The organism is Bacillus sp. ABR (assembly GCF_056172715.1).
This window is the reverse complement of sequence record NZ_JAOYSL010000001.1, coordinates 403699-519041: the sequence shown is the minus strand read 5'-3', so window position 1 is coordinate 519041 and position 115343 is coordinate 403699. Positions and strand designations below refer to the sequence as shown.

Genomic DNA, 115343 nt, shown 5'->3' with positions numbered 1-115343 from the left:
CTGATTCATCTGCATAACCGTCTACATGAGGAACCGTCGTGACATCAATTGCTTGTGCAAAATGAAGTTCACGTTCGTTGCCATCCTGGTCTTTTCGTTCATAATCATATACGCGATAGGTTGTATCTGAGCTTTGCTGCGTTTCAAGGACAAGCGTTCCTTCGCAAAGCGCATGAATAGTACCGCTTGGCACATAATAAAAATCACCAGGCTTAATTTTCACCCGCCGCAAAAGACCTTCCCAATCTCCGCTATTCATCATGGTGACAAGCTCAGTTCTTGTTCTTGCATTGTGCCCATAGATCATTTCCGCTCCTTCTTTGCAGTCAATGATATACCAGCACTCTGTTTTTCCAAGCTCGCCATTTTCATGTCTTTCCGCATAATCATCATCTGGATGTACTTGAACGGACAAGTCTTGGTTTGCATCTAAAATTTTGGTTAACAGCGGGAAGCGATCGCCTTCTATCCCCCCGAACAATTCTCTATGATTGTCCCAAAGTTCGATCAGCGTTTTCCCTTTATATGGACCGTCTTGCACGACACTTGGTCCGTTTGGATGAGCAGAAATTGCCCAGCATTCTCCCGTTTGATCAGAAGGAATATCGTAGCCAAATTGATCCCTTAAGGCTGTACCTCCCCATATTCTTTCCTTCAATTCAGGCAGTAAAAAAATTGGTGACTGCTTCATTCAGGATGACTCCTCCCTTTGCTACCCTTTGATAATCCTTACCTAGCTTGATGAAAACTAGTAAGTCTCAACTTTTATTATGACGCTATCTAAAGAGAAGTCAATCCTTTCAGTACACCGAATGAAAACGATAACACAAAAATTGTTTTACCCTTTGACAGAGCCTGCAAGAAGCCCTTTGACAAAGTATTTTCCAAGAAGAATATAGACGAGTAGTGTCGGCAGCGCAGCCAATATCGCTCCTGCCATTTGGACGTTCCACTGCACAATTTGACTGCCTGATAGATTTTGCAAGGCAACCATCACCGGCTGATGCTCCGCAGTGGTCATCGTGACTGCAAATAAAAATTCATTCCACACATTTGTGAACTGCCAAATGGCGACCACAACAAACCCCGTGATCGAAAGCGGAAGAATCATATGTCTGAAAATCCCGATAAACCCTGCGCCATCCATTTTCGCCGATTCAATCATTTCATCTGGGATGCTCACATAGAAATTTCGGAACATGAGCGTTGTGATCGGAAGTCCGTATACGACATGGACAAGCACAAGCCCTGGAATTGAATTATACAATCCGACTTCACGCAAAAATTGAATAAGTGGAATTAGAATACTTTGATATGGGATAAACATCCCAAACAGCATCAGCGTAAAGACGACTTCTGATCCTTTAAAACGCCATTTTGATAATACATAGCCATTCATTGCACCTAATACAGCTGACAGTAAAGTAGCAGGAATGACTAGATAAAGAGAATTCATTAAATTAGGCGCCAGCTTTTCAAACGCGATTTGATAGCTTGAAAAATCGATTGTGGATGGCAGCGACCACATTCGTTCAAGGGTGACTTCACCTAATGGCTTCAAGCTTGTGACGAGCATGACATAAACTGGCATCAAAAAAAATAGACTGCACAAAATCAATAAAGCATAAAGAACTGGACGGACAAACCATCTGGCTGTCATGATGAAGCCCCCTTCCGGCTCGACAGGAGGTATGGCACGATAAAGACCGCAACAGAGACCAGCATGACAATCGCAATGGCGGCACCGCCTGCATAATGGTTTCCTCTAAAGGTCATTTCAAACATATACACGCCCGGGACATCGGTGACAAAGTTCGCACCCGGTCCTGTCATCGAGTAAATCAAATCGAAAATCTTTAATGAAATATGAGCCATGATGATAACAACACTTGCAGTAATCGGTTTTAAAAGAGGAAAAATGATTTTCCAGTAAATCTGCCACTCCGATGCACCATCCATTCTAGCAGCCTCTCTTACTTCCTCTGGAATTCCTCGCAGACCCGCCAAATACATTGCCAGAGAGAAGCCTGTCATTTGCCAAACAGCTGCAATCACGACGGCAATCATGGCCGCAGGTACACCAAACTCAATTTTCCCCCAGACAAATCCGGCCAAAATGTTCGTATCCGTGTACCATTTAGGCTGGATACCGAGCGTTTTCAAAAATAAATTCACCCCTGTTGACGGGTTTAAAATCCATTGCCATACAACCCCTGTGACAACGAAGGAAAGGGCCATCGGAAAGAAGAATAAATTCCGAAAAAGAGATTCCCCCTTGATCTTCTGATCTAGTAAAATCGCAAGTGCAAGACCAGAGACAATGACAGCCCCAATAAAAAATAGAGTAAAAAAGACCGTGTTTCGAAGATCTGACTGAAAGCGGAAATCTTGAAACAGCATGGCATAATTGCGAAGACCTGCGAAAGAGAAATCAGGAACAAGCGTGGTCCAGTTTGATAATGACACATATCCTGTCCAGCCAATAAAGCCGTAAACAAAGATGAATAATAAAACCGCTGACGGGGCTAAAAAGAGCAGCGCCAGCAGCTGATCTCCATTCCATTTTTTCCGCATACGTTTGACCTTGGGCATAGATGTTTTTGTCATCGGCGATGTGTCCATGCGCATGAAGCTACACTCCTTTTAAAAAAGAGGCGGTGCCTAGCCGCCGCCTCTTTCGTCTTTATTTCATTGCATCTTTTAAAGATGATACAAACTGGCTGCTGTCTTTTTGTGTCACGAAGATATTGACGACTTGATTCGCTTTCGTCACAAACCCTTCTTCAGCAGCTGAGCCATGAGCAAGAGACGGCGCCAGCTTAGACTCTTTAAATGCTTTCATCGCCGATTTTCCGTATTCATCATATTTTGATACGTCTGCATCCACACGTGCTGGAATCGATCCTTTTAGCGGATTAAACGCATCCTGTCCTTCCACAGATCCTAAAACAGATAAGAATTTCTTCACGTTTTCTGGCTGTTTCACACCCTTTGGCAGTCCAAATGTATCGGTGATCACCATAAAGCTTCCTTCCGTTCCAGGAGTCGCCGTGTATCCAAAGTCTTGATTCACCTTCAAATCAAGATCATTCACAAAGTACCCCTTCGCCCAGTCACCCATGACATTCATTGCTGCTTCCCCTTTTGCCACGAGCTGTGAGGCATCCTGCCAGTTACGTGAGCTGTGATCATCATTGACGTATTCGAGCATACGTCCAAAGATGTCTGCCGCTTCCTTCACTTTCGGGTCATCCATTTTCATGTCGCCAGCCCAAAGTTTTTGATAACCATCTGCCCCTAATACACCAAGCAAAACACTTTCAAACAAATGAGTCGCCGCCCAAGGCTCCTTATCTCCAAGCGCAAGTGGCGTGATCCCTTTTTTCTTTAATGCATCTGCTGTTTTGAAAAATTCATCAAATGTCGCTGGCGGCTCTAAGCCTGCATCATCAAATACCTTCTTGTTATACCAAAGCACATTGCCCCTGTGAATGTTCACTGGCACGGAATAGATTTTTCCATCTTTGCTGACAAGATCAATCAGTGATTTTGGAAATTTGTCTTTCCAGCCTTCTTTTTCATATAAATCATCCAGCGGCTCCATTTTGCCTGCCGCGACCCAGCTCTCATTCAGCTCCGCCCCGCCATGCACTTGAAACGTAGCAGGCGGATCATTCCCCTGCATACGGCTAGTCAGAACAGCCTTTGCATTCGTACCAGCACCACCTGCGACGGCTGCATTTTCAATTGGAATGTCTTTATTCTTCTCTTCAAACAATTGGATGAGTGCCTTTAGCCCGTCTTCCTCACCCGCTCCTGTCCACCAAGAGAAAATTTCGAGCTTTTCCGTTCCGCCTTCTTTTTTTGCCTCTGAGTTCGTCGATGAACTGCAGGCAGTGACGATAAGCATACAGAGTGCAAGCAGTGTAAAGCCTAATTTGACCTTCATAATTGATCCCCCATCCCTATTTTGTAAGCGTTATCAAAATAAGTATAATGGAAGATCCTTGCTTTTTTTCAGGCAAACTTCTGCACTTTTTTATGAAATTCTTCATTTTTTTACGACCTGTTTTCGATATTCCTTCGGTGAACAGCCAACCATCTTCTTAAACACACGGCTGACGTAATTAGGATCTGTATATCCTGCTTGATAGGTAATTTCTTTTAAGCTAAGCGAGCTGTCTTTGAGGAGCTTTTTGATTTTATCCAGCCGGCAGTTTGTCACATACTCTTTAAATGTCAGACCCGTCTCGTCTTTAAATCGTTTTGTGAAATAGGTTGGACTTAAATCAACATAAGCGGCCGTTTGCTCAAGTGTGATCTGTTCACAATAATGCGTTTTGATGTAACGTTTTGCCCGCTCAATGTCATTGATGGTCTGGGTTCTCGCTTCGTACACGTCAAATAGGTGTTCACAGCACTGACGGCATTCAGCTGCGGTGCTGATTGTCAATATTGATAGTTCTGTACGGAGACGTGATTTGAAGAGAATCAGCAGTTCCTTTACTTGTGAAATCGTCGCCCCCTCTAATTGGAAAGCATCAAATAAAGCCAGCGCATCCTCTCTTCTCCCTTCCTCGAGCGCCTGCATCATGCTATCCGCAAGGTCTGGCAGATGAATCAATGAACCGAGCTTTATGTCTGTTTGGTAAAAGCCATAACGAACAACGCCGCCACTCTTTTTTCGCTGATAATAGGAAAGCTTAGCCTCTGCTGCACTTTTCTGAAGATGAAGCGGGTTTGAGACTGGGTGCCCTATGCCAACGACAGTTGAAGGCTGACCGTTTGTCATGGCAGCTCGAATGGCTTGCAGCACCTCTGCCTTAAGCTGACCTGGTCCTTGCTGACTATAAATGAAGCATGTAAACAGTTCACCCCCCATCTGAACCTTCACCGTATGAAATTGTGCAGATTTCTGTAAATCGTTCAACAGCTGATCCCCGCCCGTCCGCTGCACCGCGATGATAAGACCTGCTTCATATTCGGAAAATAGTTGTTGAAACTCCATGGAGGTATAGGATTGACCGTTCATGATATGGGCTTCAAGCCACTTTGACTGCTGATCGGCCGCTGCCGCCTGCCGCTGAGACGCCTCCTGCTTTATTTCCGCTGCTACAAATCGAATGGCTGCGATGGTTTCGTCTTTATCAGCTGGTTTGACCAGGTATTGTTTCACCCCTTCTTGCATCGCTTGCTTGGCGTAATCGAATGTATCATAGGCTGTCAGCATAATGAATTTTGTATGAGGACTGCTTGCTTTGATCTGTTTGATCGCCGTCAGTCCATCCATGCCAGGCATCTGGATATCCATGAGCACAAGATGAATGGGCTCAGATCGCACGAATTCAACCGCCTTCTTTCCATTTTCCGCTTCTCCTGCTATATGGCACTCTGGAACCCATTCGGTTAAGAACTTCCGCATCGCTAGTCGTTCTATTTTTTCATCATCGACAATCAGCACGTTCAGCATGCCGGTCCCTCCTTCATCGGAATAGCCAATTGTATGGTGGTGCCTTCGTTTGGCTTTGAATCAATTTGAAGGGCATTTTGCACCCCGTAAAACAAACGCAGTCTTGACATCACATTTCGAAGACCAATTCCTGTTGAGTGACCTTTACTCAGGATGTTCGGATCTTCCTCTTCTTTTTCTGACAGCAATCTTCTTTTCTCCAATTCATTGATGCCCATCCCATTGTCCCGAATCCGAATCATCACATAGCCGCCTTCTTGATAGATTGAGAGCTCAACAAGTCCCTCTTCCTCCTTTGGTTCGACACCATGAATGAAGGCATTTTCGACAAGCGGCTGTAAGGTGAGACTTGGGATATGTACAGATAAACACGATTCATCGATGGACGTTTTGCACGTAATACGATCGGCAAATCTCGTTTCTTGTATATGAAAATACTCTTTCACCACTTTCACTTCTTGTTCCAATGTAACGGATGTACTCAGAGCAGACAGCGAATACCGCATCAGCGTGGAAACGGATTGAATCAACCTCGATGTCGCTTCGGCTGATTCTAAGTAAGCCATACGTGAAACGATGTTTAATGTGTTAAATAAAAAATGCGGGTTCATTTGGTTTTGCAGCGTTTTTAGCTTCATGTCTTTGATTTTTTGATCCAATGCTGCCTTTTGTTTGATCTCTTCAATCATCATTTTCATCTCTTGCCGCATTCGCTGAAAGGCTTCATTTAAAACAGAAATTTCATCCTTTGAGGTGACAAGCAAATTCGCTCCATCAAAATTTCCTTCTGATACTTCTTTTACGCTTCGGGACAGATGAACAATGGGTCTTGATATCCCGCCAGCAATCATATAAGCCATCCATAATGCGACCCCGATTGATAACGTAAACAGGCACAAGGTAAAGAGCGCATAGGTATGATGCCTTTTTTGAAGAGATTGATAGAGTACTTGATATTCAGATAATTCATCATCAAGCAGGGTCATCGTCTGCTCTTGTATATAGGAGGAGACGGTTCTCACTTCCTTCACACTTGCAGCATATTCTTCGATTTTCCCTTCTTTTACATGTGTCATGGTCGCATCACTTTCATTGATGAGCGTCCGTATCATATATTGATATTTTTCAATAGAAGGAATCGCAGCATGAAGCCCGGCATCCTTTCGCAGCGCTTGATCGTAGGATTTCATTTTCTGTTTTGACGTAAGATATTCTTTGGCAAACTTCCGATCCTTTTCAATGGCATAGGCATTGACTTTTTCATACATCGTTTTCGCTTCTGTCGATATATCATTGAGCAGCAGAAAAGAACGGAAGCTCCTGCTATATTCTGATGTGATTTTTGAACTGCTCCAGTAGACAAAAAAAGCGGCTACGTTGCCAAGAAGCACGAGGATTAAAAATGCCAATAACAGCTTACTTCGAATCTTTCTCATGGCTGCATCCCCTGCTTTCTGTCTGTTTGCTGAAGAGGCAGATCCCCGCGCCGGATCACACTCGTTCCCGTGTACTGAAGCGGTTCTTCTTTTTCACCTTTTTGCAAACGAACAAGCGATTCAACCGCTTGATAGCCCATTTCATAAGGATGCTGCACGACCACGGCATCAATCGTTCCATCATCAAGCGCCTGAATCGTATCAGGCAATGTGTCAAATGCAAGCACATAAAAATCAGTGGATGATTGATACTGTGCGATTGCTTGAATGATGCCTGCACCATCTAATGCACTTGTGCCATAAAATGCGGTGAGCTTCGCATGATCGTTTAATAGTTTATAAGCGGCACCTGAGGCACCTGACTTCGTAATGGCTGATTCTTCTATTCCAGCAATATGAATGCGTTTTTCAGCGGAGACGGCATCTCGAAAGCCTTTGACGCGCAGCTTTTGATGAATGGCATCCAGCCTGCCTGTGACAATTCCTACATACTGTTCACCTTTTGTATCTGCGATGAGTGCCTGCCCTGCGATAAAGCCTGAATAGTAATTGTCCGTTCCTACATACACTTGACGTTTGCTCCCTTCTGCATCCGTATCGATGGTGACGACATCAATTCCTTTTTCCCTCGCCTTCTGAAAAAGCGGTTTGTATTTTTTCGCATCAAGTCCCTGCGTCATAATGCCATCAACATGCCCAGCGATCGCCATATCGATGGTTTTCAGATGATCGTCGACATCCGCTTGCTTAGGGCCCAAATATTCTAGATACACGTGATGAACGTCTGCCGCATCAGCAGCTCCTTTTTGTACAAGCTGCCAATATTCGTTATCAAGTTCCTCCGGTACAAGGACAAAATGGTATTGATACGTTGACGCTGTTTTATCGGAAGCGCTTTCAATTTTAAATAAATCTTGACCTAATAACGTTAAAAAGATGACAGATACCACACAAAATGTGAGAAATGCGCTCATTCCGATCCACTTAGATAATTTCACCGTATCCTCCTCCTTTTCACTATTTCCGCATAAAAAAAGAGCTGCTTATAAGCATACTCTCTCGACCTCTATAATTCCTTTGTCATAAATAAACTGTTTGGATCTTCTTGATATGTACCAAAAGGCGGACAATACTGAAAGCCAGCGCTTTCATATAGTTTTCTTGCTGGTTCAAAGAAAGCCATTGCCCCTGTCTCTAAGCTGACACGTGTATACCCGCGCCGTTTTGCCTCTTGGAGAAGATGATTCAGCATATACCTCGCTACACCTTTCCGCATATGGAGGGCTGCAGTTCTCATCGATTTGATTTCCCCATGTTCACTTGACAGCTCCTTTAACGCTCCGCAGCCAAGAAGCTCCTCTCCATCTCGCACACTCCACACGGTGACATCTTGTTTTTTTAAATCAGTTAATGGAAGGGCGTGAATGCTTTCTGGCGGCGAATGCACCTTCATTTCTTCTATATGTGCAGTAATCAGCTGATCAATTCGTCCATCCGTAAGTTCATCTTGTAGAATATACATTTCCATCACTCCTTCCCGATCATTGTACGTGAAGAGTTGAATGGTTATCTGCTGTTATGTCAGATAACCGAACAAACAACTGGCATCTACACCCAATTGTTTGTTCGGTTACAAGTATTTATGAGGAAAGAACGGCTTGTAATTCCTCTGCTGTACTGTTTTCAAGCTGACTTCCGACACCGACAGCCACCGCGCCTGCTTGAAGCCACTTCGGAACATCAGCTGGATGAATGCCACCCGTAGGAATAAATTCAATCTCTGGAAATGGACCTTGCAGGTTTTTCATATAGGATAAACCGAAGGAGCCGCTTGGGAAAAGCTTGAGCAAGCCGTAGCCATCTGCTTTCGCCTGCATGATTTCACTCGGGGTGAGAACCCCTGGTACATAGAGTGTGTCGTAAAATGAGAGATGTTCTCCAATCATAGGAAGATATCCTGGACTGACGATAAACTGTGAGCCTGCCTCAACAGCTGATTGTGCCTGCTCCAGTGTCGTAATCGTTCCCGCTCCTACAATGAGGTCTTGCTCCTGCTGAAAGGATGCGATGATGCGTTCAGCATTTGGCGTGGTATACGTCACTTCAATAGCACGGACCCCTTTTTTCTTTAAACGCTCAATCTTTTCAATGCCTTCTCTTTCACTACCCGCTCTCACCACCGCGATCAACTTACAAGACGCGAGCTGCTTTTTAACGCTCAAACTTGCTGACTTTCCCATATCTCTCATCCCCTTTCATATAATCCCGCCTTTGATATCGTTTGGCTTCTTTCATAAAAGCTTGAAGCTCCTCCCGGGTAGGCAGTCCATCCTTATCGCCAGGAGACATCACTGCAAGTGCCCCAACCGCATTACCTCTTGTCACGGATTTTTCATTTGATAAGCCGTCAAGTAAGCCGCTGATGACCCCCACTGCAAATCCATCACCAGCTCCGACTGTATCTACGACATCCTGCACATAAAATCCATTCACCATTCCTTGTCCGGCTGCACTTTTATAAAAGGCACCTTCTGCCCCTAGCTTAATGACCACTAGCTTGACGCCTTTTTGCAAATAAACATCTGCAATTTCTTCTGGCTCGTGACAACCCGTGAGCCTTTGCCCTTCTGCAAGCCCTGGAAAAAACCAATCCACTTGCGAGGCGATTTGATTCACCGTCTGAATCATGTCCTCCTCCTCTTCCCATAGCTGAAGCCGAAGATTTGGATCAAATGAAATGGTTTTGCCTGCTGCTTTCATTTCTTGAAGGGCACGAAGAGAAAACGCTCTCATTTCACTGGATAGGGCAGGCGGAATACCAGTCATATGAAGGTGGCCTGCCTGTTTGAAATAGGTGGCGGGAAAGTCGCTTGGACTCATTGTGCTCGCAGCAGAGCCTTTCCGATAATACGTGACGTCAGGGTCTCCATCGATCACTTTTGATTTAAGTAAGATGCCCGTTTGAGACCCATCATTTGAACGGAGCACTGCACTTGTATCGACCCCTTCTTTTTGAAGCTCTTCTAAAATAAATGTGCCAAGTGAATCTGCTCCGACTTTGCTCATCCAGCCCACATGAAAGCCCAGCCTCGCCAAACCGACAGCCACGTTACTTTCTGCACCAGCAAGCGCCTTTTGGAATGTATGCACTTGATGAAGCTCCCCAACTTCCTTTGCATAAAACATCGCCATTGATTCCCCAAATGTGACCGCATCCAATGCTTTCACTCATTTCTCCCCTTTCTCGGTACCGGTTTCAAATCAGTTGAAAAAGAGAGAGCATGCACGTCTGTATACTCTTCTCTGCCTATCATTTATAAAGATTTCCTTACAATGATTTCACCATCAAGCTGAATCGTTTGGGGCGCACTTTCATCCCCTTCAAGCCGTGTCTTGATTTTTTGCATGGCTGCTTTCCCCATTTCATGAGATGGCTGGGCAACCGTTGTGATTCCAGGTCCAATCAGCTTATACCATTCTGTATCATCAAACCCTGCAATGCCGATCTCATCAGGAATCTTCATCCCAAGCTCTACAAGTTCACTAATCAGCTTCAGCATGAGTAATCCATTGCCAGCTAAAATCGCTTTTTTCTGTTCGTTTGATTGTAGAAAACGGACAATCTCTTCGCGCATTTGTTCCTTTTGCTTTAAATCAATTTCTGCAATGATTGGCTTCTTATGTTTACTCAAAGCTGTCTGTTCATATGCTTCCTTTCGTTCTTCACGAGGACTGATTCCATCGACAGGCTCAGTAAAGAATGCGATGTGATCATAGCCTTTCTCATACATTTGTTGAAGCAGCCGGATTGTGATATCACGGTTGTTCGTGGTCACTGTGTCGACTTTTAGTTCAGGCAGCTTCCGGTCCACAAGAACAATCGGCACACCGTTTTTCTTAAACTCCTCCAGAATGTCATTGTTCTGTCCTGTCGTATTGATGATGAGCCCTTCAATATAATGTGCATTCAGCTTAAGGAGCATTTCCCGTTCTTTTTCTGGACGATTATCTGTGTTGCACACCATGATACTGTATCCATATTCATCACAAATCTCTTCAACTCCGCGAAGTGTTGCCACAGAGAATGGATTCGTAATGTCGGCTACAATAAACCCAATGACCTTGCTTTTTCTGACTTTTAGTCCTTGAGCAAGCTGACTCGGGCGATAATGGAGTTCCTCAATGGCTTTCTTGATTTTTTTTACCTTTTCTGAAGAAATTTCATTTGTTCTGCCATTGATATATCTGGATACAGTTGATTTTGAGACCCCTGCATAAGCTGCTACTTCGTTAATGGTCACTTTCGTTTGCTTTTTCTCTTTCATTCAAAAAACTCCCACAATTGATCTTCTCATTTGGTTCGAAACCGATTTCAAATAAACTTAAAAAGAGCATATCATAATTGATGGCATTTCAGAAGATTTTTTTGCATGATGATGGCAAAAATTCGTCTAATCAGATAAAAAGAAAGCGATTTCAAATAAACGGTTGACGGCGCTCTCTTTTTCCTCTAGAATTTTCCTTGAAACCGATACCAAATAAATATCAATATTTGTTTCAGATGGAAAGGGAGGCTTATCCAAATGGAAAATCGTTATGCTGTACATCCTGAACAGGTCAAACGTTTTACAACAGAGGAACTTCGTCGTCATTTTCATATTCCTACGCTATTTGTCAGTGGTGAATTAAAGCTCTATTACTCTCATGAGGATCGCGTGGTGATTGGCGGAGCCATGCCGGCAGCAGAGCCGCTCACACTAGATGCTGGGGACTTTTTACGAACGGAGTATTTTCTTGAAAGACGTGAAATCGGGATTGTGAATGTCGGCGGACAAGGAACAGTCACTGTTGATGATGAGGCCTTTGTGCTGGAGCATAAAGATTTCTTATATATTGGTCTTGGTCACGAAGATGTACAGTTTGCTAGTTCATCAGGAGAGCAGGCCAAGTTCTATCTAGTTTCAGCCACGGCTCATAGAGCGTACCCTACGCAAAAAGCAGCCATCGCTGAATTAACACCAAACCACTTAGGGGAAGCAGCTGCTTCCAATGTGCGAAACCTGTATCAAGTCATCCATGCAGACGGCATCCAAAGCTGTCAGCTCATGATGGGAATCACTCAGCTGGAAACCAATAACACGTGGAACACGATGCCTGCTCATATTCACGATCGCCGGATGGAAGTGTATTTATATCTTGATATCGAAGAGGATGCACGAGTCTTTCATTTTATGGGGGAGCCATCTGAAACAAGACATCTTGTTGTGGCAAATGAGGAAGCAGTCATTTCACCTGCCTGGTCCATTCATTCAGGTTCAGGTACAGCGAATTATTCATTTATTTGGGCAATGGCGGGCGAAAACTATACGTTCAAAGATATGGACTTTGTCCCAATGGATCAGCTGAGGTAACGAGGGTGATGACATCATCATATGCAGCGTCCCTCTTTTCCCTTGAAGGAAAAACAGCACTTGTAACAGGTCCTGGAACCGGTATTGGGCAAGGTATTGCCGTGGCGCTTGCCCAATCAGGTGCAGATATCATCGGCACATATCATCACACACCGCTTGAAGAAACAAAGGCACTTGTCGAACAGGCAGGCCGATCATTTCATGCGGTTCAAGTTGACTTTTCTAGCCCTCAGTCTGCAAAGCAGGATGTCGACGCCATATTAAAGAAGCACACGATTGATATTCTAATCAATAATGCTGGAACCATTAAAAGAGAGCAGGCGGCTCACTATTCAGAGGAAGATTGGCATACGGTCATGGATGTGAATATCAACAGTCTTTTTTTCCTCACGCAAAAGGTTGGACAGCAGATGCTGAAAAACGGGCAAGGGAAAATCGTCAATATCGCCTCCCTTCTATCGTTTCAAGGCGGCGTCTTTGTCCCCGCTTATACAGCAAGCAAGCATGCTGTCGCAGGGCTGACGAAAGCTTTTGCCAACGAATGGGCGAGCCAGCATATTCAAGTGAATGCGATTGCGCCTGGGTATATTGCGACCAATAACACACAAGCCATTCGTGACGATGAAAATCGAAATGAAGAGATTCTCAAACGAATCCCTGCCGGGCGCTGGGGAAAACCTGAGGATCTAGCCGGTGCTGCTGTTTTCCTTAGCTCACCAGCTTCTGATTATATGAACGGCCACATTTTAGCTGTTGATGGCGGCTGGCTTGCGAGATAATAAGACGAGAGAATTCCTATTCGGGGATTCTCTTTTTTCTATTTGCATAATTCTCCACCTTCCGAGTCACTCTATAAAAAACATGTGATGAGGGTGAGGTATTATGAAAAGTCGCATTGAACAAGATATAGCGTCCGTCATTAAGCGTGTCAAAAGCTTTGCCGGAAGAAGTGATGATATCGTGTTCCACTCTTTTTCATTTGGTCCTTCCACTATGTCTGCATGTCTCGTGTACGTTGAAGGACTCACAGAATTTGAGATGCTTTCTAAGCAAATCATTTCACCAATGCAAAAGGAACTGGACATCACTGAGGTTGGTTCTACTACACTTTCCTCCCTTTCAAAAACGTTCTTTGGCATTCAAAGTGATGTGCTGGATGATATGAACCTTGCCATCGAGCAGTTATATAGCGGCAAGGCTATTTTATTTGTAGATGGAGCGGATCAAGCACTTGCACTCCATACAAATCTTTTTCAATTTAGGGAAGTAGAAGAGCCGCAATCTGAAGTTCTTGTAAGAGGACCGCGGATCGGATTTATTGAGAATCTTGAAAAAAACACGGCTTTACTCCGTGAACGGGCAAACGACCCAAATCTTGTGATTCAAAAGGTGAGTATCGGTACTCGCAATAAAAAATCCGCTGCCCTTGTGTATGTTCGTGATATCGCTGATCCTAAACTAGTAGAAGATGTTCTATCACGCATGGCCGAAATCAAAATGGATGACATCCCTGAAACTGGCTATATTGAACAGTTGATTGAGGACAGTCACATCTCCATTTTCCCACAGATTCAAAACACAGAACGTCCTGACCGGGTGATTGCATCTGTGCTAGAAGGCAAAGTCTCAATTTTGCTCGATGGGACTCCTTTTGCCCTTATTTTACCTATGACACTTACAGCTTTGATGCAATCACCAGAGGATTATTATCAGAGGTGGACAAGCGCGACTCTTTTGCGTTTACTGCGTTATATTGCCGTACTGCTCACGATTTTTTTACCCGGGCTTTACATTGCACTTGTCTCTTATCATCCCGGTTTATTACCGACAAGAATGGCACTCACCATCGCAGGCAGCCGGCAGAATGTCCCCTTCCCTCCTGTTGTCGAAGCCATTCTCATGTCTTTTACGATAGAGCTGCTGCGGGAAGCTGGACTACGGCTTCCAAGAGCCATCGGACAGACAATTGGGCTCATTGGCGGGGTTATTATTGGTCAGGCAGCTGTCCAAGCCAATATCGTCAGTGCCTTAATGGTGATTATTGTGTCGCTGACCGCACTAGCTGACTTCACGGCACCGTCATATGACTTCAGTTTCCCACTGCGTATTTTGCGGTTTATGGCCATTTTTAGTTCAGCCTTGTTTGGATTATACGGTTTAATCATGTGTTATTTATTTGTGCTTTGTCACTTGATGCAGTTAAAGACCTTTGGTTTCGACTATTTCACACCAGTATTGTCTTCACCGTTTTCAGATTTAAAGGATACGTACGTTCGTTTACCAATCGGGCTATTTAAATCCAGACCAAAAACAGCAAAAATAAAAAATCTCAAAAGACAAGGAGATTAAACGATGTACAGACCTGAAAGGCTATCATTGTTACAAGTAACCATCCTCTGCAGCTCTACAATGATAGGCGCTGGAATTTTAACCATTCCACGCAGTTCTGCCAATTCAGGATACCCTGATGGCTGGATCATTGTATTAATACAGGGCGTCATCTTTGCTTTCGTTGCTTTTTTGTTGGGCTGGATTGCCGAAAAGAATGCACCAGACACCATTTTCGAGTCAAATACAAAAGGAGCGGGCGCATTCTTTGGCACAATCTTTAATTTAATGCTGATCGCCTATTTACTAGGCATTGTCGGCTTTGAGGCACGTGTCCTTGGGGAAGTGGTTCAGTTTTTCCTGCTGCAATCGACTCCCATGACCGTGATTGTGATGATTTTTTTACTCGTGGCGATCTATCATTTGAAAAGCGGTATCTTTCCAGTCGTCAAAATGGTGACCTATATTTATCCGATCACCATGGTCATTTACATAGCGCTCATGCTGTTTAGTTTAAAAATATTTGATTTTGATTATTTGCGCCCTGTGATGGCGCATGGTTTTAAAGATTTTAGTAACCTGTTCTCTCAAACATTTATTCAATTTACAGGCTTTGAAGTCATTTTGTTTGTTGTCCCGCTCATTTATAAAGACAAATGGTCTAAGGCAAAATGGGCGGCTGCGATCGGGGTTGGGATTACTTCTCTTGTATATTCCCTCACACTCTTTATAGTGATTGGCTCCATGACCGTTGGTGAAACGAAATCTCTCACTTGGCCGACGGTTTCTCTTATACAAGCGCTTGAACTTGAAGGGGTGTTTATCGAACGATTTGATATTTTCTTACTGACGATCTGGACGTGCCAGCAGTTCATTTGTATGCTGGGCTTTTTCCAGTTTGCGATTAAAGGCTGCTTCACCGTTTTTAAAACAACCAATATAACGAGACTGTTATGGCTGCTATTTTTGATTACATCAGCACTCTCACTTTTCCCTAGAAATATCAATGAAGTCTTTTACTACTCTACTTTACTCGGCTACGCATTGTTTGCGGTTTTAGCCATTCCTTTTATTACTGCTATCCTGCTGATGATACGCAAAAAATGGGGAGGTCGTTCTACATGAGAGGCAGGCGTATACTGTTATTCTTTTTTTCCTGCTGTCTTTTCCTTCTATCAGCAGGCTGCTGGGACTTAAAGGATATTGAAAAACTATCGTTTGTACGCGGTGTTGGCATTGATGAACAAGATGAGAATGGAGTTAAGCTGACCTACCAAAACCTTGTACCGAAAACGGGCGGAACACAAGAAGCCGATTCTCCCGGCTATGTAAATGTCGTCTCGAAGGGAAAAAATGTGCTTGAGGCTGTCAGTAATGTCGCCTTGAAGGACCCGCCGATCTATAGTGATCACCTGAAAATCTTCTTGTTTGGCAGAAATCAAGCAGAGCATCACGATATTCAAGGAACACTTAATCATTTTATTCGAGATGATGAGGTTCGGCGCAGCAGCTATCTCCTCGTGTCACGAGGAGATGCGTCAAAAGTCATCAATCAAAAGTTAAAGTCTCAACAGAAGGTACCGGTTGAGCATATCTTTGAAACATCCAAAAACCGAAGTTTTAACGGAAAGATCGCACCGGCAACACGTATTGGCCGGGCGTCTGATTACTTTCAGATGGGCGTTAGCTTCCTTGTGCAAAGTGTAGATGTGATCGACAGTGAAATTATTTATGATGGGGCAGGAATCATAAATGGGAAAACGCGAAAACTGATTGATTTTATTCCAGCAAAAGATGTCCAATCTTTAAACTGGGTGATGGGCCGTATCACTGGCGGCGTTGTACCTGCCACCTACAAAGGTTATCCGATCACGTATGAAATAAAAAAAGCAAAAACGAAGGTCGAGCCCTATCTGAAAGACGGAAAGGTTTCCTTTAAAATTAACGTTCAAACAAACGGAAAATTATCAGAGGATCAATATCCTCCAGAAAACTCATACGATGAGCAGTACATCAAACGATTTGAGCGGCTCTTTGCTCATAAAATTAAAGAACGCATTCAAAAAGCAGTAAATCATGTGCAAAAAGAAGTGGGCGTTGACCCCATATTTTTAAACCAGCAGTTCCGTATGAAATATCCCGACTATTGGGATCAGCACGGTACCGAGTGGGATAGGCTATTCCAAGAAGCAGACATCGATTACGATGTCAAAGTCAGCATCTTGAATTTTGGTGCAGAAGGCGCAACAAAAAGCTTTAAATGGTAATGCCAAAAGGCGGTTATCCCAATGGGGAGCCGCCTTTTTTACGTACGACAATGAGAAGCTGATACAAAGTCACTTGATCAGACAACGATTTTGTTTGAAAGCCAAGTGATGCTCCTATTCTTGCCACCTCATCAAAAAACAATTGAACGTTTTGATCAATCTGTACATTGACCCGCTGCTCGATCACGCGTTCAAACAATTGGTCTGGGAAAAGCGCACGCATGGTGTTTGGTGTGAAGAACCGCATATGGGTTCGATCTAAAATTCCTACATCTTGATACGTAAAGTCCCCTGTCATCAAAGGAAGAAGCACCTCTGCATGCATCATGTTAGGCAGGCAGCAAATGATGACACCGCCTGGCTTTAAAGATGCGTGTGCTTGCTCAATGATGTGCCAAGGGTCTGACACATGCTCTAAAACATCTGAAAAAATGACCGCATCAAAAAAGGCCTCTTTCTCTGACCATGGGTATTCATCCGCATTTGCCTCAATCACTTCTTCGTAATACGCCTTTGCGACCGCTGCTTTTAATGCATCCTCCTCTACCCCGTACATGGTTACAGACTGCCGGTTCATCAATTCAAGCCCGGTTGCCCCTGCGCCGCACCCAACATCCAGCACACATGCAGCGTCCTCAGGGAGTAATTCCGCAAAATACGGATGAGGGGTGATCAAATTTAGATCCATGCCCCACTTATCTAAAAATCGAAGTCTGTTTTCAGTAAACAGTGTAGAGATGTTCGTTTCTTGATTGGCATTGAAGGTAGCATGACCATGATGATGCACAAAGGAATCATGCACAATTTGCAGCTGATATCCTTTCAGTAATGAACGTAAGCAAAGATCGTCATCCTCAAATGATCCATATACGAACCGCTCATCAAATAACCCCACATCCTCGATCAGCTTTCTTTTCACGAGCAAGCAAAACCCTACAAGCCGGTGCACATAAGTTCTCTGACCTTTTCTCTTAGACGTATATTCCTTAGCAAAGGCTGGGAGCTCCTTTACATCTGTATACGACGGCTGGACCATCTGAGGGCCGCTCACATAATTAGAAACGGGTCCCACCATCCCAATTCGTTCTGAAGCGAATAGCGCCTCTTTTAATGGAGGAAGCCAATTTTCCGTCACGATCGTGTCATTATTTAAAAAGAGAATGCTGTCTCCTGAAGCTTCTTTTGCCCCTTGATTACATCCCTTTGCAAAGCCTTCATTCTTTTCATTATCAATGAAAATCACATCATCCAGCTCTCTTACATATTCCTTCGTGCCGTCAGTTGACGCATTATCAACGATGATGAGTTCATATTGGTCGCTGATCGTATGCTGTTTAATGCTTTCGATACATGTTTTCGTTAAATGCAGTTCGTTGTACGTCAGCATGACAATGCTTGTTTTCCCTTTCATCTCATTTCCACCTTTCGCCCGCCTGTTCCATATGTATGTGATAGGAAGCACGTTCAGAAGATGAGGGAATGTCCTTTCTTGATTAAACGTTTGTTTAACATAGAAAAACCAGCTGCATACGGCAGCTGGTCATTGTTCACACTGTTTTCCCTTCGTCACCTGCGACGGCACGATTTCTCTTTTTTAAATCTTCTTCAATTTCTTCAAGACTTTTCCCCTTCGTTTCGGTTACTAAGTACCTCACAAATAAGAAGGCGCCTACACCGATGACCGCATAGATGAGGAAGAGATTACTGATACCAATCGCGCTTAATAAAGCTGGGAATGTAAGCGAGATGATTAAATTTCCTGTATGAAGAAGGAAAGTTGAAACGCCTGTACCGATTCCTCGGACATGTACCGGGAACAGCTCAGGAAGCATTACCCAAACGACTGGCCCCCAGCTGACAGCAAAGATGACGATAAAGAGACCTAAACAAATAACGGTTGTCCATCCTGCAGCTGTTGACCCTTCGAAAAATCGGTTGACCACTGACAGGACAATTAAACTAAGGACCATTCCTGCATTCCCAAATAGGAGCAGCGCTTTCCTCCCTACACGGTCAATGATTTTGATGGCAACAAACGTCATGATGACATTCACTGCACCAATTCCGACAGTTCCTAAAATCGCCGCAGAATTCCCAAAGCCAACACTTGTGAATGTTTTTGGTGCATAGTAGATGATCGTATTTGTACCGATAAACTGCTGCAGAAAGGCTAAGCCGACACCGGCAATCAATGCTGGGCGTACCCATGGCTCAAATAATTCCTTAAAACCGCCTTTTTCTTCACTTTCCGCCTTTTGAATATCCGAAATTTCTTCTTCCACTTCTTGCTTACTTTTTCTGAGATTAGATAATATCTCCTTCGCACGATCAGCCTGTCCGTGGACAAACAGCCAGCGGGGACTTTCCGGCATAAACAAAATCCCACATAACAAAAGAACAGAAGGAACAACCGCAATTCCAAGCATCAAGCGCCATGCCTCTGCATCCGCTAAAGCGTAGTTCACAATATAGGCTAGAAGAATACCAAATGTGATCATGAGTTGGTTTAATGAGGATAGTGCCCCCCGTGATTCCTTTGGCGCAAGTTCAGATAAATATAATGGAACAATCGTTGTCGAGCACCCGACAGCGAGCCCTAGTACAATTCGGAATAAAACCATCACTTCCGTATTCGGGGCAAGAGCTGTACCAAATCCGCCGATAATAAACAAAATCGCTGCGGCGATGATGGCTTTTTTCCGCCCAAATTGGTCTGTCAGCTTTCCAGAAAGAGAGGAACCGAGCATCGCCCCGATTAAAATCGAGCTGACGACAAGCCCCTCTGTAAACGCATTTAAACCTAAATCCTCTTTCATAAATAAGATGGCGCCGGAGATGACACCTGTATCATAGCCATATAAAGCACCGCCAAGGGCGCCGAAGAAATAAAGCCATCCATTCCGATTTTTCATGTTCATAACCCCACTTTTGTCTCTGTACTCTATGAAAAATCATTTTCCTCACTTCCTGTCATTTCAAACATTTCGATGTTTTATGACAAATATATTTCATTTGTATATCTTTGAAACTTTTTACGAGAAGGATACGTCAATTAAGCGTTAGTGAAAAAAATGTCGCACTATATCCCGTTTTAAGGTATATTTGTTTTAGTTTGTAAGCATAAAGAAGGACATCTTTACTATAAAATCATAGCGAGGGTTTAAAATATATGGATCAATCACGAAGTAAACGCAAAGGGAAAAAGCGTTTAAAACCATGGGTGAAAGTCACTCTTTTTATATTTGGTATTCTTTTACTGACGACCGCTTCTGTTACTGGCTACGCCTACTACAAAGTAACAAATGCTGCCAAAAAGGCTCAAGTATCTCTTGATCGCGGCGCACAATCTGTGAAACGGATTGAAGCATTCGATCCAGGAAAAGACAGCTTTTCTGTCTTGCTGCTTGGAATTGACAGCAGACCGGGCGAAACAGTGAAACAAGCACGAAGCGATGCAATGGTGTTGGCTACCATTAACCGCACAAATAAAACCGTTAAATTATTAAGCATTCCTAGGGACTCATACGTTAATATTCCAGGCCACGGTTTTGATAAAATTACTCACGCACACGCATTTGGCGGTGCAGATTTAACAGTGAGTACAGTTGAAGATTTACTAGATATTCCGGTCGATTTTGTCATCCAAAGTAATTTTGTAGCATTTAAAGAAATCGTCAATGAATTAAACGGTGTGTCTATTAACATCAAGGATGATTACCTTGTGAAACAGATTAAAAAAGATACAAAAGGCAAGGTTGTGCTTCAAACTGGAACTCATACACTAGATGGGGATCAAGCACTCGCATATGTGAGAACAAGAAAAGCAGATAGTGACTTAATGCGTGGACAGCGGCAAATGGAAGTGTTAAAAGCCATTTTTGATAAATCAAAATCTTTAACATCTATTCCGTCATACGATAATATCATTGATACACTCGGTGATAATGTGTCAACCACCCTTTCTATGAAGGAGTTAGTCGGTCTTTTCCCGCTTCTGACTTCATTGAAATCGGTTGATACCATCCAGCTTAAAGGATCTGATTACCAGCCAAACGGGGTTTATTATTACCAATTGGATCAAAACCAGCTGAACGAAGTGAAGACTGAATTGAAAAAGCAGCTTGAATTATCATAAATAGAAGCGTCCCTTTGGGGCGCTTTTTCTTATTTCCTTGATCATTCGCTCTTTTTTGTTTAGCCTTGATAGTGAGGAAACAACCATCCTTTTTTTATGAGAATAAAGGAAATCGTACATACTTTGAAGAGGCTATTGCATGAATGAAGGAGGATTTGACAGCGATGAAAAAAATGATTGCGATTGATCTGGACGGTACACTTTTAAATACAAAAAGTGAAATATCCGCTCAAAACCGAGAGGCATTGATTCGTGCGAAGGAAGCTGGATATATTGTGACCATCTGTACAGGGCGGGCAACTTTTGATGTAAAGGAGCTGCTTGGCGATTTGGACATCCCCATTATTGCGGCAAACGGCGGGACTGTCCATACAGAGGGATACGAGCTCTTCAGCCGAATCACATTGGACCAAGAAGCGGGCAAGCGCGCTGCTAAGGCATTAGTGGAACGAAACATTTACTTTGAAGTCTATACAGACGATGCTCTCCTCTCCCCTTACGATGGAAAAGAGAAGCTGAAAGCAGAATTTGATCTGATCGAAAGCGCAAACCCAAATGAGGATCTCGCTGATCTATGGGAGGGAGCCATGACGCAATTTAAACAATTTGGCATCAAACCAGTGGATGATATCCGTCAGATTTTTGAGTCGAATGAACCGACCTATAAATTACTCTGCTTCTCGTTTGATATGAACAAACTGACTAAAGCACGAAATCTTCTGGCAGACATGCCCGAGCTTTCATTGACCTCGTCTGGAAAACATATTATTGAGGTGCTGCCAAAAGAGTCTGGAAAAGGACATGCCCTGAAAAAACTCGCAGCCCATTATGGTGTAGACCGCTCACATATTTATGCAATTGGCGACAGCCCAAACGACCTTTCTATGTTCGAAGAAGCAGGCCACCGCATTGCAATGGGGAATGCGGTTGATGTCATTAAAGAAAAGAGCACTTACATCACAAAAGGGAATCATGAAGATGGTGTCGCTTATTTTATTGATCTTCTTTTACAAAATCAATTCCATGAAAAAAAGACGCTTGTCTGATCAGCGCCTAGAGAGAAGTAGAGAAGTCCGATCCAAGTATTGATCGGGCTTTTTCTTTATTTTTTGATTCTAACAGCCGTTTCATATTTGTCCTTCCAGTACGTACTTGTTTTCATATTGGTTAAGACAACGCCGTTTGAGACAGTCACATGAATGACTTGATTTGATCCTGCATAAATTGCCGGCATCAATGATGTCCCGCTGAAGAAGACAATATCTCCCGGCTGAAGCTCAGAACGTTTCACAGGCGTACCTGCTTTGACTTGACCTGATGCATAGCGAGGCAGCTCAATGCCAAGCACTTCTTGATACACGTACTGTGTGAACCCTGCTGTATCAAATCCTTGTTTTGGGTTCGTACCGCCTTTGACATAAGGGACTTCGCCAATATACGTAGCGGCTTTTGATACGATAGGGTCCTCTTTCGAAAGCTCCAGATCTGTTAATCGTTTCGCACCTGTCCATTTTTCGCGCCAATACGATTCAGACAAATAAGAAATTGTCACACTTTCAGAACGGCTCGCATGAATAAAGCGGTCGCCTCCAATATACATACCTACATGAGAAATTCCGGGTTTATATGTGTTGCTAAAAAAGACAAAATCTCCAGGGCGAATATCGTCTAATGCCACTTTTTCTCCAACAGCCCACTGCTGTTCAGCACTTCGAGGTAAATAAATTCCAAGTGATTTTTCAAATAAATACTGTAAAAAACCTGAGCAATCGAATCCAGTCTTTGGATCGGTTCCTCCAAATACATAAGGAATACCCAAATAGGTCATCGCATCTTTCACAAGAGGGTCGTCAGAAATGTCTTGTGTGCCGGGCAAGCGTTTGACCGCATAAAATCGATCAGTCCAATATTTGCTTTTACTGACATCCGTTTTCACCACACCTTGACTAAGCGTGATGTGAATGACCTGATCGTTCCCCGCGTACAACGCCACATGTGTTGGGATATCCTTCGTTTCTTCAAGGCTTCGGAAATACACAAGGTCACCGGGCTGCGCTTTATCCCATGATACCTTTTTTCCAATTTGATATTGGTCAATTACCTTCCGCGGCAAATCAAATGTTTCGGATGTCTTGTACACATATTGAATAAACCCAGATGCATCAAAGCCCGTTTTTGGATCGGTTCCTCCTTTATGATAAGGTGTTCCAATCAGCTTTTCCGCTTGCTCCAAAAGAGATGGTGTTTGAGCAGATACCGCTGGTTGAGACATGAACATCAGCCATACAAGCGCACACCCTCCGATCAACATTCCTTTCCATTTCATGATCCTTTCCCTCCTATCTTCTATAGTTTCGGCATGACACCATTCATTTTACACCCTTTTTCGACAAAAAAAGAACACGCGATGTGCGTGCCCTTTCTCCTATTTAGGTTATTTACCTGCTTCCGCTTTTGACTGCTTTTGCTGTTCAATTTTCTGCATTTCAACCGAAATCTTTTGTTTTTCGTGATCTGTCAGACTGTCACTAAATTTAAAAGCAGACATAAAGACAAAGACTAAAATTAACGCAACAAACGGCCAGCTTGCTTTTAGGAATTTCATTTCTTCTCTTTCCCTCCGTTTTCTTTTAAGTTTTTAACTTTATCAGCGTGATCTACTTCAAAGAAAATGTGTCCGTCTTTTTCTTTCCAATCCGCATTCGTTCCATTGGTCAGCATACGGATAATCGCTTTTGATTCAAGAGATCCTGCTTTTACTGGAGCAGGTGTTGCTTCTTTGATGTACATTGGGACAACTTCAAATGTCGCTTTTCCATCTTCATTCAGATGATACTGAACAAGTGCAGAATCACGTGTTCTTGACCAGCCTTGGTCAAAAATAAAGTTGCCTAGGCTATAGAAAATCGCCGTTCCGTTATAGACTTCCATTGGTTCAAGGACGTGCGGGTGAGCACCGATAATGATATCAGCTCCGGCCTTAGACATCGCTCTTGCCAATTCTCTTTGCCTGTCGTTTACTTCATTGTTGTACTCCTGTCCCCAGTGAGCATGAACAACGACAATATCTGCCTTTTCAGCAGCCTGCGAAATCATCGGAATAAAGATAGATGGATCGGCTGGCAGAATACCCGCCTGGCGATTCGTTGCTTTGAAATCTTTCCCATACACATCTGTAAAACCAAGCGTAGCAATTTTGACACCATTTACTTCTTTGTATGAAATGTTCTGCTTCGCATCTTGGAGGTTACGACCTGCGCCTGTATAATCCATGTCAGTTTGTTCAAAGGCATCGATTGTATTGTTCAGCCCTTTTTCACCATAGTCTGCCGCATGGTTATTCGCAAAGTTTAAGACAGAGAAATTCAAATTCTTCAATGCTTGGACAGAATCTTCATCTGTTTTTAAATGAATATTCTTTTGGGCTGCCTGTTCTTTATCTGTTGCGACTGGATGCTCAAAGTTTCCTGTCACATAATCTGACACATCAAAATATGGCTTGGCATAGCGAAAGAGATGCTCTTTACCATAGCGGTCTGTTACTTTCTCTACGTTTCTTCCAAACATAATGTCACCGACAAACGAAGCGGTCAGGATGTTTTCTGGATTCTTTTGTACAGTGGGCACTTGTGCTTTCCCGATAAACGTAAATAGAAATGTACAAGCAATGACGATCGGTAAAGCAATGAGTACGTGTTTATTCGTCTTTTTCTTTTGGTTCTTTGTGATTTTCAGCAGCTTTTCCTGAAAGCTCAATTTTTTATTCATCATTGGACACACCTTATCTTAAAATAGATAGTAAACATACATGATGGCAAATGTTGCACCACTTAGAAGTAACGTGCTTCCAAGGGTAATTGTAAGACCTTGCTTTTGAATCGTATTCGCAATCAATCCAGGAACGATGATTCCAATTCCGCGGAATTCTGCTATTTCAAATGGGACGACTGGATAGAAGAAATCAAATATCAGTTTTAAGGCAATCCCTGTAATCAGCATCGCAGCAAACTTTCTGCGTCCGTATAAAATCATGAATTTTGATAAGCCAAAACGAACGATCACATACGTAAGCAAGCTGACAGATAAGACGACTAAAATGAAGACTGGCTGATTAAATACGAGCGCCAGATAACCTGGGACAACAAGTCCAGCTGGTACGATTCCTGTTTTTTCTGCAAAGATTAAACTGAGTAGAACTCCTAAAATTAACGAGATATAAAGATCTGATCCGAACATTTTCTATATTTCCTCCTAGCTGACAAGCTGCTTAATTTTGTATTCTTGAATTTTTTCGATTAACGGTTCAGCGGCACCATGGATATTGCCGACTCCATAAACCACTCGATTATGAAGCTTTTTCTCAAGCATATTCATAATTTGTTCTGTAGATTGATATTCAAGGTTGTGTAAGTGGTCAGCCGGAATTTTCCCTTCCTCATATGCCTTCACAATTGGATCTGTTGTTTCACCAATTAAAACAAGGTCACTTGCTTCAATATAAGGAAGTACATCCTCCGCAAACTGGATCGTTCTATCTACTCGATCCGCACGGCAGTTCATAATAATAATCGGTTCATCTGTTGGATATCCAATTTCTTTCACACGCTTCCAAATGTTCAATGTAGAGGATGCGTCATTTGCCGCAAATCCATTTACAAAGTGTCCAGGTGTTTTCGCGTCCATTAATGGAAGAATTCTCATCGCTCCTGGATCAGGTGGCGCATTTAACATTCCTCTGAATGCCGTATCTTCATCAATCCCTAATGCTTGGGCAACACCAAGTGCCAGTGAAGCATTATCTGGGAAAACCATGTACTCAAATTTCCGCAAAAACTCATCAGAAATCTTGGAATTATCTGCAACAATGACTTCTGTGTTGCGTTTTTTCGCAATCTCTTTAAAGAAATCCGTATATTCACTATCCGTAATAACCAAGTGTCCATTGTAAGGAATTGTCGCTGTAAAGGCTTCTGCTATTTCATCAAGTGTTGGCCCCATGACGTCCATATGATCTTCAAGAACGTTTACGATTACGCCAATGTTTGCTTGAAGCAGCTCTTCCTGAAAGATAATTTGGTAATCTGGATTTACCGCCATACATTCACTGACGATGGCATTTGCTCCTCTTTCAACTGTTTCTCTCATAACTTCCTTCTGCTCTCCGATATTCGGTCCTTGCGGTTTCCTTTTAATCGGTTTCTCCTCTGGCGTATCCCAATAAATCATTCTTGCATCCGTTCCCGTTGTTTTACCGACAGTTTTATAACCTGCCTCCATTAAGATACCGGTTGTCAATCTTGTGACGGTAGACTTTCCGCGAATACCATTAATATTGACGCGCACCGGCAGGGCATCGATATTTTTCTGATGACGCTTCTTTTCAATAAAGCCAATCCCTAACATGATGACACAGGCTATAACGATTAACCACATCGCTATCTACATCTCCTTTTTTTATGAGTGTGATATGTAAATTCAATCAACAGTATATCTGTTCAGCATAAAATCACAATCGGTATTATGTAACATAATCTTTCACTTCCTCGTATGCCAAATTCCTCTAATCAAAAGGCTTTTTTGCCTACCTATCCTTTAAATGAAAAGGCCAAAAGACGGACAAAAATCAGTCTGAATTTCTGCTGAATTCAAGAGAAAGCGTTAACATCAATGATCCGAAAATCTTTTGTCCTTTTCTCCCTAAATTTTTCGACAATTATTAAGATGTATTTTGAATCAATGTTTTAAAGACCGTTATTCTCTATAACATCAGTCATATCAGCGCTTTAAATGAATAGTGCGTGTTTTGGAATGTTTTATATTTTTGAACGAACAGGTTAGAAAGTCATTCTCCTTGGTCAGATTGCTGTGTGTTGACCTATGACAAAGGTCACCTCTAAAAAAATCAAGTCATCTGCTTATTTTTAGGTCACGAAAAATTGGGATAAGATGTAAAACTTTGATCATTTCGGTGTACCTTCTCTTTACGAGATTCGCACCTTATGACCTAAACAATGAAACATTATTCATTTGTTTTTATCAAGATTCATCATTTCTTAACATTTTTAATATGAATTTAGTTGAAAGTTGTCAGCTCATGTCATGCTTTCCCCAATGATGACGAATAAAATTCGCTTCTTCGCTTACACTATGGTTAAAAAATCTGTGAGAGGAGGCTAAAGATGCCAAACACCAATGAGCAAACACGCCTGCATTTTTTATCAGGAAGCTTTGAGGAAAAAATCCGGATCCTGAAAAAAACATTTCAGCAAAGCGGCGATTTTGAATACCGAGAATTAATGGTGAATGAAACGAAATCTGCGCTGTTTTTTATTAAAACAAGAATAGATGAAGGAAAACTAAATGATTTCATCATCGGTAACTTGTTAGGCCCTCCTGGAAAGCAGGATTACACAAAATCTCTTAGCACACTTGAAACAGGCGACTTGACGCTGATCACAGACAGTATTATTGCAGGAAGTATTGCCTTTCTGGATGAAAACTCCTCACAAATTAAGCTATTTGCTGTTGGACAGCCTCCGCTGCGCTCTATTTCTGAACCTTCTTCGGAAAGTATTATCGCAGGCGCACATGATGGATTTGTTGAAAGTCTTGATACCAATATCTACTTACTGCGTTCCCATTTAAATGATCGAAAGCTCGCCATTCAATATCATAAGATCGGTACAAAATCGGAAACAAAGCTTGCGACGGTTTATATATCTGATATTGCCAATCAAGAAAAGGTCGAAGAGGTCAACAGACGGATTTCTTCTATTAAAGTAGACACACTGTTAAGTCCTGGCTCTATCGTTGAGGCAATTGAGGATGATTCATTTTCTATTTTTCCGCAGCTGATTGATACAGAACGTCCAGATAAGGTGAGATCTGCCATTCTTGAAGGTCGAATTGTAGTGCTGATGGATGGGAGTCCTATGGCCATCATTCTTCCCGTGACCTTTTTTAGTTTCTTTCAGTCACCAGATGATTATAACAGCCGCTGGATTCCTGCTACGTTTATTCGTATTCTTCGGTATCTTGCCTTCTTCATCGCTGTTGTCTTGCCATCTTTTTATATTGCTGTTATTGCGTTTCATTATGAGGTTGTCCCAGATGAACTAGCTATTACGATGAAGAACTCTATTATTGGCATTCCCTTTCCTCCATTGATAGAGGCCATGCTGATGGAGATCACGATTGAACTTATACGTGAGGCTGGGGTGCGTCTGCCTAAACCAATCGGGCAAACGATTGGAATCGTAGGGGGTTTGGTCATTGGGGATGCGGTTGTACAAGCAGGGCTCATCTCGAATGTCCTAGTGATTGTGGTCGCTGTGACCGCTGTTGCTTCGTTTGTACTTCCGTCATTTGAAATGACAGCCACCATCAGGATGCTTCGTTTCCCGCTCATGCTTATGGCATCAATGTTTGGGTTTATCGGCATCTCATTCGGACTCACTCTCATTCTCATGAATTTATGCCGCCTTGAATCACTAGGGGTGCCATATTTATCACCTGTTGCTCCATTTAACTGGCAGGATTTAAAAGATACGGTGATTCGACTCCCAATGTGGATGTACAAGAACCGCCCTGTTTATTTAAATCCGCAAAAGAAAAAACAAGTTGAACAACTGAGAGGGTGGACAAAGAAAAATGAAAAATAAACTCTCTCCACCTCAAGCTGTCTGTTTTATCGTCCAATCTCAAATTGGTGTCGGTATTTTAGCACTCCCCCATTTGCTGATGAAAGACATGGGGCACGATGGCTGGATGGCGATTATTTTAGCGTGTTTTTTCATCCAAATCATCAATACGATTTTTCTTTATATCATCTACAAGTATCCTGAGACATCGTTCTTCCATGCGCTGATTGAAGTCTTTGGAAAATGGATTGGACGTACCTTGGTCGTGCTCTATGCGCTCTATTTTGCCTCCGTTTGTATTGTTGTACTATCTATATTCACTAGGATTCTTGGCATCTGGGTGCTCCCGCTCACACCAAACTGGGTCATAAATCTATTACTGGTCATATGCATCATCTATATCGCAAAAGAGAAAATTACAGCCGTTGTCAGGTTTAATTTTATTTTGACACCCTTAATACTCTTCCTCTCTCTTTTGATGTTCTATGCATTAAAAGGCACCAATATTGACTACCTCTTGCCTTTTTTCAAAACAGATCTTTCTCAAATTCCGCTTGGATTAAAGGATGTGGTACTGTCACTGAATGGATTTGAGATGATTCTGATGATCTCTCCGATGATGAAGGGAACCATTAAGGAACGATATAAAGTGATGACCATTTCAAATATATGCACGACGCTTTACTACCTATTTATTACATTAATTTGTTTTATGTTTTTCAGTCCGGCTGAGCTAGATTTGATTCCAAATCCTGTTGTGTATTTATTAAAAACCATTACTTTCGGAGTCATCGAAAGGACTGATTTAATTTTTCTTAGTATCTGGGGTTTCGTCATTTTAGCCACACTCAGCAATTATCTGTACTTTTGTGCAAATGGTGTGGCCAGTATTTTGAAGAAAAAAAATCACAAGAAATATGTCTACTATTTTGCCATTTTGATTTATGCTGTCAGCTGTTTTCTTTCTACTGATAACTTTAGAATTCAACGCTTTAATGACTTTACCACCGTTGCACAATATTCATTTATTTACACCCTTCCGATCATGATGGCCGTTATTATCTTGATCAAACATCGCAAAAAGAAGGTGAAATCACATGCATCATAAGTACATGTTGACACTGCTTATGTGCGTTTCCCTCATTTTCATGCCTGGCTGCTGGGATCAAAACCTATTAAAAGACATCTCTCTCGTTTTAACTTCAGCTGTTGATCAAGGAGAGGATGACAATGCAAGATATTCGATTACCTATCGAAAGGTACAGCAGTCTCAAAGTATGCAGCAAGGGAATTCTGGCAGTTATTTAACCACTGTTCTCACAACCGAGGCGCCTACTTTAAGAAAAGCAAGAAGCAACTTTAGCCGTAGTGTAGACCAAAAAATTGATATGTCGAAAATGCGTGTGCTGCTGATCGGTGATGAATTTGCCCAAAACCGGCTGCTCCCTTACTTAGATATGTTTTATCGTGATCCGAAAAGCCCTTTACTCGCAAATTTGGCGGTGGTGCAAGGCGGGAGCTGTGTGGACTTGATCAATTCTCTACTCAAGGAAAAACTGATTGTGAGCGACTATTTAAATAACCTGATCACTTCTGCATCACGCTCCTCACAAGTTTCACCTAAGAACATTCAAAACATCAGGTCCAAAATGCTGCAAACCGGTGAGGATTTTACACTGCCGTTACTCTACTACGATAAGTCAAAAAAGTTAACGAGTGTGAAGGGGGTTGCCTTATTTGATAATGAAAAAAAGAAAGGTGAACTCTATGCCCAGGATGCCATTCTGCTCACCATTATGGATGGAAAAATGGGCAGTTATGCGAACTTCACGAAAAAAGTAAGTAGTGATATGAAATTAAAAGAGAACAATTACATCACCGTTCAAGTAACCGATTCAAAAAGAGACATTAAAATCGTCAATCCTGATCACCGAAACTTAACCTTTTCTCTTGAGTTTGAATTCACCACCTCTGTTCTTGAATACCCGAAAGACAATTTAGATACAGATAAAAAAATTGAAATGTTAAATAAAAGGCTATCAGCTATTTTCACAAAAGAAGCCGAAAAAGTGATTGCAGCCCTGCAAGAAGCAAATTCTGACGTTCTCAGCCTTGGCAGAAAATACCGGGTAAGACACTATGATGAATATATGAAAATGAACTGGGTCACCGATTATCCGAAGGTGAAAATCATTCCAAAAGTGAAAGTGAACATTACACAAACAGGTATTATTAGTTAAGAAAAGGAAGAAATCATCTTTCTTTTCTTTTTTTATTTTTTTTAGATTGTCATTTTGATGCTTTCGTGATAATCTATGTGTGTAAACGGTTACACACTCATGAAGGGAGGCTCTCCATTGGCTACCATTAAAGATGTTGCAAAAGCTGCACAAGTGTCTGTTGCCACTGTTTCACGCGTGCTCAATGATACTGGATACGTCCATTCAGATACGAAAACCCGCGTGACACAAGCGATGCAGGAGTTGAACTACTTTCCCAATGAAGTGGCTAGATCCCTTTTCAAAAGAGAATCACGCTTAATCGGCTTAATCTTGCCTGATATCACAAACCCCTTCTTTCCTCAGCTGGCTAGAGGTGTTGAGGATGAGATTCATGCGCACGGTTTTCGGTTATTATTCGGGAACAGTGATGAGGATCGAGAGAAGGAAATGGCCTACTTACAAACCTTTAAACAAAATCAAGTGGTCGGTGTCATCGCAGTCACAAATGAACCTGAATCAGATATATACAACGATGATGATTTACCTGTTGTGTTTTTAGATCGAACCGTTCCACATGCACCTTCTGTTTTTGCAGATGCTGCAGCTGGCGGGAAAATGGCCGCAATGGAATTAATTAGACGCGGCAGCCGGCAGATCACACTGCTAAAAGGACCTGCCCATCTACAAACAGCTCGGCAGCGCTTCAAGGGCGCACTCGATGTTCTCACGGATACAGGTGTCGACTTTCATGTGATGTCTAATGCTTCCTTTTCCTTTCAAGAAGCCCGAAAAAGCGCCAAAGCCCTCTTCCAGCTGTACCCTGAAACAGATGGGATCATTGCCAGCAATGACATCGTCGCAACAGCGGTCATCCATGAAGCGCTTCGTATCGGAAAAGCCATTCCAGGAGACGTTCAAATCATTGGATTTGATGATATTCCGCAAAGCGAGCTGCTTTTCCCTTCCTTATCGACCATTAGGCAGCCCGCCTATGAGATGGGGAAAGAAGCGGCACAGCTGTTAATCAAAGCGATTCAGAAACAACCGATAGATCAGCCAGTTATTCAAATGCCCGTCTCTTTTATTGAACGAGAGACCACAAGAAAGGTGGATTCACAATGAGTCATATTGTTGTAGTAGGAAGCTGTTCAATGGATTTAGTCGTCACATCAGATAAACGGCCAAATGCCGGTGAAACGGTTTTAGGCGAATCGTTTAAAACGGTCCCAGGCGGAAAAGGTGCCAATCAAGCTGTCGCAAGTGCCAGACTCGGTGCAGATGTATATATGGTCGGCCGAGTTGGTGATGACGCTTACGGTCAGGAAATTCTCAGTAATTTACAAGCACAAGGTGTCCGTACCTCATATATGAAACCGGTTACCGAAATGGAGAGCGGCACAGCTCATATCATTTTAGCAGAAGGTGATAACAGCATTGTCGTGGTCAAAGGGGCAAATAATGAGGTCACTCCTGACTATGTAAATGATGCTCTTTCTACAATTGATGATATCGGGATGGTTCTTATCCAGCAGGAAATACCTGAAGAAACGGTCGAAGCGGTCTGTGCCATTTGCAGTGAAAAAGAAATCCCTGTGATTTTAAACCCTGCACCAGCCCGCAAAGTATCGCAGCAGGTTTTAAATCAGGCTGCTTACATTACACCGAATGAACACGAAGCTGTTCTTATGTTCGATGGTCTGCCAATTGAAGATGCCTTGCGTCAATACCCTAACAAATTACTAGTCACAGAAGGGAAAAATGGGGTTCGATATTTTGATGGATCGAAAGAAGTATTAGTTCCAGGTGTACCTGTAGAAGCAGTCGATACAACAGGAGCTGGCGATACCTTTAACGGAGCCTTGGCTGTCGCCTTAACAGAAGGCAAATCCCTCTATGATGCACTTGCCTTTGCCAATCTTGCAGCATCAATATCTGTCACAAAGTTTGGCGCACAAGGCGGCATGCCAACAAGAGAAGAATTGGAGAAAAAGAAATGAAAAAAAACGGCATCCTAAACAGCCATATTGCCAAGGTGCTTGCTGACCTTGGCCATACAGATACAATCGTTATCGCAGACTGCGGCCTCCCTATTCCAGAAGGTCCAGTCAAAATTGACCTGGCATTATCGATCGGCACACCGTCCTTTCAGGAGGTCACCTCCCTCCTTCTTCAAGAAATGGCTGTTGAAAACATGACTGTGGCTAGTGAAATCAAAGAGGCCAATGAACGAGATCATTTATTTCTTAAGAAAGCGTTCTCAAAACCATTACATGAAGTAGACCACGAGACGTTCAAAGACATGACCAAACAGGCAAAAGCAGTCATTCGAACGGGTGAAGCTACCCCATACGCAAACTGCATTCTTCATGCCGGTGTCATCTTTTAAAAGGAGGAGCCAGATATGAACATAGAGATGCATAACATCCATAAGGCTTTTGGGAAAAACACCGTTCTCTCCGGGGTCTCCTTTGACCTCGTCACAGGCGAAGTCCACGCACTCATGGGTGAAAATGGTGCGGGAAAATCAACTTTAATGAACCTGCTTACAGGTCTTTATTCTTTAGATCAAGGAACGATACAAATCGACGGAAAAGAAACCGCTTTCAAAAATCCGAAGGAAGCGGAACAGCACGGCATCGCCTTCATTCATCAGGAGCTCAACATATGGCCGGATATGACCGTCTTGGAGAACCTATTCATCGGAAAAGAAATCTATACGAAGCTCGGACTGCTAGACACAAAGAAAATGAAGGTCCTCGCCCAAACGCAACTGGACCGGTTGTCTGTGAATCTCTCGCTTGATCAAGAGGCAGGCAGCTGTTCTGTTGGACAAAAACAAATGATTGAGATTGCAAAGGCATTAATGACCGATGCGAAAGTCATCATCATGGATGAGCCGACAGCAGCTCTAACGGAACGTGAAATTGAAAAGCTCTTCCAGGTCATTGAATCTCTCAAAAAAGAAGGCGTTTCTATCGTCTATATTTCTCACCGTATGGAGGAAATCTTCGCAATCTGTGACCGGATTACGATCATGCGTGATGGGAAAACGGTCGATACGAAAGCCATACCTGAAACGAATTTCCATGAAGTCGTCAAAAAAATGGTCGGTCGTGAATTGACAGATCGATATCCCGAGCGTACGCCTTCTACAGGAGATATTGTCCTTGAGGTGAAAAAAGCAACGAAAAAAGGACAATTTCAAGATATCAGTTTCTCAGTTAAAGCTGGAGAAATCGTCGGTGTTGCAGGCTTAATGGGGGCTGGCCGGACCGAAATGATGCGATCACTCTTTGGCCTTGATCCTCTTGACCAAGGAGAAATCTGGGTTCACGGAAAAAAGGCTGTTATTAAAAAACCAAGTGATGCTGTCAAGCTCGGTATCGGCTTTATCACAGAGGATCGCAAGGATGAAGGGCTCATGCTTGATGCATCCATCCGAGAAAACATCGGTCTGCCAAACTTAAAAAGCTTCTCTCCAAAGGGACTGATTGATAAGAAAAATGAACAGGATTTTGTCGACCTGCTCATCAAACGACTGACGATTAAAACGGCTTCCTCTGATATTTCTGCCCGTAGCCTGTCTGGTGGAAATCAGCAAAAAGTCGTCATCGCCAAATGGATCGGCATACAGCCAAAGGTCTTGATTTTAGATGAACCGACACGAGGTGTTGACGTCGGAGCGAAACGAGAAATCTATCAGTTAATGAATGAACTGACCGATCGAGGCGTTGCCATTTTAATGGTCTCCTCTGAACTCCCAGAGATACTCGGGATGAGCGATCGAGTACTCGTCATTCATGAAGGAACCATCAGCGGAGAATTAGACAAAACAGAAGCAACACAAGAACGAATTATGACACTAGCTACAGGAGGGAAGTAACATGAAACCACTTACTTCAAATGGACGATTTGACCACATCATGCAAAAGCTTGGGCCATTCTTAGGACTCATCATCCTTGTCGCCATTGTTTCTATTTTAAACCCGGCCTTTTTAGAGCCTTTAAACATCTTAAACTTACTGAGACAAATCTCCATTAATGCCCTCATTGCCTTTGGGATGACGTTTGTTATTTTAACTGGAGGCATTGATTTATCAGTCGGAGCCATACTTGCACTGTCCAGTGCCCTGACTGCCGGCTTTATCGTTTCTGGCCTGGACCCGATTTTAGCCATTATCGTCGGCTGTATCATCGGTGCAGTTCTTGGGATGATTAACGGTCTTTTAATCACAAAAGGAAAAATGGCTCCTTTTATCGCAACACTTGCGACGATGACGATTTTCAGAGGTTTGACACTCGTTTATACAGATGGAAACCCGATTACTGGGCTTGGCTCTAACTATGCATTCCAATTATTTGGCAGAGGATATTTCTTAGGTATTCCTGTTCCAGCAATCACGATGCTTCTCACCTTTATCGTCCTTTGGGTACTGCTTCATAAAACGCCTTTCGGCAGAAGAACATATGCGATCGGTGGGAATGAAAAAGCGGCTCTCATCTCAGGCATCAAAGTACCGCGCGTGAAAATTATGATCTATTCATTAGCAGGCTTCATGTCTGCCTTAGCAGGTGCGATCTTAACATCTCGTCTGAATTCTGCACAGCCAACAGCTGGTACGTCCTATGAGCTTGACGCCATTGCTGCCGTCGTACTTGGCGGGACAAGCCTGTCCGGCGGAAGAGGACGAATTGTCGGCACACTCATCGGGGTACTCATTATCGGTGTCCTGAACAATGGTATGAACTTACTTGGTGTTTCATCATTCTATCAATCTGTTGTGAAAGGGATTGTCATCTTGATTGCAGTCCTGCTAGACAGAAAGAAATCTGCTTAAGGAGGCAGCTGCTATGAAAAAATATCTTATTCTCATCCTGACTCTCTCATTGTTCATGCTTTCTGCCTGCTCACTTGAACCACCTGAGTGGGCCAAGTCATCAAAGGATGGCAAGAAAAAAGACATCAAAATCGGGCTGTCAATCTCGACATTAAATAACCCATTCTTCGTTTCTTTGAAAAACGGTGTGACAAAAGAAGCGAAAAAGCTAGGCATTGACGTCGTGATTGCAGATGCACAAAATGATTCAGCTAAACAAACAAGTGATGTAGAAGATTTAATTCAGCAAGGTGTCGACGCATTGCTCATCAACCCAGCGGATTCATCTGCTATATCAACCGCTGTCGAATCAGCGAACGCTTCTGATATACCTGTCATCACATTAGACCGCTCAGCCGAAAGTGGAAAGGTAGAAGCACTTGTCGCCTCAGATAACGTCAAAGGCGGCGAAATGGCAGCTAACTTTATCATCGACAAGCTCGGCAAAGGAGCAAAAGTCGCTGAATTAGAAGGCGTACCAGGCGCTTCCGCTACACGTGAGCGAGGAAAAGGATTCCATCAAATAGCAGATAAAGACTTAAAAGTGACAGCGAAACAAGCTGCTGACTTCGACCGGACAAAAGGACTGAATGTCATGGAAAACCTCCTTCAAGGAAACCCTGACATCAAAGCCGTTTTTGCCCACAATGATGAAATGGCACTTGGCGCGCTAGAGGCAATTCAAAGCTCCGGAAAAGACATTCTCGTCGTTGGTTTTGACGGGAACGAAGATGCACTCAGCTCAATCAAAGCAGGAAAACTCTCTGCAACAGTTGCGCAGCAGCCAGAGCTGATCGGTCAACTGGCAGTCGGTGCTGCAAACGACGTATTAAAAGGGAAAAAAGTACAAAAGAACATCGCAGCTCCACTGAAATTAGAACAGAAGAAATAAACAGAACCCCCGAGCATCACTCGGGGGTTTTTTGATTACTGTGGTCTTTTCAGCACAAATGACGTGCCTAAATGGGCATAATCATTACCTGCTAGGCGCGCGACTGGTTTCAGTTCATTAGTAGAAACATAGCCTTTTTCTACATCATAAACACCCTCATCTAAATGTGCACATACAACCCGGCCAATGATATGATCGACCGTGATCTCCCCTTCATCATTTTGAAAGGTGAGATGCTTTTCCAGCTGACATTCAAAACGAATGCGCGCTTCCTTGATTCCCGGCACTGAAATGACATGACTCTCTACTTGATGAAGACCGGTTCGTTCCAGCTCACTCTCTTCAACCGGCAATGTAGCAGCTGTTTCATTAATATCTTCTATCATGTCTTCATCACTCACATGAACGACAAACTCTTCCCTATCGATGATATGCTGCGCAGTATCTTTCATCTGACCTTCACGTCGTCCGATAGAAACGGCAATGAGCGGCGGGTGTCCGCTGATGACATTAAAGAAACTAAATGGTGCGGCATTGACGACATTTTCTTTAGATAGACTTGTAATAAACGCTATCGGTCTTGGAACGATAGAACCAGATAATAATTTATATGCCTCTTTTCGTGACAGCTGATCCATTTGCAATGTAATCAATTCAGGTACGCCTCCTTTTAATGTAACGACATCATACCATAACCCGTTCCCTATACCTCTTATTCTAGCTCGGTGCGATGCAGGATATGGTGGACAAGATGAAATAAAGCGGGATTATGATTTTCCCGTCTATAGGAAATCGTCCATTCCGCCAGAAGCTGTTCACCCTCAATGGCTCGATAAACAACATCCAGATTAAATAGACGCCGGGCTGATTTCGGAATCACCGCAATACCGATCCCTGCTGTGACAAGGCCAATGATCATTTGATATTCCGCCGCTTCCTGCACGATATTTGGAGAAAATCCGTACTTTTCACATAGCAGGACAAAGTGCTGATAAAGGGACGGCCACGATTCCTGTGATAAAGAAATAATCGGTTCATGACGGATATCTTCAATCGTGACAGTCTCTTGTTGAGCCAATCGATGATTTTTTGGAATCGCAAAAATACATTCACTTTGCTTCATCAAACGACTGACTAGTTCTTCATGCGGCGCTGTAGGATGTAAGAAACCGATATCAATCTCACCATTTAACAATGCCTCTAGCTGCTGCGGAACAGAAAGCTGCTGCAGCTCGATACTGACAGAGGGATACAGCTCCCTGAATTCACGTACAACGGGCGGCAGAATATCATACGTCGCCGTTCCAACAAAACCTATGATGATTTTCCCCAGCTCTCCTCTTGCTGTGTGACGGGCATGATCAACCGCTTTATCAAGCTGTTGCAACACTCCCCGAATCTCATGTAAAAAGACCTTTCCAGCAGCTGTTAGCTCCACCACCCGTTTCGACCGGTGAAATAAAGGAAAACCCAATTCTTCCTCAAACTGCTTAATTTGCTGACTAAGTGGAGGCTGTGTCATATTCAACCGTGCGGCTGCTCTGCCGAAATGCAGCTCCTCCGCTACTGTGACAAAATACTGCAAATGTCTCAGTTCCATCCTTTCACTCCTCACACACTTATTCGTGAAACATATCAAAACTACGTTAAACATATATTGGAAATTTTATTTTATGAAATGTATAGTAAATCATATCATGAAAATATATTTTCATAAAAAATTTTACTTGCCGAAAGGAGTGCGGGGTAAATGAAATCTCAAGCACAACCCCTAACAAGACGAGGAGCAGAGTTGATTGTCGATACGCTGATCGCTCAAGGTGTGACCCATGTTTTTGCCATTCCAGGTGCAAAAATTGACGCTGTATTTGATGTATTAAAAGACAGAGGTCCAGAACTTGTCCTATGCAGACACGAACAAAATGCAGCCTTTATGGCAGCTGCTGTCGGACGTTTAACTGGCAAACCAGGTGTTTGTCTCGTCACATCAGGTCCTGGTGCATCTAATTTAGCAACAGGTCTATTAACAGCCAATACAGAAGGTGATCCCGTTGTCGCAATCGCTGGAAACGTCGTTCGTGCAGATCGTCTGAAACGAACACATCAATCACTCGACAATGCGGCATTATTCAAACCAGTCACCAAATATAGTGTTGAAGTACAAGACGTTCATAATATACCAGAAGCATTAACAAATGCTTTTCGCGCGGCACAAAAAGGGCAGGCTGGAGCAGCATTTATCAGCTTTCCACAAGATGTCGTGACAGAACACACCACACAAACAGCAGTGTCTGCTCACCCTTCTCCAGAATTAGGTCCTGCACCGGATGCTCTCATCAGTTCGGCTATCGCCAAAATTCAAAATGCACACTTACCTATTGCGATTGTGGGAATGAAAGCCAGTCGTCCAGCTGCTGCAAATGCCACAAGAGCATTATTAAAAACACTTGGTATCCCATTTGTTGAAACGTATCAAGGAGCCGGCGTTCTCTCAAGAGAGCTCGAGCCTCAATATGTAGGCAGAATCGGCTTATTCCGTAATCAGCCGGGTGACCTTCTCATTGAACAAGCAGATGTCCTTTTGACCATTGGCTTTGATCCAATCGAGTATGATCCGAAGCATTGGAATCTTCAGCCGCAGCAGCGCCAGATCATCCATGTTGATGACATGCAGGCAGATATTGACCATTTTTATGAGCCAGCGCTTGAACTTGTAGGCAATATTTCTGAAACCGTCAAACATCTAGCGCATGACAGTGTTCCTCTTTCTCTATGCAAAGAGAACATAGAATTAGTCACCGAATTACAGGAGCTATTAAGCGACATTGAAAAGGCACCAGAAAGAGAAAGTCATCGATCTCACCCGCTGGATGTCATTCATACATTGAGACGCCTGATTCCTGATGACACAAAGGTCACATGTGATATCGGATCTCACGCGATTTGGATGTCCCGTCACTTCCGCGTCTATGAACCGAACTCATTCTTGGTGAGTAACGGCATGCAAACATTAGGCGTCGCATTACCATGGGCAATTGCGGCTTCTATATTGAATCCAGATGAAAAGATTATTTCGGTTTCGGGTGATGGCGGTTTTCTCTTCTCCGCAATGGAGTTAGAAACAGCTGTCCGCAAAAAGACAAACCTCGTTCACCTTGTTTGGAACGACAGCACATATGACATGGTTGCGTTCCAGCAGGAAATGAAATATGACCGTACATCCTGCGTTGAATTCGGACAGATCGATTTAGTGAAATATGCGGAAAGCTTTGGAGCGACTGGATTACGGGTCAACTCACCTGAGGAGCTTTCAACCGTCCTTCAAAAGGGTATAAACATAGAAGGACCCGTGATCATTGATATTCCGATTGACTATCAAGATAACCCTGACCTCGCCAGTCAAAAATGGCCAGAAGTCTATCGAAAAAAACACACAGCGAACGTCAGATAAGACTTCGATACATTACATTAAAGGAGTGAGCGGATATGGGTATGATGCACCCAATGAATCAACAGAATGACACAAGACAGCATGACAAACAGCAGGAGGTCTATCAAGTATCAACGATGACCTCCTTGCTTGAAGCCGTATATGATGGAGATTTCTCCCTCGCACATATTCCTGAACACGGTGATTTCGGCATCGGTACATTTAATCAATTAGATGGGGAGCTGATCGGCTTTGACGGTGCATTCTACCGGCTGCGCTCGGATGGAACAGCGACACCAGTCACCGATCAAGATTATTCACCATTCTGCTCTCTAGCTTTCTTTGAAACAGATATCGTTCATCGAATTGATGCACCAATGACGTCCAAAGAACTGGAAGAAGAAATTGACCGCATCTTACCAAGTAAAAATATCTTTTATGCGGTCCGCATTGATGGATCATTCAAAAAGGTTCAAACACGTACGGTTGAAAAACAGGAAAAACCTTACGTTCCGATGGTAGAAGCAGTCAAGTCTCAGCCTATTTTCGACTTCGAGGATATTCAAGGTACGATCGCAGGCTTCCGTACACCGCAGTACGCACACGGCATTGCGGTAAGTGGATATCACCTTCATTTTATTGATGAAGATCGAAGTGTTGGCGGACACGTATTTGATTACACCGTTGATCAAGTCACCATCCGCATATCTCAAAAACGTCATATGAATTTACACCTGCCGAATACGCAGGAATTCTTTCAAGCCGACATTGATCGAGCTGACCTTGCACAGCAAATTGCCAGTGCAGAAAGCAACCCGGATCAATAAATGAAGACACCCCGATGAGCTCGGGGTGTTTTTTAATGCATAAAGATGTTTTTTCACTCGTAACGTTTTCGTTTCGATAATAAATGAGAAATCAATCATTCTATACGTAATGAAATATGATAGAATATCAACAGAAGAAAGGTGGTTATATGGTGTCAAAAGACTATAGCATTCCGAACCTAACATTAGACGAAAGAGATAAACAAATTTTATCCCTATTACACGAGGACGGGCGCATGTCTTATACAGATCTCGGCAAACAGGTCGGTCTGTCACGTGTTGCCGTGCAAGCCCGCATTCAGCAGCTCATTGAAGCAGGAGTCATTGAACGTTTCACCGCTGTGATTAACCCCGCGAAGGTCGGCATTCATGTCTCTGTCTTCTTTAATGTAGAGGTAGAGCCAAAATTTTTAGAAGCGGTTGCCCTTCAGCTTGAACAAGAAACAGCTGTCACGAGTCTTTATCATATGACAGGACCAAGCAAGCTGCATATGCATGGCATTTTTCAAGATGAACAGGAAATGGAGACATTTCTGACAAAAAAACTATACCCGCTAGAAGGCGTTGTCAGTGTGGACTGCCAAATGCTCATTAAACGATACAAAAGCCGTATGGGCATGAAATTGTAGACAGGAGTTGAACCACTTGCAATCATATATCGAACTCATTATCGCTATGGTGCGAACCGGGATTCTCGGTTTTGGCGGAGGCCCTTCAGTGATACCGCTTATTCGCCATGAAGCGGTGGTGAAATATCAATGGGTCAACGATGACGAATTCGGAGAAACACTCGCCATCGCCAATGCATTACCAGGCCCGATCGCAACCAAAATGTCAGCATACCTCGGCTATCGATTAAAAGGCGTATCTGGCGCAATTGTCGCAACAGCTGCACATATTTTACCGACATGTCTCGCTATGGTAGCCCTTGTCACACTTGTCAGCGTCTTAAGTTCCTCACAAATCATTCAAAATATGATTGGTGCTGTGACCCCTGTCATTGCCGTTCTGTTAGGCATCATGGCATATGAGTTTGGACAAAAAACGCTGAAAGGCTTCGGCATGATCTTCGGGATCACTCTATTCCTTCTTGCCTTTGTCGGACTGCAAGTGCTCTCCATTCATCCAGGAATCATTGTGATGATCTTTTTATTTTATGGCGCTTTTCATTTTAAGCTGAAAAATCGCTGGCATCGGTCAAATAAAGAGAAAGGAGTGTCTTCATGATACTGATTCTCTTTTTATTCTGGGCATTCTTTTTATCTAATCTATTAGGATATGGCGGAGGCCCTGCATCCATCCCGCTCAATTATGAAGAAATCGTCAATCATTTTCATTGGATGACGAACGAAGGATTTTCCAATATGCTGGCTTTAGCCAATGCACTGCCGGGGCCAATCGCTACGAAGATTGCAGCATATGTCGGCTATGACGTCATGGGCTGGCCAGGTTTTATCGTGGCATTGCTTGCAACTGTCCTGCCTTCCGCTTCCGGACTCATTTTATTGCTCAAGCTCATTGACCGTTTTCGCCAATCTCCCGTCGTCAAAGGCATGACCTTATCCGTACAGCCTGTCATTGCGATGATGATGCTTTTACTAACATGGGAAATCGGCGGAGATGCAGTGAAAGCCATCGGCTGGACACAATCTCTCGCCATTGCCGCGATCTCCTTTTTCTTGATGACCAAATTCAAGCTGCACCCTGCCTTTCTTATTGTGGCTGCATTTTTATATGGTGGATTCATTCTGCCGCATTCATAAAAACCGATAACATTCACTGTTATCGGTTTTCTTTTACATATAAATTGGAGAAACTGATCTGCGCCCAATCGAATGATACTCGACCCCTGCTTCTTCTGCCGCTTCAAGTGTATGACAGTTTCGTCCATCGAAAATAAGCGGCTGCTTCATCCATTTTTTGTAGGACGCGAGTGGAAACGACTGAATATCCGCCCACTCTGTTAATAGACAGACCGCATCGGCATCCTTGATCGCTTCTTCAATCGTTTGAGCAAATAAGACTTGATCCGGCAGTTCACGAGCTGCACGCCGGGCAGCAACAGGATCATACGCCACAAGCTCCGCACCTAATTGATGGAGCTCATGAGCGATCGGAATAGATGGTGCCTCCCTCATATCGTCTGTATTCGGTTTAAAGGACAGACCAAGAAGCGCAATTCGCTTCCCTTCAAGCGCTGCTCCCAGCCGCTCCTGGATATTTCGGATAAAACCTGCCCGCTGCTCATTATTTACTTTGATGACAGCCTTTAATAGCTCAAAATCATGGGACACATGCCCTGCAATTTGGACAAGTGCATTTGTATCCTTTGGAAAACAAGAACCTCCGTAGCCAATGCCCGCTCTTAGAAAGGAAGAACCGATCCGCTGATCAAGCCCCATTCCCTTCGCCACCCATTCAACATCAGCACCCGTTTTTTCACAAATGGAGGCAATCTCATTCATAAAGCTGATTTTTGTCGCAAGAAATGCATTTGATGCATACTTGATCATTTCAGCACTTTTACGGTCTGTTTTCACCAATGGAAGGTGGAAATCAGCATACATCTCCTCTAACTGGTCTAATACGGCTTTTGTTTCAGCGCCAATCACAAGCCGATCCGCCCGCAATGTATCTGAAATGGCAGAGCCTTCCCGTAAAAATTCTGGGTTAGATGCAATCGCTAATGGTTCCTTCCGTCCTAATTCTTGATGGATGAGCTGATCGATTTGATCCCCCGTTCCGACAGGCACCGTACTTTTCACCACAAGAATCGCACCTGATTTTGCTTTTATCCCCATCTCTTTCGCAGCTTGAAACACAAACTGTAAATCAGCTTGGCCATCTGCCTGCTGCGGGGTGCCGACCGCGATCATTAATACATCTGCCTTCGTGTAGGCTTCCGCTCCATTTATGTGAAAATGAATTCGTTCCTGCTCAAAATTGCGTTTCAATAGCTCTTTTAACCCGGGCTCATACATTGGGGGAGTTCCCTGTTTCAGCTGCATGACCTTTCGGCGGTCAATATCAATACACGCCACATCATGACCTGCTTCCGCTAAACACACACCTGTCACAAGCCCCACATACCCACAGCCTGCAATCGCAATATTCATGACACCATCAGCTCCCCATACTCCTTATGCTTGTAATGACATCGTATGCCGGGAGCTTTCATTCCATTCTTAAAAGCATACAAAAACCCCCTGCCATCACTAGCAGGGGGTCACTTTTATGAAACAAGACCATTTCGAATATGAGCAATCAGATTTTCAAGCATTTCTTTTGTTGTGACATCATTTGAATTTTCACCAATATCATGAGCGTACATCAAAATCTTTAAAAATTCCTCTTGATTTAAACCCTTATTATCCATGTCTGTATCCTTTCGATTCCACTAATTTCATTATTATATGCTGTAAGGTTGGTTTATGCAATACTCTATTACATCATTCGACAGCTTTTGAAATTTATGACCATTTTCATGAAAAACTTTTTTATAAATCCCCATTGAGCTATAATAAAAGAATTGGAATCTTTTACTTGGTTAGGAGCGGATCAAATGCTTCAGCACAACATCAACGAAGAAGAAATCAAACAAACAGCCGAACAGATCAAAGAACTTCTTCCTGCAACAGATGAAAACAAACAACTCATCAAAAAAGCATTGATTACTTATAGACAGGACAGCGTATATCGGCTCAAGCAAGAGTCTGATACCGAATGGTCAGCTTATGTACATGATGTCGTGGCAGCAAGAGTCCACCTTCATGTGCTGTTTCCTGTGAGAAGCAGCTGCTCATGTCCAGCAGATGGACTTTGTAAACACATTCTCGCTGTCTTCTTTTCGCTATACGCTCAAGTAGAGAGTGTGACCGGATTTACAGAAAATTGGTCAGAAAAGGATGAATTACAGCGCAGCAAAGAACTGATTCGCCAGCACTTCCAAGTGAAGCACCCAGACGAACAATCACTCCAAAGCTGGCTGACTTTTTTCCAAGAGGAATTTAACCTCTGGCTGAAACGGACACCAAAGCACCAGCAAACACCGCAGCATTTGTATTACGGCTATTTATCGATCCTAAAAAAACACGCACCTGCTTCACCTGAATTCAAGAGCTTGTATGCGATTCATACGTCAATCGATGTATGGCTGAGGCTTCATGAACTGATCGACCTCGGCCGGCTTGATGCCGAAAAAGACTTTTATTCCATGAATCCATATGTAGAACAGCTCATGAACACCATTTTCGATTCAGTGGATCATTTGAAGACATACGCCCTTTCCTTTTCCCTCGATCCGTTTCTTGAAAACACACCAACTGCCGTTCGCACACTTCTTCAAATCAATGGACCTTTCCAGCATGAACGAGTAGCGGTCTTTATGGAGATTTGGGGCACCATATTAAATAGAGGGAAATGGGTCAAAAAAGAAACAGAATTACTAAAGAACGCCCAGAAAAAAGAACAAACGGTTGAACGTACCATCGGACTGATGCACATGGATTATTTACTGAAAGAAGATGAAAGCCTCTTTCAGCAATTACAGCTGCTCAATGCCGACATGCTGCCAAATGTGCTCAATTGGCTGAAGGATCTCACAAACCGAAAGGACTGGAAGCGGCTCAAGCTCTGGTATCACGAAATCACCTATATATTAGAGGAATATTGCCAGCTCGACCTTTCATACAGAGAACTGCGGGGAGCCGTCAGTGATTTCTTCTTTTATTTAGATGCATATTTTAAGCAGACGAAGGATCATCATTTATATGAACGCTATCTCCAAATCTGTATGCCCTATGCGTTTACAGAATACAGTCAGCTATTGTATGCACAGCAGCGTTATGCGGAATGGATTGAGATTCACAGCCTTGTTGGTTTCTCCATTAGTGAACTGGAGAAGGATCTGATCAAACAGATTGCAAAAGAGGAGCCAGAAGCCCTCATTCCATCGTACCACCGTGAAATCTCACTGCTTCTCGATCAAAAGAATCGAAGTGCTTATCGAGAGTCTGTGAAAATGCTGAAGAAACTGCGCACGCTTTATCATAAAACAAAAAAAACCACGATTTGGGAAAGGTATGTAAAGCAGCTGCAAGATTCAACAAAACGGCTGCGTGCGTTCCAAGAGGAAATGAAGAAAGGAAAATTGATTGATGACACGCCATAAACAAATTGTCATTCATGCAGAACAAACAGAAGATTTCTCTTTCACCATTTCAGCGCAAGCAGAGGACGGACACCCTGTTCCGCTTAATGAAATGAAGAGGCAGCTTTTCCAATGGCACGAATCTTCTTTCTACGGAACATTCTTAGAAGATGTCAGCTTTATTGGAACACCTGCCTTCCTGTTAAGCCCTTGGATGACCGTTGAATTGCTAGGAAAAAATTCATTTAATACGTTTAGTCATGTGACATTAACGGATGAAACGGAGCCCCTGATGAAAACAGCCTCCACCATTTACGAATTTATCGAGGACGAAGATTTCGTTCCCGATTACGAGGCATGGACAAAAGGCGAGCTTCGGTTTAAAGACAAAGAAGGCCTATTAGATGGTTATACGGCTGATTGGTTCTCCTTTGCTGTACAGGATTATATTCAGTATGATGATGCCTTGCAGCACAAGTGGGAACGCATGAACGCACAATCGCCTGCACTCTCAACCTTCCAAGGACATTTTCTAGATGAGCAGGATTTCTTGGAGAGGATTGGCTGGATAGATGATGAGACGCCGTTCACTGTCGGCTTGCGCTTAAATGAGCCGGATTTTGACGGAGATGATTGGAAAATCGAATTGTTTTTGCGAGATAAGAAAAACAGTGACCTTCACTTTTTTGAAGGCATCCGTTCATTGAAAAGGTCTTGGCATCCGTATCAAGATAAAATTTCAAGAGAGCTGGAACGATTCAGTCAAATTGTCCCTTGGCTTTCTTTCACATCTGGCACCACACTCATGTCAGAAGAAGAGGCGTGGCTCTTCCTATCTGAAGCGAGTGAAACCCTTGTTAATATGGGTATTGAGATTCTGCTCCCATCGTGGTGGCAAATTGTTAAAGACAGCACGATGATGTTAAAAGCAAGGATCTCTTCTACACCGCGAGGCGAATCGCATGTCGGTATGGACGCATTAATGGACTTTAATTGGCGCTTTGCTACAAACGGCATTGAACTGACAGAAGATGAGTTCAACGAGCTTGTCCAAAGCAAACGACGCCTTGTCAACATTCGAGGACAATGGATCAAAATAGATCCTACCTTCATCCAGCAAATGAAAAAGTGGATGGAGCGTGCCGAAAACGAAGGACTTCACATGTCTGATATTTTGTCACGTGAACTGGCAGATCAAGAAGCTTCCTCTGAATCGATTCCAGAGCTATTGGACAGTTCAGCATTTGCCCATATTCAATTTGAACTTTCATCGCAATTAAGAGGGCTTGTCCACCAATTAAATGATACGCACGAGCTGCCTTCCTACGAAATGAGTGAGTCCTTTAAAGGCATACTGCGTCCGTATCAGCAGCATGGCGTGAACTGGCTTTTATTTTTAAGATCGCATGGATTTGGGGCTTGTTTAGCAGATGATATGGGCCTTGGAAAAACGATTCAAATGATCGCATATTTCACGTATTTGAAGGAGCAGGAGCAAAATGCCACTCCCTCTCTCATCATTGCGCCGACCTCTGTTTTAGGAAACTGGCAGCGAGAGCTCGAAACATTCGCACCACATTTGAAGGTTGCCCTGCATTATGGCCCATCGCGTCCACAGGGAGAGGACTTCACAAAAGCATACGAGTCAACAGATATTGTTCTGACGTCTTATGGACTCTCACATTCTGATCGTGATGAATTAACGGCAGCAAAGTGGAATACCATTTGCTTAGACGAAGCCCAAAACATCAAGAACGCCCATACGAAACAATCGAGAGCGATTAGACAGCTTAAAGGGCAACATCACATTGCCCTCAGCGGGACACCAATGGAAAACCGTTTGACAGAGCTTTGGTCCATATTCGACTTCGTCAACAAAGGATATCTCGGCAGCCTGACCGGCTTCCATAAGAAGTTCGTCCTTCCGATTGAAAAAGACCGTGAAGAAAAAAGAATTGAACAACTGCAGCAGCTGATCAAACCATTTTTATTAAGACGAACAAAACAAGATGAAGAGGTTGCCCTGAACCTTCCTGAAAAACTCGAAGAAAAAGAATTCATTCCGCTATCCGCTGAGCAAGCGTCTTTATATGAACAGCTCGTGAAGGATACATTTGAACATATGGCATCATTAACAGGGATGCAGCGAAAAGCCATTATTTTAAGTATGCTTGGCAGACTCAAACAGATTTGTGATCACCCTGCTCTCTATTTAAAAGAGAGTGGAACAGATGTGAAACTGCTGAAACGTTCGTTAAAAATGGATAAACTCGCAGAGCTGTTAAAAGCGATACATGAGCAAGGAGAAAGCTGCCTCATCTTTACGCAGTATATTGAAATGGGCAACATGATCAAGCAGCTGGCAGAAAAGATGTTTGGAGAACCGGTCCAATTTTTAAATGGCAGCCTCTCAAAACAGGAGCGGGACAAAATGGTGGACCGCTTCCAGAAGAAAGAATTCAACATTTTAATTCTTTCTTTAAAAGCAGGAGGAACAGGACTCAACCTAACCGCCGCAAACCATGTCATTCACTACGATAGATGGTGGAATCCTGCTGTGGAAAACCAAGCGACAGACCGAGCTTATCGGATTGGACAAAAACGATTTGTTCACGTCCATAAGATGATCACAACGGGCACAATCGAGGAAAAAATCGATCAAATGCTCGAAACAAAACAAACATTAAATGATCAAATTATCCAAAGCGAGAGCTGGATTACAGAGCTATCGACAAACGAACTAGAAGATTTATTTACCTTAAGTGCTGCCGCTCAATCATCTTAATCACAGCAAAAAGAGGACTTTTCTCAAGTTTCATGAAAAGTCCTCTTTTTCATTTGATATAAACGTAAGTTAAATGTTCAGTTTTTTCAATGCAGATTTCACATTCATATACGTATTTAATTCACGGAAGTCCTCTCTCATTTCTCCCATTTTCATGGCAAGATTCGGTTTAATTCCTGTCACAATGAGTTCAGTACCCGTCATTAAAATCAAATCGTTCAGCTTAAAAATCGCATCTGCCACAAATGAATCCACTTCTAATAATCCGGACAGATCGACAATAAAATAATCATCCTTGGATTGAGAGATATAGGTGGAAACCGTTGAAATGATCTTATCAAATCTTGGCGCTGTTAATGTACCAATGATCGGTAACACAGAGATCCCATCTTTCACAGGAACGATTGGGACAGAAATATTCAGCACTTCATCAATTGATTGCTCAAGAAGCTCTTGCTGTTCCTTCTCTTTCGTGACATCCTTTTGCAGACCAACGAAATAAAGACGTTTCCCTTCATTTTCGTCAATCCAAAGAGGAGCGACACTTAACTCGTTCCAAAACATTTGTCCAGATTTTTTATAATTTTTCAGCTGAACAGTGACAGCCTCTTTGTTCTCAATGGCTGTTCTAATTTGTTTGAGAGCGATTTGTTCAGTTTCATCTCCCTGAAGGAAACGACAATTCCTCCCCAATACTTCGGTTTCTTGATAGCCTGTCATATCTAAAAAGCCCTTGTTCACATATATTAAAGGATTATCAGGTAAAGACGGGTCCGTCACCGTCAGGCCAACCTGAGTATAGTCCAAGGCTTCCTTGATTAAATGCAGATTTTCGGACTTATAAGATTCCAGCGCCATTCGTTTACTCTCCTTATTTTCCTTACAAGCGGGTTATATTCTTAATTAAATTATATGATGTTCCACATCATGTGTAAATAGAAGTGGTTCTGAATTCCTCTTTTGTAGAATGCGCTTCATCCTATGTAATTTATACCGCGACATCTGATTCATCTATTTCAAAAGGTGCCGGATCATATGCGCCACTCCATGTTCATCGTTTGATAACGTGACGTGATCAGCGATTTCTTTTATATCCTGCCTCGCATTCCCCATCGCAACCCCAACACCAGCAGCTCGAAGCATCGATTCATCATTTAAACTGTCTCCTACAGCCGCTGCCCTACTTAAAGGAATACCTAGTCTTTCTGCCAGCCTTGTTAATGCCTGCCCTTTAGACGCGTGCTTTGAACCAATTTCAAAGTTATGATCAGCCGAACTGACCAATGTTAAATCTAAATCATCACCAAACATATCCCATCCGGCTTTCAATCTGTCCTGAAAGAAAGAAAAACCTAAAATGTTGTAAAATGAAAGCTTTCGATCCTCACGAAACAATTCTTTATATGTATCAATATAAGAAAAACCAGACTGGCTGTATTGAACTTCTGCAGCTTGCTTTAAGACATTTTGATCCGTTTCTGGATTTGCACTTTTTAAACGGTCCATTTCAATCGCAAGAAGCTCTCTGCCGCGATTCGGTGTGAAAATGGATTCGTTTGTAAAGACTTCATAATAATAATCACGTTCTTCCAGCCATGACAATATGTGTTTAGCCTTTTCTTCTTGTAAAGCAGCTGAATGGTACACTTGTCCAGTTGGATCATGAATCACAGCTCCATTGGCACTAATCACCCATGTATTCATACCAAGCTGGTCAAAAATAGACCTCACATCAAAATACGCTCTCCCTGTTGAAACGACAACCTCAATTCCATTCGCAGCTGCTTCCTTTAATGCCTGCTCGTTTTCCTGACTCACTTTGTGTTCACTGTTCAATAAAGTGCCATCTAAATCCGTTGCGATTAATTGAATGTTTGTCATCATTCTCTCCTTTTTGTCTTTATTTTCAACCGATATACCGTTAACAAAATCCATCATCATTATGTAATGAGTATCCACTATTTGCAAGAGCTGATCGGTTAAACAGTGAATAAAAGGGTATCCGGCCACGCATTATGACCGGATACACACAAAGGGGATTCATAAGGGGACACATGACCTATACAAAGAAGCATTGGTTCTATTACGCAGTGTTCATATGCACAAGGCAGCATCTATCAGCTTTAGCTAGAGGGGGGCTGTCAGATGATAGACGTTACCTTTTGATCGGGACTTTCCTCCTTTCCTTTCAGCTACCCCTAGTCTACGGAGAAAGGCCTGATGTGACAAAACGTGAGAATAGCAAAATAGGCCTTCAAATTCTCTATATCCTCATTAATTTCTGTTTTTTACCGCTTGCGTATAAAACATCATCTTGTTTTGTTTGATGAAATACTTATTTTTCATAAATTGATAAAAAATATCTGAATGAATCCAATTACTAGAAGGCATGTGAATATAATCAGATCCGTCCCACGCAAACCAATAAAAACAAAGCCGGCCATCATGAACCGACAGCTGAAACTCAAAGCAGTCCATTTGATCCTCAGTAACATATTGAAACGTGAGTGACTCTCCTTCTTCCATATAGACATCACAAAATGAAAGAATGTCCCCCCACGAATAAACACGTATATCACTCTTTGCCTTCTCCTCGCCAATATGAATATTTCTCAATTGATAGGACTCCATAAAACATCTCCTTTCACTCATGTGCAGCTAGTTCTAAGCAGGCAGCGGTTTCATTTATACAGATGTTGTATGCTATAATAATACTTACGAATAATGAACGCTTGTGAGGTGATAAATATGAAAACCTTTAGGCTGATTGATTTAAAAATTGAACTTGATCCACAGCAAGATAAAATGTCCAGCATTCCCCTTCGTGACGGTTTAATCATTAATAAAGAAGACGGTGAAAATCACTGGATGATCGAGGCACTCATTCCAAAGAAACATAGACAGGTGTTTGAGGTACTCTTTCAGCAGCACACAGAAGTGAAGATTCTTGTAACGATCACTAAAGAAAACAACCGCCCTGTACACCTATCTGTCCAAGTCAAAAACATCGTTGCCTTAGAAGAAAACATTTCTGTATTACTCGATGGTAAAATGATTACAAATCGTTACAGAACAGAAACTGAAGAAGTATTAAAAGACCTCGTCAAAGAGGGGCTTTCAGGAGAAAAACTACTGGATGCTTTTAAACAAAACACATAAAAAAGAGCGGGATCAGCCGCTCTTAGATTGTTGACAAAGGGCTAAAATGAACTTGATTTAAGCCCTTTGTCTTCTTTTCAGCGTGTTTGAAAACCTTTGAAGTCTAGGAAGGACGAGCACTGGAACGGAGCGAATTTAACATTCGTGAGTACCGGAGCGCAGACCTGACACCGAATGCAAGGGTTTGTCTACACGCTGAGAGCGGGATCAGCCGCTCTTTTTTATTGCACATCTTTAGACTGGCTTTGATTTTTCAATAGATCTCTAATTTCAGTTAGCAAAACTTCCGTTTGATCCGGCGTTTCCACAACCTCTTCTTCCTCGACCTTTTTCCGTTTTAACTTATTCAAATAACGAATAAAGATAAAAATGGAAAACGAGATAATTAAGAAATCAACCACTGTTTGAATAAAGTTTCCATATAAAATTTGAGCAGCTCCGATTTTAATGGATAAACCGCTAAAATCATGCCCTCCAATAATAATACCGACAAGCGGCATGATTAAATCATTCACAAGAGAAGTGACAATTTTGCCAAATGCTCCCCCAATGATGACACCTACAGCCAAGTCAATGACATTGCCCTTGACGGCAAACTCTCTAAATTCTTTCAGCATCCTTTATCACCTTCATCTTTTTTTGTCTAATATGACGTTTTTTTGTCAAAATTGCAAGTCCTTATCCGTTCTAACTGAACGTTTCTAAATAAAAAAGCGATTCATGCTTGATGAACCGCCAGGAAAATCATGATACTTTAGGACCGATAGAAAATGTCAAGTCTGCTTCACATGCAACTTCGCCATCTACTGTCGCTACTGCTTTTCCTTTTGCAACCGGCCCGCGGAGGCGCGTCACTTCAACCTCTAAACGAAGCTGGTCTCCAGGCTTGACCTGTCTTTTAAAGCGGCAGGCGTCAATCCCTGCAAACAAACCAATTTTCCCTTTGTTTTCTTCCTTGCCTAACATAATCACACCAAAAACCTGTGCGAGTGCTTCTACAATAAGCACACCCGGCATGACTGGGTATCCTGGGAAATGGCCATTAAAAAATTCTTCATTTACTGTGACATTTTTAATCCCAACCGCTCTTTTTTCTCCCTCAACCTCTAAAATACGGTCGACCAATAAGAATGGATAACGGTGTGGAATAATGTCTTGAATTTGCTGAGCATCAAGCATATCTTGATCTCTCCTTCTTTTCTATATCGCTGATCTTCATGTGATTCCTATAGAAGTATATTATGAATGCTGGCATTTTTCAATATTCGCCTCACGTATATGGTAAAAAATAGAATCTACCATTACCAATTGTCATCAAATATAATCCACACTACACTCATTGTTTTTTCACAAATATGGTAATATATATTACATCATCGATTAAATAAGAGGGTAAAAATGAATTTTATGAGCGATAAATCCATAAAAAAACTTCTCCATTCCTGGTATACAATGCTGAAGCATCGACATTTTTCGAAGGCTGAAGAAATCAAAAAAACACTACTAAAATATAAACGTAAATTATCAAAAAAACAGGAGCTCTATTTCCATTATCAGCTGATGCTTTTTCGTCATCAGCTCTGGATGAATCAAACAGAGGACTTAGAAAAACTCAAACACGAACTGCTGCCACACAAAGATGAAATGAACGAAGAACTACAATATTATTTTTACTTCTTTCTCGGATTATATGAATCTTTAAAAAGTGATCAAAATGATGCGATTCATTATCTCGAAAAGGCAGAGGAACGACTGCCATTGCTTAACGATGAACTGGAGGAAGCAGAGTTCCATTTCCGTACAAGCGGTGTTTATTATAACAACCGTTACTCGTTGTTATCGATTCGTCATGTTCAAAAAGCCATGGATATTTTTGCAAAGCACGAAGACATCCACAGCATCTATCGGTGTAAAATTGTACTCGCTCTTAACTATAGCGACCAAAAAAAATATGAGGAAGCAGAAGCTATTTTCATTGAGATTATTGATTACGTGAAAAAGATCGATGATCAAGAGCTGCTCGGTATCGTTTATTATGACGCTGGCTTTATTCATTCGAGACAAAACCGTCACAAGGAAGCGCTGGACTACTTTAAAAAGGCGCTTCGTCTCCCAGCATACCGAAAGTCAGCACACTCCTATGTATCGTGCCTATACGAAACTGTGCGTTCCTGCTTTAAAGAAAATTTAACCGATGAAGGGATGAAGTATATTCAAAAAGGGCTGAAAGAAGCCGTTGCTTCGCAGTTTGATATATTAAGAATGAAGTTTCAAATCTTATCTCTTCTCTACAGCCAAACGCCAAAGGCAGATGAGCAGATCGCCACGCTCGTCACATGTCTTGAACGAAAAGAAGCCTGGATTGATCTTGAGGATCTGCTTGCTGATGTCTCAGATTTTTATAAAAAAAAGGGCGACTTTGAGCGAGCCGCCTTTTTTATCATGAGAGGCTGATACGAGCCTGCTGATTATCGAATTGTATTAATTAATCCCAGCATCTGATCGCCCATCGTAATAGATCTTGAGTTCAACTGATAGGAACGCTGCGTTGTCATGAGGTCTGTTAATTCTTTCGACATGTCCACATTTGACGTTTCCAGCGCACCTTGCTGAAGCTGAATCGCCTCTCGGTTTGCTCCATTTAGTGCTGTTAGTGCGCCTTGATAGGTTCCGTCGACTGAGAACAAATTATCTCCTTCAGAGACAAGTGCTGACGAATTGTTGACTCGTACAACGCCTAAATTCACTTGCTGGTTCGGTTGATTATCTCTTGAAATCGCTGTAAGCCGTCCATTTTTATCGATTGAAATATCACGGAAATTCGCATTTAAGACGATTGCATTCCCATTTTCATCAAGAATCGGATAGCCTTCGCTCGTGACAAGCTGTACTTGGTTACGGTTATTGCCCGGCTGTAAGTAAAGTGAACCATCTCTTGTATAACGGATATTACCGCCGGCGTTGACCTGCAAATACTGCGACGGCGCTCCGAATGCAACATCAAGATCACGTCCAGTTTCTTTAATTGAGCCTTGCAGCGAGTTAATGGACGCATTGACCATTGTCCCCGTACCAAGCCTTAACCCAGCAGGTGTCAGACGACTGTTTGCCACCTGCTCATTTTTTTCATCTACCTGGTTAAACTGCTGTCTGATCAGCTCTGAGAAACGGGTGTTTTTCGCTCGGTACCCTGTTGTCTCACTGTTCGCGATGTTGTTGCTGATGATGTCAAGCTGCTTTTGCACTTCATTCATCGAGACAGCTGCGTTTATCATCGTTCTAAGCATAAGTATCCTCCTTTCTTTTTATTTCTTGATTAGTACACTCTTCCAATTTCATTCACTGCTTTTTCTAAGCTTTTATCATACGCCTGAACCACTTTTTGGTTTGTTTCAAATGCTCGGTAGGCTGTTGTCATATCTGTATATGATTTCGTCACATCGACGTTCGACAGCTCCGATACGCCTTGGCTTAACGTATAGGACATTTGACCGTTATTGACTGCACTTGGGAGGGGCTGATTATCAGCTGTACGATATAAATCATTTCCTTCACGCGCTAGATTTCTTGTATCCATCGCAACTCGTACATCGATTTGACCAAGATTTTGGCCATTTTCAGTGACAGTACCATCTGCATTCACTTTGAAATTCTCACTCTGAACCGTAATCGGCTGGCCGGTCACGGAAAGAAGAGCACGTCCATTAATGGTCAACTGATTTTGTGCGTTCAATGTAATGGAGCTGCTTTTCGTATAACGAACGCCTTCTGGTGTGTTGACCGCATAAAATAGCGCTGATTTCTGATTGGTCTCAGGATTGATCGGCACATTATTTTCAACTAGTGCTACATCTGTTGTTTGATCTGTTGTTTTTAAAGTTCCCTGTGTAAATTGAGGGATTAATTCCTGCATATATGTCCCAGTATTGATTCCACCAATCGGCGATTGCAGTGGAACACTAAAGCCTTTGCCCGAGGATGTTTGGAAACGTCCTGATTCCATTCGGCTCAGCAGCATTTCTGGAAATGCACGCATTGCCCCTTCATCTGCTTTATAGCCTGGCGTATTCGCATTTGCGATATTATTTGAAAGCATTTCTGTCCGCCGCTCTTGAGCGATCATGGCAGATGTTGCGGTGTATAGTCCTTTTAACACGTGCTCACCTCATTCAAATTCTTTCACATGACCTAAACACAATCTTCTATGAAATATATCGGCTAATTAGCAGGGTTCTTTAATAAAAATCCCCCATTCTTTCTAAAAAGAATGAGGGAAATCATTAGCTGAGTTTACGCTTTGGCAGCTTGTCCATATTATCAAGCATCACGCCAGTACCAACTGCTACACAGTCCATTGGATTTTCAGCAACGAAAACCGGTACTTTCAGCTCTTCAGCAAGCAATTGATCAAGCCCGTTTAGAAGAGCTCCGCCACCTGTAATAATGACGCCGCGATCGATAATATCAGCTGATAATTCAGGCGGTGTTCTCTCAAGAACTTGTTTCGCAGCCTGAACAATCGCAGATACAGATTCACGCAATGCTTCTTCTACTTCTTTGCTTGTGACGGTAATCGTTCTTGGTAATCCTGTCACCATGTCTCGTCCACGAATTGAAATCTCTTCGTGACGTGCGTCTGGGAATACCGTTGCAACTTGGATCTTAATATCCTCAGCCGTGCGCTCACCGATCAACAGCTTGTACTCTTTTTTAATGTAGTTTAGAATTTCCAGATCAAATTTGTCTCCAGCCATTTTAATAGAAGAGGCGGTTACAATGTCACCCATTGAGATGACAGCGATATCTGTCGTTCCGCCTCCAATATCTACGACCATGTTTCCACTTGGCTGAAAAATATCCATACCAGCACCAATGGCTGCTACTTTTGGCTCTTCTTCAAGAAATACATGCTTACCACCGCTTTTTTCAGCAGCTTCTTTGATCGCCTTCTGCTCAACAGATGTAATGTTTGTCGGGCAGCAGATGAGCATACGCGGCTTAGAGAATAGCCCTTTCACATTTAATTTGTTAATAAAATGCTTGAGCATCGCTTCAGTTACTTCAAAATCAGCAATTACGCCATCTTTTAATGGACGAATCGCAACAATATTCCCAGGCGTACGTCCAACCATACGTCTAGCCTCTTCTCCAACAGCCAAAACTTTCCCGCTGTTTTTGTCAAGAGCTACCACAGATGGTTCATTTAACACAATTCCTTTTCCTTTGACATGAATCAGTACATTGGCAGTACCAAGATCAATTCCAATATCCCTAGCAAACATCTATATATATCCTCCTTGAAAATCTGTTTCCATAGCAAATACCACATTCTGCCCTAATTATATATTCTATCATAATTTGCAGAAAAAAAGATATTTCTTTACAAAAGTCTTTACAAAATTTGTGGTTAGAAACTACCGATATGAGGAAGATATATATATCATGTTTATGAACAAAGAACTAAGCTTACTGTTTCACAGGCTCGCCTTCTAAAATTTCTTCTTTTTTATACTTTAACTTGGTGGCTTCTCCTCCTCGCAAGTGGCGGATTGATTTATGATAATCCAGTATCTCCTTCACTTCATTAGCCAGATCTGGATTAATTTCTGGCAGTCTTTCTGTTAGATCCTTGTGTACAGTACTTTTAGAGACTCCAAATTCTTTCGCAATAACACGAACGGTTTTCTTTGTCTCCACGATATACTTTCCTATCTTGATTGTTCGCTCTTTGATGTAATCGTGCACACCACTCGACCTCCCTAAAATGGATGTGAGAAGTGTGAAATGAGATCCGTATGAAGATTATCCATTTTCAGCGGCGCTTGTTCGTCGTAATTTCTCATCCATTAGGTAGTAAATGCCAAACACGATCCCTCACCTCAAACACTCTCTTTGTCAGGTTTGTAACAGTGTATTAGCATTGAATAGGGAATATGCTAAAAATGAAGATGGGACAAGGGATTTATCAGAAAAGGCAAAACAAAAAATCATTTCGGGGCGCGAAAATTTTCACTTTACAAGAAAGGATTCAGCACGTAAAATAGAAAAGGTGAATTTATTTACCTAGCTAAATATTTAAAAAAGGTGAGCATATGGATACGTTAAATAGAGAGTGTTTACATCAAATACATCAAGGCGCACGACTGCTGTCTAAAAAGGCGAACGAAGCGCTTGCTGCTTATGACTTGTACATGTCCCAGTGGACTGTGCTTTTTTGTTTGGATACATTCGGCCCGAAAACCCAAAAAGATATCTGGACATATTTGAACGTCGAAGCACCGACGATCACCAGAACCGTCACCCGTTTAGAAGCAAACGGCTGGGTGAAACGTGTACAAGGAAAAGACAAACGTGAGAATCTGATCGTGATGACAGATGATGCAAAAGCCCGATTTGAAGAAATCAAACGCACGATGGAACAATTTGAAGAAGAATGTCTTTCAGATTTTACCTACGAAGAAAAACAACTCCTCCATACACTTTTACACAAATTATCAACTGAATAGGAAGTGACACACATCATGAACGAACGTATTTGGACAAAAGACTTTATTATGATTGTCCTGGTGAATTTATTTACGTTCACCTCTTTTTATGCCCTTTTGACATTACTGCCCATTTACACAATGGATGAACTAAATGGAACAGAATCACAGGGCGGCCTCCTTGTGACGGTCTTCTTATTATCTGCAATTGTGACAAGACCTTTCTCGGGCGCCATTATTGAGAAATTCGGCAAAAAACAGATGGCGATTTTCTCTTCTACGGCCTTTGCCTTACTCACTTATTTATACATCCCGATTGATCAATTCCAAACGCTTCTTATACTGCGTTTCGTACAAGGGATCTTTTTTAGTATTTTGACGACAGTAGCCAGTGCCATTGCGGCTGATATGATCCCGAAACATAAACGCGGGGAAGGACTCGGATACTTTGTGATGTCCATGAACCTCGCTGTTGTCATCGGTCCATTTATCGCACTGAATCAAGTAGGAAAAATAGGATTTCATTCCTTATTTCTTCTCTTTTCCATTATCGTAACGATCGGAGCCGCTTTTACGATGCTGATTAGACAGCCAGAGCCTGAAAACGGTGGAAGTATCGTCTTCCGATTCACGTTTTCTCACCTGTTTGAAAAAGGCGCATTAAAAACAGCGGCCGTCGGCATCATTATTTCCTTCTGTTATTCGCCGATTATTTCATTTATTTCAGTTTATGCCAATTCACTCCATTTGATGGGGGCAAGCAGTTATTTCTTTATTGTGTTTGCAGCTGCAATGCTTGGATCTCGTCCATTTACAGGCAGACTTTTTGACCGGGTTGGAGCTCACATTGTGATCTATCCTTCGATTGCCCTTTTTGCTATTGGTTTATGGATGCTGACTGCGACACATTCAGCCACAATGCTTCTTCTATCAGGCGCTGTGATTGGACTTGGCTACGGATCGCTCGTGCCATGTTTACAAACACTTGCGATTCAGCACTCACCAGCCCACCGTACAGGATATGCGACGGCCACTTTCTTCACCCTGTATGATACGGGCATTGCTGCTGGCTCATTTGTCTTTGGACTCCTTGTCAGCTTCACAGACTTTTCAAATGTGTACCTCATTGCGGGTATTGTGGTCTTACTGAGTATGGGCGTTTTTTATTGGAGCGAACGAAAACCCCAGGAAGCAAAAGCACAAAAGGTCTCCCTTTCAGAATAAAAGGATACTATTTTAAACTTCACCGGAAACATGCTAAAATATAGGATATTTCAAATAGAGCATACAGGCTTTTTTGAAAAATAGTTGGCATTAAGCGAAAGTATAGGTGATGTTTTGAATTACGAATTGTTTAAAGTCATACACGGGATGGCTCACCATTCTGAGTTTTTAGATCAGGCCATGATATTCATTACGAAAAAGGCCATTCTTGTGTATGCCCTTGTCTTATTGATTTGCTGGTTTTTAGGGAATCACAAATTTAAGAAGCATGTCTTCTTTTCCGGTGTAACAGGCATTGCAGCACTTATCGTCAACTTTGCCATTACATTGTTTCATTATGAAGAGCGGCCGTTTGTGGCGCATAAAGTCGACACACTCATCCCGCACTCAGCAGACGCTTCCTTCCCAAGTGACCATACAACAGGTGCACTGGCTCTTTCATTAGCCATTCGATCCCGTAATAAAAAGCTCGGCAACATCTTGCTCGTCTTTGGATTACTCACAGGATTCTCCCGCATCTGGGTTGGTCATCATTATCCATTTGATGTTTTAGGCAGCTTAGTCGTATCGATTGTGGTTGTCTTTATCATGAATAAATTATGGAAGTTCTTTGACTCTCCTATTGATCGTATCGTGACATTTTACGAGACAATTGTGGGGAAAATTTTCAGAAGGAAGACAAAGGATCAGGGCACAGACCTGTCCAACTCTTAAGCGGTTTTGCGATAACGTGATGACGATTCTTCTCTCACTTATCGTGCCGCTTTTTTTATTGGCTGTCTCCCTCTAACCATACTTGAAAAATAAAGACTGACACCAATGCCAATAAGAGAAATGATGATCAACGTCCAGCCTAATTGTGCAAAATGAGAACCAGCAATTTCATCCCCAAAGAGCATGCCAAGCACAGCAGATGACAGAATGGAACCAAGGTAGCGGCATGTTTGAAAAAGTCCAGAGGACGTGCCAATCATTTGCTGAGGACTTGCTTTGAGCATCGCAGCTTGAAGCGCAACATTCCCAATTCCATAACTGAGTCCAAGCAGTGCTAGAACCAATCCTTTCCCCCATAATGGCGCAGGAATAAAAAAGAAAGTCATTGCAGACGCTCCAGCCAGCATCAATACTGCACTCGCTAAAACTGGATGGCGTTCATCCCCGCGATCTACCCACTTTCCTGTCAGAGGCGACACAATAATGCTCACCCCTGACATACACAGCATAAAAAGACCCGTCATCTCCACACGCCAGCCTAACTCATCTTGAAAATAACTCGGCAAACCAAAAAAGAGACAATAGAAAAAGATATTTAAGATGATAAATTGCACATACACAAGTGACAGCCGCTGCTCTTCTCTGAACATCCTTATTTGAATAAACGGTTCATCCACCTGATACTCCCACCAAATAAAAGCGCCTGCACTCAGGAGACAAAGAATGCCTTGAACATATTGAATGCCATCACCGAGTGATAATAAAAATGAAAGCAGGAGAACAATGCAGACAGTAAAAAGAAGCATCCCTGGCAAATCGAGTGTTCGCACGGTTTCGCCTATGCGCAGCTTTCTCTTCTTCTGCTCCTTCGGAAACAACAATAGACCGAGAAAGAAACTGATCAAAATAAACGGCAGATTCACTAAAAAGATAGCCGGCCAGCCACCAATGGTCATCAAAAATCCGCCAAGCGTCGGCCCAAGTGCCGTCATCGCTGAAGCAAAAATGGATAATACCGCTAACGCAGAAGCCTGTCTTTCTTGAATATGATCCCGAATGAGTCCGACCCCAGAGGGATAAATGGCACTGCTTCCAATCGCCTGTAACAGCCGGATTACAATCAGTACCGCAAACGTTGGGGCAAACGGCGCGCAGATGGCTGAGACTGCGACAAGAACGAGACCGAATAAAAATAAGGTTCTCCGGCTCATGACATGATCCCCAATCCGGCCACTCACTGGCTGCGTCACTGCACTTGCTAAATAAAAAGAAGAAATAAGCCAAGATACAGTCGTAAACGACAAACCGAATTCATGCTGAATTTGATGCAAGGCTAAAGCAATCATTGATGAATTCAGCGGATTCAACATCGTTCCAAAGGCAATAGCGGTTAAAAAAACTTTTCGATTGTCTGTCCACTTGTGCATACACTACTCCTCTTTCTGGCATGTTCTTTGCCCATCCTCCCGTTATTATGAGATTCAATTCCCTTTTTTACCCTGATCAAATCGAGTTCTCTCTCGGAAAAGCTAGACATACATTTTAAAAAGGGTGGCTTTTGGAAAAGCACATATAAAATTGAGAATATGAGGAAGAGATGGTAATATTCATTTCATATTTAAAAGCCTACTTTCTCCTTACAGGGAGAACGGCTGAAAAGGAGGAGAAGCTTATTATTAAAAAAAGACGGTTTTGGGTCCCAGCCCTTTTCTCGGTTGCAGTATTACTTCTGTCTTCGTGTGGTTCAAACGAAACAAATGGGAACGGAGATAAACGTAATTCTACAGCGAAAGGGTCGCCAATTTTGGAGGATGGAAAATTTATTTTTGCAGCATCAGGTGAATTTCATCCGTTTAGTTACATGGATGGAAATCAGATGTCCGGCTTTGATATCGACGTAGGCAATGCGATTAGTGACAAACTAGGTCTCGAACCTATACAGAAAAAATATAAATTCGCAGGCATCGTCGAAGGTGTGAAAGCAGGTAAATTTGATGCGGCAGTTGCCAGTCATACCATCAATGAGGAACGAAAAAAACACGTCCTTTTTTCTAAGCCCTATTACTACTCTGGTCCGCAAATTTTCACAAGACCTGGAGCAGACATTCAACATGCTGATGACTTAAAAAACAAAGAAATTGCTGTATCAAAAGGATCGTCCTACGCTGATATTGCAAAGGAACATAGCGGGCAAGAACCAAAATATTACGATAGTGATGTCGTCGCCTTAGAAGCACTAGCCAACGGAAAACACGATGCAGTCGTGACAGATTTCGCCACAGGTGCAGAAGCGATGAAGAAAAAATTGAAAATCGAAGCGCAGGAAAGACTCGGACAAAGCGAGCAGGCAATTGCTGTATCAAAAGAAAATGAACAGCTCATAGAAGAGATCAACGATGCGATTGATGCATTAAAAAAAGACGGAACATTAAAACAAATTAGTGAAAAGTACTTTGATGAAGACATCACGGTCAAACAAGATTAAAACCACGATTGTGCGCCTTTTTATAGGCGCACTTTCTTCAAATGGAGATGATTGTTTTGCCTACCTTAGCACACTTTTTTCAGACACTCATTGATTCTAGAGGCATTTTCGTAGAAGGAATGCTGATCACCTTACAGCTCACGGTGATCAGCATCTTCATCGGTATGTTCATCGGGCTCTTCTTTGCTTTATTGAAAATATCCCGCATAGCCGTTTTCGGTTATATTGCCAATGCTTATATCTTTCTTGTACGCGGAACACCACTTATTGTTCAAATTTTCATCCTATATTTCGGTCTCACAGAATTGAATATACCCGACTTCTGGGCTGCTTCCATTGCGCTCGCCTTTCATAATGGCGCCTATATAGCCGAAATATTTAGAGGCGCCATCCAATCCATCGATCAGGGGCAAAAAGAGGCAGGACGCTCTCTTGGCATGGGTCGTTTTTTAACCATGAGGCGCATCATTCTCCCGCAAGCGATGCGGCGCGCCCTCCCCCCTCTTGGCAACCAGTTCATTATCGGCTTAAAAGATTCATCACTCGCCGCCTTTATTAGTGTGAATGAACTATTTAACATCGCCACCACGCAAGGCTCCAACAGCTTTGATAATATGACGTATTTACTTGTTGTAGCCGTCTATTACTTAGTTCTTGTCCTGCTGTTAACATTCGCTGTCCAAACCTTTGAGAAGAAATTATCAGCCAGTGACCAATAGGAGGAGTAGTATGACAGAATCAAAGGAAGTCATTCGTGTTGAAAAACTCAATAAATACTTTGGAGAGCTTCATGTTTTAAAAGATATCGATCTCACCGTTTATGAAAATGATGTAGTCGTCTTAATTGGCGCAAGCGGTTCTGGAAAAAGCACCCTGCTCCGCTGTATGAACTTTTTAGAAATAAAAAATGACGGAGATATCATCATCGATGGCAGCCCTGTTCATCCAAAGCGCGATCAATTAAACGAAATGAGACAAAAAATAGGAATGGTGTTTCAGCATTTTAATCTTTTTCCGCACAAAACTGTGCTTGAAAATATCATTGAAGCACCTATTATGGTGAAAAAAACAAAGAAAGCGCAAGCCATCACCGAAGCGAGCGCCTTGTTAGATAAAGTCGGACTTGCAGATAAAGCCAACGTATATCCTTCTAAACTATCAGGCGGTCAAAAACAGCGTGTAGCCATCGCCAGATCTCTCGCTATGAAGCCTGATGTCATGTTATTTGACGAACCTACGTCTGCCCTTGATCCAGAGCTTGTAGGCGAGGTGCTGCAAACGATGAAAAGCCTCGCAAAAGAAGGCATGACCATGGTCATTGTCACACATGAAATGGGCTTTGCGAAAGAAGTTGCTGACCGTGTCGTCTACATGCACGAGGGCCGCATCGTCGAAGAAGGCGTCCCTTCGGAATTATTTGATTCTCCTAGGGAGGAACGTACAAAACTGTTTCTCAGCTCCATTTTATAGGTCAAACGCCCTTCATTTTTAGTGCTTAACTGACGTTTTTGCTCATTTTTTACGAACTTTTCATCCATTTATATTGAACTTAACCAAAAAACCATGTTAGATAAACTTACACGTATATGTTATATATGACTTTTCTCTCTATAATGAAGAATTAAGAAAACAATAATTCTGAATGATTCGGGGGAATGCAGCATGCAAATGGGTGATACAGTATTTATGTTCTTCTGCGCACTACTCGTGTGGTTAATGACACCGGGTTTAGCTTTATTCTACGGAGGACTCGTGAGAAGTAAAAACGTTTTAAGCACAACCATGCACAGCTTAACGTCACTAGCGATCGTTTCAATCGTATGGATCGTATTCGGTTATTCCTTAGCTTTTGCACCAGGCAATGCATGGATCGGAGGATTAGACTGGGTTGGCCTGAAAGGCGTAGGCTTTGAACCCGGTTCCTATAGCGAGACCATTCCACATTCATTGTTCATGATGTTCCAAATGACCTTTGCCGTCTTAACAACAGCCATCATCTCAGGTGCCTTTGCTGAAAGGATTCGCTACTCAGCAGTCGTTGTATTTACACTCCTTTGGGTCACATTTGTATACGCTCCAGTCGCACACTGGGTATGGGGCGGCGGTTGGATTGGCGAGATGGGTGCGCTTGACTTCGCAGGCGGAAACGTGGTTCACATCTCATCCGGTGTTGCAGGTCTTGTCGTGGCGATTGTGCTCGGGAAGCGTAAAGACGCAGCAAGCTCTTCTCCGCATAACTTGATCTACACCCTTCTCGGCGGAGCTGTCATCTGGTTTGGCTGGTTTGGTTTTAACGTGGGGAGTGCTCTTACATTAGACAGCGTGGCCATGTTTGCCTTTATTAACACCAATACAGCCGCTGCTGCAGGAATCATCGGCTGGCTGTTAGTAGAGTGGATGATCAACAAAAAACCAACCATGCTCGGCGCGATCTCTGGAGCCATCGCAGGTCTTGTCGCCATTACACCTGCCGCAGGCTTTGTTACACCGTTTGCTTCTATTATAATAGGATTCATTGGCGGGATCGTCTGTTTCTGGGGCGTCTTTTCTCTCAAGGCCAAATTTGGCTATGATGACGCACTAGACGCATTCGGCCTTCACGGAATTGGCGGTACTTGGGGAGGAATTGCAACAGGACTTTTCGCCACAACTTCTGTCAATGACGGTGGAGCCAATGGCTTATTTTACGGAGATCCCAGCTTACTTTGGAAGCAAGTGGTCGCGATTGTTGCCACGTACGCTTTTGTTGCCGTTGTGACATACGTGATCATCAAGTTGGTCAATGTCTTCTTCAAAATTCGTGCAACCGAAGAAGAAGAATCCGTGGGTCTTGATTTAACCATGCACGGTGAAAAAGCTTATCAAGATTAAAGAAAAAGGGGTGTCTCTATGAGCAAAATGTATAAAGTGGAGATTGTCACACGTCCAGCTAATTTTGAAACATTAAAGGTGGAGCTTGGAAAGATTGGTGTCACCTCGATTACCTTTTCAAATGTACACGGCTGCGGCTTACAAAAGGGACATACAGAGCTATACCGCGGCGTCAAAAGAGAAAGCAACGTGTACGAACGATTAAAGATCGAAATCGTCCTAAGCAAAGTACCTGTCGAACAGGTCGTTGAAACAGCTCAAAAGGTACTTCGTACAGGCGAACCAGGGGATGGGAAAATTTTTATATATGAGATAGCAAATACAATCAACATTCGGACAGGTGAAGAAGGACCTGCCGCCCTATAGTTTATCCTCCGCCGAGTGGCGGAGGATCTTTTTAAGCAGAAAAAAACCTCTGCATATTTTTATATACACAGAGGACCTTGTAAGACATTAAGATTGTTTAGTTTCTTCTGACTGACTGCTGTCTTTAGAGGAATCAGAAGACTTTTCTTGATCAGAGGATTTCCCCTTCTCATCAGACTTTTCTTCCGATTTTTCTCCAGCTGGCTCTTTGGCTTTATCTTCAGCAGCAGGTTCCTTCGTTTTTTCCTCAGTCTTTGGCTGAGCAGGTTCTTTTGCTTGTTCCGTCACTTCTTGCGCTGCTTTTTCAATCGTAGAAACAGGCTTGTCAATGAAGCTAAGCGGATTAAGCGCTAAACCTTCCATACGAATTTCAAAATGCACATGGTTGCCGCTTTCAGCGCCATATAGGTTTTTACCAGAAGCACCAATGACATCATTCTGCTTCACTTCATCGCCTTCTTTGACACTCACTTGTGACAACGATTGATAGACAGTTGATAATCCATCTTCATGTTCAATTTCAACGACATGACCAAGAACTGGATCTTTTTTCGCTTGAACCACTGTTCCACTAAGAGCAGCTGTGACATCAAACACTTTGCCATCTTTATCTGCAAGATCAATACCTTTGCTCAAGGTATAGGTGTTATTATAGTTTACAAGTGCTGCTTCTTTTTCTTTTTGGTCAGCATCTGCTTCATAGAACTTTTTCACGACAGAAACATTATCAGAATTCTGGACCGGCATTGCGACATTTTCAATTGGCTTTCCAACTTCAACAGCATCATCGCGCTGTTCTTGCCCTGTTTGATTTCCATCAGATAGTTGGTCTTTCACATCTTTTGATACAGCTTGATACCAAAGAACGGCTGTTAACACGACCGCTGCGCTGACCAAGTAAATAGCAGGGAATACCCAGCGCTTACGGAAAAATTGCTGAACTTTTGTGATTTTGGAAGTACGTTTCTTTTCTTCCTCTCTCATTTTTCATCACCTCAGCAACATTCTGAACACTTTTCAAAAAATATATACACACGAAATCATTTTTCTTTTTATTTTGCGCAATCGCATCAATAATATGTATGATAAATGAAAAAAAGATGGGGGACTTAATTGTGAAAACTTTCAACCGCATAGCAACAGAAGATGACCTCAAAGCGATCGTTGATATCTACAATTCAACCATTGCTTCAAGAGAAGTGACAGCTGATACAGAACCAGTTTCTGTCGAGGACCGCCGGCAATGGTTTTTGAATCATTCCGAAAAAAGACCTCTCTATGTGAAAACAGATGAGGATGGAATTATCTACGGCTGGCTGAGCTTTGAAACATTTTACGGTAGACCTGCATACAACGGGACCGTTGAAATGAGTATCTATTTGAACCAAGACTATCGAGGAAAAGGCTTAGGCTCACTTTTCTTACAAGAAGCCATTGAGTTAGCACCGTCATTAGGCATTCGAACGTTACTTGCCTTTATTTTCGGGCACAACGAAGCCAGCATTCGACTATTTAAAAAGCACGGCTTTGAGACATGGGGCCACCTGCCACGCATCGCAGAAATGGACGGCAGCAGATACGATTTAGATATCCTAGGAAAAGAATTATAAAACGAGCGTCTCCCTGACAAAGAGACGCTTTTTTATGACGCATGTAACAGCTGTTCAAACTGTTTCGCATTTTGAAGAGATTTTCTTTGCAGAATGATACCTTGTTCATCAATGAGAATTGCTTGTGGAACAACCGTTACCCCATACAGCTCCATAATTTGTGAAGAACGAGTATACACAGCTTGGGACGGAAGCAATTCAAGGATCGGCGTATCATCCGCCTGCTCATCTCCATTAATAATAATGAATTGAGTATCATCGCCAGCGATTTGCTGCTGCAGATCTGCCAAAATACTTTTGCACGTCATACAAGTAGAATTCACAAATAACAGCATCACAGCACTCCCACTTTGAAAATATTCCTTCAAAATGACCTTCTTCCCTAAATGGGAATAGCTTCGAAATAACGGTGCAGGATCCCCCACATCCGCTTCCTTTAATTCAATTCCATCAAGGGTTTTAATTTTATTCATAAATTTTCCGATAAAACGGGCGAGCAAAAATATCACAGCCAGCTGAGCAATGACAATGAATAACACAATAATCAATAGAATATCTGTCATTTCACATCGTCTCCTTCTATAAATAATTCAAATTGATTGATCCATTTTCTTTTAAACATTAAGACTTCTTGACCCACCGCTATTATGAAAGAGACAGCCACGGCAATGAGAAAACAAATAATGTTATATTGCCATGGAATGGTTTCTACATAGGAATGCACATAAAACAATCCGATCACAAGAGACAGCATCGACACATTGCGAATCACAATTCCCCAGTGAAGGCGTTCATTATCAAGTAGTCCACCACAGCCGCAAGAAATATCACGATGTCCTCTCAATAAATTGAAGGTCACCGCTCCAGTATAAATACATAAAAGTGCTGTAAGACCAATCGCAGGTACAAGAGTCATGTGCCATATGAACAAATAACCAGTACAAACCAATTCAGCAGTTAAAAACAAATAAAACATGGGTGCCGTGAAAGAAGGAGGCAGCAGCCGATAAGCATCCATCTGCTGCATATGTGCCGTCTGTTTTTTCACTTTATCAAACCATGCACCCGCAAAAATGATCCCTAGTAAATAGACACCTATATAATAAAAGACACTCACCTTACGCCATCTCCTTTTGTTGAAATAATTGAGATTGTGCCTCGTAAAGCCTTTTGTACTCTCCGTTCAACACCATCAGTTCATTATGGTTCCCCTCTTCAACGAAAGCACCATCTTTCATTACGATTATACGGTCTGCTAAACGGGCCGCTCCCATTCGATGTGTGATAAACAAGACACCCTGATCCTGCGTGTGATCGAATAGCTTTCGAATGAGTGAAATTTCCGAGAGTGGATCAAGAGCAGAAGTCGGTTCATCTAAAATGATAAAATCACTCTCTCTAAAGAAGGTTCTAGCCATCGCGAGCTTTTGCCATTGTCCGCCAGACAGTTCATGTCCTTCTTCAAAAAACCGTCCAAGCTGTGCATCATACATTTCTTCCATTTGATGAATTCTTTTCTCTATGCCTGCTTGCCGTGCAGCTGAGATCATCCGCTCTTTCTCGTCCATATGATCAATACGGCCAAACCCGATGTTTTCTTTCACAGTGAACTCGTACTTCATAAAATCTTGAAAAAGAACAGCCATTCTCGCATGGTATGACTTTTTATGAATGGTAGAAATAGACTCACCGTTGACTTTTTGCATATTCGGCTGATCTGGATCATATAAACCGGTCAAACATTTGATCAAGGTGGTTTTACCTGATCCGTTATCCCCCACCAATGCAATACGTTCACCTTTATTGATATGAAAATGTATATGCTCAATGGCAGGTGTTTTCATATTCGGATAAGTAAATGAGAGATTTTCAAGTGTAATAGACTGAATAGACTCGATCTTCCGAAGCGATGCCCCCTCTTCTACCTGCTCATGAATTTCTTCTTCTCTCTTTTGAAAAGCTCTCATTTCATCAATATAAAGACTTGTTTCATATAAACTAGAACATTCTCTTGTTAAGTCCTGAAAACCACTTTGGATGTTTTGCACCGCTTGCAGCACAGCGACAAATGTCCCGGCAGCTAATTTTTTTTGAAAAATAAGAAAGACAATAAAAAGACCGCAGCATACATAGGAAAATGTCATAAGCAACCCGCCCGCCATCTCCCAGCGAACTTGCCGCTTAAGCAGTTTATATTTTTCATCTGCACTTTTTACATAATGACCTTTCCATTTCTGAAGAAGATAATCCCCGATTCCATATAAACGGATTTCCTTCAATGAATCTCGTTGCGCAACAAGATCGGACACATACATTTCTCTGCGGTCATTGGCAGTTAACATGCGGTTTAATTGATAACGCGCTCCTCCAAAGAAAAGCTCAATCCATAAGACAGGCAGGGTAAACACGATCAGAATAACTGCCAAGCCCCAATGGATACCGATCATATAGAAAAGAAGTGATACAACAGTAATCAATGCGCTCATGATTGTAAAGATACTTCTAACCATACTCAGAACATGCTGATGACTGTTCATCACACGTTGACTTTCATTGTAAAAAGAAGGGTGTTCAAATGTAATAAACGGCAGCCTGATCGCCTTTTGAAGCAATTCACCCTTCAAATGCAGACCAATCAAATTTGTCGCTTTCTGCTGGCTAAGCTGAAGAACGAATTGAAGCCCATATCCTAAAACCACGATGACCATTTGCAGTCCAAATAACCACAAAACCTTTTGAATGTCTCCTGAAGACGTCATGAATAAAATAATTTCATTAATCAAAGTTTGAATAATCCAGACACTAGCCAAAGGCATAAAACCAACGATTACTTGGATCAATAAGGTAAGAAGAAGATAAGATCGACTTCTTTTCCAAGTATAGGAGATTGCATATAGACAATGGTTCACTGTACTCATCAAACGCTCCACCTTACACCATTTAGTATAATTGACATATTTTTGATATTTGTATTATGATAGCTTTGCGTAACTTCACTCTGAGAGGACGATATACGATGAATGCAATCTTACTTTTACAGCTCACTCTTATTCTTTGCAGCCTATTATTAACGATCGGAGTCATCATCTATTTAAAACAACAAATGGAACTGATCATTTTACCGATACAGCATGTCGGACAAAAACTAGTGCATCCGCTACTTGAAAAACCATCACCTATTCCAGTGAATGATTTACTGCAGACCAACAGTAAGCAGCAGCTGCTTATTTTCACTGATACATCATGTCCGCATTGCATTCCATCACTTGAACAATTCCTAGAAACGAAAAATCAGCGTAAATTAGACGTTTCATTTAGTATTTTGCTAAAGAATGGGCAAAAAGAGGATCAAGAATTATATCGTGATAATAAAACCAACATGCGAATTATCCCAGTGGACGAACAAATGATAGACACATTCCAAATTGAAGAATTTCCGTATTACATCATGGTAGAAGAAGATGAAATCATCTCATATGCAGCACCTTTTCCGGATGGTCTTTATTCAAGGATATCTGCAAAATAAAGATAAATGAGGCATGTGAAGAATATCAAACACATGCCTCATTTTTTTATTGTGGATCTGAGTGAACATCTAGATCTTTTTCCCCTGCAGCAGCTTCTCTTGCTTCATCTGAAGCCTGTTCCTCGGCTTGTTCAAACTCACTCCGTGCCTCATTTGAAATGTCTACTTGGTCACCATGCTGATTCACAGTAACAGACGAAGAAGACGTCTCTTTTTGAGCCTCTTTCTCTAGTTCCTTTAATTTAGAAACATGAAGTTCCAAATCTTTACCTTGCTGAACTAAAGTAAGTTGTTGAAATAATGCCTTTCTCTCTTCTGGAGAATGGTCACCTTGAACAATTTGAGCCGCTTGGGTTAAAAAAGAATTTGATGATTGACCCGCTTGACGCCTATTTGACGTCTGCATAGCATTTGTTAAGAATGAAATTGAAGATATGCTCATGCGTTCACATCCTATTAAATAAGATCCTTAAATTTAGCAGCCACATCTAACGCGTTCTTGACTAGTACAAATCTCACCTGTGTCACGATCCACGTAGTAACGGAAAGTTCCAACACCTTGAAGGAAACAAGTCGGTGCTGATTTACATGAAGTGACTAATTTTTGCAAAATACATCTTGCAGCTGCAGGTTGAACATTGGTCATTTTGTTTAAGAAACGATCTAACATATGAATTCCACCTTCCAATTTTTATGGTAATACAACACAATAATAACCAATTACAAGACAACTAACAACATATTTTGATAAATTTACTAATTATTTTTTACTATCAATCTTGTTTATGACATAATTTATCGATAATTTTAATAGTAAATGTTACTTTTTTCTTATTTGGAAATAATTTATTTATCCATAAATAGTGAGGTGAAGATAGAAACATTTTCATTAATCAACATTCACTCTTCCTAAAGCACTACTTACTCAAGTATGATAAAGAGTGAATACATAAAGGAGTGAACACCAATGCAACAAACTGAGAAAATCATTCAATCTCTTCATTCAATCGTAAAGTGGGGAAAGGTTGGTAGTATCTTTCTCTATATTTCAGGCGGTCTGGCTATTCTTATTGGTTTTTGGCTTGTTCTTCCTGCAGCCCTTGGCGTCTTCCTCATTATGATGGGAATCCATGTACAAAAATCTGTAAAAGCAGCTGAACAATTGATTCAGGCTCCTGATACTTCTTACGAAGAATTATTAGAACAATACGCTAAGATGATGAAAATGCAGACACTGTTTGCCATTTCAAGTATTGCCGCAGTTATTCTTTCATTCATTGCCATTGTTTTGATGCTTATACTAGGCGGGTTAGCCTTCCTCCAAGAAATACCTTATGATGTCCAGCAGTATGAAGGTGATTACGAACAAGAACTCGGTGACTTTTATTAATCGAGTGGGGTATCAATGGTCGTTCGATACCCCTTTTGTTTTTATCATTTGGCTTGGATTATCCCCCTATGCTTGACATTCAGTCTTGTTCATTTTAAAATACAAATCGTAACTATTACGAATTAAAGGAGGATCCTATTACTTATGCGCGTGAAAATTACGTTGGCCTGTACTGAAACAGGTGACAGAAACTACATCACAACAAAAAATAAAAGAACGAATCCCGACCGATTGGAGTTAAAAAAATATTCTCCTCGATTAAAGAAATATACCCTTCATAGAGAAACAAAATAAATTTTTTAGACAATAAATCGTAATGATTACTTTTTAAGTGAGGCGGAAAACAAAATGATCGTTTTCAAAAGGACAAAAACAAATGAATAAGCGTATACCTGTTACAGTATTAAGCGGCTTTTTAGGAGCAGGAAAAACAACGATATTAAATCATGTTCTTCAAAATCGTAAAGGATTAAAAGTGGCTGTGATCGTCAATGACATGAGCGAAATTAATATTGATGCAGAACTAGTCAAACAAGGCGGTGAGCTTTCTCGATCAGATGAGAAACTAGTTGAATTATCTAACGGTTGTATTTGCTGCACTTTGAGAGAAGACTTGTTAATTGAAGTAGAACGCCTTTGTAAGACAGGTAATATCGATTATATTGTCATTGAATCAACTGGAATTAGTGAACCAATTCCCGTCGCTCAAACGTTTTCTTATATTGATGAAGAAATGGGCATAGATTTGACCCGCTTTTGCCGACTAGATACGATGGTCACAGTAGTAGATGCAAATCGCTTCTGGACTGATTTCCAGTCAGGAGAGAGTTTATTAGATCGTAAAGAAGCGGTTTCCGATGACGACGAACGAGAAATTTCAGATTTACTCATTGATCAAATTGAATTTTGTGACGTGCTCATTATCAATAAATGTGATCTAGTATCATCCTCAGAGTTAGATCGACTTGAGCATGTGCTGAACAAACTACAACCAGAAGCATCTATCATCAGAACCTCACAAGGTAAAGTACAGCCAGATGACATATTGAATACTGGTTTATTTGACTTTGAAAAATCAAGTGCTTCTGCTGGATGGATCAAAGAGATCAACGCAGGACATGCTCAGCATACGCCGGAAACAGAAGAATACCAAATTTCATCCTTTGTTTACGAAAGAAGACTCCCTTTTCATACAGGCAGGCTGAATAATTGGTTAGATCAAATGCCTGAGCAGATCGTTCGTGCGAAAGGTTTTACTTGGCTTGCCACACATCATGATTTAACCATTTTAATTTCACAAGCTGGGAAATCTGTTGCGATTGAACCAATTGCATACTGGATTGCTGCTTTGTCTGAGCAAGAAAAAACACGGATATTAAATCAGGAACCAGAGCTTCTAGATGAGTGGGACGCAGAGTTTGGTGATCGTCATACAAAACTTGTGTTTATCGGTGTGGATTTGCCTAAAGCAGAAATTATTCGCACTCTTGATCAATGCTTGCTCACACCTGAGGAATTTGATCAAGATTGGACTACATTTGAGGACCCCTTTCAATGGAAAATACAAAATTAGGCCAGGAGGGTTTTAATTGGCAAAGAAATCTAAGATTGCTAAAGAAAAAAAACGGCAGCAGCTTGTATTGAAATATGCAGAATTAAGGAAAGAGTTAAAAGAAAAAGGTGACTATGAAGCTTTACGGAAATTACCTAGAGACTCTTCCCCTACCCGCTTAAAAAACCGTTGTGAATTAACCGGCCGTCCAAGAGGTTACTTAAGGAAATTCAAAATGTCTAGGATTGCTTTTCGTGAGCTTGCCTATAAGGGTCATATCCCTGGGGTGAAAAAATCGAGCTGGTAAAGAATGATTTGATCTTATCACAGCACTCGGAAAAGTAAAGCGGCACAAAACGATGAAAAATCTATTTTCAAGTCTTATCTCATGCTTTTTGAAGTTCAAAATAGGCATTTAAAAACCAGCAGAATCTCTGCTGGTTTTTTATAATGAATGAGTTCATAAGATAAAATAACCTGTTCGCAAAAAAGGATTTTCAACAATGATTACGCCATTTTTCCTTCTTTTCAAAAATACCTGATCATGATACTTTGTTGTCATTATCCACCGATGTATGACATTTCAACCTTTTTCTGATCTTTTTTCTGCTCTCTCTCAGCTGAATATTGATCAAGTCTATTCGACCATAGTTCCTTTAACAAGTTTGCTAACTCTTCATTATCTTTTGTCGTACGAATCATCCGTTTCAGATCAAAACCCGATGATGCAAACAGACATGTAAACAATTCCCCGCGTGCAGATAGCCTTGCTCTGTTACATGTTCCGCAAAAAGCATCTGAAACGGAAGAAATAATGCCTATCTCTCCTGAACCATCTTTGTAAAAAAATCGGTTGGCTACTTCACCTGTATATTGAGGAGGTTCTGGTTTGATAGGATATGTTGAATTAATTAATTCAATTATTTCATTCTTTGTCATGACATGTTCTAGATTCCATTTATTCGTATTACCGACATCCATAAACTCGATAAACCTGAGAACGTGTCCTTCTTTTTTAAAGTAAGCCGCCATTGGTAAGACATCCTGATCATTCACACCTTTTTGAACAACCATATTAATCTTGATAGCAAGTCCAGCCTTTCTTGCCGCCTCAATGCCATCAAACACTTTTTGGATAGAAATGTGCCTTCCGTTCATTTGCTTAAAACGATCGGGATTTAATGAATCTAAACTAATGGTGACTCTATTAAGACCAGCTCTCTTTAACTGATCAGCATATAAAGGTAAAAGCGTTCCATTGGTTGTCATCGCAATGTCTTCAATCCCTGGAATTTTTGCGAGCTTTTCTATTAAGACAGGCAGATCCTTCCGCATTAAAGGTTCCCCGCCCGTGATGCGTATTTTTACCACACCTAGATTCTTTACAAAAAGGGTAGCAAGTCGTTCAATTTCTTCGAAAGTAAGCAGTTCTTCTTTTTTCAAGAAAGGATAATCTGGTCCAAAAATTTCAGCAGGCATACAGTACGTACATCTAAAGTTACAGCGATCAGTTACTGATATTCTTAAATCGCGCAATGGTCGATGTCTTTTATCTAAAATACTGTCCATACTTTGCCTCCTATTCTGTAATACGCTGAGGATGAGTGTAAATATTAAAGGATTTTCCTCTGACGAATCCAACTGTCGTAATATTTAATTCTTCTGCCATTTGAAGCGCTAGCTCAGTAGGTGCTGATTTTGAAATGACGATAGAGACTCCTAGTTTTGCTGCCTTCAATAGAACTTCTGACGATATCCGGCCGCTAAACACAAGAATTTTATCTCTAAGTGGGATTCGCTGGAGTAAACAATATCCATAAATTTTATCTAAAGCATTATGTCTTCCTATATCAGTTCTAGTGATGAATAGCTTCTCTGTGTCACACAGTCCAGCATTATGCACTCCGCCAGTATGTTGAAATAATTGACTTTCTTCTTGCAAACATTTCATGAGATGCATACAGGTTTCAGCAGAAATACTAATTCGATCAATGGCTGTTTTTGCCGTCTTCACATCTTGAAGAAAATAAAAGTGTCTTCCTTTCCCGCAGCATGAACCAATCACTCGTTTTGTAAAATCTGATGAATCAAATCCACTTGAGTGAACTAAATCAACATAGGCAAAACCCATACTTTCATCTATTGTAAACCTTTTAATCTCATTTTCAAATCGAATGACCCCTTCTGAAGCCAAAAAGCCGATAACCAATTCTTTCAAGTGCTCTGGTGAACAAACAAGTGTCACAAATTCTTCTCCATTCACCATCACAGTTAAAGGAAATTCTTCTACAATTTCATCAGATTTGCATGTAAACTGGCCTTCACGGTATTGGTGTATGACTCGTTTCTTTTTAACAGAAGGATTCATTGTATGATCTTCCTTTCAATGCAAATTTAGTTATATGATCCAATCAAATTGTGATATTATTTTAAAAAGTCATGAAAATGTAACATATTTCTATCTTATCAAACTTCTTGATTGCTTTATATGGGGGGAACAAAATGAACAAATCGAAAAATCGCTGGCTCATTGCAACAAGTGCTGTAGGAATTCATTTATCTATTGGGTCTGTTTATGCTTGGAGTGTTTTTACGAATCCTTTACATGAAGCCTTTCAGTGGTCATTAACAGAAATAAGTCTCACCTTCAGTATTGCTATTTTATTTTTAGGTTTATCTGCTGCTTTCATGGGACATTTCGTTGAAAGGTATGGTCCAAAGGCATCGGGGCTCTTCTCAGCTATTTTCTTCGGCATCGGAATGACTGGATCAGGATTCGCTGTTCACATGTCCTCACTGCCCCTCCTCTATTTATTTTATGGTGTACTTGCTGGAATAGGTTTAGGAGTAGGCTATATTGCACCTGTATCAACTCTAGTCAAATGGTTTCCGGATCGAAGAGGGCTTGCAACCGGCTTAGCCATTATGGGGTTTGGATTTGCTTCTCTTATTTGCAGCCCAATTATTCAATTTCTCATTGAAAAAGTGAATATCGCAAATACTTTTTATATTCTTGGAATCTCCTATTTTATCATCATGGTGATCTCATCTCTTTATTTATCACCACCAACACCTGATGACGTCAAGCAATTTGACGCATTCAAAACAAAGCAAGGAAAAATTCCTCAAGATTTATCACAGCTTACTGCAAATGAAGCGATCAAGACAAGACGTTTTTATTATTTGTGGCTTATGCTTTTTATTAATATCACATGCGGAATTGCTGTTATTTCAGTAGCGTCACCTCTTGCTCAAGAAAGTGTTGGGTTCACTGCAGGTGCTGCAGCTACTCTTGTGGGCATTTTAGGTGCTTTTAATGGGTTAGGACGAATTGGCTGGGCATCGTTCTCAGATTATATAGGAAGACCGAATACGTACACGATTTTTTTCAGTATCCAGCTCATTGCTTTTCCTTTACTCCCCTATTTAAAAGAACCGCTCATCTTTTCAATCGTCATGGCGATCATTTATACGTGCTATGGAGGAGGATTTGCTTCAATTCCAGCCTATATTGGGGATTTGTTTGGTACAAAGCAGCTTGGTGCCATACACGGTTATATTCTGACGGCTTGGGCCGCTGCGGGTTTAGCAGGACCCCTATTTTCATCCTTCATCCGAGATATAACAGGTAATTACACACAGAGTCTTATGGTGTTCTCTGGCTTATTTTTCATCGCTTTTATCATATCACTTCTTATTCGGAAGGATATTCAGCAACTGAGAGAAACAAGCCCACCTGCTGCTTCCTCTGTCTCAGCCCGACCTTAATTTGAATTTGACAGAATCACAATCTAAAGGTAATTTTTAGATATGAAAACGCTTTACAAAGTAATAGGAGGGTGATGATCTCATGGGGAAAACTAAACATAAGGGGCCTGTTAAACTCAATAAAAAACCCTCACCAAAGCTATGGGCCTCTTTTGCACCAATGGGGCTTGGCAAAGTGAAACCGAAACACATTCGAGATACGATGAAAGTGGCATGGGAAAACAAAGATAACCTTCCCTACGCGTACCGTATTTTAACGCAGGGCGTTTGTGACGGCTGTGCCCTTGGCGTCTCAGGACTGTATGATCAAACGCTCGCAGGACCCCATATATGCACTACAAGACTAAATGTACTTCGTCTTAACACAATGCCAGCTATTGATCCAAAATGGTTTGAAGATATTCATCAGCTAAAGCAAATGGACAGCACCTCTCTTCGCAAGCTTGGGCGAATTCCTTATCCATTGCTCCGAAAAAAAGGTGACAATGCCTTTACACGTATTTCTTGGGATAATGCACTTGATCAAATCGCAGCTAAAATTCAATCAATTGATAAACGGCAGCTTGCTTTCTATTTAACCGCCAGAGGAATTACAAATGAAGTTTATTATACCGCTGCAAAGGCAGCTCGATTTATAGGGACGAATCATATTGATAATGCTTCTCGCATTTGCCATTCACCAAGTAAAACCGCTCTTAAACGGTCCCTTGGCATCGGCGCTTCCAGCTGTAATTACAGTGATTGGATTGGAACGGATGTATTAATTTTTTGGGGATCTGTCGCAGCAAACAATCAGCCTGTTTCCACTAAATATATGTACGCTGCTAAAAAGAAAGGGACAAAAATTATCGTCATCAATCCATATAAAGAGCCTGCCATGGAAAAGTACTGGGTTCCTTCTATTCCAGAGAGTGCTTTATTCGGGACAAAAATTGCGGATGATTTTTACCAAGTCAATATAGGCGGAGATATTGCGTTTATGAACGGCGTCATCAAGCATTGGTTTGACATGGAGCAGCATGCTCCCCATTCAGCTCTTGATCACGAATTTATTCAAAACCATACAACAGGCATACAGGATTTAAAACAGCATGTCGCACAGTTGAAGTGGGAGGACCTAGAAGCATCATCAGGTTTATCAAAAGAAAGAATGATGGATTTTGCAACACTGCTTGCCAATGCTAATTCAGGTGTTTTTATTTGGAGTATGGGCCTTACTCAGCACCGCTTTGCAACTGATAATATATCACAGGTTGCCAACCTTGCCATGCTGCGAGGATTCATTGGCAGAAAACATTGTGGTGTCATGCCAATTCGAGGGCATAGCGGTGTCCAAGGTTCCGGTGAAATGGGCGCTGATCCATTCGTTTTGCCGGGTAGTGATTTTGATGAAGAGAATATTGAAAGAATCGAACAAATATGGGGATTTGACATTCCTAAATGGCATGGTGACACCATTGGGCAATCCTTTGAAAAGATGGCTCTCCCAAAAGATCATCCACAAAAACTCAAAATGCTGTTTACGAGTGGTGGAAACTTTTTAGAAACGATGCCAAATCCAGAAGCGATTGAAAAAGCATTATCTGAACTAGAACTCCGTGTCCACCAAGATATTATTCTGAATACCTCTACGCTGGTAGACGCTGAAGAGGCGGTAATTGTTCTGCCTGCTATGACAAGATATGAACAACCAGGCGGCGGCACATCAACCAGTACAGAACGCATGGTATATTTCAGTCCAGAAATTGAAGGACCTCGTATTGAAGAAGCCAGAGCAGAATGGGACATTTATGTTGATCTTGCGAAAAGGGTCCGGCCAGAAGATGCCGAGCTGATTCATTTTGAAACAGCTGAAGACATTCGTCGTGAGATAGCGATCGCCAATCGAAACTATGATGGCATCCAGCATTTACGTCATAAGGGAGACGTTTTTCAATGGGGAGGCGCATGGCTTTGTGAAGATGGCGTATGTCCAACGCCAGACGGAAAGGGACATCTGCTTCCTGCTCAGCTGCCTCAATATCGAAAAACCGAAGGACATTTCAATATTACGACAAGAAGAGGAAAGCAATTCAACTCCATGATTTACAGTGAAAAGGATGCCTTTAATGGTGGAAAACGTCATTCTATCCTAATGAATGAAGAAGATGCAAAGGAGCTTTACGTCCAAGAAGGTGATCCAGTTGTTCTCTTTAATCAATATGGATCCTATCAAGGAGTGGCTCAATTTGGAGAGTTGAGACGTGGCAATATCGCAGTTTATTGGCCGGAAGGGAACGTTTTAATTCCTAAAGGTGTGTATGAGAGCTACTCACAGATTCCCGAGTATAATACGGCTGCCATATTAGAAAAAGCCGAAACCTTCCATGCAAGAAAGGATCAGCATTACGTGGAGAAACGAATTGATGAATTAGAAACGACTTTGAATTAATCGTCAACTTAAAAACAGCTGGGGTTGTTTCCCCAGCTGCCATTCACTCTCTACCGACCAAAAGCGCTCGCTTCTTGTTGAAGAATGCGGTTCAATTCTTCGGCATTTGCAGCCGGTTGATAATGTCCTCCACCCGCTTTTGCAACAGATTTTAAACTTTTTGCTTCTTTTTCATTTACGTCGAAGCCAATGATATTGACGATTGTATCTATTCCGTCTTCATGTAATTCCTTTGCTGCTTGTGAAGGGCTTCCACCACAAGTTTCTTCACCATCACTGACAACATAAACAATATTTTTCCCTTCAGCCTGGTGATCTTCAAAATCTTGTTTCGTATCAGTTAATGCTTTTGCAAGTGGTGTCCAGCCGGTTGGCTTATACACATTTAGTGCTTGCTGAAATGTTGATGGCTCATATGATCCAAATCCGTAAACGGCTTCAGAACTTGAACAAGAAACGGCTTTCCCTGCATTTTTATTGGTTCCTTCATGACCAAACACACGAAGTAGAACTTGTGTATCTTCTGATAAAATGCCCGCAAAGCTTTGAATAGACCGTTTGGCGATATCGATTTTCTTTTCACCTTCAACTGATTGTGCCATGCTACCGCTTAAATCGAGTAATATCACCACTTGAGCAGGCGGCTCTTGTTTTGTTACAGCATGAGCTGGTGAAGAAAGAAGCAGGACAAGACTAGCCAAAATGGTTAATATGATATTTCTTTTCATCAATAAAAACCTCCATTTTTTACTTTTGTACAGAAAAAGAGAAACGAAAGCATGAATCAATCGTTTCCCTTTTGTTCAGCAAGTTATTCGTGTAGTTTTAATGATTCTGCTGATAAGATAGAACCCATTTCTTTACCAGTGCTTGCTTGGTAGTAATGGCCTTTACCAGCTTTGGCTACTTGCTTCAATTGACCTTCATAGCCATCGTTAAAGTCTAACCCGATCACATTTACAACAGTTGATCCTTTTGAGTTATGCAATTCTTTTGCTACTTTTACTGGATCTCCGCCACAAGTTTCTTCACCATCAGTGATTAAGTACACAATATGCTTTGTTCCTTCAGTAAGCTGCTCATCCGCTTGCTTTGCATTTTCAAGTGCACGTGCAATTGGTGTCCAGCCATTTGGTCCAAGTCCGTTTAAAGAATTTTCAAAGCTGTCTTTTTCATAAGGCTGTACGCCGTAAACGCCTCTAATGACTTCACATGATTGAGCTTTACCTGAATTTTTGTTGTTTCCTTCAGAACCAAACAAGCTCATACGAATTTTAGCGTCTTTTGGAAGTGACTGGGCAAATTTAAATACCTCTTGTTTGGCGAGATCAAATTTGCGCTCTCCCTCAACTTTTCTTGCCATGCTTCCACTTGCATCAAGCAAGATTGTGACTCTTACATCTTTATTATGTTTTTTGACTGTAGATGCTTCTGCAAATACTGGTGAAGAGATTGACATAGATAATGTCAATACAGCTAAGGTTACGAGTGAGAATACTTTTTTCAACATAATTTTCCTTCCTCCTTATGTATTTAATTGAAACATCTTAATCGTAAAATATTCTGTCTTGGAATGGTATAGGACTCGGTCCCTTTTTCTCTTTCATCAAAATCACTAAAATTCTGTCAGATGTCTAGATATTTTCACCTAACAGACCCTTTATCCTCTCGATTTCTCCTCCTTTTGAGGGGCTTTGTATCGGCCATCAGTTCTTATCGGGACATAAATGTTTAAGTTTTCCTTCGGTGCGTCTTAAGTCGCAATTTGTCACATTCTGTTCAAACCTCTTTGACCACACAAAAAAATGCCCCATTTCTGAGGCACCTTTGCTTTATTTTTTAGCCATATACGTGTTGAGAAAACGATCGGCTGATTCGATTTGAATTCCTTTATAATAATGTTTCACGATGGCATCTACTTTTTTTCCAGCCTGCGCCATATAATGCGCACCATATTGACTCATGCCTACACCATGACCATATCCTTTTGTTGTAATGACAATCTGCTGGCCCTGGCGTTCCCATGTGAAGTCCGCTGAATGAAGGCCTAGTGATTCTCGAATGTCTCGTCCTGACAGTGTTTTACCGTTGATCACGGCTTTCGCTACTTGGTTTCCTGGTGTCCGTTCTACTATCTGTCCGACCTGAGCCTGCTGAGTGAGCGTCACACCTAATTTTTGCTGAAATTCACTTACCGAGATGGTTTTCTTGTTTTGAAATTTTGGCGATTTTTCGTCCCATTTACTTGAGACACTTTTCAAATAAGGGATTTCGTTTTTCCAATAGGCTTCGGCATTTTCCGTTTTTCCGTTACTTGTTGAAAAGAATGAAGCATCAATTGGTTTCTCGTCATAAGTCAGCACTTTTCCTTGTGTGCTGGCAACAGCTTCCGTGACTTTTTTTAATTTCCAATTGTACGCTTTCCCCCAAATTTTCTTGAGTTCCTGTTTGTTTTTGTACACCTGGAACATTTGGGTATCATCTACAAGCGAGCCCTTAGGTGATTTGACGGTCTTATCACTGATCATTTGTCTGACGATATACGTTCTTGCTGCGAGCGCCTGTGCCTTGAGTGCTTCCATTTCAAAATCAGCTGGCATTTCAGATGCTACGACACCGATCACATACTCTTCTAAGGGGATGTTTTCTACCTGCTGATGAGCAGAGCGATAGACGGGGATAGCGACGGGTGATTGCTTCAATTTGACTGAACCCTTCACTTCTTTTTTAACTGATGGTTCCGCTGCTACGTGCTGGCTGGCCGCCGGCTTCCCTTGGAATGTCGGCAACACAAGTAATGTTGGAATCATTAAAATGATGATGCATATTCCTGCGATTGTCCATATCATTGGTTTCATATTTGGCTGCCCCCATTTGTCATTGAATCTCTTTTATCCTATGGGCAGGGACAAGCTAATATGACAGCTTCTTTCTTTTAGTGGACAAGTCTTTTATGAAGGTATGAGGCTGTTCTTCAATTGGATTTTACTGTTCGTCTGTATGAATAAAATTTAAGATGGTTGGATACACTAATGATAAGCTTCGTGAAATGAGGCATTCTATGAATCTAAAAAAAAAATCAGCATGCCCAATGGACACACTGATTTCTTTATGATTACGCGTTCAGATCTGATACAACTTGTTCTTGTGTCACATCTGCTGATTCATCGTTTACTCTTTCAATATCTGCACCGATTGCTGCAAGCTTTTGGTGGAAGTTCACATAACCACGGTCAATATGCTTCAACTCTGTGACACGTGTATGACCTTCTGCCACTAATCCAGCAAGTACAAGTGCTGCTCCTGCTCTTAAATCAGTCGCTGCCACTTCAGCACCTTGAAGTTGAACCGGCCCATTGATAATGACAGAGCGACCCTCAATTTTAATATCGCCATTCATGCGGCGGAATTCTTCAGCATGCATAAAGCGGTTTTCAAACACTGTTTCTGTGATCATGCTTGTTCCGTTCGCACGAAGCAATAGCGCCATCATCTGAGATTGCATATCCGTTGGGAACCCAGGATGCGGCATTGTTTTTAGATCGATTGGCTTGAGCTCAGATGGTCCAATGACTCTTAAACCTTCTTCTTCTTCAATGATCTGAATACCCATTTCTTCCATTTTGGCAACAAGTGATGTCATGTGCTCTGGCACTGCGCCTTTTACAAGAACATTTCCTTCTGTAATGGCTGCTGCCACCATGAAAGTACCTGCTTCAATTCTGTCAGGGATGATATTGTGTTTTGCACCGTGAAGTGTTTCCACACCTTCGATTTTGATTGTACCAGTACCAGCACCGCGAACCTTACCGCCCATGGCATTGATGTAGTTTGCTAAATCAACAATTTCAGGTTCTTTTGCTACGTTTTCTAAAATGGTTGTTCCTTCCGCTAATGCTGCTGCCATGATGATGTTTTCAGTTGCCCCTACACTTGGGAAATCCAAATAGATTTTTGCACCTTTTAAACGGCCTTTTACTTCAGCCTCGATGAAACCATTACCTACTTGAATTTTAGCTCCCATTGCTTCAAAGCCTTTTAAATGCTGATCAATTGGTCTTGAACCAATTGCACAGCCTCCAGGTAATGCAACTCTTGCATGACCTGTTCTTGCTAAAAGTGGTCCCATGACAAGCACGGATGCTCGCATTTTACGGACATACTCAAACGGAGCCTCAGTTTCTAGTGCATGAGATGCATCAACTGATACTTCGTTATTTTCAAAATGTACTTCTGCTCCTAAATGACGTAACACTTCATTGATTGTATATACATCGGAGAGCGTAGGTACATCACAAATTACGCTTTTTTCTGTACTTGCTAACAAAGATGCAGCGATAACTGGTAAAACGGCATTTTTTGCGCCTTCTACTTTAACTGTGCCGTTTAACTTTTGACCGCCGCGGACGATGATTTTTTCCAAGGTCTTCCCCTCCGCGTCCCAAATTCTCTATATTAATATTCAGTCGTTACGATTGGTGTGCCAACCGTAATCGTATGATTTTCGTTCATTTCCGAACTTCTGATGGCAATTTGAACATTCATTTTATCATTTGAAGTCATAATGAACTGTTCCCACTTCTCTGTGTAAGCGGAAAGCGACACAAAATTAGACTCAACGAGATACTCAACTGGTTTTGCTTGAAATTCATTTGCTAACGTTTCAGCTTTTTTTTGCAAAACAACATCCATCATACCATTTACATGACCATCGAGACAAGTAAAAATTACAATTTTCTCTTGTAATATGCTTTTTGCATGACGTACGAACTGATCATATGTATGCTCCCAAGTATTCAGTGGGCGAGCACCTTTTTGCTCATATAATAAATACGACTTTTGATTTGATTTTGTGTCGGTCTTCACGAGTAAAATTTTCGATTCTGTATCATTTTTTTCATCTTTGTAAATTCCTGTGACTTTGGTGACATGTTGTTCTTTTTTTTCGGTCCACTCATACTGTCGTAGTTCGTCTTTCAAACGTTTCACTTTTTTTGAAAATTGTTCGGATGAAATATCTACATTTGTTTTGGCATGAAGGGTCCATCCATCGACTTCGATTTGCTGGTTTTTCAAACCTTCTGCTATTTGAGCGAGCGGAGAAGATTCTTCCGCACGAACACCTTGAATCATCAGAACAAAAAAAAGAATAAACGCAAATAATGGCCAACCTTTCAAATACTTTTTCACCTGTCATTCCCCCTTGCTACAAGTGTTGCCGCAAGGAGGTCAATGCATACGTGGAAAAGTCAACAAAAGGCGCGCCTTTTGACCCTTCTTTTTACGTTCCCGCAGAAGGCCGTGACCAAACCTTTTATGTTAGAACATATAAGGAATTTGTCTGGAGAAATTTAAGTAATCAAGGAAGAAATTACTGACCGCAGATGCGATGGCAATGGTAATGAGCATCATCAGCAGCCTTGCTTGAACGATTTTCCCTTTTTTAATGAGTGGATCAATATTTACAGCAAGCAGTGCCCACCATGTAACCGCGATAAAAAATAGGTGGATCACAATGCCCACGATTGCTTGTTGTCCTACGTCTTCCATACAATTGAATCCTCCTTTTATTTATTTCTGTAAAGGAAAACTCCCTTTCATTATATCCTCGAAAATCGGAAAGATGAATCATTTGGAAAAAAGAGCTACATTTAGTGTGAATCCCCTCTTATCCTGATGCCAAGGAGATGATATACTGCGTGTGGAAGGAGCTGAACACATTGAAAGATTCTTTTCCTGACTTTGTTGATTTGTACGGAGAATTGGTTCCCTCATTTGATCATGAATGGGAGGCCATTGCTTTCTACTTTGATTATAGACAGACACAGCTAGAAGAATTAGCACAATTGTGTCATTTTCATAACATTTCTTTGGATTACTCTGAGGAAAGCCTGTATCAGTTAGAATCACTATACTTTGATGCATTGACCAAGCAGCTGTTCGCTGAGTGGAAAATGCCAATAGATGCATTAGAAGCGATGATGAGTGTGTATTTAGGAGAGGTTGTCATCCGTCATCATTCAGATGCTGACTGGGTAGTGCGGCCTTATATGGATTCTTCGCACCAATATACGCTTGGCTTACGCAGAAACAATAAAACATGGCATTGCAGTACGCAATTTTGCGAGCAGTTATATCTAGAAAAGCAAGCATCTCATCCTTATGTGTCGATGTATCAATCTCTCATGTCATCCTAAAAAAAATCCTTCTTATCACAGTGATAAGAAGGATTTTCTGTTTTATTTCCCTGCTACATTTAAACGGTTTAACGCCCGTTTTAATGCGAGTTCCGCCCGGCGTACATCACTTTCATTCGGGTGGTTCAAATGCTCTTCAGCACGCTGTTTCGCTGATTTAGCGCGATCAACATCAACTTTGTCTGATGTTTCAGCGGCCTGAGCAAGAATCGTTACTTGTTCAGGGCGGACTTCAACAAATCCGCCACTTACTGCAACCAATTCAGTTGATCCACTATGTTTTAAGCGAACTGCACCGATTTTTAGCGGAGCAACCATTGGAACGTGGCCAGCTAAAATACCAAGCTCACCGCTTTCTGCTCTTACACTGACCATTTCCACATCCGCTTGATACACTGGGCCGTCGGGAGTAACGATATTGACTTGAACGGTCTTCATGCTTTTACCCTCCTAAGGACCAGATTAGGCCTCTACACCCATCTCTTTGGCTTTTTCAACCACTTCTTCAATGCGTCCAACTAAGCGGAATGCATCTTCTGGAAGGTGATCGTATTTACCAGATAAGATTTCCTTGAAGCCTTTAACAGTTTCTTTCAATGGCACATATGAACCCTTTTGGCCAGTGAACTGCTCTGCTACGTGGAAGTTTTGAGATAGGAAGAATTGAACACGACGCGCTCTGTGTACCACAAGCTTATCGTCCTCAGATAATTCATCCATACCTAAAATGGCAATAATATCTTGTAGCTCTTTATAACGCTGCAATGTTTGCTGTACTTCACGCGCAATCGCATAATGCTCTTCGCCAACGATCTCAGGTGCAAGTGCACGAGATGTTGAAGCAAGAGGATCAACCGCTGGGTAAATACCCATTTCAGTCAGCTTACGCTCAAGGTTTGTCGTTGCATCAAGGTGAGCGAACGTAGTTGCTGGAGCTGGATCCGTATAGTCATCCGCAGGTACATAGATCGCTTGAATCGATGTAACAGATCCTACGTTTGTAGACGTGATACGCTCTTGCAGCTGACCCATTTCTGTTGCAAGTGTCGGCTGATAACCTACCGCTGAAGGCATACGTCCAAGAAGGGCTGAAACTTCAGAACCTGCTTGTGTAAAACGATAGATGTTATCGATGAAGAACAATACGTCTTGACCTTGTTCATCACGGAAATGCTCTGCCATTGTCAAACCAGTTAGGGCAACACGCATACGTGCACCCGGCGGCTCGTTCATTTGGCCGAAGACCATGGCTGTTTTTTCGATAACGCCAGAATCTTTCATTTCGTAGTAAAGGTCGTTTCCTTCACGTGTACGCTCTCCAACACCAGCGAATACAGAAATACCGCCGTGTTCTTGTGCGATGTTGTTGATCAATTCTTGAATCAGAACGGTTTTACCTACACCGGCTCCACCGAATAGACCGATCTTTCCACCTTTGATGTAAGGAGCAAGCAGGTCAACAACTTTGATACCTGTTTCAAGAATTTCAACTTCTGTAGAAAGTTGATCAAAAGAAGGCGCTTGTCTGTGGATTGGATCTCTTTGAGCTTCCACACCAAGTGGCTCATCTAAGTCAATGTTATCTCCCAGTACGTTGAATACACGTCCAAGTGTTACGTTACCAACTGGTACTGAAATTGGTTTTCCAAGGTCTACAGCTTCCATACCGCGCTTCACACCGTCTGTTGATGCCATCGCGATGGTTCTCACTGTATCATCACCTAAATGTAGTGCTACTTCTAAAGTTAAGTCGATATCAACTTCACTTTCGCTTTCCGCTTTATGCGAAACTTTGATCGCATTATAAATCTCAGGCAAGTGACCGTCTTCAAAACGAACGTCTACGACTGGTCCCATGATCTGACTGATGCGTCCTGTTTTCATTGCATTCCCTCCTGACAATTATTTCTATTCTAAGGCAGCTGCTCCGCCGACAATTTCTGTAATCTCTTGTGTAATCGCTGCTTGACGAGCACGGTTGTAAGAGAGTGTCAGGCTGTCGATCAATTCTTTTGCGTTGTCTGTTGCACTCTTCATTGCTGTCATTCTTGCAGCATGTTCACTTGCTTTGCTGTCAAGAAGCGCACCGAAAATCAAACTCTCTGCATATTGAGGAAGGAGAACTTCAAGAATTTCTTCTTCAGAAGGCTCAAACTCATAAGATGCGGAACGTTTATTTGGTGTCGCTGCGGCCGAAAGGTCCGTTAGCGGCAATAATTTCTTCTCTGTTACTTCTTGTGAAATCGCACTGACAAAGTGGTTGTAGAACATGTAAAGTTCGTCAAACGCTTCATCAGAGAACATTTGAACTGTGCTGCTTGCTAATTCTTTAATATCAGCAAACGCTACTTCGTCTCCAAGCCCTGTTACTTCAGAAATAACTGGAATACCACGCTTTTTGAAGAAGTCGCGTCCGATTTTACCAATGACAATCACCGCATATTCATCAGCGGATTGATGACGAGATTGAATGGTTTGGTAAGCGGCACGCAAAATCGAGCTGTTAAAAGGTCCTGCAAGCCCTCGATCAGATGTAATGACGAGATACCCTGTTTTCTTGACAGGTCTTGAAAGAAGCATTGGGTGCTTAGCACTTGTTCCAGTTGCGATTGCAGCAACCACTTCCTGGATTTTCTCCATGTAAGGAACAAAAGACTTCGCATTGTTTTCAGCACGATTCAGTTTCGCAGCTGATACCATTTGCATCGCTTTTGTGATCTGACTCGATTTTTTCGTTGACGTGATCCTTGACTTTATATCGCGTAATGAGGCCAAAGATTTCACCACCTTTTTTCAGGAATCCGTGTTCATTTACGTGAAAAGAGAGAAAAAGAGAATCTTTTTCTCTCGGAAAGATTACTAATTAGTTGCTTGGTGCAAACGTACGTTTAAAGCCTTCGATTGCTGTCTTCCACTCTTCATCAGCAGGCATATTTCCTGTTTGAGAGATTGTGTCAAACAAGCCTTTATGGTTTTCTTCAATGTACATGAATAACTCAGCTTCAAAACGTTTAACATCAGCAATGGCAACATCGTCTAAGTATCCTCTTGTTAGTGCGTAAAGAATCGCTACTTGTTTTTCAACTTTAAGCGGTTTGTTTAAGTCTTGTTTTAAGACTTCAACTGTTCTTGCACCACGGTTTAATTTCGCTTGAGTCGCTTGGTCTAGATCAGATCCAAACTGAGCGAAAGCTTCAAGCTCACGATAAGAAGCAAGATCCAGACGAAGTGTACCTGCTACCTTTTTCATCGCTTTGATTTGTGCAGAACCACCTACACGAGATACAGACAATCCTGCGTTTACCGCTGGACGTACGCCTGAGAAGAAGAGGTCAGATTGTAAGAAAATCTGTCCATCTGTGATGGAAATAACGTTTGTTGGGATATATGCAGAAATATCGCCAGCTTGCGTTTCTACGAAAGGCAATGCTGTGATAGAACCGCCACCCTTTTCGTCACTAAGCTTCGCTGCACGTTCTAATAAACGAGAGTGAAGATAGAAAACATCACCAGGGAATGCCTCACGACCTGGAGGACGACGAAGCAATAATGAAAGCTCACGGTAAGCTGCCGCTTGTTTAGAAAGGTCATCATACACAACAAGTACGTGCTTGCCGTTATACATGAATTCCTCACCCATCGTTACACCTGCATAAGGAGCAAGGTAAAGAAGTGGAGCTGGCTGTGATGCAGAAGCTGTGACAACGATTGTGTAGTCAAGCGCACCATGCTTACGAAGTGTTTCAACAACACCACGAACCGTTGATTCTTTTTGTCCGATGGCTACATAAATACAGATCATGTCTTGATCTTTTTGGTTTAGAATCGTATCGATTGCAACAGATGTTTTACCTGTTTGACGGTCACCAATGATCAATTCACGCTGTCCGCGGCCGATTGGAATCAAGGCATCAATTGCTTTAATTCCTGTTTGAAGCGGCTCATGTACAGATTTACGATCCATAACGCCAGGTGCTTCACTTTCGATTGGACGTGTTTTGCTTGTTAAGATTGGACCTAGTCCATCAACAGGCTGACCAAGCGGGTTCACAATACGTCCGATTAACTCTTCACCTACTGGAACCTCCATGATACGACCTGTACGTTTTACGTCGTCACCTTCGCGGATATCTTTGTAAGGTCCTAAAATAACGATACCTACGTTAGACTCCTCAAGGTTTTGAGCCATACCCATTACACCGTTAGAGAACTCAACCAGCTCTCCTGCCATAATGTTGTCAAGGCCATGTACACGCGCGATACCGTCCCCTACTTGAATGACTGTACCGACATCTTTTACTTCAATTTCTGATTGATAGTTTTGGATTTGCTGCTTTATCAGCGCGCTAATCTCTTCAGCTTTGATACTCACTAAGGTTTCACCCCTTCTAACGATTTTCGCCTGCAAGCTGACGTTCAATGCGGGAAAGCTTTCCGCTGACACTGCCGTCATAAATGCGGTTTCCGATACGGATTTTCACTCCGCCTATTAGATCCTTGTCAATCACATTTTCAACACGCAGTGATGTGACTCCGGCTTTTTTGGCAAATACTTCAGATAAAGATTGAATTTCAGCACCGCTCAGCGGTTTCACTGAATACACGATCGCATCGTCTATTTGTTTCGTGCGGTTTGCAAGTTTCACAAACTCAGACGTCATTTCAGAGAAAATATTTGTGCGTCTGCGGTCAATCAGTAGATACATTGTGTGCAATACATAAGTAGAAACACCTTTGAAAGCTTCTGCAATCAACTGTTTCTTTTTGTCTGCCGTAATCTTTGGATGAACAAGGAAGTCATTGAGTTCTTGGTCAGCCTTTAGAACTTTTTTGATCTCATTCAGCTCTTTTTCAGTTTCGTCTACTGCCGAAGAAGCAAGAACGATGTCAAAAAGAGCAGAAGCGTAACGCTTAGAGACAATAGTTACACTCATCGGCTTTCGCCTGCCTCTTTAAGGTACTCTTGAATCAATTTCTCTTGCGCCTGCTCATCAAGTTCTTTTTCAATCACTTTAGATGCAATCAGCACAGATAGTGATGCAACCTGCTCACGCAGTGCAGCCACAGCTTGTTCTTTTTCTTTCACGATTTCAGTTCTAGCAGACTCTTTCAAGCGCTCTGATTCTTGACGTGCTGCTTGAATGATCTCTTCTTTTTGTTTCTCACCAATCTTTTTCGCATTTTCGATGAGTGTATGTGATTCTTCGCGTGCTTCTTTCAATAAGACACGTTGTTCTTCAAGAAGCTTTTCAGCTTGAACGTGCTTTTCTTCAGCACTTGAAATTTCATTTCCTATATAATCTTCACGCTGCTTCATAATACCTAATAAAGGTTTAAGCGCAAATTTCTTTAAAAGTGCAAGCAAAATGAGCATAGCGATAAGCTGGAATAACATATCACCGGCGTTGAAGCTTAAGCCCCCTGCTCCTAAAACCACTGGTAACTGAGACATTTAGTACGGCAACTCCCTTCTTTAAATAATATGTTAAGAAACAAAACATAAAGGAATGGCGAAGTTTCGAACTAATCTGATCTTCGCCATTAAAATTCATATTAGAACGCTTCTCACATATTAACCAAAGAATGCCAAGAATGCGATAACGACAGCGATAATTGGAAGTGCCTCAACTAAAGCGACCCCGATGAACATAAGTGTTCTTAGTTCTCTACCAGCTTCTGGCTGACGAGCGATTCCTTCAACTGTTTTAGATACGATTAGACCGTTACCAATACCTGCTCCTAGTGCTCCTAAACCGATTGCAATTGCTGCTGCTATTAAATTCATTAAAAAGCTCCTCCTTTAAAATAACGTCCTTTTTGGACTCTCAATTTTTTAGTGTTCGTCGCTGACTTTATGGGAAATGTACACCATTGTCAGCATGGTGAAGATAAATGCCTGGATTGTTCCGACAAACAAACTGAATGCCTGCCATACAATCATCGGCACGATGGCACCTAATGTACCAACGATACCAAGCGCAATGTTTTGCGAGTAGAAATTGGTCGCAAGTCCTGCAAGTAAACCAAGAAGAATCTCTCCAGCGAAAATATTTCCGTAAAGACGCAAACCAAGTGTTAGCGTGTTTGCAAATTCTTCAATAAGTTTCAATGGTACTAAAAGCGGAATTGGTCTAAAGTAGTCTTTCGTATATTCCTTGACTCCTTTTGCCTTGACACCATAGTAGTGTGTGAGACCCATGACCATAATTGCTAGTGTCATTGTGATTGCAGGATCAGCAGTTGGTGATTTCCACCACAAGTTGTGATCGACCGTAATCGAGAATGGCAGTCCAAGCATGTTTGAAACAAATATGTACATGAGTAATGTAACGCCAAGCGCTAGAAATGGGGCTCCTGTTTTCATGTCCATCGAACTACCTATGATATTTCGAACAAAATCAACGATCCATTCCATGAAGTTCTGCGCCTTAGTCGGACGAATAGACAGAACACGAGTAGTCAGCACCGCTATGAGAAGAACGATGATACTAGCAATCGTAATCATGAGAACATTGGATAAGTTGAACGTTAACCCTAAAAATTCTGTAGTTTTTGAACTGTGACCCAAAGAGTATTCACCTCTCTTCCATAGTAGAACGTTTAAGTTGAATGAAGGAATCTATCATAATGACAGGATATATTGTCATTAATCCTATAACAACACCTGCCAGATGAACTTCATTAGGGTAACGCCAAGCAATCGCTACTGCGAGAATCGCGTTGGCCCACCTGGCTGTACTTCCCATTGAACGAATGGATTTTCCTTTTTTAACCGCTCGATCAAAAGCGTGCATTCTCCGTATAAGTAGGAATAAATTAAAGAAAGCAAAAATTGTGCCGATAATGAAACCAAGAAACAGTGGTTTAAAACCAGGCATGGCATAGCCAAACACAAAAATTGCCAATAGATAGAACATGTATTTACTCTGTCTGCGGAAAATCGCGTTTGGATCGTTCATTCATCTGACTCCCGATGAAAAATATTGTAAAAAAGGTGATAAATGGTGATGAAAACTGCGTAGAAGACGCTTATGATAAGCCGTCCTATTCGAAAAAAATCAATCACCCATCGGTCTAATTGCACAATCAGACTTGAAATCTTTAGATCTATGGGATGCTGCTTCATTCGTTGATACAAACCCTGATTATTAAAGGGTTCACAATGAGGATTAGTAGAGTGCTATAGGCTATGAAAACCTTACCATAATACCCTCGTTTAGCATACAATAGCGTCTATGATGTGTCAATCGGTTGAAAGTTAAAAAACTTTTCTATAGTGATAGAGCACACAAAATGTTCACAATTTCATCAAACTTTAGGAGAGATGTGACATTCATTGAAAAAAACAGCCAATGTTCAGTATACAATGATTTTTCTATGAACGGTATCAACCGTTTGTCATATATTTCAAAAAAGCCCACATGCACGTTTTGCATGTGGGCTTTTTTTAAGACTTTCTTATTTCGTTCCATACATACGGTCACCAGCATCACCAAGACCTGGAATGATGTAACCTTTTTCGTTTAGTTTCTCATCTAATGCTGCAATGTAGATATCAACATCTGGATGATGCTTTTGCATTTCTTCTACACCTTCAGGGGCAGCAATCAGACACATGAAGCGAATGTTTTTCGCACCGCGTTTTTTCAAGCTGTTTAACGCTTCCACTGCTGAGCCGCCAGTTGCAAGCATTGGATCTACTACGATAAATTCACGCTCTTCCACATCAGATGGAAGCTTCACATAATATTCAACAGGCTTTAATGTTTTCGGATCACGGTATAAACCAACATGTCCCACTTTAGCAGCTGGAATGAGTTTCAAAATCCCGTCTACCATTCCAAGACCTGCTCTTAAAATTGGCACAACACCGAGTTTTTTACCTGAGATCACGTTTGATTTCGCTACTTGTACAGGTGTTTCTACATCTACCTCTTCAAGCGGTAAATCTCTTGTGATTTCAAATGCCATTAATGTTGCGACTTCATCCACTAGCTCTCTAAATTCTTTAGTTCCTGTATGAACGTCACGAATATATGTAAGTTTGTGCTGAATAAGCGGGTGATCAAATACATAAACCTTTGCCATAGCTTGCTACAACTCCTTTTCTGTCATCTTCCGGTGAACTTTGCACACTTCCTACAATTCTACATAAAAAGACATCATCTTTCAATATGATTCGCAAATCCTACAAAAAAAACCCACATGCCAAAAATAGGCAAATGGGTCTGTTTTTTAATAATCTAATTCGTTATATAGAGGGAAACGGGCCGTAAGATCAGATACACGCTTTTTCGCCTCTTCTAATTTCGCTTCATCTTCATGATGTTTTAGCGCAAGTGCAATAATGGAACCGACTTCTTTCATCGCTTCTTGATCGAAACCGCGGCTTGTTACTGCAGCTGTCCCTACACGTACACCACTTGTGACAAATGGTTTCTCTGGATCATAAGGAATTGCATTTTTGTTCACTGTAATACCGATTTCATCAAGAACGTTTTCTGCAATTTTTCCTGTGATGCCAAGAGAACGCAAGTCAATGAGAACAAGATGGTTATCTGTTCCGCCAGATACAAGCTGAATATCTTCAGATAAAAGAGTTTCAGCTAGTTGTTTTGCATTATCAATGACGTTTTGTGCATATGTTTTGAAATCTCCGTTCAATACTTCACCGAAAGAAACAGCTTTTGCAGAGATGACATGCATGAGTGGTCCACCTTGAATACCAGGGAAGATCGATTTGTCGATCTTTTTACCAAACTCTTCACGGCAAAGAATCATTCCGCCGCGAGGTCCGCGTAATGTTTTGTGAGTTGTCGTTGTCACAAAATCTGCGTAAGGAACTGGATTTGGATGAAGACCTGCTGCAACAAGACCAGCAATGTGAGCCATGTCGACCATAAAGTAAGCACCGACTTCATCAGCAATCTCACGGAACTTTTTGAAATCAATTTGACGTGGGTATGCACTTGCACCCGCAACGATTAGTTTCGGCTTATGTTCACGTGCTTTTTCAAGTACATCTTGATAGTCGATATGCTGAGTTTCTTTATCTACACCATATTCTACAAAGTTGTACTGTACACCACTAAAGTTTACAGGGCTTCCGTGTGTTAAATGTCCGCCATGTGATAAGTTCATGCCCAGCACTGTATCGCCATGCTCAAGAATAGTAAAGTAAACAGCCATGTTCGCTTGAGCACCTGAGTGAGGTTGTACGTTTACATACTCAGCGCCAAAAATTTCTTTTGCGCGGTCACGTGCGATATCTTCCACAACGTCTACATGTTCACAGCCGCCATAGTAGCGTTTACCAGGATAACCCTCAGCGTATTTATTTGTTAATACAGAGCCCTGTGCTTCCATGACTGCTTCGCTTACGAAGTTTTCTGATGCAATTAATTCGATTTTGTCCTGCTGGCGTTTCCGCTCTAGTTGAATTGCTTTGAATACTTGTGCGTCTTGCTCAGGTAAATGTTTCATCAGCGAAATCCTCTCCAATCTATTTCCATTCGATGTTTTCACCATCTCATTGTACACGGTTTTTGAGTAAAATGTAAAAGTTTTTTTTGGAAAATCGACTTCTTTTTTATGAAAACCCGAATATTCAAGTGGTAAAGCGTCTTCATCATTCAACATTATATTAGAAATATATCGAAGCTATGATCTTGTATAAACCGCTCTTTCTCCGCCAATCAGCTTCGGACGTGTTTTCGCAAAAGTCACATGTGCATGTCCTAATTGATGACGGCTGAGACGGACAGGTACAGCGACTCTCTTTAAGTGCATCCCAATTAACGTATCGCCGATATCAATTCCAGCATGCGCCTCAATGGATTCGACCAATACAGGATGTTCCATTTGCTGATACGCGTGAGCCGCCATCGAACCACCCGCTTTACGGACAGGTACTACAGCTACAATCTCCAAGTTAAAACGGAAAGCCACTTCTTCTTCAACGACTAGGGCACGATTTAGATGCTCACAGCATTGAAAGGCGAGCTCAATGCCGGTCTCTCGTCTTAACTGATCCAATTCTTGATAGATGGACGCAGCAATTTGCTCACTTCCTGCAGTACCAATATGCTCACCAGCCACTTCTGACGTACTACAGCCAATAACTAAGATTTGCCCGGCACGCAATTCAACTGTTTGATGAAACTCTTTTAACATTTCAAGCCAATCTTGACCTATGTTCATATTAAGCGCTCCTTATAGGTGCTTTTCTTCGTAATCAGCAATTTTGCCAATCCGCACAGCATGGCGTCCTGCTGTAAACTCTGTTGTCAGCCAAATGTGCGCAATCTCACGTGCTAATCCTGGTCCAATCACTCGCTCTCCCATTGCAAGAACGTTCGTATCATTGTGTTCTCTAGTTGCTTTAGCACTAAATGTATCATGTGCTAATGCACAGCGAATTCCTTTTACTTTATTTGCCGAGATGCTCATGCCGATGCCTGTCCCGCAAATTAAAATGCCGCGGTCGACTTCTCCGTTTGCCACCATATTGGCTACAGGGAATGCATAATCTGGGTAGTCTACAGAACCTGATCCGCATTCACAACCCATATCAATGTATTCAATCTTCAATTCATCCATCAGTTGTTTGATTTCTTCACGAATATTCGTTCCGCCGTGATCGGATGCAATGGCTACTTTCATCGGGCAATTCCTCCTAAGGGTGAGTTGATCTGTTATATCTTACATTCATTCTTTATTTACAGTTATATTTTAACCTCTGCCTAGTGATTTGCAAACAAAAGCAGAAAAACCGTTGACGCAACGGTTTTACAGGTTATCTATGATGATGATCATTTTTCAATTTCTCAGCGAGCTGATACAGTAAGGCTTCAAGTTCATCACGAGTTTCCTGATAAACAGAAAGACTTCCGCCAAACGGGTCGGAAACATCACCTTCTGTTCCTGTCGCAAATTCCTTTAAAGTGAAGACCTTGCCTTTTGCATGCGCATACTGCTCAGCAATCAACTGTTTATGCTGCATAGTCATCGTGAAGACGTAATGAGCTTCGCGCAGAAGCTCCTCTGTCAATTTTGATGATGAGTGATTCAGTGGAATGCTTTTCTCAAATAATGCTTCGATCGCTTGAGGAGACGCCTTCCCTTCATCGGAGGCAAAAATGCCCGCTGATTTTACAGTGACCTCTAAACCTTTTTCATCTGCAATGGAAGCAAAAAGGGCTTGAGCCATTGGACTTCTGCATGTATTTCCCGTACAAACAAATAAGATTTTCATCTTTCGCCCTCCTTTTCTTCTATTATATAGCATTTCATTCTACATGTTATGTAAGGAGACTGGCTAGAGCGGAAATAATAATTTGATACCAAAGGCTAGTAAAATGATTCCGCCAAGCGCGCCGCTATATGAACCAACCCATGACCGAACCTGTTTACCGAGTAATAATCCGAGCCATGTGAGAAGCATACTAAAAAAACCAAACAATAATATAGTCATCCACACCTGGGAACCGTAAATCCCGAGGCTTAAACCAACAGAGAAGCTGTCTAGGCTGACACTTGTAGCAAAAAGAACGAGACCAGTCCCAACAGGTGCGATAAAGGGCTTATCCTCTTTGCGGATAGAAGCAACGATCATTTGCAGTCCCAGCACCAAAAGCAGCGCCCCGCCAATATAGGTGGCAAGAAGACCGAGCCATCCGGATAAGAGCTGACCTGTCAGCATACCAAAAAGCGGCATAAACATATGAAATATTCCAATGACAAGTCCAATATAAATGATCTGGCGGAACCTCAGCTGAATCATCCCCATACCAAGTCCAACCGAAAAAGCATCCATTCCAAGTGCAAAAGCCATGATGCTGAGCGTCAGCAATTCGCCAGCTAGTTCGTTCATGTAAATCCCCCTTGGACACACATTCTCCTTTAACCTATGTTTGTCCAAGAAAGGTTAGAACTATTGGAACGAAGGGAGTGTACGCCCTCCTGCGGCTTTTTGCAGACGGTTCATAATGGCAGAACCAACTCCTTGCTCTGGAAAGGCTTCTGAAATAATCAAGTCTACATCCGTTTCATCAAATTGTCTCAGTACACGATAGAGGTTTGCAGCAACCGTTTCAGGTTTTTCTCTCCATCCACAGCTGTACACAACATCTGCCGCAAATAGCGATTTCTTTTCTTCTGTTGTCAGTACTCCGACTTTTAGACCTTCAGCTTTGTATTTCTGAATGTGCCGCTGCATGTCTTCATCACTTCCATGAAAGATATACATCTGGGCTTCAGGTGCATAGTGTGTGTACTTCATACCTGGCGATACAGGCGCCTCGTCCTTTTTTGTCAGCCCTGGATCCACACTCACCGTCCCCACGACCTCTTCTAATGCTTCTTTTGTAATTCCGCCCGGTCTTAAAATCACTGGGATCTCACCGACACAAGATACAACTGTTGACTCAACCCCAATTCCAGTTTTACCGCCATCCACAATTCCAGCGATTCTTCCTTCGAGGTCACTTGCTACATGGTCAGCTTGTGTTGGTGAAGGTTTCCCTGAACGGTTCGCACTTGGTGCAGCAATTGGCAGACCAGCTGCTCGGATGAGCTCAAGCGCAATGGGATGGTCAGGCATTCTCACACCTACTGTGGATAAACCTGCCGTAACCTGCTTGGATAAAGTGCCCGGCTTACACGGAAGAACGATGGTTAAGGCGCCCGGCCAAAAGGCATCCATCAACGCCTTCGCTTGTTCGCTTTCTATTTGTGCAAATTCGTGAAGCTGCTGAACTTCCGCAATGTGAACAATCAACGGATTATCACTCGGACGCCCTTTCGCTTCATAAATTTTCATCACGGCTTCTGTCTCTTTCGCATTTGCCCCGAGTCCGTAAACGGTCTCTGTCGGGAAAGCAACCACTTCATTTTGCTGCAACAGATCGGCCGCCTGTTTAATTTGTGGATAGTATGTGGATAAATCCTTTTCTAAATCCACAGACCACCTTTTTGTATTTAACATCATACAAACTCCTTTTAAAAAAGATAAAACTGTTGATATATCTCAATTATCCTTTTGAAAGTATAAAAGATGATGATCAATAAAACAAGCGTTGTCCACAATTTGTGGATAACGCTTGTTTTGTAGTGGATAAGTATGTGTATAAGTCCATCATTTTGTGATTAACTGCCTTTTTTTTGCAGGACCACAGCCTGTTCTTTCCCCAATGTCTCTTTTGCATGTGCAGAGCTCCATATGTTTTCTGGGATTTCCTCTAAAGGCGCAAAGCCCATTAATGCCAAAAAATCATGGGAAGAGGAATGGTTTGCAACGACATAAAAAGTATCCACACCTATTTTTTCTCCGAGCGTTTGAACGCTTTGGAACAAGGAGACAATGTGCCCCTGACCGAGCTTATCTGATATAACAAGAGACCGCAGCAATCCCTCTTGTTCATTGAGCTGTTCAAGACCTAAGCAGCCTGCCAGCTGACCATCCGCATCTTCCATCACGACAAATGTCGTTCGCTCTGCAAGCGTTACTCCGCCTTTTGCTTGTCCCTTTTCAAGAAAAGCATTGATCGCCGGGACATCTTCCTCTGTGGCTATTCTTAATTGGTAATACATGCTTTCACCTCTTTTTTGATCTCTTACTTCAACTCTATGAGGCAAAAACCGATTTATACCTTATTTAAGAGAAAAGACTAGAGACCCATTCGAACAAAAAGAACTTCACTTCACCTGTCTCTTCTTCCTCTTCTTTCACCACTTCATTGACAGACTCTTTCGTTTGCTGCGCTGTCACTTGTTTATCATCCTCCCCTTCTGGTGAGGCGATAGCTTCTCCGTTTGAAAAATCGATAAAGCAGAGCGGCGGGAATAACACACACCACCAGTTGGCTCCGTCCCCTTCTCCAAGCGTAATTAAAATGGCTTCATATTTCCCAGCAGGATAGACGAAATTTCCATAGAGTTTTGTTGGAAATGAAGCTTTTTGAAAACTGACCGATACAGATTGATCAATATGCTGTTCCTTCAATTTCGCTTTGGCGATACGATTAATTTCTGGCAGCTTCGATCGAATGACACGTCTTGCTTCTTCAATGGATGTGAGATCTTTGACCCACTCCGTCATATTCGCATTGACCTCGTCACGAATACTTCTTTTCACATCCTGATCCGCTGAACGATCACTATTTGCTAAAATGCGTAATCGAATCGCTTCATCTGGTATGACAACAGGCTGATTTGCAGAAGCAGCCGCCGTCTCCTCTCTGCCAAGGTTTGCAAAAGCACCACATAATAATAGAAACATATAAAGACAAATCATCGTTTTACTTTTCAACATTGTGTGTTCCCCCCACTTTTTCTCTTCGCTACAAACATTGTGTCCAGGAAACTCATTTCATAAACAGTCAATATGATTTTTTTAATAGATTATGAGTCAAAACAAAAAAGCCGTTCTCTTTAAGAACGACTTTTGAGTGAGGATTGGTAGTCAGAAGGGTACAGTCTCCCATCCCAATCTCGGCTGATTTTTAAACCAGATTCTGTTTTAATAACAGTCATGGCCCCTTTTTTCTCGATTTCTTTTTTGACTTTTCCTTTGTGATCGATAAATTGGATCACCATTTCATAGTTAAATTCAATTCTGTCATCGCTTTCATCTGAAGGCGTAAACATAATTTTCTTCAGCTTAATTTGACAATCTTGATCCTTCGCCGCTTCTAATATGCTCGGGAACATGCTGTCTTGTGTATATTCTTGATATTCATGTTCGGTTAAATAAATCTTCAGCTTCTCTTTCATATCAGATAGGTCATCCGTTCGATTCACTGTGTATTGTGCTTTTTTATAGCTTTCTCCAAATGCTGCTGCCTCTTTTTTAAAGCTCGGTTTACCACAAGCACTCACAATCAATAGTACACTGACGATGACCAACACCATCGCATACCTTTTGTTCACACCATTCGCTCCTTCAAAACAAATTTATGTAAAAAATCATGATCAGAATGTTCATTCTTCTATATATACGTTTCTCTTTTACCATAAGTTTCATCTTTACATAATAAAATAGTCCGGCTATATTCAGCCGGACTTTCCGTTTTGAATGTGTGCGCAAACAGCTCGATCTTTTCCATTAATATCTTTGACGGTGTAGACATGCGCTTTAGGGAAAGCCTGCACGAGAAGCGCTGTGACATCTTGACCTTGCGTATGTCCAATTTCAAAGACAACAACTGCCTGTTCACTCAGCACGCTGTGAAGATCACGAACAAGACGTTTATAAAACCACAAGCCATCACGTCCGTCCGTCAGCGCATTCACCGGCTCATGCTTCGTCACAACCTCAGACAGACTGTCCATTTCTTCCGCCGCAATATAAGGTGGATTGGAAATAAATACATCTACTTTGATGCCTTGAGCTATAACCGGTTCAAGTAAATCTCCATGTAAAAAATGAACGTCTGCACCGAGCGCTTGTTGATTCCGTTTTGCTACCGCAAGCGCTTCTTGTGAGATATCAGTCGCTGTGACAGATAGTGATTTTTTTTCAAGAGCGAGCGTAATTGCAATGGCTCCGCTTCCTGTGCCAACGTCAACTGCTTTGAGCGGCTGATCGGGCGGGAAAACGTCACCTACCAAATTGAGCGCCGCCAGAACAACTTCTTCCGTTTCAGGACGAGGAATGAGAACATGCTTGTTCACCTCGAAAGGACGTCCGTAAAAGAATTCAACACCCGTTAAATGCTGAACAGGAACACCCGCCTTATGCTGCGTCACAAATTTGCTGAACAGTTGATCTTGCTCCTCAGGCAGCGCATCATGAAAACGTGCAAGAAGCTCACTTCTGCTCCAACCGAGCACATGCATCAACAGGAGTTCTGCTGCATTTTGGTCTCTGCCAGCTTCCGTTAACAAAGAAGAAGCCCATTTAAGGGCTTCGAAGATTGTTCGCTCTTTATTTTGCATCTTGAAGCTTTCTTGCTTGGTCTTCCATAATTAATGCATCAATGACCTCGTCAAGTTTTCCTTCTAAAATTTGATCAAGCTTTTGAATCGTCAATCCGATGCGGTGGTCTGTTACACGGTTTTGCGGGAAGTTGTACGTACGGATACGCTCTGAACGATCCCCTGTTCCAACCGCAGATTTACGTGTTTGATCGTATTCAGCCTGTGCTTCACGCTGGAATTTATCATAAATTCTCGCACGCAGTACTTTCATGGCTTTTTCTTTGTTTTTAATTTGTGATTTCTCATCCTGACAGGATACAACAACACCTGTTGGAAGGTGAGTTAATCGAACAGCAGACATTGTCGTGTTTACACTCTGTCCGCCAGGTCCGCTTGATGTGAAAGTATCGACACGGATGTCTTTTTCATGGATATCAATTTCAACTTCCTCAGCCTCAGGTAATACAGCGACTGTCGCAGTTGATGTATGAATCCGTCCGCCTGATTCCGTTTCTGGAACACGCTGTACGCGGTGTGCGCCGTTTTCAAACTTTAGTTTAGAGTATGCGCCTTTCCCGCTGATCATAAAGATAATCTCTTTATAACCGCCTGTGCCAGTGACACTTGCTTCCATGACTTCTGTTTTCCAGCCTTGCATTTCAGCATAACGGCTGTACATACGGTAAAGGTTTCCTGCAAAAAGAGCAGCCTCTTCTCCACCCGCTGCACCACGAACCTCCACAATAACGTTTTTGTTGTCATTCGGATCTTTCGGGATCAGCAAGATTTTCAGCTCGTCTTCTAAACGTTCTGTTTCCTCAGTGAGCTCTGAAATTTCTTCTTTGACCATGTCGCGCATCTCAGCATCCAGCTTCTCTTCGAGCATTGCTTTCGCATCATTCAGCTGGTCGTATGCCGCACGATATTGTCTATATACCTCAACAGTTTCTTGAATATCGGATTGTTCTTTCGAATATTCACGAAGCTTCGTAGTGTCGTTCACCACTTCAGGGTCACTTAAATATTCATTTAGTTTTTCATAACGTTCTTCAATTGATTTTAAACGGTCTAACATGGTCTTCACCTCTGTTTTGTGCGTAACAGTCTAATTATAGTATAGCGGGGTATGACAGTCAAAAAAATCTCCAAAACAATTGATTTTCTGCAATTTTTCGCTAGAAAACACGATCTTTGGCGATTGGTTACTTGTTTTGTCTAACGTGAAGGAACAGGTCCTCCTTAAAGAGAATGGTACTTGTAATTGAAAAAAGGGAGGGCATTTGGTTTGAATACAAATGAGGTTGCAAAGGAAATTGGTGTTTCTTCAAAGACGATTCAGCGTTGGGTCAAACAACTCAACATCCCTGTCGCCCGGAATGAACTTGGACATTATGAATTTCATGAAGATATTGTACAGCTGCTCAAAGAGGTCAAACACCAGATGAGTGAAGGTGTGATCCTCCAAGATATTCAACTGCCAATCCATAAGGAAACCGTTCGTCAATCAGCACCTGCTGTCGAAACTGATGTCTCCAAACAGCGGATTGAAGCATTAGAAAAACAAGTAAAAGCGCTCATTCAGCAGCAATTACACGTCACTGATGTCGAAGACCGCCTGCAAGAACTTGAACGGAAATTGGCTAAAAAAGCAGATGAAGGTGTATCGTATCAGCTGCTTCAGCACCGCAGAGAAATTGAAGATTTATCCACAAAATTTGACCGCCTCGCCGCAACCTTGAAACAACCGTCACAAGCAGAAGAAAAAAAGGAAATCGCACCCCCTGACCTCAAAAAAAAGCGTGTACTCTTCCCTCTGTTTCATTCATTTCGCTAAGAAAGGCTGCCTAAATAGGCAGCCTTTCTACTATATTATACGGTAAGTGCAATAATGATCGGTAATGTGATAAGTGACATGATGGCACTGATCACAAATGCGGATGCAGTTTCCGCCTCTTGTTTTTCAAATCGTGTTGCGATCATTGCTGCCACAGCTGAACCTGGGAAGGCTACAAGTAATACAGCTTTTGTAATTTCATCAGCCGAAAGACCCATAAGAACCGCAATAAAATACATAAGTATTGGTTGTACAGCTACTTTTAGCAATGCAATACTGAAGGCTGGCAAGCTTAATTTAATTTTGCGGATACCAACAGTGACACCGACTGCGAATAGCGCAACCCCTGATGTAACGCTGCCAATTTCCTCTAACATTTCGTGTCCAATTGCAGGAAGTTTAAATCCTAAAAGAACAAGAATGATACTGGCTAACGGTGCAAGTGCAAGCGGCTCTGATAAACCGTGCAAAATTGCTTTTGTCGTCATTTTCAGGAAGCTTTCGCCGTCTTTGGTTTTCCCTTTTGTTTTTTCACCGACAGTTGATACAATAATTGCAATTGGATCAAGCATTGCATTTACAACTATTCCGGTAATCGCAATCGGAATTGCAACTTCTTGAGCCCCAAATAAACTGCCCAAGACCGGAATCCCCATAAATGCAAAGGTCGGTTGTGCTGAGTTTAATGAGAAAACAGATGAGTCTGTTAAATCATATTTAAAAGCAAATTTCGTAACTAAAAGGATAATGATATAAAAACCAACGATTCCGAAAATCAATGCAACGAAAAATGGAATTTGACTATAGAATTTATCTTTTGGTGTTGACAGAATACTGGCGATAAAGTGCGCTGGTAAAGCATACTTTGTTACAAGTGTACTTACACCTTTTGCAGATTTAGCGTCATAGCTGCCGAAGTGTCCTGCGAACCAACCCAGCGCGATAACGAAAAAAATCGGTGCTAGGAGGATCAAAATATTTAAAAAGTCCATCTTACTATTCCTCCTTAAATCCTTTACATGTTTCTTATTTATTGCGGCATTGCTTAGATTACCCGAAGCAATGCCGCGTTACACATTTTATTATGCTCTTACTATTTTTTTATATTCAGGAATCCACATTGCGTCTTTCACAGCTTGTTCGATGTTGTCCGGCGTTTTTCTTGCGACACCATCTTCAATTGCTGCTTTCGCTACTTCAACAGCCACATGAATTGACACTTCTTGCAATTTATCAATACTTGGAAGAAGACCAGCACCTGGTTTCTCATGATCAACCATTTCAGCAATTGCATTTGCAGAAGCAACGAACATGCCTTTTGTGATGATTTTTGATTCTGTTACGATTGAACCAAGACCAAGTCCAGGGAAAACGAACGCATTGTTTGATTGTCCGATTTCATGTTCGATTCCGTTATACTCAACGTTTTCGAACGGGCTTCCTGTTGCAACAAGTGCACGGCCGTCAGTCCATTTGAATAGATCCTCTGGCACTGCTTCAGCAAGCGGTGTTGGGTTAGACATTGGCATGATCACTGGACGCTCTGTATGAGCTGCCATTTCTTTAATGATTTCTTCAGTGAATGCGCCGCCTTGACCTGAAGTACCAATAAGAATTGTTGGCTTCGCTTGGCGAACCGTTTCAGCAAATGAGATTTGTCCTTTTTCATCGCGTGCCCAGCCTTCTACTTCATCAGAAGAACGAAGGTATGGTTTTTGGAAATCAAGCACTTCATCTTCAAATTGGTCTGTTAGCAATCCTCTGTAGTCTAAAGTCCAGAATGCATTATTTGCTTCTTCTTCTGTTAGACCTTCAAGAACCATTGTGTCACGCATTTGATCTGCGATTCCGATACCAGCTGATCCAGCTCCGAAGATGACAACACGGTGATCTTTCAATTGAGTACCAGTTTTCTTGACAGCTGCAAGAACACCCGCTAAAGTAATGGCACCAGTACCTTGAATATCATCGTTGAACGTTAAGATGTTATCATTGTATTTTTTCATGATGTTACGCGCATTTTTGTTTCCAAGGTCTTCCCAGTGCAGCAATGCTTTCGGGAAGAATTTAAGTGCTGCTTTTACATAAGCATCAATGAATTCTTCGTATTTTTCACCTTGTACACGTTTGTGATGGTTCCCGATGTATAATGGATCATTCAATAATTTTTCATTGTTTGTTCCAACATCTAATACAACTGGAATCACGCGGCTAGGATCAATACCTGCTGCAGCCGTGTAAACAGCTAATTTACCGATTGCGATGTTGATACCACCAACACCCCAGTCACCAATTCCAAGAATACTCTCAGAGTCAGTTGCAACGATGAGGTCAATGTCTCCAGCAGTTGCGTGCAAGTTTTCAAATGCTTTCTCGATGCCGTCAATGTCGTCGATTGAAAGATAGACACCATGAGGTCTTCTGTATTCATGGCTGTATTCTTGAATCGCTTCACCAACAGTTGGTGTGTACACAACAGGAAGCATTTCACGAAGCTTTTCTGTTAAAAGCTTGTAGAACAATACTTCGTTACGGTTTTGTAAATCACTTAAGTATACGTTTTGACGAAGACGATCCGGCTGAGCTAGAAATTGCTTGTACGCTCTTTCTGCTTGCTGTTCTAAAGTGAGAACGGTTGGAGGAAGTAAACCTTCAAGTCCAAGCTCTTGTCTTTCTTCTTCAGAGAAAGCAACGCCTTTGTTCAACGTTGGAATCGATAATACATCTTTACCTGTCAAAGTGGTTTCGAGGTACCCTTCTTTTGTTTTCTTCACGTTGTTCATCAAAAACTACCCTCTTTCTAAAATATAAATAAAGTGAACTATTAATCCAAAGAACGATTAAGGAGAAAAATCCTTAATCAAAAAAATTATGACAAGAAATCGAACTTTTCGTTTAAATGCTTTACACTACAGTTAGTCATTTTATGCCTGCTTATAACAAAACGCAAGCGTTGAAAATTAGATAATTTAATCGTAGTGTTATTTAATTTATTTAAGTACAAATGATGGGTGTTTAGCCAAAATCTCGAAAAACGAAACACAGCGGCATTTGCTATTTTTTTATTTGTCAAGTGTTGTACCAACATCAAGTCTTGGTACTTCATGGTGATGTCTGCATCGTGCTTCGTATGATTCCTGCGCACCTACTAAAATAATAGGATCATCATAGGATGCGGGTTTACCGTCGATCAAGCGTTGTGTTCTACTCGCTGGGGAGCCGCATACCGAACAAACTGCTTGAAGTTTTGTTACAAGCTCTGCACATGCCATTAAATGCGGAACAACACCAAATGGCTCTCCTCTGAAGTCTTGATCCAGGCCTGCAACAATGACTCGGTAGCCTTGGTCAGCCAATTGAGTGACAATGTCAATGATTGTCTCATCAAAAAATTGCACCTCATCAATGCCAATGACATCGGTTCTTTCTGATATGTGCGTTATTATGTCTTTTGGTGAGGCTACTGCAATCCCATCTAATGATGAACCGTTATGTGACACAACTGAGCTTGTACTATATCGGTTATCAATCGATGGTTTGAATATTTTTACTTCTTGTTTGGCAAAGGTGGCCCTTTTGGCTCTCCGAATCAATTCTTCCGACTTTCCAGAAAACATACTACCGCAGATGACTTCAAGCCAACCGCTTTGTTTCATCACATACATAAGGTCTTCTCCCCCGTTTTAAAGTTCCATCAATCCACGTAAAAAAACAGGCAAGAACGGATTCCTGCCTGTTTATTGTATCTATTATTACTTAAGACCGTATTTTTTGTTAAAGCGGTCAACACGTCCATCAGCAGAAGCGAATTTTTGACGGCCTGTATAGAAAGGATGGCACTCAGAGCAAATCTCGATGCGTACCTCTTCTTTTACTGATCCAGTTTCAAACTCATTTCCACAAGCGCATTTGACTGTAGCTTTTTTGTAGTTAGGATGAATTCCTGTTTTCATCTACTGTCATCTCCTTCCGCCCTGAATCCAATTCGGAAACAGAGTTAATATCTCAGAAATAAATTCTGAAACGCACATGATAAAATTATAACAGTGTAAGTCTATGATTGCAAATGTATTTTTTCAGGGAAGCTATCTTCTTGATGCAGACATATTGGCTTGTTTCCATTCTTGCGTTAAAATATCGAAAAATTCTTGGTTTGTCTTTGTTTTTCTCATTTTACGCATGAACTTCTCAGCGAAGTCAGGTGTATCTGACATCGATTTTCTCATCGCCCATAGACGATCAAGATGCTCTTTTGGCACAAGCAGTTCTTCTTTTCTCGTACCAGAACGGCGAATGTCGATCGCAGGGAAAATTCTTCTTTCGGCCAAAGAACGGTCCAAATGAAGCTCCATGTTTCCAGTTCCTTTAAACTCTTCATAAATCACGTCATCCATACGTGATCCTGTATCAACAAGTGCAGTGGCTAAAATCGTCAAGCTTCCGCCTTCTTCAATGTTACGCGCAGCACCAAAGAAGCGTTTTGGACGATGGAAAGCCGCTGGATCAATACCACCTGAAAGCGTTCGGCCGCTTGGCGGAATCACAAGGTTGTATGCACGAGCAAGCCTTGTGATGCTGTCCATTAAGATGATGACATCTTTTTTATGTTCAACAAGACGCATCGCACGCTCTAAGACAAGCTCTGCTACTTTAATGTGGTTTTCCGGTACTTCGTCAAAGGTTGAACTAACAACATCCCCTGCAACAGAACGTTCGATATCTGTTACTTCTTCTGGTCGTTCATCAATCAAAAGGACAATCAGCTCTGCCTCTGGGTGATTTTCAGAAATGCTGTTGGCAATTTCTTTAAGCAAAATAGTTTTCCCAGCCTTAGGCGGTGCAACGATTAAACCACGCTGTCCAAATCCAACTGGCGCCATCATGTCCATAATTCTAGTAGACAGGTGATTAGGCTGTGTTTCAAGAATCATTTGACGGTCAGGAAATAGCGGTGTGAGTGCAGGAAAGTGAACACGTTCCTTTGCTGATTCTGGGTCGTCCCCATTTACCGCTTCTACATGAAGGAGGCCATAGTAGCGTTCATTCTCTTTTGGAGGTCGTACCTTTCCAGACACTTTATCTCCATTTCGTAAATCAAAGCGTCTGATTTGTGAAGCTGAAATATAAATGTCTTCAGAACTTGGGGAGTAGTTAATCGGTCTTAAGAAACCAAATCCCTCAGACTGAATAATTTCAAGAACCCCTTCCATAAATAAGAGATCCTCTTGCTCAGCATTCGCCTTTAAGATGGCAAAAATTAATTCTTTTTTTGTTAGTTTGCTGTAATAAGAGATTTTGTATCGTTTTGCTAACTCATACAGCTCTTTTAATTTCATATTTTCCAAAGATGAAATCGAAACATCTTTCAATATGGACACCACACTTTTCTAGTCAATGTATTTCTTTACAAATGCATGACCATTGTATTTGATTAGCTTTTTAATTCCGTTGTTGTTGGAATGACCTCGCTCTGATGGTAACGCTCCCACTCGTTTTATCGTGAAAGATAGGAACAATGTGAAATAGAGCTTTTTTAACATAGAGAAGGATAATGAGTATATCGTCATGATGCGGCAGTATTTAAACTTGTTGAAGCTTAAAAGAAGTAAATTCGCAGAAAATTTCGCAGCACTCTTTAGTTTTACCTCATTTGCAGAGAATATTCAACTTTAAAAAGAAAATGATATACATTTGACACCTATATGAAAAGCGGGTAATGAATACCCGCTTTCAGATTACGGACGAATGACAAGATTCGGTTTTTTCTTTAAGCTGTGTCTGCCGTCTACGAAACGAACTGTACCCGATTTCGCACGCATGACAACACTATGTGTTGTTCCAACAGAGCCTTTGAATTGAACACCTTTAAGTAATTCCCCGTCTGTTACACCTGTCGCTGCAAAAATGGCGTCATCTCCTTTTACGAGATCTTCCATTCTGAGGACTTTACCAACATCCAGCCCCATTTTCTCACAGCGTCTTAATTCTTCTTCACTTTGAGGAAGAAGCTTACCATGAATTTCACCACCAAGTGCCTTTAATGCAACAGCAGAAAGGACACCCTCAGGCGCTCCGCCTGAACCAAATAGAATATCAACACCTGTGTGATCAAATGCTGTATTAATGGCTCCTGCAACGTCACCATCATCGATCAGTTTAATTCTTGCTCCTGCTTCTCTCAGTTCAGCAATAATTTTTTCATGTCGATCTCTGTTTAAAATCGTTGCAACCACATCTTCAATATCTTTGTTTTTCGCTTTTGCAACAGCGCGAAGATTATCAATGACAGGCGCTTCAATATCGATGCAGCCTACCGCTTCTGGACCTACTGCGATCTTATCCATGTACATATCAGGTGCATTCAGCAGATTGCCATGATCTGCAACTGCAATGACAGCTAAGGCATTCCAGCCGCCGCTTGCCACAATGTTTGTTCCTTCTAATGGATCAACAGCGACATCCACGCGAGGTCCATATCCGTTCCCAAGCTTTTCCCCAATATAAAGCATTGGTGCTTCGTCCATTTCCCCTTCGCCAATCACCACTGTTCCCTTCATCGGAATGGTGTCAAATACATCACGCATTGCACTTGTTGCAGCATCATCCGCTTCGTCTTTTAATCCTCTTCCCATCCAACGGGCAGATTTTAATGCAGCTGCTTCTGTCACCCGTACTAGTTCCATCGATAAACTTCTTTCCATTTTTGTCAAAATCTCCTCTCACAGTCAAAGCCTTATGAATTTTGAAGTTCTTCTATTTCTTGGTCATTCAGCTTTTCACGCCAGATGGTTGCACCCAAGCCTTCAAGCTTCTTCTCAAGCAAACTATATCCTCTGTCTATATGTTCAAGCCCTGTGATTTCGGTCACACCGTCTGCCATTAGCCCTGCGACAACAAGACAAGCTCCTGCACGCAGATCACTTGCTTTGACCTTTGCTCCTTGAAGCTGCGTTTGTCCGGTAATAATAGCGGATCTTCCTTCGACCTTCATGTTTGCACCCATTCGGCGCAATTCGTCAATGTGCTTAAAGCGAGCTGAGTAGATCGTATCTGTGACCACACTCGTGCCTTTCGCTTTTGTTAACAGCGCCGTCATCGGCTGTTGAAGGTCAGTCGGAAAGCCCGGATACACAAGGGTTTTGATATCGACAGGCTTGAGTCCTTCGTTTCTGCCAACGATCAGCATCTGATCGTTGCTCGTTTCAATGGTGAACCCCATTTCTCTAAGTTTCGCCGTAATTGATTCTAAATGAGTTGGGATCACATTATCAAGTACAACTTCATCTCCCATCGCTGCACCAGCTATTAAAAATGTTCCTGCTTCGATGCGGTCAGGGATGATTGAATGCTTACAGCCATGAAGGGATTCTACACCTTCGATTCGAATGACATCGGTCCCCGCACCTTTGATTTTGGCACCCATGCTTGCAAGCAGTGTCGCTACATCAATAATTTCGGGTTCCTTTGCAGCATTTTCAATCACGGTTTTTCCTTCAGCCAGTACGGCTGCCAGCATGATGTTGATTGTCGCACCTACACTGACAACATCAAGATAAATCCGGGCTCCGACTAATTTTTCAGCGCGCAAATAAATCGCACCCTGCTCGTTTGTCACCTCGGCTCCGAGTGCTTCAAAGCCTTTGATATGCTGATCAATCGGTCTAGGTCCTAAGTGACATCCTCCTGGCAGTCCGATGACAGCCTGCTTGAATCTTCCCAGCATGGCTCCCATTAAATAATAGGATGCACGCAGTTTCTTCACTTTTCCATTAGGAAGCGGCATACTGATCATGGAAACAGGATTAACAACCATTTCACCTTTTTCAAAAGTGACCTTTCCGCCAATTTCTTCTAACAGATCTCGCAATGTGTCGATATCTGATATATGCGGAAGGCCTTCAATGGTTACTGGAGAATCAGCGAGAATCGTGGCAGGAATCAGTGCCACAGCACTATTTTTCGCACCACTAATATGTACGGTCCCGCGCAAGGGATCACCGCCGGCAATGTTTAACTTTTCCATATTTGTCTCCCTTCTTAAAGAAGATCACTGTTGGAGTTATACTGTTTGTGGATGTCGCGCTTTAAAAGGTCTTGTCCAAAATTTAGCCAATATCAAGAGAAAGAATACAGGTTAAACGAAATTTGTCGGAAGAAAAATAATCGAAGCTTTGCGAGGCTGTGATGTTCTCTTCTTTGCACAAAACATTTCTTAGCGTTTATAAGGAAAACTGCGGCAAACGAGAGACGATCCCGCCTGCCACAATCATTTATTTATTCCAGTCTGCTAAAAATTGCTCAATGCCTGCATCCGTTAATGGGTGTTTCGTCAGCTGCTTGATGACTTTCAGCGGCATTGTGCCGATATGAGCACCTCTAAGCGCAGCTTCTGTCACATGCTGCGGGTGACGAATGGATGCAGCAATGATTTGTGTATCTAATCCATGAACATCAAAAATAGTTTTCACTTCGCTGATGAGATCAAGACCATTTTGGCCAATGTCATCTAAGCGGCCAAGGAATGGAGAAACATACGTCGCACCAGCTCTAGCTGCAAGAAGTGCCTGGTTTGCACTAAAAATCAATGTGACGTTTGTTTTAATTCCAAGGTCCGTTAATGCTTTAACAGCTTTAAGGCCATCTGTAGTCATTGGAATTTTGACCGTGATATTTGGTGCGATAGCAGCAAGCTCTTTTCCTTCTTCAATCATTTCCTCTGCTTTTAAGGAAATCACTTCTGCACTGACAGAGCCTGATACCACGTCAGTGATTTCGCGAAGGCGGTCGTGGAATGATACGTTCTTTTCTTTCGCTACTAAACTAGGGTTTGTTGTGACGCCTGCTAAAATGCCAAGCTCGTGCGCCTCTTTGATGTCTTCAATATTTGCTGTATCTACGAAAAATAACATAACTGTGCCACTCTCCTATCAATAAATTGTCTGAAATGTAAATTTGATTGCGCTTTCTCGAGATATGGAGAAAACCGCCTGTGACTCAGGCGGCTTTCGGTTCTCATCAAATTATGCTTGGTTAGAAGAACCAAATTCGCGCATTTTGCCGATAACAGTCGCTTTAATTGCGTCACGAGCTGGTCCAAGATATTTACGTGGATCATACTCTTCTGTTTTTGCAGCAAGTGTTTCGCGTACTGCTTTCGCAGAAGCAATTTGGTTTTCAGTGTTTACATTGATTTTTGCTGTACCAAGTGAAATTGCACGCTTGATGTCAGCAGTTGGGATACCTGTTCCGCCGTGAAGAACAAGTGGAAGACCAGTCGTTTTACCGATTTCTTCCATTTCAGCGAAACCAAGGTTTGGTTCACCTTTGTATGGACCATGTACTGAACCTAATGCAGGTGCAAGGCAGTCAATACCAGTGCGTTCTACAAGCTCTTGGCACTCTTTTGGATCAGCATAAATAACGCCCTCAGCGATGACGTCATCTTCTTGCCCACCAACAGTTCCAAGTTCAGCTTCAACAGACACACCATGGAAATGTGCAAGTTCAACAACTTTCGCAGTTGTTTCCACATTCTCATCAAATGGGTGGTGAGAAGCATCGATCATGACAGAAGTAAATCCTGCATGAATCGCTTTTGCACAAGATTCAAAGCTTGAACCGTGATCTAAATGAATCGCAACAGGAACTGTTACATTATATTCTTCGATTAACGCTTTAACCATTGCGACAACTGTTTTGAAGCCGCCCATGTAGCGTCCTGCTCCTTCAGATACTCCTAAGATAACAGGAGATTTCTCTTCTTCAGCAGCTTGTAAAATCGCTTGCGTGAATTCTAAGTTATTTAAGTTAAACTGTCCAACAGCGTAACCTTTTTCCTTTGCGTCTTTCAACATTTCTGTCATTGAAACTAAAGGCATGATGAAAAATCCTCCCTATGTAGCTAATTTGCTTGCTAAAAAAAGCTCTCCACCCTAGCATGACCAGAATTTCTCGCCATATGTAAACTTTCAAAGTCAGATCGCTTTCTTCTTCCTTTATAGGATACCAATTATTCGACAAATCGGCAACAGAATGACTCGATTCAATCATTTCCATCTAGCCATTTGTTTCAAGCGGCAAGTATTCTTTGACAGCATCTCGGATTTCATCAATATCAAACGGCTTAGCGAAGTGCGTCAATGCACCTAGTTCTTTGGATTCTTGGATCATATCTAATTCGCCATAGGCTGTCATAATGATGACACGGATATCTTCATCAATTAATTTCATCCGTTTTAAAATTTCGATACCATCCATCCCGGGGATTTTCATATCAAGCAGGACAAGGTTCGGTCTATGATTTTTCACAATATCTAATGCTTGTAGTCCATTGGCAGCTTGGAAGGTTTGATAGCCTTCTTTATGAAACACTTCATTCAATAATATTCTAATACCGTACTGATCATCGACAATTAAAATTTTCTCATTCATCTGTTACACCCCATTGCTTTCATTTTTCGCCATAAAAAGAGCTGTTGTTAAATAATTCTGTTTGATTTTCACATTTCCTTTAATTATAATAGTTTACTTTACGACATTTTCTGAGCATTTTTCCTAATATTCTCTTTATATTCTATTATAAAATGATCTGACCGAAGGAGGAAATGAGTCTTGTTAAAAATTTTTACGACCCAGTTATCAGGTATTTTTTCACGTATTGGAGAAAAGCAGGCTGAAGCGATTGAGGACGGTGCACGCCTTCTTGCACAGGCTGTTGTCAGTGGACATGCCGTTTATTTTCACGGAAAGAATGAACTGGCTGCTGTCGCCCTAGAGGCATCTGAAAGCAATGAGCCGTTTCCCGGTGCGAAAGTGCTGCCGCTCGATCAAAAGGAGCGCAGCTTACTTCAACCTAGTGACAGGGTGCTGCTATTTTATTCAGACCCAGAAGATCAGGAAATTCAATCTCTTGTTAAAGAGCTGCACGAACAAGGTACACCCGTT

The 115343-nt window shown here is 42.0% G+C and carries 120 protein-coding genes (2 of these 120 only partly in view); 44 read left to right on the top strand and 76 right to left on the bottom strand.

Annotation, left to right across the window (positions count from 1 at the left end; all coding sequences use genetic code 11):
* The 11 genes from manA to OIT90_RS02535 form a co-directional block, all read right to left on the bottom strand.
* A protein-coding gene (gene manA, locus OIT90_RS02585; protein WP_144494032.1) for a mannose-6-phosphate isomerase, class I crosses the window boundary here: on the bottom strand, positions 1-691 show its 5' portion. It extends 260 nt beyond the left edge of the window; only the first 691 of its 951 coding nucleotides appear in the window; its start codon is at positions 689-691; its stop codon lies off the left edge, out of view.
* A gap of 147 nt (positions 692-838) precedes the next feature.
* Positions 839-1660, bottom strand: coding sequence for a carbohydrate ABC transporter permease (locus tag OIT90_RS02580; RefSeq protein ID WP_024426281.1), 822 nt, complete (start codon positions 1658-1660; stop codon positions 839-841).
* Positions 1657-2628: a carbohydrate ABC transporter permease gene (locus OIT90_RS02575; protein ID WP_200885522.1), complete on the bottom strand. Its 972-nt coding sequence runs from the start codon at positions 2626-2628 to the stop codon at positions 1657-1659. Before OIT90_RS02575 ends, OIT90_RS02580 begins: the two co-directional genes overlap by 4 nt.
* A gap of 55 nt (positions 2629-2683) precedes the next feature.
* On the bottom strand, positions 2684-3949 hold the full coding sequence (locus OIT90_RS02570; protein ID WP_212042514.1) for an ABC transporter substrate-binding protein: 1266 nt from the start codon (positions 3947-3949) through the stop codon (positions 2684-2686).
* A gap of 102 nt (positions 3950-4051) precedes the next feature.
* Entirely contained in the window at positions 4052-5470 is a 1419-nt protein-coding gene (locus OIT90_RS02565; RefSeq protein WP_212042517.1) for a response regulator, read from the bottom strand.
* Positions 5464-6906 carry a sensor histidine kinase gene (locus tag OIT90_RS02560; RefSeq protein WP_474892223.1) on the bottom strand — a complete coding sequence of 481 codons (1443 nt, stop codon included), beginning with the start codon at positions 6904-6906 and terminating at the stop codon, positions 5464-5466. Before OIT90_RS02560 ends, OIT90_RS02565 begins: the two co-directional genes overlap by 7 nt.
* Positions 6903-7904, bottom strand: a complete 1002-nt coding sequence (locus OIT90_RS02555; protein ID WP_474892222.1) for a sugar-binding protein — start codon at positions 7902-7904, stop codon at positions 6903-6905. The genes OIT90_RS02560 and OIT90_RS02555 overlap by 4 nt, the downstream gene beginning before the upstream one ends.
* A 68-nt stretch (positions 7905-7972) precedes the next feature.
* Positions 7973-8428 (bottom strand): GNAT family N-acetyltransferase, encoded by a 456-nt coding sequence (locus tag OIT90_RS02550; RefSeq protein ID WP_247543816.1) that lies wholly within the window; start codon positions 8426-8428, stop codon positions 7973-7975.
* 118 nt (positions 8429-8546) lie between these two features.
* A complete protein-coding gene (locus tag OIT90_RS02545; protein ID WP_474892221.1) occupies positions 8547-9146 on the bottom strand; it encodes a bifunctional 4-hydroxy-2-oxoglutarate aldolase/2-dehydro-3-deoxy-phosphogluconate aldolase in 600 nt (199 codons plus the stop codon).
* Positions 9118-10134, bottom strand: coding sequence for a sugar kinase (locus OIT90_RS02540; protein WP_212042526.1), 1017 nt, complete (start codon positions 10132-10134; stop codon positions 9118-9120). The genes OIT90_RS02545 and OIT90_RS02540 overlap by 29 nt, the downstream gene beginning before the upstream one ends.
* A gap of 86 nt (positions 10135-10220) precedes the next feature.
* Entirely contained in the window at positions 10221-11231 is a 1011-nt protein-coding gene (locus tag OIT90_RS02535) for a LacI family DNA-binding transcriptional regulator (protein WP_039181927.1), read from the bottom strand.
* Positions 11232-11489: 258 nt separating this feature from the next.
* Between OIT90_RS02535 and kduI the strand changes: the two genes are divergently transcribed.
* The 5 genes from kduI (at position 11490) to OIT90_RS02510 (ending at position 16912) form a co-directional block, all read left to right on the top strand.
* A complete protein-coding gene (gene kduI, locus OIT90_RS02530; RefSeq protein WP_260774931.1) occupies positions 11490-12317 on the top strand; it encodes a 5-dehydro-4-deoxy-D-glucuronate isomerase in 828 nt (275 codons plus the stop codon).
* A gap of 8 nt (positions 12318-12325) precedes the next feature.
* Positions 12326-13096: a 2-dehydro-3-deoxy-D-gluconate 5-dehydrogenase KduD gene (gene kduD / locus OIT90_RS02525; RefSeq protein ID WP_212042536.1), complete on the top strand. Its 771-nt coding sequence runs from the start codon at positions 12326-12328 to the stop codon at positions 13094-13096.
* A 103-nt stretch (positions 13097-13199) separates the two neighbouring features.
* Complete coding sequence (locus OIT90_RS02520; RefSeq protein ID WP_212042538.1) at positions 13200-14666, top strand: spore germination protein; 1467 nt, start codon at positions 13200-13202, stop codon at positions 14664-14666.
* A 3-nt stretch (positions 14667-14669) separates the two neighbouring features.
* Positions 14670-15770 (top strand): GerAB/ArcD/ProY family transporter, encoded by a 1101-nt coding sequence (locus tag OIT90_RS02515; protein WP_474892220.1) that lies wholly within the window; start codon positions 14670-14672, stop codon positions 15768-15770.
* Entirely contained in the window at positions 15767-16912 is a 1146-nt protein-coding gene (locus OIT90_RS02510; protein ID WP_474892219.1) for a Ger(x)C family spore germination protein, read from the top strand. Before OIT90_RS02515 ends, OIT90_RS02510 begins: the two co-directional genes overlap by 4 nt.
* A 13-nt stretch (positions 16913-16925) precedes the next feature.
* Here OIT90_RS02510 and OIT90_RS02505 read toward each other — a convergent pair whose 3' ends face one another.
* Positions 16926-18323, bottom strand: a complete 1398-nt coding sequence (locus OIT90_RS02505; protein ID WP_474892218.1) for a glycosyltransferase — start codon at positions 18321-18323, stop codon at positions 16926-16928.
* Between the two features lie 136 nt (positions 18324-18459).
* Positions 18460-19824: a sugar porter family MFS transporter gene (locus tag OIT90_RS02500; RefSeq protein WP_144467984.1), complete on the bottom strand. Its 1365-nt coding sequence runs from the start codon at positions 19822-19824 to the stop codon at positions 18460-18462.
* Between the two features lie 257 nt (positions 19825-20081).
* On the opposite strand from OIT90_RS02500, the gene OIT90_RS02495 reads away from it, so the two are divergent.
* Both OIT90_RS02495 and OIT90_RS02490 read left to right on the top strand, forming a co-directional pair.
* A complete protein-coding gene (locus tag OIT90_RS02495; RefSeq protein WP_058837502.1) occupies positions 20082-21047 on the top strand; it encodes an LCP family protein in 966 nt (321 codons plus the stop codon).
* A 164-nt stretch (positions 21048-21211) separates the two neighbouring features.
* On the top strand, positions 21212-22093 hold the full coding sequence (locus tag OIT90_RS02490) for a Cof-type HAD-IIB family hydrolase (protein WP_404527621.1): 882 nt from the start codon (positions 21212-21214) through the stop codon (positions 22091-22093).
* Positions 22094-22149: 56 nt separating this feature from the next.
* Here the strand turns inward: OIT90_RS02490 and OIT90_RS02485 are convergent, their stop codons facing one another.
* The 5 genes from OIT90_RS02485 to pgsB form a co-directional block, all read right to left on the bottom strand.
* Positions 22150-23373 carry a C40 family peptidase gene (locus OIT90_RS02485; RefSeq protein ID WP_251181001.1) on the bottom strand — a complete coding sequence of 408 codons (1224 nt, stop codon included), beginning with the start codon at positions 23371-23373 and terminating at the stop codon, positions 22150-22152.
* A gap of 108 nt (positions 23374-23481) precedes the next feature.
* The gene (gene edmS / locus OIT90_RS02480; protein ID WP_087976066.1) at positions 23482-23652 is read right to left on the bottom strand and encodes an extrachromosomal elements maintenance protein EdmS; all 171 of its coding nucleotides are present in this window, start codon (positions 23650-23652) and stop codon (positions 23482-23484) included.
* Complete coding sequence (locus OIT90_RS02475; protein ID WP_144491559.1) at positions 23649-24815, bottom strand: CapA family protein; 1167 nt, start codon at positions 24813-24815, stop codon at positions 23649-23651. Before OIT90_RS02475 ends, edmS begins: the two co-directional genes overlap by 4 nt.
* Before the next feature lie 18 nt (positions 24816-24833).
* Positions 24834-25283: a poly-gamma-glutamate biosynthesis protein PgsC gene (pgsC, locus tag OIT90_RS02470; protein ID WP_007497520.1), complete on the bottom strand. Its 450-nt coding sequence runs from the start codon at positions 25281-25283 to the stop codon at positions 24834-24836.
* 15 nt (positions 25284-25298) lie between these two features.
* Positions 25299-26480: a poly-gamma-glutamate synthase PgsB gene (pgsB, locus tag OIT90_RS02465; RefSeq protein WP_039181962.1), complete on the bottom strand. Its 1182-nt coding sequence runs from the start codon at positions 26478-26480 to the stop codon at positions 25299-25301.
* Positions 26481-27226: 746 nt separating this feature from the next.
* Here pgsB and OIT90_RS02460 point away from each other — a divergent pair.
* From OIT90_RS02460 to rbsB, 9 genes are all read left to right on the top strand, one after another.
* Positions 27227-28708: a spore germination protein gene (locus OIT90_RS02460; protein ID WP_144491560.1), complete on the top strand. Its 1482-nt coding sequence runs from the start codon at positions 27227-27229 to the stop codon at positions 28706-28708.
* Positions 28698-29795 carry a GerAB/ArcD/ProY family transporter gene (locus OIT90_RS02455; protein WP_126682398.1) on the top strand — a complete coding sequence of 366 codons (1098 nt, stop codon included), beginning with the start codon at positions 28698-28700 and terminating at the stop codon, positions 29793-29795. Before OIT90_RS02460 ends, OIT90_RS02455 begins: the two co-directional genes overlap by 11 nt.
* On the top strand, positions 29785-30927 hold the full coding sequence (locus tag OIT90_RS02450) for a Ger(x)C family spore germination protein (RefSeq protein WP_126682399.1): 1143 nt from the start codon (positions 29785-29787) through the stop codon (positions 30925-30927). Before OIT90_RS02455 ends, OIT90_RS02450 begins: the two co-directional genes overlap by 11 nt.
* Positions 30928-31044: 117 nt before the next feature.
* Positions 31045-32031: a LacI family DNA-binding transcriptional regulator gene (locus OIT90_RS02445; protein WP_039181973.1), complete on the top strand. Its 987-nt coding sequence runs from the start codon at positions 31045-31047 to the stop codon at positions 32029-32031.
* A complete protein-coding gene (rbsK, locus tag OIT90_RS02440) occupies positions 32028-32906 on the top strand; it encodes a ribokinase (RefSeq protein ID WP_474892217.1) in 879 nt (292 codons plus the stop codon). Before OIT90_RS02445 ends, rbsK begins: the two co-directional genes overlap by 4 nt.
* A complete protein-coding gene (rbsD, locus tag OIT90_RS02435) occupies positions 32903-33295 on the top strand; it encodes a D-ribose pyranase (RefSeq protein WP_039181978.1) in 393 nt (130 codons plus the stop codon). Before rbsK ends, rbsD begins: the two co-directional genes overlap by 4 nt.
* Before the next feature lie 15 nt (positions 33296-33310).
* A complete protein-coding gene (locus tag OIT90_RS02430) occupies positions 33311-34792 on the top strand; it encodes a sugar ABC transporter ATP-binding protein (RefSeq protein WP_268501984.1) in 1482 nt (493 codons plus the stop codon).
* Between the two features lies 1 nt (position 34793).
* Positions 34794-35747 carry a ribose ABC transporter permease RbsC gene (gene rbsC, locus OIT90_RS02425; RefSeq protein WP_260774941.1) on the top strand — a complete coding sequence of 318 codons (954 nt, stop codon included), beginning with the start codon at positions 34794-34796 and terminating at the stop codon, positions 35745-35747.
* A 13-nt stretch (positions 35748-35760) separates the two neighbouring features.
* A complete protein-coding gene (gene rbsB, locus OIT90_RS02420) occupies positions 35761-36678 on the top strand; it encodes a ribose ABC transporter substrate-binding protein RbsB (RefSeq protein ID WP_041087924.1) in 918 nt (305 codons plus the stop codon).
* Positions 36679-36713: 35 nt separating this feature from the next.
* On the opposite strand, the gene OIT90_RS02415 is transcribed toward rbsB, so the two are convergent.
* Together OIT90_RS02415 and alsR are read right to left on the bottom strand one after the other, a co-directional pair.
* Positions 36714-37316, bottom strand: coding sequence for a flavin reductase family protein (locus OIT90_RS02415; protein WP_376765052.1), 603 nt, complete (start codon positions 37314-37316; stop codon positions 36714-36716).
* Positions 37317-37390: 74 nt separating this feature from the next.
* Positions 37391-38278 (bottom strand): acetoin biosynthesis transcriptional regulator AlsR, encoded by an 888-nt coding sequence (alsR, locus tag OIT90_RS02410; RefSeq protein WP_039181993.1) that lies wholly within the window; start codon positions 38276-38278, stop codon positions 37391-37393.
* Positions 38279-38428: 150 nt separating this feature from the next.
* Here alsR and alsS point away from each other — a divergent pair, with 150 nt between their 5' ends.
* The 5 genes from alsS (at position 38429) to OIT90_RS02385 (ending at position 42698) form a co-directional block, all read left to right on the top strand.
* Entirely contained in the window at positions 38429-40129 is a 1701-nt protein-coding gene (gene alsS / locus OIT90_RS02405) for an acetolactate synthase AlsS (protein WP_151284876.1), read from the top strand.
* 35 nt (positions 40130-40164) lie between these two features.
* Positions 40165-40935, top strand: coding sequence for an acetolactate decarboxylase (gene budA / locus OIT90_RS02400; RefSeq protein WP_058838581.1), 771 nt, complete (start codon positions 40165-40167; stop codon positions 40933-40935).
* 152 nt (positions 40936-41087) lie between these two features.
* A complete protein-coding gene (locus tag OIT90_RS02395) occupies positions 41088-41564 on the top strand; it encodes an Lrp/AsnC family transcriptional regulator (RefSeq protein WP_039183339.1) in 477 nt (158 codons plus the stop codon).
* A 16-nt stretch (positions 41565-41580) separates the two neighbouring features.
* Positions 41581-42162 (top strand): chromate transporter, encoded by a 582-nt coding sequence (locus OIT90_RS02390; RefSeq protein ID WP_082672242.1) that lies wholly within the window; start codon positions 41581-41583, stop codon positions 42160-42162.
* Complete coding sequence (locus tag OIT90_RS02385; protein WP_442852918.1) at positions 42159-42698, top strand: chromate transporter; 540 nt, start codon at positions 42159-42161, stop codon at positions 42696-42698. Before OIT90_RS02390 ends, OIT90_RS02385 begins: the two co-directional genes overlap by 4 nt.
* A gap of 33 nt (positions 42699-42731) precedes the next feature.
* Here OIT90_RS02385 and OIT90_RS02380 read toward each other — a convergent pair whose 3' ends face one another.
* A complete protein-coding gene (locus OIT90_RS02380; protein WP_039182004.1) occupies positions 42732-44051 on the bottom strand; it encodes a UDP-glucose dehydrogenase family protein in 1320 nt (439 codons plus the stop codon).
* A gap of 116 nt (positions 44052-44167) precedes the next feature.
* Complete coding sequence (locus tag OIT90_RS02375; protein WP_003214884.1) at positions 44168-44311, bottom strand: YwzD family small protein; 144 nt, start codon at positions 44309-44311, stop codon at positions 44168-44170.
* A gap of 186 nt (positions 44312-44497) precedes the next feature.
* Between OIT90_RS02375 and OIT90_RS02370 the strand changes: the two genes are divergently transcribed.
* Both OIT90_RS02370 and OIT90_RS02365 read left to right on the top strand, forming a co-directional pair.
* Entirely contained in the window at positions 44498-46105 is a 1608-nt protein-coding gene (locus OIT90_RS02370) for an SWIM zinc finger family protein (RefSeq protein WP_474892216.1), read from the top strand.
* Positions 46092-48869 (top strand): DEAD/DEAH box helicase, encoded by a 2778-nt coding sequence (locus tag OIT90_RS02365; RefSeq protein ID WP_474892215.1) that lies wholly within the window; start codon positions 46092-46094, stop codon positions 48867-48869. Before OIT90_RS02370 ends, OIT90_RS02365 begins: the two co-directional genes overlap by 14 nt.
* Before the next feature lie 69 nt (positions 48870-48938).
* Here the strand turns inward: OIT90_RS02365 and ytvA are convergent, their stop codons facing one another.
* From ytvA to OIT90_RS02350, 3 genes are all read right to left on the bottom strand, one after another.
* Positions 48939-49727 (bottom strand): YtvA family blue-light photoreceptor, encoded by a 789-nt coding sequence (gene ytvA, locus OIT90_RS02360; RefSeq protein ID WP_041087908.1) that lies wholly within the window; start codon positions 49725-49727, stop codon positions 48939-48941.
* A gap of 153 nt (positions 49728-49880) precedes the next feature.
* The gene (locus OIT90_RS02355) at positions 49881-50741 is read right to left on the bottom strand and encodes a Cof-type HAD-IIB family hydrolase (RefSeq protein WP_474892324.1); all 861 of its coding nucleotides are present in this window, start codon (positions 50739-50741) and stop codon (positions 49881-49883) included.
* Between the two features lie 402 nt (positions 50742-51143).
* Positions 51144-51500, bottom strand: a complete 357-nt coding sequence (locus OIT90_RS02350; RefSeq protein ID WP_041087904.1) for a hypothetical protein — start codon at positions 51498-51500, stop codon at positions 51144-51146.
* Positions 51501-51617: 117 nt separating this feature from the next.
* Here OIT90_RS02350 and OIT90_RS02345 point away from each other — a divergent pair, with 117 nt between their 5' ends.
* Positions 51618-52028 (top strand): YwpF-like family protein, encoded by a 411-nt coding sequence (locus tag OIT90_RS02345; RefSeq protein ID WP_024423692.1) that lies wholly within the window; start codon positions 51618-51620, stop codon positions 52026-52028.
* Positions 52029-52249: 221 nt separating this feature from the next.
* Here OIT90_RS02345 and mscL read toward each other — a convergent pair whose 3' ends face one another.
* Positions 52250-52645 (bottom strand): large conductance mechanosensitive channel protein MscL, encoded by a 396-nt coding sequence (mscL, locus tag OIT90_RS02340; RefSeq protein ID WP_024423693.1) that lies wholly within the window; start codon positions 52643-52645, stop codon positions 52250-52252.
* 127 nt (positions 52646-52772) lie between these two features.
* Positions 52773-53207 (bottom strand): 3-hydroxyacyl-ACP dehydratase FabZ, encoded by a 435-nt coding sequence (fabZ, locus tag OIT90_RS02335; RefSeq protein ID WP_039182021.1) that lies wholly within the window; start codon positions 53205-53207, stop codon positions 52773-52775.
* Positions 53208-53426: 219 nt separating this feature from the next.
* Here fabZ and OIT90_RS02330 point away from each other — a divergent pair, with 219 nt between their 5' ends.
* Entirely contained in the window at positions 53427-54482 is a 1056-nt protein-coding gene (locus OIT90_RS02330) for a tetratricopeptide repeat protein (protein ID WP_268473627.1), read from the top strand.
* A 14-nt stretch (positions 54483-54496) separates the two neighbouring features.
* Here the strand turns inward: OIT90_RS02330 and OIT90_RS02325 are convergent, their stop codons facing one another.
* The 4 genes from OIT90_RS02325 to spoIIID form a co-directional block, all read right to left on the bottom strand.
* Positions 54497-55315, bottom strand: coding sequence for a flagellar hook-basal body protein (locus OIT90_RS02325; RefSeq protein WP_106025529.1), 819 nt, complete (start codon positions 55313-55315; stop codon positions 54497-54499).
* A 29-nt stretch (positions 55316-55344) separates the two neighbouring features.
* Entirely contained in the window at positions 55345-56184 is an 840-nt protein-coding gene (locus tag OIT90_RS02320) for a flagellar hook-basal body protein (protein WP_039182029.1), read from the bottom strand.
* Between the two features lie 124 nt (positions 56185-56308).
* A complete protein-coding gene (mbl, locus tag OIT90_RS02315; protein ID WP_007497573.1) occupies positions 56309-57310 on the bottom strand; it encodes a cell shape-determining protein Mbl in 1002 nt (333 codons plus the stop codon).
* Between the two features lie 184 nt (positions 57311-57494).
* A complete protein-coding gene (spoIIID, locus tag OIT90_RS02310; protein WP_008343327.1) occupies positions 57495-57773 on the bottom strand; it encodes a sporulation transcriptional regulator SpoIIID in 279 nt (92 codons plus the stop codon).
* 347 nt (positions 57774-58120) lie between these two features.
* On the opposite strand from spoIIID, the gene OIT90_RS02305 reads away from it, so the two are divergent.
* From OIT90_RS02305 to OIT90_RS02295, 3 genes are all read left to right on the top strand, one after another.
* Positions 58121-58534: a MarR family winged helix-turn-helix transcriptional regulator gene (locus tag OIT90_RS02305; protein WP_024423697.1), complete on the top strand. Its 414-nt coding sequence runs from the start codon at positions 58121-58123 to the stop codon at positions 58532-58534.
* A 15-nt stretch (positions 58535-58549) separates the two neighbouring features.
* Positions 58550-59737: an MFS transporter gene (locus OIT90_RS02300; RefSeq protein WP_073978883.1), complete on the top strand. Its 1188-nt coding sequence runs from the start codon at positions 58550-58552 to the stop codon at positions 59735-59737.
* Positions 59738-59851: 114 nt separating this feature from the next.
* Entirely contained in the window at positions 59852-60451 is a 600-nt protein-coding gene (locus OIT90_RS02295; RefSeq protein WP_126682409.1) for an undecaprenyl-diphosphatase, read from the top strand.
* 38 nt (positions 60452-60489) lie between these two features.
* Here OIT90_RS02295 and OIT90_RS02290 read toward each other — a convergent pair whose 3' ends face one another.
* Positions 60490-61878 (bottom strand): MFS transporter, encoded by a 1389-nt coding sequence (locus OIT90_RS02290; RefSeq protein WP_059376399.1) that lies wholly within the window; start codon positions 61876-61878, stop codon positions 60490-60492.
* A gap of 170 nt (positions 61879-62048) precedes the next feature.
* Between OIT90_RS02290 and OIT90_RS02285 the strand changes: the two genes are divergently transcribed.
* The 5 genes from OIT90_RS02285 (at position 62049) to OIT90_RS02265 (ending at position 66173) form a co-directional block, all read left to right on the top strand.
* Positions 62049-62936, top strand: coding sequence for a transporter substrate-binding domain-containing protein (locus OIT90_RS02285; protein WP_058838573.1), 888 nt, complete (start codon positions 62049-62051; stop codon positions 62934-62936).
* A gap of 41 nt (positions 62937-62977) precedes the next feature.
* Positions 62978-63655 carry an amino acid ABC transporter permease gene (locus OIT90_RS02280; protein WP_126682410.1) on the top strand — a complete coding sequence of 226 codons (678 nt, stop codon included), beginning with the start codon at positions 62978-62980 and terminating at the stop codon, positions 63653-63655.
* Positions 63656-63665: 10 nt separating this feature from the next.
* Positions 63666-64406, top strand: a complete 741-nt coding sequence (locus OIT90_RS02275; protein WP_099663740.1) for an amino acid ABC transporter ATP-binding protein — start codon at positions 63666-63668, stop codon at positions 64404-64406.
* A 192-nt stretch (positions 64407-64598) separates the two neighbouring features.
* Positions 64599-65807 (top strand): ammonium transporter, encoded by a 1209-nt coding sequence (locus tag OIT90_RS02270; RefSeq protein ID WP_039182048.1) that lies wholly within the window; start codon positions 64599-64601, stop codon positions 65805-65807.
* An 18-nt stretch (positions 65808-65825) separates the two neighbouring features.
* Positions 65826-66173, top strand: a complete 348-nt coding sequence (locus OIT90_RS02265) for a P-II family nitrogen regulator (protein WP_039182051.1) — start codon at positions 65826-65828, stop codon at positions 66171-66173.
* 87 nt (positions 66174-66260) lie between these two features.
* On the opposite strand, the gene OIT90_RS02260 is transcribed toward OIT90_RS02265, so the two are convergent.
* A complete protein-coding gene (locus tag OIT90_RS02260) occupies positions 66261-67157 on the bottom strand; it encodes a peptidoglycan DD-metalloendopeptidase family protein (RefSeq protein ID WP_034281210.1) in 897 nt (298 codons plus the stop codon).
* Between the two features lie 116 nt (positions 67158-67273).
* Here OIT90_RS02260 and OIT90_RS02255 point away from each other — a divergent pair, with 116 nt between their 5' ends.
* Positions 67274-67783: a GNAT family N-acetyltransferase gene (locus OIT90_RS02255; RefSeq protein WP_047202534.1), complete on the top strand. Its 510-nt coding sequence runs from the start codon at positions 67274-67276 to the stop codon at positions 67781-67783.
* Between the two features lie 32 nt (positions 67784-67815).
* Here the strand turns inward: OIT90_RS02255 and OIT90_RS02250 are convergent, their stop codons facing one another.
* From OIT90_RS02250 to OIT90_RS02240, 3 genes are read right to left on the bottom strand one after another with little or no spacing between them, the layout of a single operon-like run.
* Entirely contained in the window at positions 67816-68346 is a 531-nt protein-coding gene (locus OIT90_RS02250; protein ID WP_058838569.1) for a TlpA family protein disulfide reductase, read from the bottom strand.
* On the bottom strand, positions 68343-68900 hold the full coding sequence (locus OIT90_RS02245) for a MauE/DoxX family redox-associated membrane protein (protein ID WP_058838568.1): 558 nt from the start codon (positions 68898-68900) through the stop codon (positions 68343-68345). Before OIT90_RS02245 ends, OIT90_RS02250 begins: the two co-directional genes overlap by 4 nt.
* Before the next feature lies 1 nt (position 68901).
* Complete coding sequence (locus OIT90_RS02240) at positions 68902-70701, bottom strand: ABC transporter ATP-binding protein (RefSeq protein WP_126682412.1); 1800 nt, start codon at positions 70699-70701, stop codon at positions 68902-68904.
* A 98-nt stretch (positions 70702-70799) separates the two neighbouring features.
* Here OIT90_RS02240 and OIT90_RS02235 point away from each other — a divergent pair, with 98 nt between their 5' ends.
* The gene (locus tag OIT90_RS02235; RefSeq protein ID WP_474892214.1) at positions 70800-71309 is read left to right on the top strand and encodes a thioredoxin domain-containing protein; all 510 of its coding nucleotides are present in this window, start codon (positions 70800-70802) and stop codon (positions 71307-71309) included.
* Between the two features lie 46 nt (positions 71310-71355).
* Here OIT90_RS02235 and OIT90_RS02230 read toward each other — a convergent pair whose 3' ends face one another.
* On the bottom strand, positions 71356-71751 hold the full coding sequence (locus OIT90_RS02230) for a hypothetical protein (RefSeq protein ID WP_144489936.1): 396 nt from the start codon (positions 71749-71751) through the stop codon (positions 71356-71358).
* 525 nt (positions 71752-72276) lie between these two features.
* Between OIT90_RS02230 and OIT90_RS02225 the strand changes: the two genes are divergently transcribed.
* The 4 genes from OIT90_RS02225 (at position 72277) to rpsN (ending at position 74558) form a co-directional block, all read left to right on the top strand.
* On the top strand, positions 72277-72699 hold the full coding sequence (locus OIT90_RS02225; RefSeq protein ID WP_039182073.1) for a DUF5362 family protein: 423 nt from the start codon (positions 72277-72279) through the stop codon (positions 72697-72699).
* A gap of 144 nt (positions 72700-72843) precedes the next feature.
* Entirely contained in the window at positions 72844-72993 is a 150-nt protein-coding gene (rpmG, locus tag OIT90_RS02220; RefSeq protein ID WP_003214771.1) for a 50S ribosomal protein L33, read from the top strand.
* An 82-nt stretch (positions 72994-73075) separates the two neighbouring features.
* Entirely contained in the window at positions 73076-74272 is a 1197-nt protein-coding gene (locus OIT90_RS02215; protein WP_058838564.1) for a GTP-binding protein, read from the top strand.
* Between the two features lie 16 nt (positions 74273-74288).
* Positions 74289-74558 (top strand): 30S ribosomal protein S14, encoded by a 270-nt coding sequence (gene rpsN, locus OIT90_RS02210; protein WP_025093900.1) that lies wholly within the window; start codon positions 74289-74291, stop codon positions 74556-74558.
* Between the two features lie 254 nt (positions 74559-74812).
* Here the strand turns inward: rpsN and moaA are convergent, their stop codons facing one another.
* Together moaA and fdhD are read right to left on the bottom strand one after the other, a co-directional pair.
* Positions 74813-75820, bottom strand: a complete 1008-nt coding sequence (gene moaA / locus OIT90_RS02205) for a GTP 3',8-cyclase MoaA (RefSeq protein ID WP_144493999.1) — start codon at positions 75818-75820, stop codon at positions 74813-74815.
* Positions 75821-75830: 10 nt separating this feature from the next.
* Entirely contained in the window at positions 75831-76619 is a 789-nt protein-coding gene (gene fdhD / locus OIT90_RS02200) for a formate dehydrogenase accessory sulfurtransferase FdhD (RefSeq protein WP_047202543.1), read from the bottom strand.
* A 134-nt stretch (positions 76620-76753) separates the two neighbouring features.
* Between fdhD and OIT90_RS02195 the strand changes: the two genes are divergently transcribed.
* Positions 76754-78019, top strand: coding sequence for an L-lactate MFS transporter (locus OIT90_RS02195; protein WP_144493997.1), 1266 nt, complete (start codon positions 76754-76756; stop codon positions 78017-78019).
* Positions 78020-78101: 82 nt separating this feature from the next.
* On the top strand, positions 78102-80450 hold the full coding sequence (locus OIT90_RS02190; protein WP_474892213.1) for an FdhF/YdeP family oxidoreductase: 2349 nt from the start codon (positions 78102-78104) through the stop codon (positions 80448-80450).
* A 50-nt stretch (positions 80451-80500) separates the two neighbouring features.
* Here the strand turns inward: OIT90_RS02190 and OIT90_RS02185 are convergent, their stop codons facing one another.
* The 6 genes from OIT90_RS02185 to OIT90_RS02160 form a co-directional block, all read right to left on the bottom strand.
* Positions 80501-81178, bottom strand: a complete 678-nt coding sequence (locus OIT90_RS02185) for a VWA domain-containing protein (protein WP_474892212.1) — start codon at positions 81176-81178, stop codon at positions 80501-80503.
* 83 nt (positions 81179-81261) lie between these two features.
* Positions 81262-81960: a VWA domain-containing protein gene (locus OIT90_RS02180; protein ID WP_039182096.1), complete on the bottom strand. Its 699-nt coding sequence runs from the start codon at positions 81958-81960 to the stop codon at positions 81262-81264.
* 322 nt (positions 81961-82282) lie between these two features.
* A complete protein-coding gene (spoIID, locus tag OIT90_RS02175) occupies positions 82283-83308 on the bottom strand; it encodes a stage II sporulation protein D (protein ID WP_041087858.1) in 1026 nt (341 codons plus the stop codon).
* Positions 83309-83565: 257 nt separating this feature from the next.
* Positions 83566-84873, bottom strand: a complete 1308-nt coding sequence (gene murA, locus OIT90_RS02170; protein WP_024423722.1) for a UDP-N-acetylglucosamine 1-carboxyvinyltransferase — start codon at positions 84871-84873, stop codon at positions 83566-83568.
* A gap of 32 nt (positions 84874-84905) precedes the next feature.
* On the bottom strand, positions 84906-85640 hold the full coding sequence (locus OIT90_RS02165) for a YwmB family TATA-box binding protein (protein ID WP_126682413.1): 735 nt from the start codon (positions 85638-85640) through the stop codon (positions 84906-84908).
* A 129-nt stretch (positions 85641-85769) separates the two neighbouring features.
* Positions 85770-86000 (bottom strand): DUF1146 family protein, encoded by a 231-nt coding sequence (locus tag OIT90_RS02160; RefSeq protein ID WP_024423724.1) that lies wholly within the window; start codon positions 85998-86000, stop codon positions 85770-85772.
* Between the two features lie 170 nt (positions 86001-86170).
* On the opposite strand from OIT90_RS02160, the gene OIT90_RS02155 reads away from it, so the two are divergent.
* Positions 86171-86647 (top strand): hypothetical protein, encoded by a 477-nt coding sequence (locus OIT90_RS02155; RefSeq protein WP_064498804.1) that lies wholly within the window; start codon positions 86171-86173, stop codon positions 86645-86647.
* Between the two features lie 42 nt (positions 86648-86689).
* Here the strand turns inward: OIT90_RS02155 and OIT90_RS02150 are convergent, their stop codons facing one another.
* The 21 genes from OIT90_RS02150 to prfA form a co-directional block, all read right to left on the bottom strand.
* Positions 86690-87085 carry a F0F1 ATP synthase subunit epsilon gene (locus OIT90_RS02150; protein ID WP_003214592.1) on the bottom strand — a complete coding sequence of 132 codons (396 nt, stop codon included), beginning with the start codon at positions 87083-87085 and terminating at the stop codon, positions 86690-86692.
* A gap of 24 nt (positions 87086-87109) precedes the next feature.
* Positions 87110-88531: a F0F1 ATP synthase subunit beta gene (atpD, locus tag OIT90_RS02145; RefSeq protein WP_008354929.1), complete on the bottom strand. Its 1422-nt coding sequence runs from the start codon at positions 88529-88531 to the stop codon at positions 87110-87112.
* A gap of 24 nt (positions 88532-88555) precedes the next feature.
* Positions 88556-89422, bottom strand: coding sequence for a F0F1 ATP synthase subunit gamma (locus OIT90_RS02140; protein ID WP_024423727.1), 867 nt, complete (start codon positions 89420-89422; stop codon positions 88556-88558).
* Positions 89423-89510: 88 nt separating this feature from the next.
* Positions 89511-91019, bottom strand: a complete 1509-nt coding sequence (gene atpA / locus OIT90_RS02135) for a F0F1 ATP synthase subunit alpha (RefSeq protein WP_039182105.1) — start codon at positions 91017-91019, stop codon at positions 89511-89513.
* A 16-nt stretch (positions 91020-91035) separates the two neighbouring features.
* On the bottom strand, positions 91036-91581 hold the full coding sequence (locus OIT90_RS02130; RefSeq protein ID WP_064498789.1) for a F0F1 ATP synthase subunit delta: 546 nt from the start codon (positions 91579-91581) through the stop codon (positions 91036-91038).
* Positions 91578-92099, bottom strand: a complete 522-nt coding sequence (atpF, locus tag OIT90_RS02125) for a F0F1 ATP synthase subunit B (protein ID WP_034281220.1) — start codon at positions 92097-92099, stop codon at positions 91578-91580. Before atpF ends, OIT90_RS02130 begins: the two co-directional genes overlap by 4 nt.
* Positions 92100-92219: 120 nt before the next feature.
* Positions 92220-92432 (bottom strand): F0F1 ATP synthase subunit C, encoded by a 213-nt coding sequence (gene atpE, locus OIT90_RS02120; protein ID WP_003214968.1) that lies wholly within the window; start codon positions 92430-92432, stop codon positions 92220-92222.
* Positions 92433-92480: 48 nt separating this feature from the next.
* On the bottom strand, positions 92481-93215 hold the full coding sequence (atpB, locus tag OIT90_RS02115) for a F0F1 ATP synthase subunit A (RefSeq protein ID WP_073978871.1): 735 nt from the start codon (positions 93213-93215) through the stop codon (positions 92481-92483).
* Between the two features lie 7 nt (positions 93216-93222).
* The gene (locus tag OIT90_RS02110; RefSeq protein WP_024423731.1) at positions 93223-93606 is read right to left on the bottom strand and encodes an ATP synthase subunit I; all 384 of its coding nucleotides are present in this window, start codon (positions 93604-93606) and stop codon (positions 93223-93225) included.
* Between the two features lie 499 nt (positions 93607-94105).
* On the bottom strand, positions 94106-94735 hold the full coding sequence (gene upp / locus OIT90_RS02105) for a uracil phosphoribosyltransferase (RefSeq protein WP_003214553.1): 630 nt from the start codon (positions 94733-94735) through the stop codon (positions 94106-94108).
* Between the two features lie 147 nt (positions 94736-94882).
* Positions 94883-96130: a serine hydroxymethyltransferase gene (gene glyA, locus OIT90_RS02100; RefSeq protein WP_034281450.1), complete on the bottom strand. Its 1248-nt coding sequence runs from the start codon at positions 96128-96130 to the stop codon at positions 94883-94885.
* A 177-nt stretch (positions 96131-96307) separates the two neighbouring features.
* Positions 96308-96847: a TIGR01440 family protein gene (locus tag OIT90_RS02095; RefSeq protein ID WP_474892211.1), complete on the bottom strand. Its 540-nt coding sequence runs from the start codon at positions 96845-96847 to the stop codon at positions 96308-96310.
* Positions 96848-96859: 12 nt separating this feature from the next.
* Positions 96860-97309 carry a ribose 5-phosphate isomerase B gene (gene rpiB, locus OIT90_RS02090; protein ID WP_003214714.1) on the bottom strand — a complete coding sequence of 150 codons (450 nt, stop codon included), beginning with the start codon at positions 97307-97309 and terminating at the stop codon, positions 96860-96862.
* A 133-nt stretch (positions 97310-97442) separates the two neighbouring features.
* On the bottom strand, positions 97443-97901 hold the full coding sequence (locus OIT90_RS02085) for a low molecular weight protein arginine phosphatase (RefSeq protein ID WP_474892210.1): 459 nt from the start codon (positions 97899-97901) through the stop codon (positions 97443-97445).
* Positions 97902-97964: 63 nt separating this feature from the next.
* Positions 97965-98519, bottom strand: coding sequence for a manganese efflux pump MntP (locus OIT90_RS02080; protein WP_039182117.1), 555 nt, complete (start codon positions 98517-98519; stop codon positions 97965-97967).
* A 60-nt stretch (positions 98520-98579) separates the two neighbouring features.
* Positions 98580-99632 (bottom strand): L-threonylcarbamoyladenylate synthase, encoded by a 1053-nt coding sequence (locus OIT90_RS02075; RefSeq protein ID WP_268464374.1) that lies wholly within the window; start codon positions 99630-99632, stop codon positions 98580-98582.
* A gap of 161 nt (positions 99633-99793) precedes the next feature.
* On the bottom strand, positions 99794-100237 hold the full coding sequence (locus OIT90_RS02070) for a GNAT family N-acetyltransferase (protein ID WP_268464375.1): 444 nt from the start codon (positions 100235-100237) through the stop codon (positions 99794-99796).
* Positions 100238-100301: 64 nt separating this feature from the next.
* Positions 100302-100958, bottom strand: coding sequence for a stage II sporulation protein R (spoIIR, locus tag OIT90_RS02065; protein WP_394721414.1), 657 nt, complete (start codon positions 100956-100958; stop codon positions 100302-100304).
* 119 nt (positions 100959-101077) lie between these two features.
* Positions 101078-101557 carry a hypothetical protein gene (locus OIT90_RS02060; RefSeq protein WP_039183347.1) on the bottom strand — a complete coding sequence of 160 codons (480 nt, stop codon included), beginning with the start codon at positions 101555-101557 and terminating at the stop codon, positions 101078-101080.
* Positions 101558-101698: 141 nt separating this feature from the next.
* Positions 101699-102583 (bottom strand): peptide chain release factor N(5)-glutamine methyltransferase, encoded by an 885-nt coding sequence (gene prmC, locus OIT90_RS02055; protein WP_228280092.1) that lies wholly within the window; start codon positions 102581-102583, stop codon positions 101699-101701.
* On the bottom strand, positions 102573-103640 hold the full coding sequence (gene prfA / locus OIT90_RS02050; protein WP_039182133.1) for a peptide chain release factor 1: 1068 nt from the start codon (positions 103638-103640) through the stop codon (positions 102573-102575). Before prfA ends, prmC begins: the two co-directional genes overlap by 11 nt.
* A 210-nt stretch (positions 103641-103850) precedes the next feature.
* Between prfA and racA the strand changes: the two genes are divergently transcribed.
* Positions 103851-104399 (top strand): chromosome-anchoring protein RacA, encoded by a 549-nt coding sequence (gene racA, locus OIT90_RS02045; protein WP_106025519.1) that lies wholly within the window; start codon positions 103851-103853, stop codon positions 104397-104399.
* A 35-nt stretch (positions 104400-104434) separates the two neighbouring features.
* Here racA and OIT90_RS02040 read toward each other — a convergent pair whose 3' ends face one another.
* The 10 genes from OIT90_RS02040 to OIT90_RS01995 form a co-directional block, all read right to left on the bottom strand.
* Positions 104435-105391 (bottom strand): AEC family transporter, encoded by a 957-nt coding sequence (locus OIT90_RS02040; RefSeq protein ID WP_095409777.1) that lies wholly within the window; start codon positions 105389-105391, stop codon positions 104435-104437.
* A gap of 90 nt (positions 105392-105481) precedes the next feature.
* Positions 105482-107182 carry an oxaloacetate-decarboxylating malate dehydrogenase gene (malS, locus tag OIT90_RS02035; protein WP_039182140.1) on the bottom strand — a complete coding sequence of 567 codons (1701 nt, stop codon included), beginning with the start codon at positions 107180-107182 and terminating at the stop codon, positions 105482-105484.
* 279 nt (positions 107183-107461) lie between these two features.
* Complete coding sequence (locus OIT90_RS02030; protein ID WP_024426350.1) at positions 107462-108064, bottom strand: thymidine kinase; 603 nt, start codon at positions 108062-108064, stop codon at positions 107462-107464.
* A gap of 87 nt (positions 108065-108151) precedes the next feature.
* Entirely contained in the window at positions 108152-108352 is a 201-nt protein-coding gene (gene rpmE, locus OIT90_RS02025; RefSeq protein WP_003215407.1) for a 50S ribosomal protein L31, read from the bottom strand.
* Between the two features lie 132 nt (positions 108353-108484).
* Positions 108485-109768: a transcription termination factor Rho gene (rho, locus tag OIT90_RS02020; RefSeq protein ID WP_008354975.1), complete on the bottom strand. Its 1284-nt coding sequence runs from the start codon at positions 109766-109768 to the stop codon at positions 108485-108487.
* 366 nt (positions 109769-110134) lie between these two features.
* Positions 110135-111100 carry a class II fructose-bisphosphatase gene (glpX, locus tag OIT90_RS02015; protein WP_012011567.1) on the bottom strand — a complete coding sequence of 322 codons (966 nt, stop codon included), beginning with the start codon at positions 111098-111100 and terminating at the stop codon, positions 110135-110137.
* A gap of 32 nt (positions 111101-111132) precedes the next feature.
* Complete coding sequence (locus tag OIT90_RS02010; protein ID WP_024423746.1) at positions 111133-112422, bottom strand: UDP-N-acetylglucosamine 1-carboxyvinyltransferase; 1290 nt, start codon at positions 112420-112422, stop codon at positions 111133-111135.
* A gap of 247 nt (positions 112423-112669) precedes the next feature.
* A complete protein-coding gene (gene fsa / locus OIT90_RS02005) occupies positions 112670-113308 on the bottom strand; it encodes a fructose-6-phosphate aldolase (RefSeq protein WP_039182147.1) in 639 nt (212 codons plus the stop codon).
* A gap of 111 nt (positions 113309-113419) precedes the next feature.
* Positions 113420-114277, bottom strand: coding sequence for a class II fructose-bisphosphate aldolase (locus OIT90_RS02000; RefSeq protein ID WP_024423748.1), 858 nt, complete (start codon positions 114275-114277; stop codon positions 113420-113422).
* A 178-nt stretch (positions 114278-114455) separates the two neighbouring features.
* Positions 114456-114830, bottom strand: a complete 375-nt coding sequence (locus OIT90_RS01995) for a response regulator (protein ID WP_003214681.1) — start codon at positions 114828-114830, stop codon at positions 114456-114458.
* A 180-nt stretch (positions 114831-115010) separates the two neighbouring features.
* On the opposite strand from OIT90_RS01995, the gene OIT90_RS01990 reads away from it, so the two are divergent.
* A protein-coding gene (locus OIT90_RS01990) for a DUF2529 domain-containing protein (protein WP_039182149.1) crosses the window boundary here: on the top strand, positions 115011-115343 show its 5' portion. It continues 198 nt past the right edge of the window; only the first 333 of its 531 coding nucleotides appear in the window; it begins with the start codon at positions 115011-115013; the stop codon falls past the right edge of the window.

Bases quoted from the DNA above. Each gene is read 5' to 3' on its own strand.
- OIT90_RS02130 (WP_064498789.1), bottom strand. From the start codon at position 91,581: ATGAGTGTAACTATTGTCTCTAAGCGTTACGCTTCTGCTCTTTTTGAC.
- OIT90_RS02235 (WP_474892214.1), top strand. From the start codon at position 70,800: ATGAATGCAATCTTACTTTTACAGCTCACTCTTATTCTTTGCAGCCTA.
- atpE (WP_003214968.1), bottom strand. From the start codon at position 92,432: ATGAATTTAATAGCAGCAGCAATTGCAATCGGTTTAGGAGCACTAGGA.
- OIT90_RS02190 (WP_474892213.1), top strand. From the start codon at position 78,102: ATGGGGAAAACTAAACATAAGGGGCCTGTTAAACTCAATAAAAAACCC.
- OIT90_RS02040 (WP_095409777.1), bottom strand. From the start codon at position 105,391: ATGGACTTTTTAAATATTTTGATCCTCCTAGCACCGATTTTTTTCGTT.
- OIT90_RS02000 (WP_024423748.1), bottom strand. From the start codon at position 114,277: ATGCCTTTAGTTTCAATGACAGAAATGTTGAAAGACGCAAAGGAAAAA.
- spoIID (WP_041087858.1), bottom strand. From the start codon at position 83,308: ATGAAACCAATGATATGGACAATCGCAGGAATATGCATCATCATTTTA.
- OIT90_RS02275 (WP_099663740.1), top strand. From the start codon at position 63,666: ATGACAGAATCAAAGGAAGTCATTCGTGTTGAAAAACTCAATAAATAC.
- rbsC (WP_260774941.1), top strand. From the start codon at position 34,794: ATGAAACCACTTACTTCAAATGGACGATTTGACCACATCATGCAAAAG.
- OIT90_RS02080 (WP_039182117.1), bottom strand. From the start codon at position 98,519: ATGAACGAACTAGCTGGCGAATTGCTGACGCTCAGCATCATGGCTTTT.
- OIT90_RS02385 (WP_442852918.1), top strand. From the start codon at position 42,159: ATGATACTGATTCTCTTTTTATTCTGGGCATTCTTTTTATCTAATCTA.
- OIT90_RS02380 (WP_039182004.1), bottom strand. From the start codon at position 44,051: ATGAATATTGCGATTGCAGGCTGTGGGTATGTGGGGCTTGTGACAGGT.
- fsa (WP_039182147.1), bottom strand. From the start codon at position 113,308: ATGTTATTTTTCGTAGATACAGCAAATATTGAAGACATCAAAGAGGCG.
- OIT90_RS02580 (WP_024426281.1), bottom strand. From the start codon at position 1,660: ATGACAGCCAGATGGTTTGTCCGTCCAGTTCTTTATGCTTTATTGATT.
- OIT90_RS02520 (WP_212042538.1), top strand. From the start codon at position 13,200: ATGAAAAGTCGCATTGAACAAGATATAGCGTCCGTCATTAAGCGTGTC.
- OIT90_RS02195 (WP_144493997.1), top strand. From the start codon at position 76,754: ATGAACAAATCGAAAAATCGCTGGCTCATTGCAACAAGTGCTGTAGGA.
- OIT90_RS02180 (WP_039182096.1), bottom strand. From the start codon at position 81,960: ATGTTGAAAAAAGTATTCTCACTCGTAACCTTAGCTGTATTGACATTA.
- OIT90_RS02070 (WP_268464375.1), bottom strand. From the start codon at position 100,237: ATGTATTACCAATTAAGAATAGCCACAGAGGAAGATGTCCCGGCGATC.
- OIT90_RS02365 (WP_474892215.1), top strand. From the start codon at position 46,092: ATGACACGCCATAAACAAATTGTCATTCATGCAGAACAAACAGAAGAT.
- OIT90_RS02290 (WP_059376399.1), bottom strand. From the start codon at position 61,878: ATGCACAAGTGGACAGACAATCGAAAAGTTTTTTTAACCGCTATTGCC.
- prmC (WP_228280092.1), bottom strand. From the start codon at position 102,583: ATGCAAAATAAAGAGCGAACAATCTTCGAAGCCCTTAAATGGGCTTCT.
- OIT90_RS02500 (WP_144467984.1), bottom strand. From the start codon at position 19,824: ATGAAAAATCGGAATGGATGGCTTTATTTCTTCGGCGCCCTTGGCGGT.
- OIT90_RS02545 (WP_474892221.1), bottom strand. From the start codon at position 9,146: ATGGGAAAGTCAGCAAGTTTGAGCGTTAAAAAGCAGCTCGCGTCTTGT.
- edmS (WP_087976066.1), bottom strand. From the start codon at position 23,652: ATGAAATTCCTAAAAGCAAGCTGGCCGTTTGTTGCGTTAATTTTAGTC.
- OIT90_RS01995 (WP_003214681.1), bottom strand. From the start codon at position 114,830: ATGAATGAGAAAATTTTAATTGTCGATGATCAGTACGGTATTAGAATA.
- OIT90_RS02240 (WP_126682412.1), bottom strand. From the start codon at position 70,701: ATGAGTACAGTGAACCATTGTCTATATGCAATCTCCTATACTTGGAAA.
- moaA (WP_144493999.1), bottom strand. From the start codon at position 75,820: ATGGACAGTATTTTAGATAAAAGACATCGACCATTGCGCGATTTAAGA.
- OIT90_RS02270 (WP_039182048.1), top strand. From the start codon at position 64,599: ATGCAAATGGGTGATACAGTATTTATGTTCTTCTGCGCACTACTCGTG.
- OIT90_RS02370 (WP_474892216.1), top strand. From the start codon at position 44,498: ATGCTTCAGCACAACATCAACGAAGAAGAAATCAAACAAACAGCCGAA.
- ytvA (WP_041087908.1), bottom strand. From the start codon at position 49,727: ATGGCGCTGGAATCTTATAAGTCCGAAAATCTGCATTTAATCAAGGAA.
- OIT90_RS02260 (WP_034281210.1), bottom strand. From the start codon at position 67,157: ATGAGAGAGGAAGAAAAGAAACGTACTTCCAAAATCACAAAAGTTCAG.
- OIT90_RS02375 (WP_003214884.1), bottom strand. From the start codon at position 44,311: ATGGATAATAAGGGTTTAAATCAAGAGGAATTTTTAAAGATTTTGATG.
- prfA (WP_039182133.1), bottom strand. From the start codon at position 103,640: ATGTTAGACCGTTTAAAATCAATTGAAGAACGTTATGAAAAACTAAAT.
- budA (WP_058838581.1), top strand. From the start codon at position 40,165: ATGGGTATGATGCACCCAATGAATCAACAGAATGACACAAGACAGCAT.
- OIT90_RS02455 (WP_126682398.1), top strand. From the start codon at position 28,698: ATGAAAAATAAACTCTCTCCACCTCAAGCTGTCTGTTTTATCGTCCAA.
- OIT90_RS02560 (WP_474892223.1), bottom strand. From the start codon at position 6,906: ATGAGAAAGATTCGAAGTAAGCTGTTATTGGCATTTTTAATCCTCGTG.
- OIT90_RS02150 (WP_003214592.1), bottom strand. From the start codon at position 87,085: ATGAAGACCGTTCAAGTCAATATCGTTACTCCCGACGGCCCAGTGTAT.
- OIT90_RS02505 (WP_474892218.1), bottom strand. From the start codon at position 18,323: ATGAAAGGGAAAACAAGCATTGTCATGCTGACGTACAACGAACTGCAT.
- OIT90_RS02325 (WP_106025529.1), bottom strand. From the start codon at position 55,315: ATGCTTAGAACGATGATAAACGCAGCTGTCTCGATGAATGAAGTGCAA.
- OIT90_RS02300 (WP_073978883.1), top strand. From the start codon at position 58,550: ATGAACGAACGTATTTGGACAAAAGACTTTATTATGATTGTCCTGGTG.
- spoIIR (WP_394721414.1), bottom strand. From the start codon at position 100,958: ATGTTGAAAAGTAAAACGATGATTTGTCTTTATATGTTTCTATTATTA.
- OIT90_RS02510 (WP_474892219.1), top strand. From the start codon at position 15,767: ATGAGAGGCAGGCGTATACTGTTATTCTTTTTTTCCTGCTGTCTTTTC.
- OIT90_RS02225 (WP_039182073.1), top strand. From the start codon at position 72,277: ATGCAACAAACTGAGAAAATCATTCAATCTCTTCATTCAATCGTAAAG.
- rpmG (WP_003214771.1), top strand. From the start codon at position 72,844: ATGCGCGTGAAAATTACGTTGGCCTGTACTGAAACAGGTGACAGAAAC.
- OIT90_RS02095 (WP_474892211.1), bottom strand. From the start codon at position 96,847: ATGAACATAGGTCAAGATTGGCTTGAAATGTTAAAAGAGTTTCATCAA.
- OIT90_RS02215 (WP_058838564.1), top strand. From the start codon at position 73,076: ATGAATAAGCGTATACCTGTTACAGTATTAAGCGGCTTTTTAGGAGCA.
- rbsD (WP_039181978.1), top strand. From the start codon at position 32,903: ATGAAAAAAAACGGCATCCTAAACAGCCATATTGCCAAGGTGCTTGCT.
- rpiB (WP_003214714.1), bottom strand. From the start codon at position 97,309: ATGAAAGTAGCCATTGCATCCGATCACGGCGGAACGAATATTCGTGAA.
- fabZ (WP_039182021.1), bottom strand. From the start codon at position 53,207: ATGCTTGATGCTCAGCAAATTCAAGACATTATTCCACACCGTTATCCA.
- OIT90_RS02350 (WP_041087904.1), bottom strand. From the start codon at position 51,500: ATGGAGTCCTATCAATTGAGAAATATTCATATTGGCGAGGAGAAGGCA.
- OIT90_RS02265 (WP_039182051.1), top strand. From the start codon at position 65,826: ATGAGCAAAATGTATAAAGTGGAGATTGTCACACGTCCAGCTAATTTT.
- rpmE (WP_003215407.1), bottom strand. From the start codon at position 108,352: ATGAAAACAGGAATTCATCCTAACTACAAAAAAGCTACAGTCAAATGC.
- OIT90_RS02430 (WP_268501984.1), top strand. From the start codon at position 33,311: ATGAACATAGAGATGCATAACATCCATAAGGCTTTTGGGAAAAACACC.
- OIT90_RS02490 (WP_404527621.1), top strand. From the start codon at position 21,212: ATGAAAAAAATGATTGCGATTGATCTGGACGGTACACTTTTAAATACA.
- OIT90_RS02085 (WP_474892210.1), bottom strand. From the start codon at position 97,901: ATGAAAATCTTATTTGTTTGTACGGGAAATACATGCAGAAGTCCAATG.
- OIT90_RS02185 (WP_474892212.1), bottom strand. From the start codon at position 81,178: ATGAAAAGAAATATCATATTAACCATTTTGGCTAGTCTTGTCCTGCTT.
- rbsB (WP_041087924.1), top strand. From the start codon at position 35,761: ATGAAAAAATATCTTATTCTCATCCTGACTCTCTCATTGTTCATGCTT.
- glyA (WP_034281450.1), bottom strand. From the start codon at position 96,130: ATGAAACATTTACCTGAGCAAGACGCACAAGTATTCAAAGCAATTCAA.
- OIT90_RS02495 (WP_058837502.1), top strand. From the start codon at position 20,082: ATGGATCAATCACGAAGTAAACGCAAAGGGAAAAAGCGTTTAAAACCA.
- OIT90_RS02230 (WP_144489936.1), bottom strand. From the start codon at position 71,751: ATGAGCATATCTTCAATTTCATTCTTAACAAATGCTATGCAGACGTCA.
- malS (WP_039182140.1), bottom strand. From the start codon at position 107,182: ATGAACAACGTGAAGAAAACAAAAGAAGGGTACCTCGAAACCACTTTG.
- OIT90_RS02285 (WP_058838573.1), top strand. From the start codon at position 62,049: ATGGTAATATTCATTTCATATTTAAAAGCCTACTTTCTCCTTACAGGG.
- kduI (WP_260774931.1), top strand. From the start codon at position 11,490: ATGGAAAATCGTTATGCTGTACATCCTGAACAGGTCAAACGTTTTACA.
- rbsK (WP_474892217.1), top strand. From the start codon at position 32,028: ATGAGTCATATTGTTGTAGTAGGAAGCTGTTCAATGGATTTAGTCGTC.
- OIT90_RS02250 (WP_058838569.1), bottom strand. From the start codon at position 68,346: ATGACAGATATTCTATTGATTATTGTGTTATTCATTGTCATTGCTCAG.
- alsS (WP_151284876.1), top strand. From the start codon at position 38,429: ATGAAATCTCAAGCACAACCCCTAACAAGACGAGGAGCAGAGTTGATT.
- OIT90_RS02570 (WP_212042514.1), bottom strand. From the start codon at position 3,949: ATGAAGGTCAAATTAGGCTTTACACTGCTTGCACTCTGTATGCTTATC.
- OIT90_RS02460 (WP_144491560.1), top strand. From the start codon at position 27,227: ATGCCAAACACCAATGAGCAAACACGCCTGCATTTTTTATCAGGAAGC.
- OIT90_RS02060 (WP_039183347.1), bottom strand. From the start codon at position 101,557: ATGGTGTTGGTCATCGTCAGTGTACTATTGATTGTGAGTGCTTGTGGT.
- OIT90_RS02030 (WP_024426350.1), bottom strand. From the start codon at position 108,064: ATGTATGTGATGAAACAAAGCGGTTGGCTTGAAGTCATCTGCGGTAGT.
- atpD (WP_008354929.1), bottom strand. From the start codon at position 88,531: ATGAAAACAGGACGCATCAGTCAGATCATGGGACCAGTCGTAGACGTT.
- OIT90_RS02485 (WP_251181001.1), bottom strand. From the start codon at position 23,373: ATGAAATGGAAAGGAATGTTGATCGGAGGGTGTGCGCTTGTATGGCTG.
- glpX (WP_012011567.1), bottom strand. From the start codon at position 111,100: ATGGAAAGAAGTTTATCGATGGAACTAGTACGGGTGACAGAAGCAGCT.
- mbl (WP_007497573.1), bottom strand. From the start codon at position 57,310: ATGTTTGCTAGGGATATTGGAATTGATCTTGGTACTGCCAATGTACTG.
- OIT90_RS02330 (WP_268473627.1), top strand. From the start codon at position 53,427: ATGAATTTTATGAGCGATAAATCCATAAAAAAACTTCTCCATTCCTGG.
- pgsC (WP_007497520.1), bottom strand. From the start codon at position 25,283: ATGTTCGGATCAGATCTTTATATCTCGTTAATTTTAGGAGTTCTACTC.
- OIT90_RS02450 (WP_126682399.1), top strand. From the start codon at position 29,785: ATGCATCATAAGTACATGTTGACACTGCTTATGTGCGTTTCCCTCATT.
- OIT90_RS02515 (WP_474892220.1), top strand. From the start codon at position 14,670: ATGTACAGACCTGAAAGGCTATCATTGTTACAAGTAACCATCCTCTGC.
- OIT90_RS02565 (WP_212042517.1), bottom strand. From the start codon at position 5,470: ATGCTGAACGTGCTGATTGTCGATGATGAAAAAATAGAACGACTAGCG.
- OIT90_RS02535 (WP_039181927.1), bottom strand. From the start codon at position 11,231: ATGAAAGAGAAAAAGCAAACGAAAGTGACCATTAACGAAGTAGCAGCT.
- OIT90_RS02575 (WP_200885522.1), bottom strand. From the start codon at position 2,628: ATGCGCATGGACACATCGCCGATGACAAAAACATCTATGCCCAAGGTC.
- OIT90_RS02475 (WP_144491559.1), bottom strand. From the start codon at position 24,815: ATGAATAAAAAATTGAGCTTTCAGGAAAAGCTGCTGAAAATCACAAAG.
- OIT90_RS02280 (WP_126682410.1), top strand. From the start codon at position 62,978: ATGGAGATGATTGTTTTGCCTACCTTAGCACACTTTTTTCAGACACTC.
- atpF (WP_034281220.1), bottom strand. From the start codon at position 92,099: ATGTCTCAGTTACCAGTGGTTTTAGGAGCAGGGGGCTTAAGCTTCAAC.
- OIT90_RS02255 (WP_047202534.1), top strand. From the start codon at position 67,274: ATGGGGGACTTAATTGTGAAAACTTTCAACCGCATAGCAACAGAAGAT.
- OIT90_RS02550 (WP_247543816.1), bottom strand. From the start codon at position 8,428: ATGTATATTCTACAAGATGAACTTACGGATGGACGAATTGATCAGCTG.
- mscL (WP_024423693.1), bottom strand. From the start codon at position 52,645: ATGCTGAAAGAATTTAGAGAGTTTGCCGTCAAGGGCAATGTCATTGAC.
- kduD (WP_212042536.1), top strand. From the start codon at position 12,326: ATGACATCATCATATGCAGCGTCCCTCTTTTCCCTTGAAGGAAAAACA.
- OIT90_RS02075 (WP_268464374.1), bottom strand. From the start codon at position 99,632: ATGTTAAATACAAAAAGGTGGTCTGTGGATTTAGAAAAGGATTTATCC.
- pgsB (WP_039181962.1), bottom strand. From the start codon at position 26,480: ATGTGGTTAATCGTTATAGCCTGTGTCATCATGTTAGGGATTGGCTTT.
- OIT90_RS02110 (WP_024423731.1), bottom strand. From the start codon at position 93,606: ATGAACGATCCAAACGCGATTTTCCGCAGACAGAGTAAATACATGTTC.
- upp (WP_003214553.1), bottom strand. From the start codon at position 94,735: ATGGCAAAGGTTTATGTATTTGATCACCCGCTTATTCAGCACAAACTT.
- OIT90_RS02345 (WP_024423692.1), top strand. From the start codon at position 51,618: ATGAAAACCTTTAGGCTGATTGATTTAAAAATTGAACTTGATCCACAG.
- fdhD (WP_047202543.1), bottom strand. From the start codon at position 76,619: ATGAATCCTTCTGTTAAAAAGAAACGAGTCATACACCAATACCGTGAA.
- OIT90_RS02415 (WP_376765052.1), bottom strand. From the start codon at position 37,316: ATGGATCAGCTGTCACGAAAAGAGGCATATAAATTATTATCTGGTTCT.
- OIT90_RS02010 (WP_024423746.1), bottom strand. From the start codon at position 112,422: ATGGAAAAGTTAAACATTGCCGGCGGTGATCCCTTGCGCGGGACCGTA.
- alsR (WP_039181993.1), bottom strand. From the start codon at position 38,278: ATGGAACTGAGACATTTGCAGTATTTTGTCACAGTAGCGGAGGAGCTG.
- OIT90_RS02160 (WP_024423724.1), bottom strand. From the start codon at position 86,000: ATGGAAGACGTAGGACAACAAGCAATCGTGGGCATTGTGATCCACCTA.
- OIT90_RS02305 (WP_024423697.1), top strand. From the start codon at position 58,121: ATGGATACGTTAAATAGAGAGTGTTTACATCAAATACATCAAGGCGCA.